Origin of the sequence: Rhodococcus sp. UYP9 (genome assembly GCF_040547235.1) — a bacterium.
Classification (GTDB): Bacteria; Actinomycetota; Actinomycetes; order Mycobacteriales; family Mycobacteriaceae; genus Rhodococcoides.
This window is the reverse complement of record NZ_JBEPPH010000003.1, coordinates 1-115,111: the sequence shown is the minus strand read 5'-3', so window position 1 is coordinate 115,111 and position 115,111 is coordinate 1. Positions and strand designations below refer to the sequence as shown.

The following is a 115,111-nucleotide window of genomic DNA, read 5'->3' as shown; positions in this document are numbered from 1 at the left end:
GCGCGTCGGCTTCGGCACCTTCGAGGTCGGTCAACTGTGCGCGCAAGATCGCTGTCCCGTCACCTTCCTGCCGGACCGACACCTCTCTGCCGGTGCGAGCGGACAGTGCCCGAGCTACCGCGGCCTCGTCGGGGTTGAATGTCATCCACAGTCGCCACAGCTTTTTTCGGAGTGACGGTGCGTTGTAGCGTGCGGCTGCAGCAACGGCGTCGAATTCGATGGCCTTGATCGTCTCATCACTGGCATAACCGAGAACCGAGGTCATCACCGTGACGTGGGACCAGTCGAGCATTCCGCAACTGAATCGAATGGCGGTCAAAGGCAATCGGTCCAACTCGAAGCCGGTGTCGGTGAACGAACGGATCTGGCGCCACGACATGCGTAGTGCTCCCGCTGCCTCGCACACCGCATCGCGTAACGCGTCGGAGGGATCGCCGCCGCGGTCATCGGCATCGGCGAGACGGATCTCTACGACGTTGCAGACCGATTCCACCACACGAACTCGGCACAAATTCTCTTGATGGCGATCTCGGCCGGCAACTGCGAGCAGTCCTGCCACACAGCTGTTGCCGTCGATGATGCCAGCTCCGAAACCCCCTGATTCGAACATGCTTGCGAATGTAATCCTCCCCACCGACACGTTGAGTGAGAGTCGTCGGACCCTCGTGGCACAGTGACGTCATGCGTGAGATGAGTGCATCGATGGCACGCCGCACCGCCCTGGCCGCGCAGGGGTTGGCGTCTGCGCGTGTTGTGAAAGAGGGGCTGGCGTCCACCCGCGCAGTGCACAAGGTGATTGCACAAACGCAGTTGCTCCAGATCGACTCGGTGTCGGTGCTCGTGCGCGCCCACTATGCGCCGGTGTTCAGTCGAATCGGCAAATACGACCGAACTGTGATCGATCAGGCTGCGTGGACCGATACTGCGCGACGCCCTCGGAAGCTTGTCGAGTATTGGGGGCACGAAGCCGCGCTGATACCGGTCGAGGATTGGCCGCTGATGGGTTGGCGCACAAAGTTGTACGAGCAAGGGCGTTGGGGAGGAGCTGCCAAAGTTCTGGAGCGGAACCCGTCGCTCGCCGACGATGTTCTTGCTGTCATCGGAGATTTCGGGCCGTCGAGTGCCGGTGACATCGAGCGTGCGCTCGAGGTTGAACGTCCTGGACGCAAGGGCCCGTGGTGGGACCGCAGTGACGTCAAGGTCATGTGCGAGCAATTGTTCGCGGCGGGCATGGTTTCGGTTGCCACTCGATCCGGTTTCGTTCGGCATTACGACCTGACGGAGCGGGTGATTCCGCCCGGTATCCTCTCTCGCACGGTGAACGAGGCCGATGCAGTGAGGGAATTGGTCAACAAGTCTGCGGTGGCGCTCGGTATCGCAAGCGAACCCGATCTTCGTGACTACTACAGACTTTCGCAGAAACAATCGAAAGCCGCTGTCGCCGAACTGGTGGAGGACGGGGTCCTCGAACCCGTCGAAGTACGCGGTTGGGACGTGCCCGCGTATCTGCATGTCGATGCTCGTGTACCCCGGTCCGTCCGGGGGAGTGCGCTGCTGTGTCCATTCGACCCGATGATCTTCTACCGTCCGCGCGTCGAGCGCATCTTCGGTTTTCGCTATCGCATCGAGATCTACACCCCACAACACAAGCGGGTGCACGGTTACTACGTCTTCCCGTTTCTGATGGGGGAGGAGTTGGTCGCGCGGCTCGATCTCAAGGGTGACCGGGCGCGTTCGGAACTGCAGGTGCTCGGCGCGTTCGTCGAAGGTGAACGCGCCGTCGGTCCCATCGCCGTTGCGCTGGCGCAGGCCCTGCGGGAAATGGCGGACTGGCTGGGGCTCGACACCATCGTGGTCGGTGAACGCGGCGACCTCGCGCCCGCCCTCGCACGCGCCGTGTGACCAATCGTCTGTTCGGGCAGCGGGATGTACTCGATGGTGCGAACATCGCAAGTGTGACTTCACGAGTGTCCGTCTCCGACAGTGAACTGCCCCCACAGGTCGTGGTGCTCTTCGGAGCAACAGGTGACCTGGCACGCCGCAAACTTCTATCGGGGATGATGCACCTGGCATTGTCGGACCTCGCTCCGCGAATACGTGTCGTTGGAACTTCGCTGGAAGAGATGACAAGTGACGAGTTTCGTCAGATGGCCCTGGAATCGGTCGTCGAATTCTCCACCCGCACGGTCTCCGACGAGCATTGGAGCGAGTTCGCACGCAAGCTGACCTATGTATCGCAGAAAGCCGGGCCTGCCGCGCTCGCCGACGCTGTTGCGCACGCCGAGATGGAGTTGGGTCCGGGAACCAGACGCCTGCACTACCTCAGTGTGCCGCCGAAAGCAGCTCTTGCCGTAGTCGAGATGCTCGGTGCCGCCGACCTGGTCGAACGATCGCGCATCATCATGGAGAAGCCGTTCGGTACCGACCTCGACAGTGCGATAGCCCTCAACGCCACACTGCACGAGACGTTCGAGGAAGATCAGATCTTCCGGATAGATCACTTCCTCGGAAAAGAGCCTGCACAGAACATCCTTGCTTTCCGATTCGCCAACGGCCTGTTCGAGCCGATCTGGAACCGAAACTTCATCGACCACATTCAGATCGACATTCCCGAGAAGTTGGGACTGGACGGTCGCGCGAACTTCTACGAATCCACCGGAGCTTTCAAGGACATGGTGGTCACCCACCTGTTTCAAGTTCTCGCGTTCATGGCGATGGAGCCACCGACCGCCCTCGAACCCGGTGCGATCGGCGAGGAGAAGAACAAGGTCTTCCGCTCGATGATCCCTCTGGACCCGAAAAAGGTTGTGCGCGGACAATATTCCGGCTATCGGTCGGAGTCCGGGGTGGCTGACGATTCCGACACCGACACGTTCGTCGCACTCCAATGCGAAATCGACAACTGGCGGTGGGCAGGGGTTCCGTTCTACCTACGGACCGGTAAGCGGTTGGCCGAAGGACAACGGATCATTTCGATTGCTTTCCGTGAGCCACCCAAATCGATGTTCCCGGCAGGATCGGGCGTCGGCGCGCAGGGGCCGGACCACCTGACGTTCGACCTAGCAGACGCGTCGAAGGTGTCGCTGTCGTTCTACGGCAAACGGCCGGGCCCAGGGATGCGGCTCGATAAATTGTCCATGCAGTTTTCCATCCAGGACACCGAACGGGTCGGCGACGTCCTCGAAGCGTACGAGCGCTTGATTCTCGACGCCATGCACGGAGACCACACACTCTTCACGACGGCAGAGGGTATCGAGCGACTGTGGGAGGTGTCGGCGCCTCTCCTTGCCGATCCGCCGCCGGTACGGCTGTATTCACCTGGCTCGTGGGGGCCCAATGCCATTCATCAACTCGTCGCCCCGCACGCGTGGCGGTTGCCGTTCGAACGTGCGTGGCGCGAGAAGAAGTGACGTCAGAAGCCGCTGCGGTCCTTGCGTATCTGATCGCGCAGTGCCCCTTGGACTGCTTGTGAGAGCCATGAATTGAGCGACACCCCATTGGTGGAGGCTGCTTCCTCGGCGCGCTCCTTCATGTGTTCGACCATGCGAAGGGTCACTCGACGCATTTCGCCGGTGACCTCGTCCATCGTCGGATAGTTCTCGGACGAGGTGCCACTATCCGATGGTGCTGACTCAGCGGCCGTAGGAGACATTCGGATCTCGCCGAAGACGTCGCCGCCGTCGAGGCGGACGTGGACCGAGCGGTCGCCGAGTTGCTCGTTCAGTTCGCCGGCGAATTCCGACAGCGCGCTCATCAGCATGAGTTTGGCCGACGCTTCGGCGGCTGAGCCGAGTGCTTCCGCAGTCTGTCTCGTGTGTTCGTCACCCAGCGCAGCGGCAGCGAGTAGATCGGCGCGCAGCGAGGCGGTGTGCTTGTTCAGTTCCATGACGTCAGTGTGACGCCATTAGTGACGTCACGCAAGGTGTCACGGTGTACATGGATAGGCTGCACCGACGGACGGGCCAGCTCGAGTGGAGGAACTGCGGTGCCGAATACGGTGTCACTGAACGTGCAATTGGTTGCCAAGACCGAATTCTCGGGGCCACCCGACATCCCATGGGAGACCGATGCCGATGGCGGACAGGCCCTGGTCGAGTTCGCTGGTCGCGCCTGCTATCAGAGTTGGTCCAAGCCCAATCCGCGGACTGCGACCAATGCGTCGTATCTGCGGCACCTTCTCGATGTCGGGCACCTGTCGGTGCTCGAACATGCGAGCGTCAGCTTCTACATCACCGGCATCTCTCGGTCGTGCACCCACGAGCTGATCCGACACCGGCATTTCTCGTACTCGCAGCTCTCGCAGCGATTCGTCCCCGAGAACGACGCCAAGGTCATCATTCCCCCTGCTATCGAGGGTGACCCGCATCTGGAGGCACTCTTCGAACGAGCTACCGACGCCAGTCGGGCCGCCTACGTCGAACTGCTGGATGCTCTCGACCACAAGCTCGAAGGCGTCACCAACTCGGCGTTGCGGGGTAAGCAAGCTCGTCAGGCTGCCCGGTCGGTGTTGCCGAACGCGACCGAGACACGCCTGCTCGTCACCGGCAACTACCGGGCGTGGCGTCACTTCGTCTCGATGCGAGCTTCCGAGCACGCGGATGTCGAAATCCGGCGACTCGCCGTGGAATGTCTGCGTCAGTTGGCAGAGGTAGCACCGGATGTCTTCGGCGATTTCGAGATATCGGCGTTGGCCGATGGTTCCGAGGTGGCGCACAGTCCATTCGTGACCGAGTTGTGAGGACCGCCGGTAGCACCGGGTAACCTTGCTGACCATGACATACGGTGACGCCGCTCCTCCCATCCAGCCACCGTTCGGCACGGTGCTCACCGCTATGGTGACGCCATTCACTGCCGACGGGAAGTTGGACATAGATTCGGGAGTGCGTCTCGCTCATCACCTGGTGGAACAGGGAAACGACGGCCTGGTTCTGGCTGGAACGACCGGAGAGTCACCGACCACCACCGAGAACGAGAAGCTCGAGTTGATGCGGGCGGTCATCGCAGCTGTCGGACACCGCGCGCGGATCATTGCCGGTGCGGGCAGCAACGACACAGCACACAGTGTCGAACTCGCTCGTGACGCCGCGCGGGCAGGCGCACACGGGCTTCTGGTCGTGACGCCGTACTACTCCCGTCCACCGCAGGCCGGTCTGTATGCGCATTTCACCGCCGTTGCCGACGCAACCGATCTGCCTGTCATGTTGTACGACATTCCGCCGCGCTCGGTCGTCCCGATCGAGACAGAAACACTGCGCCGGTTGGCGGAGCATCCCAGAATTCTTGCCGTCAAGGATGCGAAGGGCGATCTCAATGCCGGTGCCGAACTGATAGCGTCGACTGGTCTGCAGTTCTTTTCGGGAGACGATCCACTCAATCTCCCGTGGCTGTCCGTCGGAGCTACCGGCTTCGTCAGCGTCATCAGCCATCTCGTCCCGGCTCGCGTCCGCGAACTGCACACCGCATTCATGGTTGGTGACATTGCGCGCGCGCAGGCCATCAATGCCAGCCTCATCCCCGTCATTCGCTCGGTCTCCCGCCTCGGCGGAGTCAGTGCAGCGAAGGCGGGTCTACGCCTCATCGGAATCGATGTCGGCGAACCCAGACTTCCCCAGGTGCCACCGAGCATCGACCAAATCGAATTGCTCGCAGCTGACCTGCGAGCAGCAGGAGTGCTTGTATGAGTAGACCACCCAGATCACGCGGCCGCGCAACCCGAAATGCCGGACCTCCGGCTGAGCGACCCGCTCAGTCGTCACGTCCCGTGGCGCAGAACTCCGCGAAGACGCAACGTCCCGATACCCGTAAAGCGATCGACCCGACAGCACGCCTCGGATTGCCTCCGAAGGCGCCGTCCAAGGGTCTACGCATCGTTGCCCTGGGTGGCATCGGTGAAATCGGCCGGAACATGACTGTCTTCGAGCATCAGGGCAAGCTCCTGATCGTCGACTGCGGCGTGCTCTTCCCCGAAGATCAGCAGCCTGGCGTCGACCTGATCCTTCCCGACTTCCGGCACATCGAGAACCGCATGGCCGACGTCGAGGCCGTCGTTCTCACCCACGGCCACGAGGACCACATCGGTGCCGTTCCGTTCCTCCTTCGTCTGCGGCCGGACGTCCCTGTCATCGGTTCGAAGTTCACTCTTGCCCTCGTCGCAGCAAAATGCCGTGAGCATCGTCTGCGGCCGAATCTCGTCGAGGTCGTCGAAGGCCAGAAGACGAGCCACGGACCGTTCGAGTGTGAGTACTTCGCCGTCAACCACTCGATTCCCGACGCGTTGGCCATCGCGATACGCACCGATGCAGGCGTCGTTCTGCACACGGGCGACATCAAGCTCGACCAGTTGCCGCTCGATGGCCGGTTGACCGACCTCGCAGGCTTCTCACGTCTCGGTGACGAGGGCGTCGACCTCTTCCTGGTGGACTCCACCAACGCGGAGGTTCCCGGATTCGTCACACCCGAGCGCGAGATCGGTGGTGTGCTCGACACCGTCATCGGCAAGGCCAAGCAGCGTGTCATCGTGGCATCGTTCGCAAGTCACGTCCATCGAATCCAGCAGGTCATCGACGTCGCAGAGCGGTACAACCGTCGAATCGCCTTCGTCGGCCGTTCGATGGTCCGCAACATGCAGATCGCTCAGGATCTGGGTTACCTCCGTGTGCCCGAAGGCCTGGAGGTCAACGTCGACACCGCCGCGACGCTTCCCGACGACCGACTCGTGTTGATTTCCACGGGCTCTCAGGGTGAGCCGCTCTCGGCATTGTCACGGATGGCTCGCGGCGAACACCGGCAGATCAACGTCAAGGCCAACGACCTCGTCGTGCTGGCATCGTCGTTGATCCCCGGCAACGAGAACTCCGTCTTCGCCGTCGTCAACGGTCTGGCCAAGCGCGGAGCTACGGTCGTGACCCAGCAGAACGCGAAGGTCCATGTGTCGGGTCACGCGTCTGCGGGTGAACTGCTTTACCTGTACAACGCGGTCCGTCCCACGAACGTCATGCCCGTGCACGGCGAGTGGCGTCACCTCCGCGCGAATGCAGCACTCGCCAAGGCCACCGGCGTTGCCGAGGACCGTGTCGTGCTCGCCGAAGACGGCGTCGTCGTCGACATGGTCGACGGTTTGGCTCGCATCGTCGGTCAGGTCCCGGTCGGACACGTGTACGTCGACGGCTTGTCCGTGGGCGACGTGGGTGATTCGACACTCTCGGATCGACTCGTTCTCGGCGAAGGCGGTTTCATCGCCATCACCGTCGCCATCGATTCGACGACAGGGCGGGCGGTTACGACCCCGGAAGTGTCCGGTCGCGGATTCTCCGACGATCCGACTGCTCTCAAAGCCACCGTTCAACTCGTGGAGGCGGAGCTGCAGCGCCTCGCGACCGATGGAGTCACCGACACTCATCGCATCGCGCAGGCCGTGCGACGCGTGGTCGGCCGGTGGGTTGCAGACAAGTACCGCCGTAAGCCGATGATCGTTCCGACAGTCATGGCAGTGAACTGACAGTTTCTTCGTCTCCGACCGACTCCGCCCCGCAGAAGCTCGAGAGCTGCGGGGCGGAGTCGTCTGCTTTCGCTTCCGAGTAAGGACCAGGAATAGGCGAAGAGACTAGGCGAAGATCAGCCGCCACAGTCCGATGAGGCCGAGGACGACGATTGCGCTCCGCAGTGCCCATGGTGAGAGCCTTCGTCCGTATCGCGCACCCACCGACCCGCCTAGGACCGATCCGACGGCTATCAAACCTGCTGCAGCCCAGCTGATTTGGTCGAACGCGAAAATTGTGTAAGCGAGCGCCGCGACGACGTTGACGATGAGCGAGAGCAAGTTCTTGGCCGCGTTCATTCGCTGTATCGACTCGGGAAGCAGCACCCCCATGACGCCGATCAGGAGGATCCCCTGCGCTGCAGTGAAATAGCCGCCGTAGATTCCGACAACGAATGTCCCGATGGTCAGCAGTATCAGCTTTGCCCGGCTGACATGGTCGGCAGCTTCACCGGCCGCCTCCGAGCGGCGCCTCGCCCACGCCTGGATGCGGGGCTGAAGGACCACGAGAACCAAGGCGGCGATGAGAAGTACGGGAACCACCGCAATGAAGACGGACGGCGGCAGGTGCAGCAGCAGCCACGCACCGAGCAGCGCACCGAAGAACGATGCGGGTATCTGCCAGCGCAGCCGGTGCCACTGTCCTGCGAGTTCTCGTCGATATCCCCACGTGCCGGAGGCGCTACCGGCGACCAATCCGATCGCATTCGACATCGTCGCAATCTGCGGGGGATACCCGAAGGCGACGAGGGTCGGAAAGGTGATCAGAGTTCCGGAACCGACGACGGCATTGATGGCTCCAGCACCGAAGCCCGCTACGAGAATGACGAGAATTTCCGATACAGGCACTGAACCGAGGTTACGGACGCGGCGCCGAAGACTGTGCACGGGGGACGTACGCACGTACGGTGGTTCGATGTGAGCCTTGCACAGGATGAACGCGCAGCCCTAGTACGTACATTGGAAATGTTGGGGGAGGACACACCGACGCTGTGCGGTGGGTGGACGGGCCGTGATCTGGCCGCGCACCTCGTCGTTCGGGAGCGTCGCTTGGATGCCGCACCTGGAATTCTGATTCCCTTCCTCGCCGGATACACCGAGAAGGTCCAGAGCCAGGTAGCTGCCAAGCCTTTCGACGAACTGGTCGAGGACATTCGGACAGGACCGCCCATATGGTCACCGTTCAAAATCCTCGATCCGTTGATCAACGTCGGCGAAATGTTCGTTCATCACGAAGACCTGCGTCGTGCGCAGCCCGAGTGGTCACCGCGAACTTTGCCGCAAGCGATGGAAGACAAATTGTTCTCGACCGTGGGGTTGATCGGGCGCAAGTCCTATCGCCGAGCTCCGGTCGGTGTGGAGCTGCGCACGACCGATGGACGGTCCGTGACCGTCAAGAAGAGTTCACGCGGTCAGGTGACCCTGATCGGACCACCTTCGGAACTGTTGCTGCATGCATTCGGTCGGAGCGCTGTGCGGCTCGAGAAAGAGGGTGATCCTCGCGATGTGGAGGCGCTCGACGCGCTCGATCGGAGCTTCTGAGCCCTGTTGCTCGTGTTGCGGATGGTTTCGAAGGTGCCCTTGCGACTAACCTAGGTGTATGGCAGGAAAGACCAGCACTCGAAGTTCGGGTACCGGCGGCACCGGTGCCTCGTCGACGTCGCGGGCTTCGGGGGGATCACGCAAGTCTTCCGGGGGGCGCACCGTCAGCACACCACGTAAACCCACAGCTCCACGCACGTCACCTGCGGCACGTACGTCACCAGCAGCACGCAAGGCGGCGCCGGCGCGTAGCGGCGCCGGTTCTCGTGGGGGTGCTCGTCGACCGGCCAAGAAGAACACCGGTGGTGTGGTCTCTGCCGTCGGACGCGGGATTTCCTCGACGTGGTCGATGGCGGCCAAAGGCGTCGGCGCGACGACTCGAACCGTCAGCAAGGCCAAGGATATCGATCACGGCCACCGACGCGACGGCATCGCGCTGGGTCTGATCGCTCTGTGCGTCGTGGTTGCGGCAGCGGTGTGGTTCAGCGCTGGCGGACCCGTTGGGGAGGGTATCGAGATCGCAGTCCGCGCCGTCATCGGTGGAGCCGGATACATCGTGCCGGCACTCGGAGTCGCGATCGCGGTCATCCTGATGCGCTCGGAATCGAATCCGGACATCCGCCCGCGACTGGTTCTCGGGTCGATCCTGCTCGCGCTTCCGATCCTGGGACTGTGGCATCTGGCTGCGGGTTCACCGTCCGACTCGGCCGGCCGCTCCGAGGGCGGCGGTTTTGTCGGGTACGTCGCGGGAGGCCCGATCACCGACGGTCTGACCGTCTGGCTCGCTGTACCGCTCCTCCTGCTGGCAGGTCTGTTCGGTGTGCTTCTGCTGACCGGCACCACGGTGCGCGACATCCCGGATCGTCTGCGTTCGTTGTTCGGCACGGACAGTCGAGGCGATGAATACGGAGACTACGACCCAGCAGATTTCGGGGCCGACTTCAGCGACGACTACGGCGACCACGAGAGCTCCGGATTCGACGCCGACGGATACCCCGTCGACGGACCGAACGCGGACCCGTACGGCAACTACCCGACCGAAGAATATGTTCCGGTCAAGAAGCCTCGTACACGAAAAGCAGCGCCCGTGGTCGACGAGCCCACCGAGGTCATGGAACCTGCAACGCAGGCGCCGACCGCACCTCCGGTTCGCCCCAAGCCCAAGCCGATCGTCAAGGCCGCGGAGCCCAAGCCCGAAGCCGAGGAAGACAAAATCGTCGTCGACCGCGTCGTCGACGGGGACTACACGCTGCCGCCGCTGTCACTGTTGATCGAAGGCGATCCGCCCAAGACACGCAGCCAGGCCAACGACACGATGATCGAGGCCATCTCCGAGGTCCTCGACCAATTCAAGATCGATGCGGCAGTAACGGGGTTCACCCGTGGACCGACCGTCACTCGGTACGAGGTCGAGCTCGGACCCGGTGTCAAGGTCGAGAAGATCACCGCGCTCGCGCGCAACATCGCGTACGCGGTCGCAACGGACAACGTGCGCCTACTTGCACCGATCCCAGGAAAATCGGCAGTCGGCATCGAGGTGCCGAACTCGGACCGCGAGATGGTTCGACTCGCCGATGTGCTCACCGCGACATCGACCCGTAAGGATCATCATCCGCTGGTGATCGGACTCGGCAAGGACATCGAAGGTAACTTCCAGAGCGCCAACCTGGCGAAGATGCCGCACCTTCTCGTTGCCGGTTCCACCGGATCCGGTAAGTCCAGCTTCGTGAACTCGATGCTCGTCTCGCTACTCGCACGCGCGACGCCGGACGAGGTTCGCATGATCCTGATCGACCCGAAAATGGTCGAGCTGACGCCGTACGAAGGTATTCCGCACCTGATCACCCCGATCATCACGCAGCCGAAGAAGGCAGCGGCAGCATTGGCATGGCTGGTCGAGGAGATGGAACAGCGGTACCAGGACATGCAGATCAACAAGGTCCGGCACATCGACGACTTCAACAAGAAGGTGCGATCCGGTGAGATCACCGCGCCCCTCGGAAGCGAACGTGTCTACCGGCCGTATCCGTACATTCTCGCTATCGTCGACGAGCTCGCGGACCTGATGATGACCGCCCCGCGTGACGTCGAAGATGCCATCGTCCGCATCACCCAGAAGGCCCGCGCGGCAGGAATCCACCTCGTCCTTGCCACGCAGAGACCCTCTGTCGACGTCGTTACCGGTCTGATCAAGACCAATGTGCCGTCCCGTCTTGCGTTCGCGACGTCCTCGCTCACCGACTCTCGCGTCATCCTCGATCAGCCCGGCGCCGAGAAGCTCATCGGTATGGGCGATGCGCTCTTCCTACCGATGGGTGCAGGTAAACCGACTCGCCTGCAGGGCGCCTTCATCACCGACGAAGAGATCTCGGCAGTAGTCGACTTCGCCAAGAACCAGGCAGAGCCGGAGTACAACGAGACAGTCACCGCGGCCAAGGCATCGGAGAAGAAGGACGTCGATCCCGACATCGGCGATGATCTCGATGTCCTGCTCCAAGCCGTCGAACTTGTGGTCACCAGCCAGTTCGGTTCGACGTCGATGTTGCAGCGAAAGTTGCGCGTCGGGTTCGCCAAAGCCGGGCGATTGATCGACCTGATGGAGAACCGAGGAGTCGTCGGGCCCAGTGAGGGCTCGAAGGCTCGCGAGGTTCTGATCAAGCCCGACGAACTCGACGGGTTGCTGTGGTCGATTCGAGGTGGCGACCCGGACGAGGCGCCCTCCGACGATGACTAGGCAAACGCACCCATGACCGGTTTCCACTCGGTGACGACCGACGTCTCGATCAGGTTTTCGGTGGCGAACGGATCTTGCGCGAACAAGGTCTTCACCGAGTCGACGTCGGTTCCGTCGACGATGATCAAAGCGCCGCTTCCATCGGTGTAAGGGCCGCTGGAGATGAGGGTCTTCTTCTCCAGCAGGTCGGCAAGCCAAGCACGATGGTTGGCGCGATGAGTGTCTCGCCCGGCGATCGTACTGCGGGAGTAGGTGTAGACAACGGCGAACAATGCCATGATGTTTCGTCCTTCGGGGTAAGCGAATCGAGTTCGCACCGGATTGATTCAGGGGTTTCGATTACTGCAGGGGTTTGGACTACTGCAGGGAGTTGGATCGACTCAGAGGGGGAGCAGCATTCGGGTGTTGCCCAGGGTGTTCGGCTTCACGTAACTGAGGTCGAGGAATTCTGCGACGCCAGTGTCGTACGACCTGCACATTTCGGCGTAGACCTCGGCCGTGACGGGTGTTCCCTCGATCTCGAGAAAGCCGTGCCGTGTGAAGAAGTCCACCTCGAAGGTGAGCACAAACAGCTTCTGAAGAGCCAGGTCGCGGGCCACTCGAATCAAAGTGTCGACGATGAGACGGCCGGCACCGAGGCCCTTGGCCGCCGGATCCACCGCGACCGTACGTACTTCACCGAGGTCGGCCCACAAGACGTGGAGCGCACCACAGCCGATGACGGTGTCCCCTCGTTCGGCGACCCAGAACTCCTGAACCGCTTCGTACAGCGTGACCAGGTTTTTCTCGAGGAGGATCTTCCCGGCGTAGATGTCGATCAGTCGCTTGATCTCCGGAATGTCGGACGTGCGAGCACGGCGGACGACCACGTCGTCACCGGGACGGGAGGTCTCGCGGCGTTCGAGTGCTGCATCGAATGCTGTGTCGAGTGCGTTGTCGGACGTTCCGTCGACATGGTGTCGACTCACCCGGTTCGGCCCAGAAGTCATGTGGTGAACAGTAGTCAACGTTGCAACGGATATTCTTTCCGTGTGTCCGTAACCGAACTGGTCCGAAATGAATCTGGACACCTTTGTCGGCGTATCGGCATCAGGGACTCGGCGGTATGAGCGAACCCCTGGCTCCCGGCCCGAATCTGCCGCACAGCAACTCGAGCACCGGGAACGTCGAACCTGCACCGATCGTCAATATTGCCAATATTTTGACGATGCTTCGAATTGCTCTTGTTCCGGTATTTCTCGCAGTGCTCTTCGTCGGAGACGGGCACGACAGTGGATGGCGGATAGCCGCGACGGTGGTTTTTGCGGTCGCGGCTATCACCGACCGGATCGACGGGCAGCTCGCCCGCAAATACGGGTTGGTCACCGATTTCGGAAAGATCGCTGATCCGATCGCAGACAAGGCGTTGATCGGTGCGGCACTCGTCGGACTGTCGATCCTCGGCGACCTGCCCTGGTGGGTGACCGTGGTGATCGCGGCACGTGAAGTGGGCATCACACTCGTCAGATTCGCGGTGATCCGGCACGGCGTGATCCCGGCGGGACGCGGTGGCAAGCTGAAGACCTTGGTGCAGAGTTTTGCGATCGGGATGTATCTGCTGCCCTTGCCTGACCAGGTGCGAGGGGTATCCGTCGCTCTGATGGGCCTGGCGGTGTTCTTGACGGTCTACACCGGACTCGACTACGTGGTCCAGGCCATTCGCCTGCGCCGGCGGGTGAAGTCGTGACCGATCCGCTCGTCGAGGGGTCAGGACGGACACGAGGTGAGGACGGTCTTCGTCGCTGTCGCGGGCCCCGACGGGACTCAGGTGCAGAAACTCCGACTGTCGGGCGAACGTTGGACAATCCGACGCGATAGAGTCCGTAGTGCGTTCTCGGAGCTGTTTCGACGGGTGAGCCGGCGCGGCGACGTATAGGGTCGGGAACCAATCGGGACCCACCCAGCGTTGTAGCTGAAGATGGTCGATGTAGCTGAAGACGAACGAGACATTGATTCGAACGACATGGATTCGAACGACATGGATTCGAACGAGGAGGAGCGAGATGGCGCTGCTATTGCGTGAAGCACTCGGCGACAGTCTGCGGCGCACTCGCGTCGCACAGAGTCGCACACTGCGCGAGGTCTCGAATACCGCGCGCGTCAGCCTCGGATATCTGTCGGAAGTCGAACGAGGCAGGAAAGAGGCGTCGAGCGAATTGCTCGCCGCCATCTGCACCGCGTTGGCGGTTCCGTTGTCCGACGTGATGAGCGACGTCAGTGACTCGCTGCTCGTGTCCACCGGCCCTGCCACGACGGCCGACGGCATCGCGCTGCCTACCGCCGACAACGGACCCAAGAAGAGCGGTAACGGGTCGCCACGTATTGCGGGGGAGACTCGCGTGGTCATCCCCGCGCCCGCACGTGCACTCGCAGCAGCCTGACACCGTATAGCCGCAACCAGTATCCTTTTCCACACGTGCATGTTCACCCACTACGCGTGTAACGCGGCGCCAAAGATGGAGGCAGGATCAACCCATGGCTAATCCTTTCGTCAAAGCCTGGAAGTACATGATGGCGCTCTTCAATTCCAAGATCGACGAGAAGGCCGACCCCAAGGTTCAGATTCAGCAGGCAATCGAGGATGCGCAGCGGCAGCACCAGGCGCTGTCCCAGCAGGCGGCCTCGGTTATCGGCAACCAGCGTCAGCTGGAGATGAAGCTGAGCCGTCAGCTCGACGAGGTCGAGAAGCTGAATGCGAACGCTCGCCAGGCAGTCACACTTGCCGACCAGGCGTCCTCTGCAGGCGATGTCGACAAAGCGACGCAGTACACCAATGCTGCTGAGGCATTCGCAGCTCAGCTCGTTACCGCTGAGCAGGGTGTCGAGGACCTGAAGGTCCTACACGACCAGTCTTTGCAGGCCGCATCGCAGGCGAAGAAGGCCGTGGAGCAGAACGCCATGGCTCTACAGGCAAAGGTGGCCGAGCGAACGAAACTGCTCAGCCAGCTCGAGCAGGCGAAGATGCAGGAAAAGGTCAGCGAATCACTCCGCTCGATGGACAGCACGCTGTCCGCGCCAGGCAATACCCCGAGCCTCGATGCGGTTCGCGACAAGATCGAACGTCGCTACGCAGATGCCCTCGGCTCGGCCGAATTGGCGCAGAACACCGTGTCGGGTCGGATGATGGAGGTGCAGCAGGCGTCGGTTCAGATGGCCGGTCACAGCCGTCTCGAGCAGATCCGCGCTTCGATGGCAGGTGACGCACTCCCGTCCGGTAACGCGACGGGAACATCCAAGCCGTCGATTGCCAAGTCACCCAGTGCGACTCCGGAACCACCTGCGCAGCACTGACGCGTAGACGACTTGGATCCTGTCAGTATGACGAAACAACACCATGGCCGACCACCTACGTGGTCGGCCATGTCTGTTTCCAGCACGATCTCGGCCGCCAAGGATGCTGCCGACTCGGCCCGCCGAATCGGCGAATCCGTCATCGAGGCTGCAGGTAGATGGAACGATCCTCGTCAGAAGCAGATTCGGCGAGTTCGGCGAGCACGCCGTCGTGGATCGTGGTTCGGCGGCGCCACCGGCGCTTCCGCGCTGTCGACGGCCGGGCTTGCCGTGGCGTCTGCGCCGGAATGGACGATGATCGCAACCGGCGGCGGCGCCGCACTCCTCGCCGTACCCACTGTTTTCGCGATCACCCGATACAAGCAGTTGAAGTCCGAGCCACTGCCGGCTCGAAAGCCGGGGAAGAGCATGCTTCCTGCACGGCACTCGTCGGCATTTACGTCGATGAACCGCCTGGCAGGTGCGCAACGGAGCCTGTACGAGCTGACCGGAGTTCTGCTGAGGTCCGAATCGATAGCCTCCGAGGACATTCTGGAGACCACCGAGGTGGCCTACGCCGCGGCCGCCGCGCTGACCGACATGTCAACCGACATAGTTGCGATGGAGCGTGCAGCGGAGTCCAACACACGAGCCGGAGCCCATCTGACCAACTCGATCAATGGAGCTGCCGCCGAACTCGAAGCCGGTGTGGATCAATACGAGGAACTCGTAGAAGCGGCCGCGCGGCTTACCTCTCCGACCGGAATGCCGTCGAGTGCGGTCGCTGCCCGGCGCGCAGAGCTTTCGTCCGCTACGGACAGACTCCAGGGCTGGGCGTTCGCGCTCGATGAACTGGCCGAGATCCGTCGCCGTCACCCCTGAATGGGACCACGTCTGAAAAGGACCACGTCTGAACAGGATCACGTCAGGGTTATCACCCATCTTTCCCTGATCTCGTTGCGGACCCGGCGATTTCGTGTAACCGGCATGTCAGGATCGGTGTCGACACGAGAAAAGGGAGATGAAAAATGTTCTGGAAAATCCTCGGCATCATCGCTTTGGTATGGCTCGCGTTCGCCGTCTTCGGAGCCGTAATCAAGGGACTGTTCGTGATAGCCGTCGCGGGCGCCATCGTCTTCGGGTTGTACTGGTTGGTCAAGGCAGTCGCCGGTGAGGAGAATCGAGACTTGACCAAGCTCTAGATCGGCGATCAGCTGGGTAGCTCGACGGTCGGGCAGTCGGTCATGAACTACAATTTTGCACATCGATGGTGTGTGCAACCGGGTGCGGGAATAGTTCGGTGAACGCGTTGGATCAGCAAACGAATCGCGGAGATGAACGAGGTGCAGGAGTGAGCCAGCAGACCGAACTGGGCGAGACCTCCGCCGACGACATCTCCATTTCCTCGGTCGAAAATCAGGTGCTCGACGCCGCACGCTCGTGCATTCTCGAATACGGGGTCCGCCGGACCACTCTCGCCGAGATCGCCCGTCGGGCGAAAGTCAGCCGTCCGACCGTCTACCGGCGTTGGTCCGACACCCGAGCGGTGGTCTCCAGTCTGCTGACCCGTGAGATCGGCGCCGTGATTCCGACGTTCGATCCCGATGCCACGGCCCGTCGGCAGATCACGTCCTCGGTGTCGGCGGTAGCCGACGGTATACGTATCCATCCATTGTTCGTCAAAATCCTCCGTTCCGATCCCGAAATCCTCGCCACCTACATCCTGCACCGCCTCGGTAGGAGCCAATCGCTGATCATCGACGGCTTGGTGCCCATCATCGAAGGTGGCCAACGAGATTCGTCTATCCGAGATGGCGTGCCGAGTCATATGGCGACCGTGTTGCTGTTGATGGTCCAGTCCGCTGTGCAGTCGGCAGAGATGGTGTCGGGTCGGATCCCGGGTGACGATCTGGTCGCCGAGTTCGCCTACGCCGTGGACTCGTACCTGCGTCCGCTCGATCGGTGATGCCCGACTTCGACTCGGCTTCGAGCAGGCAGGTACTCGGCGACCACGTGGGTATGGCACTCTGAGCGGCGTGCGAGTAGCTGTGGTAGCCGGCCCCGACCCAGGGCATGCCTTTCCCGCTATTGCGCTGTGTCACTTGTTCGCCTCCGCAGGTGATGTGCCGATACTGTTCACCGGTTCGAGGTGGATCGATGCGGCCACCGCGGTGGGGGTCGACACCCGGTTGCTCAAAGGGCTGACACCACGGCCCGAGGACGACGACATGGATGCAGGCCAGCGGATTCATTCGCGGGCAGCTTTCATCTCCACCGAACTGTTGCCTGATCTGAAGAATGCCGACGTTGATCTGGTTGTATCCGACATCCTCACCGCCGGAGGCGGTTTGGCCGCCGAACGGCTCGGTATACCGTGGGTCGAATTGTCACCGCACCCGTTGTACGCACCGTCGAAGGGATTGCCTCCGATCGGAAGCGGTCTTGCCCCGGGGCCAGGTGTTCGAGGTCGACTACGGGACACGTTGATGCGTGCCGCAACCGGCAGATCCATAGCTCAGGGAAAGTCCCAGCGCGGAGCCGCGCGTGTCGGTGTCGGCCTGCCCGCCGAAGATCCGGGGCCCGCTGCGCGCCTGATCGCCACCATCCCAGCCCTGGAGGTTCCGAGGCCGGACTGGCCGATCGAGGCGCACGTCGTCGGACCGCTGCTGTGGGAGCCGACAACAGAAGCCCTGCCGATTCCGCCTGGCGATGGTCCTGTGGTCATGGTGGCTCCGTCGACGGCGTTCACCGGTGCCCAAGGAATGCTCGAGGCAACCTTGGAAGGTCTCGAGGGGAGCGGAGTGCGCTTGGTCGCCTCGATGCTCGACGAGCCCCCGGCCGAACTACCGAACTGGGCTACAGCGGGACTCGGCCGACAGGACCATCTTCTCGACCACGCAGACGTCGTCGTATGTGGGTCCGGGCACGGGTTGTTGGCGAAAGCACTGATCCACGGAGTCCCTGTCGTCGCGATCCCCGGTGGCGGAGATCAATGGGAACTGGCCAATCGCACGGCACGGCAGGGGAGCGCGGTCATTGTTCGTCCGCCGACCCCCGGAGCAATCGCGGATGCCGTCCTCCGTGTCCTCGGGGACGAAAGTTTCACCAATGCTGCACGCTCGGCGTCGGCGAGTGCCGCCGAGGTGGAGGATCCCGTAGAGGTGTGCCGCGACGTTCTGCGGTGACGCGCCCTCGGTTACGGTTGTCCAGTGCGATTGACCGAGTTCCAGGAATTGCTCGTCGAGGAGTTCGGCCGGATGCGTGGTGACTCGATGCTGGTCGATCACGTCATCACTGGTCTGAACGGTATGACGGGAGCAGAAGCGATCGAAGCGGGTGTCGATCCCCGCGATGTATGGCGTGCTCTGTGTAGTGAATTCGACGTGCCCAAATCCCGGTGGTGATTCTCTCCGGCGTGTCCGGGAGCCACCTGATGCAATCGAACAGGTGTTCCCCTATGCTGGTGTCATTCGGTTACACAGCGGTCTCGGGCAGTTCTTGTCGGTACCCAGCTCTACCGTTACCGACAACACGCTCAGCGAGACCACGCTGTCACAGACCACACTGAGGAGATCACGATGGCTGCATACGATCGCGACAAAGCACTCGATCTCGCACTTGCGCAGATCGACAAGAATTTCGGTAAGGGATCGGTGATGCGCCTCGGTGACGAGGTCCGCCAACCTATCGCTGTCATCCCCACCGGTTCCATTGCTCTGGACGTCGCCCTCGGTATCGGTGGGCTGCCGCGTGGCCGTGTCGTCGAGGTCTACGGCCCGGAGTCCTCGGGTAAGACGACCGTTGCTCTTCATGCTGTGGCCAGCGCGCAGCGCGCAGGCGGAATCGCTGCGTTCATCGACGCCGAGCACGCACTCGATCCTGACTACGCACAGAAACTCGGCGTCGATACGGACGCACTGCTCGTCTCGCAGCCGGATACCGGTGAGCAGGCGCTCGAAATTGCCGATATGTTGATCCGTTCGGGCGCTCTCGACATCGTGGTAATCGACTCGGTGGCCGCTCTCGTGCCTCGCGCCGAGATCGAGGGCGAAATGGGTGACAGCCACGTCGGTCTTCAGGCCCGCCTGATGAGCCAGGCGCTGCGCAAGATGACCGGTGCCATGAGCAACTCCGGCACCACGGTGATCTTCATCAACCAGTTGCGTGAAAAAATCGGCGTCATGTTCGGCTCACCCGAGACCACTACCGGCGGTAAGGCGCTCAAGTTCTACGCCTCCGTTCGCCTCGACATCCGGCGCATCGAGACGCTCAAGGACGGCACCGAAGCAATCGGTAACCGCACCCGCGTCAAGGTCGTCAAGAACAAGGTTGCGCCGCCGTTCAAGCAGGCGGAGTTCGACATCATTTACGGCAAGGGCATCAGCCGTGAAGGCTCGCTCATCGACATGGGGGTCGAGCACGGATTTATCCGTAAGTCGGGATCTTGGTTCACCTACGACGGGGATCAGCTGGGTCAGGGCAAGGAGAATGCCCGCAAGTTCATGCTCGAGAATCCCGATATCCGTGACGAGATCGAGAAGAAGATCATGGAGAAGCTGCAGATCGGTGCCGACGTCACGGCAGCCGATGACGAGAAGGCTGCTCCGGTCGAGTTCTGACTCGGGTGACCCGCTGTGAAACAGCGATCCGAACAAGAACAAGGAAATGACGGCGGCGGCACCGAAGCGCAGGCGAAAGATGTCTGCCTTCGGCTCCTCACCGATCGTGCACGGAGCCGATACGAACTCGAGACTCGACTGAGCACAAAGGGTTTCAGTCCAGAAGTCGCGGATGCAGTCCTGACGAGGTTGGAAGCCGCGAACCTAGTGGATGACCAGGCCTTTGCGGAGCAATGGGTGCATTCACGCCATACCTACTCGGGCAAAGGCAAGCGGGCCTTGAGCGTCGAACTGCGTACCAAAGGTGTCAGCAAAGAGGATGCCCTCAACGCTCTCGATCAAATAGACGCCGAGGACGAGCGCGCACGGGCAACGGAACTTGTCCGCAAGCGCTGCCGCAACCTGACGGTGCCTGCAGGAACCGGAGCCGATGTCCGTGCCGAACGAGACAAGATTGCGCGAAAACTAGTCGGAATGCTCGCTAGGCGTGGCTACTCGGCTGGAATGGCATACGCAATCGTGAAAGCCGAGCTCGCGCGGATCGGGACCGAGGACTCGGACCATCTCGATACCCAGGATTTCGACGGTGACGAGTTCGGGTGATCGTCCACCCGGATCGGGCGCCATCGATACCGAAGAAGCCCGCAACACCGAAATGTGTTGCGGGCTTCTGCTCTCGGTACTGGACCAGCCTGTCCAGTGACCGGCCTGTCCAGTGAACAGCGCGGTCCAACAATTCAGGCTGCGCCTTCGGGGCCCCCGCCGAAGTCCGACGCTGCGAGAACGGTCCCACCTGTTTTTCGCTTCTTCTGACGTAATCGGCGCTCGACAACCGTCGCCAGCTTGGTGAGCAGCGAGTTGATTACGATCATGATGACCGCAACGATGACGAGCGAGGGCAGGTAGTTGCCATAGAACGCACCGACTTGCTGACCGGCTCGCACCACTTCGACATAGCCGATGATGTAGCCCAACGCCGAATCCTTCAGTGCAACCACCATCTGCGAGATGATCGCCGGCAGCATCGCTGTGATCGCCTGAGGCAGCAAGATGATCCGCATGACCTGGTTCTTGCGCATACCCAAAGCGTCGGCCGCTTCGGCCTGCCCCTTCGGTAGCGAATTGACACCGGCCCGAACGATTTCGGCGATGACAGAGCCGTTGTAGAGAGTAAGACCGGTCACCACTGCAGCCAGAGCGAGGTAACTGACCTTGAAGACTTGATACTCGGCATAGACCGCGTACAAGAAGATCATCAGAATCAGCACCGGAACTGCGCGGAACAGTTCGACAAGCACACCGCTCACGATGCGGATAGCTCGATGGTCGGACAATCTGCCGATACCGAGAACGGCGCCGAGGATCAACGCGAACACGATCGAGAGCGCAGCTGCGATCAGAGTTCCCTTGATACCGGGAAGCAGATACGTGGTCCACGTGCTGGCAGTGACGAACGGATCCCACTTGTCAGCGGTCAGCTGACCTTTGGAATCGAGCGCCAAGTAGATGAGATACGCGATGCCCAGAGAGACGAGCAGAACAACACCGGAGAGGATCCGGTACCTCAGTTTCGCCTTCGGCCCCGGGACGTCGTAGAGAACAGCTACAGCATCACTCATCACTTCACCGCCAATCGCTTGCTGAGGTACCCGAACAGGAGTCCGGTCGGAAGCGTCAGGACGACGAAGCCGAGCGCAAAGATTCCACCGACGACGAAGATCGCGGCTTCGTTCTCGATCATCGTCTTCATGAGCAGAGATGCTTCCGCGACACCGATCACCGATGCGATGGTCGTGTTCTTGGTCAATGCGATCAACACACTGCCCAGCGGTGCGATGACAGCGCGGAATGCCTGGGGGAGAACGACGATCGTGATGTTCTGAGTGAACGTCATGCCTAGAGAACGGCCCGCTTCTGCCTGGCCGACGGGCACGGTGTTGATGCCGGACCTCAACGACTCCGCGACGAACGACGCGGTGTAGACGCTCAGGCCGAGAACCGCGAGCCTGATGTTGTTGTCCACCAGAAATGTCGGCGAATTCTCCGGAGCAAGACTGACACCCATCGTCTGATACAAGCCGAACGAGGTGAACAGGATGATCAGCGTCAGCGGAGTGTTACGAAAGATCGTGACGTAAGCAACTGCGATGCCGCGTGCGACAGGGATAGGCGAAACGCGCATCGCCGCGATGATCGTGCCGAGGATCAGGGCACCCACGGCGGACAGAACCGTCAGCTTGATCGTCATGATGAACGCGTCGACGAGTTGATCGCCGTACTTGCTCAATAAGTTCAATGGAGGAATGTCCTATCGGCGTGGGCGGTTCGACCGGCGTCGGGGCGGCGGGCTACTCGAACTGCAGTTGCCCGGGCCCCGACGTCGGCGAGCGTCAGTAGCGGTCGACGGTCGGCGGTGCCGGAAGCGGGTAACCGGAAGGTCCTACGGTCTCCTCGAACGCAGTCTTCCATGCCCCGCTGGACACCATCTCCTCGATGGCGTCGTTGATCTTGTTACGTCCTTCGGTGTCGTCCTTGGACAAGCCGATTCCGTAGTTCTCCGTGGTGAAAGGCTCGCCGACGACCTTCAATTCGCCCGGGTACTGAGCGGCGTAACCGGCGAGGATGATGTCGTCGGTCGTCACTGCGTCGACTGCGCCGTTGCGTAGTGCTTCGACGCATGCCGAGTAGGTGTCGAACGGCTGGAGCTGAACGCCTGGGTACTCGTCGGCGATGTTCTGTGCAGGTGTGGACCCGGTGACCGAGCACAGCTTCTTGCCGCCGCTGAGTGAATCGGGGCCGGTGATGTCGGTGTTGCCGTTGGCAACCAGCAGAGACTGGCCGGCGACGAAGTACGGTCCGGCGAACCCGACCTTCTCCTTGCGCGTATCGGTGATCGAGTAGGTAGCGACGATGTAGTCGACCTCCCCGTTCTGGATGAGCGTCTCGCGCTGAGCGGACGGAGATTCCTTGAACTCGATGTTGTCTTCCGACACTCCGAGCTGGCCCGCGACGTACTTGGCCACCTCGACATCGAAGCCGCTGAAGGAACCATCCGGGTTGCGGAGGCCGAGCCCGGGCTGATCGAACTTGATGCCGACGATCAGGTTGCCGTTCTCTGCGCTGCTGCTGACGTTGCGCGCTTCTTCGCCCCCGCCACAGGCGGTAGCGACGACGGCGAGTGCGGCGATGCCGACCCCTAGACGGATCGAGCGAGTAATTCTCACTGGTTAATCCTCCATGTTGATTTCACGTGTTGTTACGTGCGACGAGAGTGTGGCGAGAAAGAGCGAGTTTCGGTCAGTGTCCGAGAATCTTGCCCAGGAAGTCCTTGGCGCGTTCGGATTTCGGTGCGGTGAAGAAGCTGTCGGGGTCGGTGTCCTCGACGACGGCGCCATCGGCCATGAAGATGACACGGTCACCGGCCTTGCGAGCGAATCCCATCTCGTGCGTGACGACGAGCATCGTCATGCCCTCCTTGGCCAACGACGTCATCACGTCGAGAACTTCGGTGACCATTTCGGGATCGAGAGCGGACGTCGGCTCGTCGAACAACATCACTTTGGGGTTCATGGCCAGTGAGCGAGCAATCGCCACCCGCTGCTGTTGTCCGCCGGAGAGCTGAGCTGGATACTTGTCGGCCTGATTTGCAATGCCGACACGTTCGAGCAGTGCCTGGGCGGCCTTGCGCGCCTCGTCCTTCTTGAGCTTGCGCACTTTTAGTGGCGCGAGCATGACGTTCTCGAGGATGGTCTTGTGTGCGAATAGGTTGAACGACTGGAAGACCATCCCGACGTCGGCGCGAAGCGCAGCGAGCGCTTTGCCTTCGGCAGGAAGGACCGAGCCGTCGACCTCGATGGATCCGGAGTCGATGGGTTCGAGTCGGTTGATCGTTCGGCACAACGTCGATTTCCCGGACCCGGACGGTCCGACCACGATGACGACCTGGCCGGTAGGGACCTCGAGGTTGATGTCCTTGAGGACGTGCAGATCACCGAAATGCTTGTCTACCGATTTCAGGGAGATCATGGAGGGCCGGTCGGCAACTGCACCGGAAGCCGGCGCGTCGGTGGCATGCGTCATAGGGCAGAACCTTATTCGTAGTTTGGTCGTCGACAACGCCGTTAACGCGACATTCTTCGATTATGTAATGGAAACTTTACTGTCGGTGCACTCAGCCCGAGGAGATGGATCGAGAATCTCGCGTATCCCCGGCGCCGGACGGTCGCGTCGGGCCGTACCCTGGGAGTGTGGAAACGAGTGACCAGATGACCCAGAGGAGCTACGAGGTTCGCACGCACGGGTGCCAGATGAACGTGCATGACTCGGAGAGACTGGCAGGTCTGCTCGAAGAGGCGGGCTATGTGCCGGCCGACACAGGTTCCGATGCCGATCTCGTGGTCTTCAACACCTGCGCTGTTCGAGAGAACGCGGATAACAAACTGTACGGAAATCTTGGCATGCTTCGGCCCGCCAAGACGCGCAATCCGCGTATGCAGATTGCGGTCGGCGGCTGCTTGGCCCAGAAGGACCGCGACACGGTCGTCAAGAAGGCCCCGTGGGTGGACGTGGTGTTCGGTACCCACAACATCGGCTCGCTTCCGGTCCTGCTCGAGCGGGCTCGCCACAACAACGAAGCTCAGGTCGAGATTCTCGAATCTTTGGAGGCTTTTCCGTCGACTCTGCCGGCGAAGCGTGAGTCCCCGTACGCGGGATGGGTATCGATTTCGGTGGGCTGCAACAACACCTGCACTTTCTGCATCGTCCCCGCGCTACGCGGCAAGGAGATCGACCGCTCACCCGCAGACATTCTTGCGGAGGTGCAGGCACTCGTCGACCAAGGCGTTCTCGAGGTGACCCTGCTCGGTCAAAATGTCAATGCCTATGGGGCTTCGTTCGCGGACCCGGCACTTCCACGTGACCGCGGCGCGTTCGCAGCACTGTTGAAGGCGTGTGGTGAGATCGACGGTCTAGAGCGGGTGCGCTTCACCTCGCCGCATCCGGCCGAGTTCACCGACGACGTGATCGAAGCGATGGCCACCACGCCGAACATCTGCCCGACGTTGCACATGCCGTTGCAGTCGGGTTCGGACCGAGTTCTCAAAGCGATGCGACGGTCCTATCGTCAGAGCAAATTTCTCGGGATCATCGACAAGGTGCGCGAAGTGATGCCGCACGCCGCGATCACTACCGACATCATCGTCGGATTCCCCGGTGAGACGGAGGAGGACTTCGAGCAGACTCTCGAGGTCATGCGCCGAGCGAAGTTCGCGAACGCGTACACCTTCCAGTACTCCAAGCGCCCCGGTACACCGGCCGCTGACATGGAGGATCAGATCCCCAAGGCGATTGTGCAGGAGCGCTATCTACGGCTCATCGCCTTGCAGGAGGAGATCGTCCTCGAATCCAACCGCGAGCTCATCGGCACCGAAGTAGAACTGCTCGTCGCGACCGGCGAGGGCCGCAAGAATGCTGCCACTCATCGCAAAAGTGGTCGTGCCAGGGACGGGCGACTCGTTCACTTTCGAGCCGAGGACCACCAGGTTGCCGAGATAAGGCCCGGTGACGTCGTCACCACGACGATCACCGCAGCCGCTCCTTACCATCTCATCGCCGACACCGGCGTTGTCTCGCACCGTCGCACCACTGCCGGTGATGCGTACGAACGCGGAATACTCCCGAAGACGGCCCCCATCGGCGTCGGGTTGGGCTTGCCGGCTGTCGGCGTCCCGGCACCAGCGCCCGTAGTGACAGGATGCAGCGCATGACCAAGTCGAGGCCCAGCAGCGAAGACGGCAGCGCACCCGATTACGACACCGCGGAGCGGAAGATCGATTCGGTGCTCGACCCAGGAGCGCGTGCGGTGGTGGTCGCTGTACTGGTTCTCGTGTTGCTGGTCACTTTCGTGTTGCCGCATGCTGGATCTGCTACCGGATTCGACGTCCTGTCCGGCAGTGACAAGGGGCTCGGTGAATCCATCGCGTTGCCGTCCCGAATCTTCGTCGGGTTCGTTGCAGTGTTCGGCGTGGTGCTCTCGGTCCTCGCCCTCGTCACCAGGGTGTGGGCACTCGCGTGGATAGCGCTCAGCGGCTGCGCAATAGCGTCGGTTTTCGGAATGCTGTCGATCTGGTCGAGGCAGACACTGCCGACCGACTCTACGGGCGGCGGGCCCGGAATCGGTCTCATCATCGCGTGGATCGCGGTGGTCGTCCTGACGTTCCAGTGGCTGAAGGCCGTGTGGAACAAAACCAACGCGCAGTTGGCCGCACAAGAACGTCGACGCGTCGCGGCGGCCGAGAACGAGCAGAACTCACGGTGGGGCGGACCCATTCTCGGGCGTCCGACCGACCGCAAGCTCTGACTTCGTCTTACATCTCGCCGACGGCGCCTTCTGCCGCTTCGGCCCACTCGCGCCATTGCTGCGCTTGCTCGAGCGCACGCTTGGCGTCCTTGTCCTTGCCTGCCGCTCGAGCTTTGGCGGCCTGCTCTTCGAACTGAGCGACGCGCTCGCGGAACTGAGCGGCACGGGCCAACGCCTCCGGATCGGTGCGTCGCCACTGTGCGTCGACCGCGTCCCGAACCGACTTTTCCAGGGCGCGTAAGCGGCCTTCGAGTTCCGTCATCTTGTCCCGCGGAACTTTGCCCAGAGCGTCCCACTTCTCTTGAAGGTCACGCAGAGCCGCGCGCGCCCCATCGAGGTCGCTACTGGGATTCATGCTGCCGTACTTCGCGAGCAGTTCTTCTTTCGCGGTCGCATTCGATTCGAATTCCGCGTCACGCTCGGACGCCGCAGAATTGCGCGCAGCGAAGAACACATCCTGGGCGGCTTTGAAGTCCTTCCACAGTGCATCGTCGGCGTCGCGAGGCGCGCGGCCCGCAGCTTTCCAGTCCACGAGCAGATCGCGGAAGGCGGCGGCCGTGGGACCCCAATCGGTCGACGACGAGAGGGCCCGAGCCTGCTCGACCAGTTCTTCCTTGCGAGTTTTCGCGGCACCCCGCTCGCGATCGAGGTCGGCGAAGTGAGCGCCTCTACGGCGATTGAAGTTTTCACGGGCTTTCGAGTAACGCTTCCACAGAGCATCGTCGACCTTGCGGTCCACTCCGCGGATCGTCTTCCACTCGTCGAGAATTTCTCGGAGACGGTCGCCGGCATTTTTCCATTGCGTGGATTCGCTACCGATCTGCTCGGCCTCGGTTGCCAACTCTTCCTTGCGGGAAGTGTGCGCGGCGCGCTCGATATCCTTCTCCTGCTTCGCGACGGCTGCAGCGGCCTCGGAGTGCTCGACGACGATTTCCAGGCGGTCGTGCAAGCCTGCGATGTCGCCGATCACTGCGGCTGTGGGAAGCGTTTCGAGCAAGGCCAAGGCTGCTGCCTTCGTCTTCTTCGCATCTCCGGAACCCGCGGTGAGCCTGGCTTCGAGCAAAGCGACCTCGGTGGAAAGGTCGTCGTAGCGCCGTCCGAAGTGTGCGAGACCTTCGGCGGCGTCTCCTGCCTGCCACGATCCGATCTGTCGTTCGCCGTCCGCGGTCTTCACCCAGGCAGTGCCGTCGTCGTCCACTCGGCCGAACTTGCTGGGATCGCTCGGCGGTGCGATCGTCGGGACGACCGACGAGACGTGGGAAGACACCGGATGAGGTTTGGCAACCCCGCCGTCGATCCTTGGTTTGGGTGCTCCCGGTTTCGGGCCCCCAGGCTTGGGTGCTCCTGGCTTCGGGGCACTCGGTGTTGCGGCAGTCGGTGCTGGGTTGGTCGGTGTTGGGGCCGTCGGGGTGCTCGCTCCAGGTGTCTGGGCGGGCTGCTCGGTGGTTCCGCTGGTGGTGTCGCCAAGATCGGACATTGTTCCTCATCTCTGCCGCGCGTCACGGCTGCCTCTATCGCGCTGAAAGTCACGGTGGACACACTCCGACTATCCGGTGCCACCGTCGACGCAGTGGACACCATCGACACTCGATGCCTACCGTGCTCACCATTCAAACAGGTCAGACGCTTCTACGCGTCGCCGTCGGGCATTTCGCCGCCGTGTCGGTGGTACCTGGATACGAGCGACTAGCGTTGGCGCCGTGTTGTCTGCAGTAGCCATCGTGCCGTCGCCCCCAATCCTGGTTCCCGAGTTGACCGGACGCTCTGTCTCGGAAGCGCTCGCGGTTCGAACCGCGACGCTCGAGGCCGGTGTCGTACTGGGTGCGCTCGCGGACCGCTGGATTGCGCTGGGTGTGCACGATGAAACCCGTACCGTTCCTTCGGTCTCACGTGGAAGCTTCGCCGCTTACGGGGTCGATGTGAGAGTTGCGTTCTCACCTGCTGGCGCCACGGCGGAGGTCGATTCGACCATTCCCTTGGCTGCGCTGGTAGCGGGGTGGATTCGGGACCACAGTGCCCCGGACGCGGTTGTCGATGTGCAGCTGGTAGGGCGAGACACGCCACGCGAGAGCTGTGTGAGCATCGGCCGCGCACTCCGAAAGTCGATCGATGACAGCACGGAGCCGTGGGGATTACTGGTGGTGGCAGACGGGTCGACGATGCTGACGGCGAAGGCCCCCGGATCCTTCGACCCACGCGCGGAAGAGGTACAGAAACAGATCGATGATGCGCTGGCACACGCCGATATCGATGCGCTTACCGGGCTCGATCGACAGTTGTGTGCAGGCGTCGGCGTGGAAGGCACTGCTGCGTGGCAGACCCTGGCAGGGATCGTGGGTGAGAGCGAGGTGCGGCCGAGAACACTCTACCGAGGCGCTCCTTTCGGCGTCGGTTATTTCGTCGGTACTTGGGAGTCGTTGTCTGGGGAGTCGTTGTGAGGGTGCCGATTGCCGTGATCGGCCCAACCGCGACGGGGAAGTCCGATCTGGGCCTCGAGCTGGCCGAGGTATTGGACGGTGAGATCGTCAACATCGACGCCATGCAGCAGTACCGCGGAATGGACATCGGTACTGCAAAACTGCCGTTGGACGAGCGGCGCGGCATCGCGCACCATCTGCTCGATGTCCTCGATGTGACCGAGACAGCCACAGTCGCGAGATATCAGGATGCCGCTGCCAGGGAGGTGGACGCCATCCTGTCGCGCGGCCGCGTTCCCATCATCGTCGGAGGTTCGATGATGTACGTCCAATCCTTGCTGGACGAGTGGACGTTCCCGGCCACCGATCCGCAGGTCCGGGTGAAATGGGAGCAGATACTGGCGGACGGCGGAACCGATGCGGTGTATCGAGCGCTCCAAGAGCGAGACCCGGAAGCCGCCGCATCGATCCTGGCCACCGACGGCCGCAGGCTCGTCCGTGCGTTGGAAGTAGTCGAGATCACCGGTAAGCCTTTTGCCGCGTCCGCGCCGAAGATCGGGAAGCCGCGCTGGGGGACGAAACTTCTCGGGGTCGACCGGGACACGACCGAATTGGACGAGCGCATCGCTGCCCGGACGGACCTGATGTTTTCAGCCGGCCTGGTCGGGGAGGTCGAACACCTCGTCGGCGTCGGACTGCGTGAGGGGGTCACTGCTCCGCGCGCGATCGGGTACGCCCAGGTGCTCGAATATCTCGCTGGGGAGTGCGATCTGGATTTCGCGCGCGAGCGGACTTTCATCGGAACTCGTCGTTATGTCCGTCGTCAGCGATCGTGGTTCCGTCGGGATCCGCGCATCGACTGGCTCGACGGCGCCGATCCAGCTCTGCGCGACTCCGCACTGGCCATAGTCGGAGGTTAGGTCGGAGGTTGAAAGCAGCACACCCGTAGACTTCGCGCTATGCATTTCGCCAAGGGGCACGGAACGCAGAACGATTTTCTCGTGCTGCACGATCCGGATGTCGAGATCGAGCTACTTCGTATCCGCGTAGCGGCACTGTGTGATCGCAGACAGGGCCTCGGAGCAGACGGAGTACTGCGGGTCTCACGCGCTGGGCGTCTTCGCGATGCAGGGGTCCTCGACCGCTTGCCCTCGGGCGTCGGACCCACGGACTGGTTCATGGACTACCGAAACGGTGACGGCAGCATCGCCGAGATGTGCGGCAACGGCGTTCGGGTATTTGCGCACTACCTGCGTGCGAACGGCCTCGAATCGAGCGACTGTTTCGTGGTCGGTTCCAGGGCCGGCGCGAGACCGGTCACGGTGCACGCTTTCGATGACACCACCGCGGACGTCACCGTCGGCATGGGCGAAGTCCACTTGATGGGTGCCAGCAGTACGACCCTCGGTGGACGCCGATACGACGGAATCGGAATCGACGTCGGAAATCCCCATCTTGCGTGCGTGGACCCGGCCGCCGACATCACTTCACTACGTTTGCTCGATCTGGCAATACCTCCGGAACTGGACGGCGGTTTCTTCACCGCGGGGGCCAACGTCGAAATCCTTACCCGACTGCAATCCGGTCGCGTCGACATGCGCGTTTACGAGCGCGGCGTAGGGGAGACGCGTTCATGCGGGACCGGCACGGTTGCAGCAGCAGCGGCAGCGTTGTCGTACGAGGGTCTCGATTCCGGTCGAGTGGTGGTAGGTGTGCCAGGCGGCGAAGTGACGGTGTCGATCGACGACGAGGGGGCATCGCTTCGCGGGCCGTCGGTGCTGTTGGCGAACGGCACCATCGATGACCAGTGGTGGCGCGAGCGTGCGTGAATCTCACGTGCATGCGCTGGGGATTTAGTGGATCATTGACGGTGTAGGACCAACACACATCGAATCGATAGCGATTCCGACTCGAGGAATGACGAAATAACGGATTCAGAACAGCAGGATTCAGTGAAGCAGAACCTCACTGAGCAATCCCTCACTGAGCAGCACCCTTCTGAGCAGCACCCTTCTGGGCCGGACATGGCTGAGCGCGACTCCGCTGAGCCTGCCGCCGCGCAGGACGGTGGAGCTGAGCAAAGTTCGTCGTGGACTCGGCAGGAGTCCGATGCCTGGTCGCGTCGACTCGCCCGATCACCGCTCCCCGCTGACGACGAGTCTTCGCCATCCGCTGGTGACATGCAGCTCGAAGAACGTACTGCCTTGCGTCGTGTGGCAGGTTTGTCCACCGAGCTCGAGGACGTCACCGAGGTCGAGTACCGGCAGTTGCGGCTCGAACGAGTCGTCTTGGTCGGCGTGTGGACCAGCGGCACCGCAGCCCAAGCGGAGTCCAGTATGGCCGAGCTGGCTGCGTTGGCCGAAACTGCAGGATCGGAAGTACTGGAAGCGCTCGTTCAGCGACGCGACAAGCCTGATGCGGCGACCTACATCGGTTCCGGTAAGGCCAAAGAGGTCCGCGATGTCGTCGTGGCGACAGGCGCCGATACCGTGGTGTGTGACGGTGAACTGACCCCGGCTCAGCTCAATGCACTGGAGAAGGTCGTCAAGGTCAAGGTCATCGACCGGACGGCGTTGATCCTCGATATCTTCGCTCAACACGCGACCTCGCGCGAGGGCAAGGCGCAGGTGGCGTTCGCACAGATGGAGTACATGCTCCCTCGGCTTCGCGGCTGGGGCGAGTCCATGTCTCGTCAGGCAGGTGGCCGGGCGGGAAGCAATGGCGGGGTAGGACTTCGTGGTCCCGGTGAAACGAAGATCGAAACCGACCGGCGACGCATTCGTGAGCGTATGGCCAAACTTCGCCGTGAGATCAAGGGCATGAAGCAGGCCCGCGACACCAAGCGTGAGCGTCGCCTCGAGAGCACCGTGCCGTCCATCGCGATCGTCGGGTACACGAACGCAGGCAAGTCGAGTGTGCTCAATGCGCTCACCGGTTCGGGCGTGCTGGTACAGAACGCACTGTTCGCCACCCTCGACCCGACCTCTCGCAGGTCGACGCTCGAAGACGGCCGCGCGATCGTGCTTACCGACACGGTCGGATTCGTGCGGCATCTGCCTACCCAGCTGGTGGAAGCCTTCCGTTCGACGTTGGAGGAAGTGACGGACGCCGACCTGTTGCTGCACGTCGTCGACGGTTCCGATCCGCTTCCCGTGGATCAGATCACCGCAGTTCGCGAGGTGATCATGGACGTCGTCAAGGAACGCGAGTCCAAGATGCCGCCGGAACTGATCGTGGTCAACAAGATCGATGCCGCAGATCCGGTGCAGTTGACTCAACTCCGTGGTTTGTTCCCGGGAGCGCGCTTCGTTTCTGCACGGACGGGCGAGGGAATCGAAGAGCTGCGCGATCATCTCGGTGAAGTCCTTGCCTGGCCGGAAGCGCAGGTTGACGTTCTGGTGCCGTACACGCGCGGCGATCTCGTCGCTCGGATCCACACCGAAGGCCGAATCACGCATTCCTCGCACGAGGCCGACGGCACACGCGTCGAGGCTCGGGTGCCTACAGCGCTCGCCTCGGTGCTCGCCGAGTTCGCCGTCGACGCTGCAGTGGCTCCTGCCTGAGTCGATGCGGTCGATTGTGATTGCGGGGGCGCTCTCGTGTGTACTCCTCGGGGCCGCACCAGCGGGTGCGGCACCCGAGGTTCGCAGCGCGCAATTCGAAACATATTGCAGCCCCGTGGATCCGGGCCTCGAAGAGCTTTCCGGTCTGACTTCGATCGACGGTGTGCTCTATGCGATCGGCGACAGCGGTACCGATCATCGGTTGGCTGTCCTCGATGAACAATGTGTAGTCGTGCGTTGGCTCGACGTTCCTGTCGATCCCTACGATGTCGAAGATCTTGCCTCTCACGGTGGACGCCTGTGGCTTTCCGATACCGGGGACAACCGTGCGCGCCGCGACACCATCGCGATCACCGGTATGGATCCCTCGACCGGTGCGGGTGAACTGCATCGTTTGACGTATCCGGACGGACCGCACGACGCGGAGACGCTGCTGATAGAGCCGTCGGGACGGCCGGTCGTGGTGACCAAGGAGCTTTCCGGAGTCAGTGGGATCTACGTCCCTGTCGGTGACACGACCGTCGATCAGTTGTCTTCACCAGGTCCGACGCCACTGCGGAAGGTGGGCGAGTTGGCCTTCGAGCGCACCGCAACTCCCGGTGGTCCGCCCTTCGTTGCTGGTTCGATTTTGGCCACCGGTGGGGCGACCAGTGCTGACGGTACCGTTGTCGCGATCCGAACGTACAACGATCTCTACCTGTTCGGCGTCCACGGCGGCAATATTGTGGAGGCCCTCGGGAGCGACCCCGTCGTTGTCGCGGCGCCCCAGCAGCCCCAGGGTGAGGCGCTTGCCTTCGATTCCGATGGAAACCTACTCGTCGCGTCAGAGGCAGTCTCGTCGGATGCAGCGGCCGGGCCGCTACCCCCTATACAGATGCTTCGTGGTGCAACCGATCTGGTGACCGCCGAACGTACCGATACACAACTCGCGACGGCCGGCACCGAGGCCGAATCGAAGAACCGATGGGTACTCGGTGCGATGGCCGTCGCGGGTGTTCTCGTTATGTTGTCTGTCGCCTACGGCGTCAGGGCTGCACGCCGCCGGTGACGCGGAGGGACGTCAGGCGTCCAGATCGGCGGCGACCAGCGCCACGATCTTGTCGAGTGTTGCCTGATCCTCGCTCTCGACGACTACGTCGGTCCCCTTGGTGGCGCCGAGGGTCATGATCATCAGTGCGGATCCGGCGTCGACCGGCTCCTGGTCTTCCACCGCGAGGGTGACGTCGACGCCTGCTTCGGCAACGGCGTCCGCGATGAGGGCTGCGGGGCGCGCGTGCAGGCCGATGGACGATCCGACGGTGACTGTGGTGCTGGGCATGGAGTGCTCCTTGGTTGTGTGTAGCGGGGGTGGTCGATCAGGCGGTGACGAGATCGGGGTCGAGCTCTGCCTCGGTGGGCGAGTTCTTGCCCTTGACGAACTGCTTCGCTGCGATGACCAGCACTGCCGAGACGATCGTGCCTGCCGCCAGGGCGACCAGGAACCACAGGATGCCGCCGACGGCGAAGAATACGAAGATTCCGCCGTGTGGCGCACTGAGTGTCACGTCCATCGCCATGACCAAAGCGCCTGTGACCGCTCCACCTGCCATCATCGACGGGATGACGCGCAGCGGGTCTGCTGCGGCAAACGGAATGGCGCCCTCGGAGATGAATGCAGCACCGAGGAACCATGCAGCCTTGCCGTTTTCGCGTTCTGCCTCGGTGAAGATCTTGGGGCGGACGGCCGACGCCAGGGCAAGAGCAAGAGGGGGAACCATTCCTGCCGCCATCACTGCGGCCATGATGCGAAGCGACGCGGTGTCGGTGACGGAAAGACCTGCGGTGGCGAACGCGTAAGCAGCTTTGTTGACCGGTCCGCCTAGGTCGAAGCACATCATGAGGCCGAGGATGATGCCGAGGATGATGATCGAGCTGCCGGTCAGACCGTTGAGCCAGTTGGTCAGTCCGCTGGTGATGGCGGCAAGCGGCTTGCCGAGCACGAGGAACATGATGGCGCCGACGATCAACGTGGCGAACAGTGGAATGATGACGACAGGCATGAGACCGCGGAGAACCGTCGGGATCTTCCACCTACTGATCGACAGTGCGACGAAGCCTGCGATCAGACCGCCGACGAGACCACCGATGAAGCCCGCACCGACGAGCACGGCGACAGCGCCTGCCGTGAAGCCCGGCGCAAGACCGGGTCTGTCGGCGATGGCATACGAGATGTAGCCGGCGAGTGCAGGCACCAGGAAGCTGAACGACAACGCGCCGATCTGGAACAGTACTGCGCCGAGATACGCGGTCAGCCCGCCGGTGGGAAGCGAGGTGAGGGAGTTGTTGACGACGATGTCCTCGGCGACATCCTTGATCTCGTATCCACCCAGCAGGAAGCCGAGAGCGATCAGCAGACCACCCGCTGCGACGAACGGAATCATGTAGCTGACGCCGGTCAACAGGATCTGCCGGATGCGTGTGCCCCAGCCCAATTCACCTGCGCCGGTGCTGGCCGATCCCGCTGCTGCCGCAGTTCCGGAAACTCGTGCGGCATCGGGATCTTCGGCGGCACGTAATGCCTCGGTCACCATGACGTCGGGTTCGTTGATCGCGCGCTTGACACCCGAGGATACGACGGGCTTGCCCGCGAATCGTTCTTTGCCCTTGACGCCGACATCGGTGGCGAAGATGACGGCCTCGGCGCTCTCGATCAAAGCCGGATCGAGGGGAGTGCTACCGCTCGATCCCTGCGTCTCCACATGCACGGTGACCCCAGCGCGCTCACCGGCGGCGACGAGAGAGTCAGCAGCCATATAAGTGTGGGCAATCCCGGTAGGACATGCCGTCACCGCCACGATGTGCTTGGCGGCACTAGGGGTGGCCGCCGGGGTCGACGCTTCTGGAACGGAAGTTGCCGCAGCCTTCGCAGGGGTCTTTGCCGCCGGGTTGATGACGCCGTCTACCAGTGCGACGATGTCGGCCGGCGAAGGTGCGTCCCGAAGCGCGGTGACGAACTCTGGCTTGACCAGGGCGCGAGCCAGACTGGAGAGCAGCTTCATATGGGCTGAGCCGGCACCCGCGGGGGCGGCGATCAGAAACACCAGGTCTGCAGGACCGTCGGGTGCTCCGAAGTCGACCTTGGGATCGAGCCGTGCGAAACCGAGGGATGCCGAGGTGACTGCCTCTGAACGGCAGTGTGGGATGGCGATCCCGCCTGGTAAGCCGGTAGCGGACTGAGCCTCGCGAGCCAGGGCCGCTTCGCGGAGCGGGGCCGCGTCGGTCGCACGACCGGCTGTGGCGAGTAGCTCCGAGAGTCGTTCGATGACAGCATCTTTGGAGGCGCCGAGATCGGCATCGAGGAGGATGAGCTCCTCCGCGATGATCGCGGGATCACTGGTTGGTGTGGACATGACTTCGCTCCTAGGAGTGTGTCGACGAACGGGTGGGGGATGAGGTCGGGGGGATAGTCGAGCTGGTGGGCGGTGAATCGAGCGCCCGCACTGTCACCGATTCAGGGCGAGCTTGTTCCGGTGTCGGCAACGTCGTGCCGGGCAGAGCGGTAGCTGCTGTGCCGTAGGCAACGGCTCGGCGGAGTTTGTCCGCACCCGAGCATCGTTCGATATCGGCCAAAATGTAGCCGGCAAGCGATGAATCGCCCGCCCCCACGGTGCTGAGGGCCTCGATCCGAGGTGGGGTCGCGAACCATGCGCCCTCGGCGGAGACGAGTACCGCTCCCGCGCTACCGAGCGTCGCGAGTACCGCACCGACTCCACGATCAAGGAGTATCCGGCAGGCGGTGACCGTGGCCGTCGGATCGCCCGCCGCCGCAGCGCGTTCCAATTCTTCGGCATTCGCTCCGGTGAGTTGAGCCAGCTCCTCGGAGTTCGGCTTCACCACGTCCGGAGCCGAACCGGGGAACGAAGCAGCGAGCGCGAGGAGCGGCGCGTCGGAAGTATCGACCGCTACCTTCGACTGTGTATTGCGCAGCGCCCGCACGATGCTTGCGTACCAGTCGGTGGGGATGCCGGGCGGAAGCGATCCGGACAGTACGACCCATGCGGCGTCCCGGCCCAGATCGAGAACGGCATCGAACAATTCCTGCCGAGTGTTTACGGTCAGGGTTGCCCCAGGTTCGTTGATCTTGGTCGTTGTTCCACCAGGTTCGCTGATGGTGATGTTGGTTCGAGCCGGTCCGCTCGTCGGTACAGCGCAGTAACGGACGTCTTTCGCCTCCAACGCAGCGAGGAGCGGATCCGTCGGCGCTGCAGGTAGGACGGCCATCGCCTGCACACCGGACGAGGTCAGGACCCGGGCCACGTTGACCCCCTTTCCGCCCGGATCGCTGACCGATGCCCGCGCTCGATACACCCCGCCGCGGACGAGTTCGGAGTCCAGCACGACTGTCCGGTCGATGCTCGGATTGGCTGTCAGTGTGACGATCATGCGATCACGACCTCGATTCCGTTGTCGGTCAAACTTTTACGATCCGTTTCGTCGATCTCGTCGTCGGTTATCAGAACGTCGATGTTGTCCAGGCGACCGAAGCTGACGAGGTGCTCGCGGCCGATCTTGGATGAATCCGACAGCACGACGACATGGTTGGCGGTGCGCACCATCGCTCGTTTCACGGCGGCCTCGTCACTGTCGGGCGTGGACAACCCGTGCCCCACACTGAGTGCGTTGGTCCCGATGAATGCCACATCGACGCGCAGCCATTCCAACGCCGACAACGCTTCCTCGCCCACGGCGGCCTGTGTCGTACCGCGGACTCGACCGCCGAGAACGCGAAGACTCACCCCCGACAGTGGTGCGACCCGAGCAGCAATGGGAACCGAATTGGTGATGAGTGTCAGCTCGCGGTCGTTGCTGAGAAGGGCGGCGAGTCGACCGGTGGTGGTTCCTGCATCGAACACGGCGCTACCCCCGTTGAGCGGGAGGTAGGCAAGAGCTGCGACCGCTATTGCGTCCTTCTGCTCGGCCCGCGTGTACTCACGCTCGCCGACGCCCGGTTCGGTGGCGGTCAAGGCCGATGCCGGTACTGCTCCACCGTGGACCCTTCGGACAACCCCGAGGCGGTCGAGGACGGCAAGGTCGCGTCGAACGGTCTCGGTCGTCACGCCGTATGTGGTCGACAGATCTGAAACGGAGACTCGACCGCGGTTGCTGATCACCTCGGCGATTGCTTGCTGGCGCTCTTCTGCGTACACCTGCGCCTCCCTCCGAACTATTGTTGGTTTATGTTGTTTTACGCCCGTATGTGTTGACATGTCAAGAGCAAAGAGTAATCTCAGTCACATCAGTAGTAGATCTACGAGCTAGACCACACTTGTTCCAGAAACCGAGGAGGACGCATGGCGGGATCGCTTCGAGCCGATACACGAGAAGGTGCCACGGCTGCAGGAGAAGCCCTGACGCTGTCGGGCTCGTCGGTTCTGCATGGAACACCGGTAGTCCCGGGTGTCGGATACGGCCCGGTCATCCGCCCGGGCAAGCGTCCTGACGTCCCCGTCGACACAACTGTCGTCGACGAGGCGGAGCGAGGAACCGAACTCGAACGTTTCCGTTCGAGCGCGGCGAATGTTTCGGCGAGACTGCGTGCCCGTGCGGAACTGGCCACCGGAGCAGCGTCGGAAGTGCTCTCGGCAAATGCGGCGATGGCCCAGGATCGAGGCTGGATTGGCGCCGCCGAGAAACTCATCGCGAAGGGCGCTCTCGCAACTTCGGCAACAGTCGCCGCAACCGAGCAGTTCATCGCCATGTTCACCAAGCTCGGCGGACTGATGGCCGAGCGGGTGACCGACCTGCGTGACATCCGCGACCGCGTTATCGCCGAGATACTGGGGATTTCCGAGCCTGGGGTTCCGACTCCCGAGACGCCCTCTGTGCTCTTCGCCGACGATTTGGCGCCTGCCGACACGGCGGGACTCGATGCGGGTCTGGTTCTCGCACTGGCAACATCGCTCGGTGGACCGACAAGTCACACCGCGATCATTGCGCGCCAGCTCGGTATCCCGTGCGTCGTGGCGGTCACGGGGCTCGACGACGTTACCGAAGGTGCTCGCGCTCTGGTGAACGGAATAACCGGCGATATCGTGCTCGAGCCCGATGCGACCCTCGCGAGAGCCTCGGTGGACTCGGCTCGAGACGAATTGGATCGGGTGTCCCAATGGACAGGGCCCGGAGTCACAGCCGACGGCCACCGAGTCGACATCCTTGCCAACGTTCAGGACGGCGCGGGAGCTCGCGCAGCGAGGAAGACGGCCGCCGACGGGATCGGACTCTTTCGCACCGAATTGTGCTTCCTGGACCGCGACTCGGAACCTACCGTCGATGAGCAGGCCGAAATCTACGGTCAAGTGCTCGATGCGTTCGCCGGACACAAGGTTGTCGTTCGTACCCTCGACGCCGGATCGGACAAGCCCTTGCGCTTCGCCAATCATCCGGACGAGGCCAACCCTGCACTGGGTATTCGTGGCATCCGAATCGCTGAGCAGGACAGAGGAATTCTCTATCGTCAGCTCGACGGGATCGCTGCGGCCGCTGCGGCCACCAATTCGAGTCCTTGGGTGATGGCCCCCATGATTGCCACCGCGGCCGAAGCGGCTGCATTCGCCGCCGACGTCCGCGAGAGGGGCCTGACTCCGGGCGTCATGATCGAGGTCCCGGCCGCGGCGTTGCTCGCCGAGCACATTCTCGAGCATGTGGAGTTTCTGTCGATCGGAACGAACGATCTGGCGCAGTACACAATGGCCGCCGATCGGATGTCCTCCCAACTCGCATCGCTGACCGATCCGTGGCAGCCGGCGGTCATCGCGCTGGTCGCTCACACCGCGAAGGCCGGTATGGCCGTGGGCAAGCCGGTTGGAGTATGCGGCGAGGCCGCCGCCGACCCACTGTTGGCGTGCGTCCTGGTGGGCCTGGGTGTCACGTCACTGTCCGCTGCGTCTGCCGCAGTCGCACACGTAGGGGCGAAATTGTCCACGGTCACGCTCGAGCAGTGCCAGCGCGCGGCCGCGGTCGCGTCGAAGACCGACAGTGCCACGGCGGCACGCGAGGCGGCAGCGTCGATCCTGAACGAGTGACGAAGCGGCAGGCCCTAGGATTCGAACCCGTGAGAAGACAATTCGGATGGACCCTGCACGGCAACGGCAAGAACGTCGAGGCAGGGGCAGTTGTGGCACCGGACCAGCGCCTGTCGTGGCCGCGAACCGTGGGTATCGGTATGCAGCACGTCATCGCCATGTTCGGCGCCACGTTGCTCGTTCCGACGGTAACCGGATTTCCCGTCACCACGACCCTGTTGTTCTCGGGCATCGGTACCGCGTTGTTCCTCGTGATCACGCGGGGGCGCATCCCCAGCTATCTCGGATCCTCGTTCGCTTTCATCGCACCACTCAGTGCGGCACAGGCGAGCGGCCCCGCCGCGCAACTCGGCGCCGTCATGTCCGTGGGCGTCGTGCTGACACTCGTCGGATTGGTCGTCAAGTTCGCGGGCGGACGACTCATCGAAGCGGTGATGCCTCCCGTCGTCACAGGTGCGGTCGTCGTTCTCATCGGACTCAACCTCGCTCCCGCAGCGACGTCGTCGTTCGAGGCGCAGCCACTCGTGGCCGCGGTGACTCTCGCGGCGATCCTCCTGGTGACCGTCGCAGGCCCGGGACTGCTCGGACGCCTCGGAATCCTTGTCGGAGTCATCGTCGGATGGGTTTTCGCTGCTGTGTCAGGGCAGATCTCGGACGTCAAACTCGACGCGATGCGCGTTGCGGAGTGGATCGGTATTCCCGAATTCCGTGGACCGACGTTCGAATTGTCCGTCGTACTCATCGCACTACCCGTCGTCATCGTTCTCGTGGCCGAGAACGTCGGCCACGTCAAAGCAGTGTCGGCAATGACGGGTAAGAAACTCGACGACCTCGCCGGAGACGCACTCATCGCAGATGGATTGGCGACGACGCTGGCAGGTGCTGCGGGTGGCTCGGGCACGACGACCTACGCCGAGAACATCGGCGTGATGGCGGCGACCCGCGTGTACTCGACCGCGGCCTACTGGGTGGCCGCGGTGACGGCAGTCGTGCTCGCGTTCTCGCCGAAATTCGGCGCGTTGGTATTCACGGTCCCGGACGGAGTCATCGGTGGCGCGACACTGGTTCTGTACGGACTGATCGGGCTGCTGGGTGTGCGGATCTGGTCGGACAGCAAAGTCGACTTCACAGATCCCGTCAACCTCGTTGTCGTTGCTGCTGCCATCGTTGCCGGCATCGGCGATCTGACGCTGACGGTTGGGTCGGTGGAACTCGGCGGTATCGCCTGGGGATCGGTCGGAATCTTGGTCGGCTATCCCGTGCTGCGCGCCCTTTCTCGCACACAGCGCCGATAGCGGCACTACCTTCGGTCACCGATTCCGCGCGGCTCGGTCATCGACCGTGTGACCAATTCGGCCGTAGGCTCGAATCACGTCAGTTCACCGGCGGTGACCCATTGTGCCGCCGGTTGGCAATTCGAAGGAGACCGAAGTGGAACGCACGATATTCGATTCCGAGCACGACATGTTTCGCGAGTCGTACCGCAAGTTCCTCGACCAACACGTTGCGCCGAACCACTCCAAGTGGGAAGAGCAGAATCTCGTCGATCGTTGGGTGTGGGTAGAAGCTGGAAAGCAAGGATTCCTCGGCACCGACGTGCCGGAGGAGTACGGCGGCGGCGGTGTCAAGGACTTCCGCTACAACGCCATCGTCACCGAGGAAACCACCCGCGGCGGTTACAGCGGAATCGGATTCACGCTGCACAACGACGTCGTCGCGCCATACCTCATCAATCTGACGAACGAAGAACAGAAGCAGCGTTGGTTACCCGGATTCAGTTCCGGTGAGTTGATCACCGCGATCGCGATGACCGAACCCGGTACCGGTAGCGATCTGCAGGGAATCAAGACCAAGGCCGTTCGCGATGGTGACGAATGGGTCCTCAACGGGTCCAAGACCTTCATCACCAACGGAATCAATGCCGACCTCGTCATCGTCGTAGCCTGCACCGACCCCGACAAGGGTGCGCAGGGATTCAGCTTGCTCGTCGTCGAGCGCGACATGCCCGGTTTCGAACGCGGACGCAATCTCGACAAGATCGGGATGAAGGCGCAGGACACAGCCGAACTCAGCTTCACCGACGTCCGCGTGCCCGCCGCGAACCTTCTGGGTGAGGAGGGGATGGGCTTCATCTACCTGATGCAGAACCTGCCTCAGGAACGACTGTCCATTGCGGTCGTCGCAGCAGCCGCCATGGAGTCGGCGCTCGACATGACAATTCAGTACTGCCGTGATCGCAAGGCCTTCGGTAAGTCCATCGGCAAATTCCAGAACACACGATTCGTGCTGGCGGAGTTGGCAACCGAGACGACGGCCTCACGGATCATGGTCGACAAATTCATCGAACTGCTCAACGACGGCAAGCTGACAGTTCAGGAAGCCGCTATGGCCAAGTGGTGGACCACCGAGAACCAGGTGCGTCTCATCGACCGCTGCCTGCAACTGCATGGCGGATACGGATACATGAAGGAATACCCGATCGCCAAGGCCTACATGGACTCTCGGGTGCAGACAATCTACGGCGGAACGACCGAGATCATGAAGGAAATCATCGGGCGGGGACTGAATCTCTAGTACTCACCTCTCGATCGATACAGCGAAGGGCCGCAACCTCGAAACCTGAAGTTGCGGCCCTTCGCTCTACGAACTCGCTGATCAGAGCTTGCGCATGACCGTGACAACCTTGCCGAGGATAGCTGCGTCATTGCCCGGGATCGGTTCGAACAACGGGTTGTGCGGCAAGAGCCACACCTCACCCTTGGTGCGCTTGAATGTCTTCACCGTGGCTTCGCCATCGATCATGGCCGCAACGATGTCGCCGTTGTCGGCGACACTCTGCTGCCGAACCACCACCCAGTCGCCATCGCAGATCGCTGCTTCGATCATCGACTCGCCGACCACTCTCAACAGGAACAGGGAACCCTGGCCGACCAGTTCGCGGGGGAGAGGGAAAACGTCTTCGACCGCCTGCTCGGCAAGAATCGGACCGCCGGCAGCGATTCGTCCCAGTACCGGAACGAACGTCGGAGTCGGCAGCTGATCCTCCGCAGGCGCCGAGCCGTCGGCTACGGCTGCTGCGTGGTCTGCCTGAACCTCGTCGAGTCCGCGGACATCCACTGCGCGTGGGCGGTTCGGATCACGTCGGAGGAAGCCTTTGCGCTCCAGCGTGCGAAGTTGATGAGCGACCGACGAGGTCGACGTCAACCCGACCGCATCCCCGATCTCCCGGATGCTCGGCGGATAACCACGCTCGGTCACCGAAGCTCTGATGACCTCGAGAACCTTGCGTTGACGTTCGGTCAGGCCTGCATTGATGTCGGTGCCCTCACCTTCGAATGCCTTCGCCGTCGGCACCGAAGGCGCCTTGGCGGTTGTGGCGGTAGTCTTGGCAGCCTGCGCTGTGACCTTTCCACCGGTGGCACTTCCGCGCGTCTTTGCGCTCACTGACGTAGTCTTCGTCTTCCCGCTCGCCTTGCCCGTGGCTTTCGGTGACCCTGACGAGGTCTCTTCTTTCATTCGTGCATCCTCCTGCATCGCCTTCCCCTGCCGGGCATCTCGTGTGATCGAGTGGCCCGAACGCGTGGTGTGGATGTGACGTGTGGTTTCTGACACGAATCTAGCCCGAAAACCCTGTTCGATCAAACATCTGTTCGATCCGTGTCGCAACTTCTGCTGACATTGTCCGACTCGCGTGATAGAACTTCGAACAAGCGTTCATCGAACGCCTGATCGAATAGAGGTGAAAATCGCGTCGGTCGCGAGCATCACCACGGTCGATCTGTACACCGCAGTGGAGGTTCCGATGAGCATCACTACAGAGCGCCGCAGTGCTCTCACCAGTCGCGCAGTAGCAGGTCGGGGTACAGACGGTCGCGATACCCTCGATCGCACAATGCGCTCGGCCTCGTCCGTCCGCACTTCTCGCCCGCGCACGTCTTGCGCGTCACTCGACCGTCGACGCTACCTTCACGCTCTCGCGCAACAGGACCGCGGCAACCGGGTCATCGATCACAGCTCCGCCGATCACAGCTTCGACGACGAGGCGCCGCGTCAGACACTGTCGTGGACCGCCACGGTCGCGGGTGTGCTGATCACAGCCATTGTTCTTCTGGGCTTGGTAGGGCTTGCGAATCTACGCGCCGGATATCTCGACGGCGGTTCAGCGGGTGCTGTCACGGTCGTGGAGCACGGTGGATTCGTCGGTACTGCGGGTCAGGATGTCTTCACGGCCACCGACTCGGGCCAGTGATGCAGCGATGCCTCAAGTGCTCCTCGGTGATCGAGCCAGGTACGCGGCACTGGGCTCGATAGGACTCCGAGTATCCTCGGTACCTGCACCTCTTGCGCTACCAACGAGATGGTGTGACGGCTACGACGGAGGCTCCAACATGCATTGCCCGTTCTGCAAGCACCCCGACTCCCGAGTGGTCGACTCCCGCGAGGCGGACGAAGGTCAGGCGATCCGTCGTCGTCGCTCATGCCCGGAGTGTGGACGCCGCTTCACCACAGTGGAGACCGCTGTTCTGGCTGTCGTGAAGCGCAGCGGAGTCACCGAGCCCTTCAGTCGGGAGAAAGTAGTACGAGGCGTCCGTCGTGCCTGCCAGGGCCGCGATGTCGACAACGACGCACTGAATCTGTTGGCTCAGCAGGTCGAGGATGCAGTTCGTGCATCCGGATCGGCCGAGATCCCAAGCAACGAGGTCGGATTGGCTATTCTCGGTCCGCTTCGCGATCTCGACGAGGTTGCGTATCTACGGTTCGCGTCAGTGTACAAGTCCTTCAGTTCGGCCGAGGACTTCGAGAAAGAAATTCAGGACCTTCGCCAGCAGCGACAGTCAGCTGTCACTGTCGACTGAAGAACGCGTGCGCTCGACGGGCGTGAATCGGTCGACGCGAGGCCTCACTGTTGGCTTACGGCCTGGATTGCTTTCGTAATCCTCTTTTCCGATATCGGGTACGCCGTACGAATTCCTTGCGCGAAAAGTTGAATTCGTAACTCCTCGATCATCCAGAAGATCTCCTGCACTGGTTTGCTCTGCTGTCGGGCTTCAGGAAGCGACTTCAGCAGTCGGTCGTATGCCTCGTAGACTCGATCGAGTGCGTTCATTCCGGTTTCGTCCCGGTTCGCGCTGCTGGGTAGTGAGCCGAGTCGCCGAGTAGCGGCCGTGAGGTACCGGGGAATTTCAGCGAGCCTGGCAGAGCCGAATTCGAATACGAAGCCATTGAAGACCAGACCGGCTAGTTGCTCGCGAACGTCATCGGCGGTTTCGCCGCCTGCTCGTTCGAGTGCGGCTCGAAGCTCCACGGCCGCAGTCAGAATCGGTCGAATCAGTGCAAGGACCCGAGACGTGCGTTCGGTTACCTCGGCATTCACCGACTTGACCAGAGCTTCGAATTCTTGCGGCGAGCGGACGGGACCGCCGTGCGCACTCATCGACTCGTCGATCGCCGTCGTGCGGCAGTCCTCGAGTAGTGCTTCGATGCTGCCGTACGGATTCTGCCCGAGTGCGATTCTTTCCTTTGTCGGAATTCCAGCGATGAGTGCCTTTGTGCCGCGCGGTGCACGCTCGCTCAACAGAGCCCTGGTTCCGTTGCGCATTGCGGCACGCTGCTGGGCGAGTGTGCTCAGTACCCGGACCGCGACGCCACCGGTTTCCGGAACGAGTGCGGGATATCCGGTGACTCGTTGGCCACCGACAGAACGTGAGACGGTCTCCTCGAGAGTTCCCAGAGTCGAGGACGTCCATGCCAGCGTTGCCGCTCGCTCGGCTTGACCGACGGCACTGGCGACTTCGCGGTTCACTCGCGGTGACAGGGTCTGTCGGAGGGCAGTCAGGTTCTTGTTCGACCCGAGTACGTCTCCGTTGATATCCACTGCGACAAACGTCATCCGGAGATGGTCGGGGAGCTCGGAAACCTGAAAGTCTGCCGGATCGATCCGGCATGAACCCAACCGTGAGAGCTCACGGGCCAGCGCGGTGAGAACGGGTTCCGATCTCGGCTTCATCGCCGTCAGTGCGGCGGCGGCAAAGTCGGGAGCGGGCACCACGTTGCGTCGTAAAGTCTTGGGCAGCAGTTTGATCAGTGTGCTGATGAGTTCCGCTCGCATGCCCGGGACCAGCCAGTCGAATCCGACCGGTTGAACCTGCGCGAGCAGGGCGATCGGGATGCGGGCGCTGACTCCGTCGGCGGCGGAACCTGGCTCGAACTGATAGGTCAGCGGAAACTGGACCTCGCCTTGGCGCCACGCATCGGGATACTCCCCACCCAGTACGGATGCAGCGTCGGGATTGACGACGGTCGATGCTGTGAAGTCGAGGAGATCCGGCGTCGTGCGCCTCGTCTTCTTCCACCACGTGTCGAAGTGGCGAGCGGAAACGGCTTCCGCACCGATTCTGGAGTCGTAGAACTCGAAGAGTGCATCGTCGTCGACCACGATGTCGCGACGGCGGGCCCGATTCTCGAGCTCGCCGACGTCGTCGAGCAGTGCGCGGTTCTTGTGAAAGAACGGATGCTGCGTCGTCCACTCGCCCTGCACCAGTGCATGTCTGATGAACAGCTCGCGCGAGACTTCGGCGTCGATGCTGTGGTATCCGACAGGTCGGCCGGTTACGAGGGGAAGCCCGTACAGGGTGACGCGCTCGTATGCCATGGCCGATTGGCGTTTGGTGGACCAATGTGGCTCGGAATAGGTGCGTTTGACTAGATGTGGGGCGAGTCGTTCGGCCCACTCGGGTTCGATTCGGGCCGCCATGCGGCCCCACAGACGTCCGGTCTCGACCAGTTCGGCCGCCATCACCCAGCGTGGAGGCTTCTTGAACAGCCCGGAGCCGGGGAATATCGCAAAGTGGGTTCCGCGGGCACCCAGGAACTCGCGTTTGTCACCTTCTTTGACTCCGATATGCGAAAGGAGGCCGGCCAGGAGCGCCTGATGCAACGAATCGTGCGAGCTCGGCGCGTCGGGCACAGTCCAGCCGAGACCCCTGGTGATCTGACGTAGTTGACCGTGCAGGTCCTGCCATTCGCGCACACGGAGGTAGTGCAGGAATTCGTTTCGGCACATTCTTCGAAACTGGTTCGACGACAGGTCGTTTCGTTGGTCGCGGAGGTATTCCCACAGTGCTGTGTACGACAGGAAGTCCGAGTTCGGAGCCGTGAATCTTGCATGCTGCTCATCGGCTGCTTGCTGGTGTTCTGCTGGACGTTCGCGAACGTCCTGGATGGACATGGCCGAGACGACGACGAGAGCGTCGGCGAGCGCGCCCGTCTTGTTCGCTTCTACGAGCATGCGGGCCATGCGCGGATCGACTGGAAGTTGAGCCAGCTCGCGCCCGATCGGCGTGAGTTCGGACTCGCCGGTATTCGAGGACGGCTTCAAAGCCCCCAACTCTTCGAGCAAACCGATTCCGTCGCGAATGCTGCGCGGATCGGGCGGCTCGACAAAGGGGAATGCGTCGATCTTGCCCAGGCCGAGGGAAGTCATTTGCAGGATTACCGAAGCGAGGTTGGTGCGGAGGATCTCCGGTTCGGTGAACGGTGGCCGTGCCTCGAAGTCGTCTTCGGAGTACAGACGGATGCAGATTCCGTCGGCCACACGGCCACATCTACCTGCCCGCTGTCGGGCCGATGCTTGCGAAATCGGCTCGATAGGGAGTCGCTGGACTTTGGTGCGCAACGAGTACCGCGAGATGCGCGCGGTACCGGGGTCGACGACGTATCTGATCCCGGGGACCGTCAGTGACGTCTCGGCGACGTTGGTCGAGAGAACGACGCGACGGCCGGTGTGTGAGGAGAACACGCGGTGCTGCTCATCGGCGGACAGGCGCGCATACAGGGGTACGACCTCGGTGTTGCGTAGCTGCCGATCGCGCAATGCATCGGCCGTATCGCGGATTTCGCGTTCACCGGAGAGGAAGACGAGAATGTCGCCTTCACCTTCGGCCATGAGTTCGTCGACGGCATCGCATGTTGCGTCGACGGGATCTCGGTCGACTGTCGTCTCGCCTGCGTCGACCGTCAGCGGGCGGTACCGCATCTCCACGGGGAACGTGCGTCCGGACACTTCGATGATGGGGGCCGGTACACCGTCCCGGGCGAAGTGCTGGGCGAATCGTTCCGGATCGATCGTTGCGGAGGTGATGATCACCTTCAGATCGGGCCGGCGGGGGAGTAGCTGAGCGAGGTAGCCGAGGATGAAGTCGATATTGAGACTTCGTTCGTGAGCCTCGTCGATGATGAGTGTGTCGTACTGCCGGAGCATCCGGTCTCGTTGAATCTCGGCCAAGAGAATTCCATCGGTCATCAGCTTGACCAGGGTCGAGTCCGAGGATTGATCGGTGAATCTGACCTTGTAGCCGACAGATTGTCCGAGGGTCTCGCCCACCTCCTCGGCGATGCGCTCGGCAACCGTTCTGGCAGCGAGTCGACGGGGTTGGGTGTGGCCGATGGATCCTCGGATCCCACGGCCTAGTTCGAGACAGATCTTGGGAATCTGTGTCGTTTTGCCCGATCCGGTTTCCCCGGCGACGATCACGACCTGATGTTGCTCGATCGCGGCGGCGATGTCGTCCTTGCGGCGGCTGACCGGAAGCGCCTCGGGATACTCGATCGTCGGAACCGCGGCACGCCGATTCGCGATCAGAGTCTCGGCGCGAACGATCTCGGGTTCGGTCGCTGCCAGGGCATCGTCGGTGCGGGCACGTTCGAGCTTGCGTCGTAGGCGGTGGGCGTCGCGCACGGAGACCGACGAAAGTCGGGCGGTCAGGGTGCGTCTGAGACTCGGAGACGGGGATGTTGATGTGGACATGCTGCCCACCAGGGTATCTGCCCGGTTGCTCGAGAGCTGGACTGCCCGACCCAAACGCAGGCAAATCACTGCCGGTTCGTGCCAAGATCGACTATGACGACCTCGCAGCGTGCGCCCGCAGCTCTCGGTACACACGTGCTCGTGAGGGCCTTCCGGCTTCTGTTTGCTGCGCTCACGTTCGCCGCGCTCTCGTGGATCGTCGCAAAAGGCCTGGACAGTAGCTCTTTCTCACTCGCCAACTACTTCAGCTACTTCACCGTGCTCAGCAATGTTCTGACCGTCCTCGTGCTTGCGGTGGGCGGAGCCGCTGACCCGCAGGGAGAGCGGTGGCAGTTGTTCCGCGGGGGTGTGACGTTGTACATGGTCATCACCGGGATCATCTACGCCGTTCTTCTCGCCGGGATCGACGTCGGCGTCGCTGATCCGTGGACCAACAATGTGGTTCATCGAATCATGCCGGTGGTGCTTCTGATCGACTGGATCGTGATGCCGCCGCGCAAGAAGATTTCCGACGCACAGTCGCTGATCTGGCTGGTCTTTCCCTTCGTCTACGGGATCTACAGTCTGATTCGCGGTCCGATCGTCGACTGGTATCCGTATCCGTTCCTCGATCCGCGCGGCCAGGGATACGTTGCGTTGGTGATCGGTCTGCTCGTACTCACCGTCGCCTTCGTGTTGATGGCACTTGCGGTGAACGCTGTCGGCCGGCTCGGATGCCGATGGCGGTACGGGGAACAATCGGAGGCAGCTCGTTGACTAAGCTCGGAGCCATGTCTTCTGTGGCCGATACTTCCCCTGAGTCCACCTCGTCCGCCCTATGGCACGGTTTCGCCGATATGGGTGCAGTGACCAGAACAGGCCCCTTCGTCGTCTCACGTGGCGAGGGAGCTCACATCTGGGACCGGGACGGCAACAAATATCTCGATGCAACTGCCGGGCTGTGGTTCACGAACGTCGGTCACGGACGGACCGAGATTGCCGACGCCGTCGCCGCCCAGCTCGGATCGCTGGCGCACTACTCCAACTTCGGTGATTTCGTCCCGGAGACGACGCTGGCTCTCGCGGAGCGGCTCGGGAAGATCGCGCCCGTCGCGGGTAGCAAGGTGTTCTTCACCTCGGGTGGCTCCGACTCGATCGACACAGCGGCGAAATTGGCCAGGCGTTACTGGCACGAGATGGGCAAGCCTGGGAAAAAGCTCATTGTCGGTCGTGAAAAGGCTTACCACGGAATGCATGTCGCAGGTACTGCACTGGCAGGCATTGCGGTGAACCGGGAGAACTACGGCGAGTTGATGCCGGACGCGCGCACTGTCGCTTGGGACGATGCGAAGAGCTTGCTGGCGCTCATCGAGGAAGTCGGGGCCGACAAGATCGCCGCCTTCTTCTGCGAGCCCATCATCGGTGCCGGTGGGGTCTACCTGCCGCCGAAGGGGTATCTGCAGGAGGTACGCCAAATCTGTCGTGACAACGACGTCCTGTTCGTCACGGACGAGGTAGTGACCGGCTTCGGCCGAATCGGCGGCTCCTGGTTCGCGTCGACTCGTTTCGACCTTCAGCCCGACCTGATGACCACTGCGAAGGGGCTTACCTCGGGGTACGTCCCGATGGGTGCGGTGTTCGTCGCCCCGCACATCGCCGAGCCGTTCTACTCCGGTGGCGTCTGGTGGCGCCACGGCTACACCTACGGTGGACACGCAGGGGCAGCGGCCGCGGCGATGGCAACACTGGACATCATGGAACGCGAGAACCTGCTGCAAGAGTCCGCTCGACTCGAGACGTCGCTGCACACCCATCTGGCCCCACTCGCCGAACATCCTCGCGTGCAGGAGGTTCGCAGCGGACTCGGTGCAGTAGCAGCAGTGCAGCTGGTCGATCCGGCCGAGGCGCTCCCCTTCGTCGCGACGCTCCGCAAACACGGTGTCTCCGGGCGCGCTGCAGGGCAGGGCGCGATGCAGATCTCGCCGTCGTTCGTGATGACGGACAACGAGGTGGAAGAACTCGCTGCTCGGATCCTCAGCGCGCTCGGCTGAACCGGTCCTTCAGGCGCTGCACTCGGGTTCGATCGGGTGCAGCGTCGAGCATTGGGGCTTCGGCTGCCTCGGCGAAACGCTTGTGCAATTGATCGCGGACCTCGTCGGGGGCATACGCCTGCCGCTTGCGTTCCGACTTCACGACGAGGGCGCCTGTCGCGGCAACACCGACGACGCCTGCCATCCCGAGGATCTTCCACAGCTTCATCGCTTCACCGTACTGTGATCGCGGGCGGGTGAGCGATCGCGGAGTTCGGCGACGAGGTCTTCTACGAGGATCTTGATCTTGTCGCGGATCGGACGGACGGCGTCGATGCCCTTGCCTGCGGGGTCGGGCAACGCCCAGTCGCGGTACTGGACCCCGGAGAAAACCGGGCATGCGTCGCCACAGCCCATGGTGATGACGACGTCGGAGGTTTCGACGGCGTCGGGGGTGAGGATCTTTGGTGATTGCGCCGAGATGTCGATACCGAGCTCGGCCATCGCCTGGACGGCGGCTGAATTGATGCTTTCTGCCGGTGTGCTGCCGGCAGAGCGAACCTCGACGGCCCCATCGGCAAGATCGCTCAGAAAACCGGCGGCCATCTGCGACCGTCCTGCGTTGTGGACGCAGACGAACAACACACTGGGGATGCTGGACATCAAGACTCCTTTGTCGCTGCCGGCGAGGCCGAAATGAAGCGTTTACGTAGTGCGAGTGAGACGTAGACGAGCCCGACGAGGACTGGGACTTCGATGAGCGGGCCGACGACCCCGGCCAGTGCCTGCCCCGATGTTGCGCCGTAGGTGGCGATGGCGACGGCGATGGCGAGTTCGAAGTTGTTGCCTGCCGCGGTGAAGGCGAGCGTAGTGGTGCGTGCGTAGCCCAGGCCCATTGCGGCCCCGAGGGCATAACCGCCGCCCCACATCACCGCGAAGTAGACCAACAGTGGCAGTGCGATACGAATTACGTCCAACGGTTGGGAAGTGATCCGATCACCCTGCAGCGCAAAGAGAATGACGATGGTGAACAGCAGGCCGTAGAGAGCCCACGGCCCGATCTTACGGATGAACTTCGACTCGTACCACCCCCTGCCCTTGGTGCGTTCGCCCAAGTAGCGCGAGGCGAACCCCGCGATCAGCGGTATGCCGAGGAAGATCAGCACCGACTTCGCTATCTGCCAGGGGGAAGCCTCGATGGTGGTCTGCTCTAGGCCGAGCCAGCCCGGTAGGACGGAAAGATAGAACCATCCGAGGACTGCGAACATGAATACCTGGAAGACCGAGTTGATGGCGACCAGGACGGCGGCGGCTTCCCGGTCGCCGCACGCGAGGTCGTTCCAGATGATGACCATCGCGATGCAGCGGGCGAGACCGACGATGATCAGGCCGGTGCGGTACTCGGGCAGGTCGGGGAGGAAGAGCCAGGCGAGAGCAAACATCAGCGCCGGGCCGAGGACCCAGTTGAGTACCAACGATCCGCCCAGCAGGCGCTTGTCTCCGGTGACGGTATCCAGTCGGTCGTATCGGACCTTCGCCAGGACCGGATACATCATGACCAGCAGACCGATTGCGATAGGTAGTGAGACGCCGTCGATCGAAATGGTCGAGAGGGCGTCGTTCATGCCCGGAATCAACCGACCCAACGCCAAGCCGATGACCATCGCGACGCCGATCCATACCGGCAGGAACCGGTCGAGAGTGGAGAGCTTACCGACGACGGCCGGGTGATCGGAGGTGTTCGCCTGGCTACTCATGCCATCACCAGCGCAGCATCGTCGGTGGTCGGGTCGGCGGCAGCCAAGACCGATGACAATCGTTGCAGCGCAGCAGGTATAACCCAGTAGTAGACCCAGGTGCCCCGGCGTTCGCAGTCGAGCAAACCAGCTTCACGCAACACTTTGAGATGATGGGAGATCGTCGGCTGAGACAGGTCGAACGAATCGGAGATGTCACACACGCACGCTTCACCACCGGCGTGACTTGCGATCAGGCTCAGAAGTCGAAGCCGGGCCGGATCGCCGAGTGCTTTGAACATTCGGGCGAGACCGCCTGCCCAGTCGGCGGACAATGGCTCGGCAATCAGCGGTGAGCAGCACACGCCGCTGCTGAGGTCGTCGACGGAGAGAGGCTGATTCGACATATGTCTATATTGATCAATTTCGAATCAAACGTCAAACGCCTCCAGCGCATACCTGGTGGGGGAGTTCGAGGTTTCGGGACGATCTAGGCTGAGCGACATGACTGCGTCGCGGATCGATTTGAACACAGCAGTTGATGCGACTCGTACCGGAGACATCTGGATCTTCCGCGGCCATTCTGCCACGGATCGTGCGATACAGACGTTGACCAACAGTCCGGTCAACCACGTCGGCATGGCAGTCGTGGTCGACGACCTTCCTCCGCTCATGTGGCACGCCGAGTTGGGAAAATCGCTGCAGGACATGTGGACCGGCAATTTTCAGCGCGGCGTACAGCTGCATGATCTCCATGCGGCAGTGATGCAGTGGTCGCACAAGTACGAGCAGCGTTGCTGGCTCAGGCAACTCGACAGTGCAGTCACACGAGAGCAGGAAGATGCATTGCTGCGGACCATAGCTCGAATGGACGGAACGGCGTTCCCGACTACCGCGAAGCTGGCGGGGCGGTGGTTCAAGGGGCGCGTGCCGAGCTTCCGTAAGAGTGAGCAGCATGGCGCCGCTCTGGAAACAGCGTACTGCGCAGAAGTAGTCGCCATGACCTACGAATCGATGGGTCTGCTGAACGGTAACAAGAAGGCGAATTGGTTCGATCCCGGAAAATTCTGGAGCGGTGACCGGTTACCCCTCGCTGAAGGCGTCCACCTCGGCGACGAGATCGCCGTCGATGTACCCGAGAGCCGGCCGGCCATCACCGAGTGAACTGACAGAAAAAGGGGCCCGCACACCTTGTGTGCGGGCCCCTTTCGCTGTGTATGTCGCTATCGGACAGTCGCTCCGTCGAGCGTGCGGCTGGCCTCGATGGCCTGGCCGACGCCCGCGACGATCGAAGCTGCGCGGATCGACTCGAAGATGACCTCACGGTCGACGCCTTCGTCGCGAAGGGTCTTCTCGTGTGCCTCGACGCAGTGGTTGCACCCGTTGACGGCCGAGACCGCCAGCGAGAACAGTTCGAAATCTGCCTTGTCGACGCCGGGATTGCCGATGATATTCATCCGCAGACCTGCGCGAAGGTCGTCGTACTTGCCGTCGAGGTAGCCCTTGGTGCGGTAGAAGACGTTGTTCATCCCCATGATGGACGCTGCACCCAGAGCGGCGTTGTAGGCATCGGCGGACAACGTGTCCGCAGCCTCCTCGGCGATCTCCTTCAGCGTCGTCGCGGACTTGGTGGCGGCAGCAGTGGCGAGAAGCGTGCCCCAGAGCTGCTGCTCACTCAGAACCGTCGATCGCGCAATGGAACTCAGGTTGAGCTTGAGATCCTTGGCGTACTCCGGGAGAGCATTCTTCAGATTCTCTACGCTCATGTCAGACGCTCGCCGTCAGCAGTTCGCCCGCGTCGATGGTGGGGTCGCCCTTCTTCCAGTTGCATGCGCACAGCTCGTCGGACTGCAGTGCGTCGAGAACACGCAGAACCTCGTCGACGTTGCGGCCGACGGAACCTGCGGTGACCGAGACGAACTGGATCTCGTTGTTCGGATCGACGATGAATGTCGCGCGGTCGGCGACACCATCGGAGTTGAGAACACCTGCAGCGGTTGCGAGCTCACGCTTGAGGTCGGAGAGGATGGGGAACGGAAGGGTCTTCAGGTCCTCGTGCTGTGCACGCCACTGGAAGTGCACGAACTCGTTGTCGACGGACGCTCCGAGTACCTGTGCGTCACGGTCGGCGAACTCTTCGTTCAGCTTTCCGAATGCGGCAATCTCGGTCGGGCATACGAAGGTGAAGTCTTTCGGCCAGAAGAAGACGATGCGCCACTTGCCTGCATAGTCATCGCTGGTGACGGTGGTGAAGTAGTCGTCGGGCTGCTGGGCGTTCACCTTCGACAGGTCTCCGCCGATAACGCCGGTGAGATTGTATGCGGGGAACTGATCGCCGATTGTCAACAGGGCCATATGGTCCTCCTCTGTAGTGGTGCGCATGCGTCGCGCTCGTGGTGCGCGTCGGATTCGTACATGCACGGTGTCGCGTATGGGTGGAGTCGTGTGTGGAGCGCCGCCGGGTGTATTCGGTGCTTCCTACGGTCGAACTCCGACATGTACGAGTGTGCCAAAAAATATGCGAAAGGTAAAGGTGATTAGTAGCACTAGACTGATAGGCATGACTGATAGAAGTTATCAACCGACGCTCTCACAGCTGCGTGCTTTCGTCGCGGTTGCCGAGCAACGTCATTTCGGAAGTGCCGCGGCGCGACTGCACATCAGTCAGCCGACGCTCTCGCAGGCCCTCGCCTCACTGGAACAGGGACTGGGCGTTCAGCTTGTCGAGCGAAGTACACGGCGAGTTCTGATGACCACTGCGGGTACGCATTTGCTCGAGCATGCACGGGCAACCCTCGATGCGGCCGACGGATTCGTTTCCGAAGCATCCGGCATGGGAGGTCGACTGTCGGGTCCACTTCGTCTCGGACTCATACCCACAGTAGCGCCGTACGTGCTACCCGCCTTGCTCCCGGCGATGCGAGCCGAATTTCCGGACGTGAACGCGCACATCGTCGAGGATCAGACGGACCGACTGCTGGCCTCGTTACGGTCGGGAGCGATCGACGCAGCAGTGGTCGCGCTTCCCACCGAAGAATCCGGCATCGTCGAAATACCGCTGTATGCAGAAGATTTCGTGCTCGTCGTCCCCGTCGGTCACGAACTCGACGGACGCCGTGATCTGACCCTGTCCGTACTCGTCGACCTGCCGATTCTGTTGCTGGACGACGGTCACTGTCTGCGAGATCAGACACTGGACCTCTGTCGGTCGGTCGACGCGGTCCCTGCGGCCGGGGACACGAGAGCAACCTCGCTTGCCACGGTAGTTCAATGTGTCGCAGGCGGTCTCGGCGTCACACTCGTCCCGAGATCGGCTGTTGCCGTGGAGATGGGCAAGGGCGCGCTGGGTCGGGCAGAGTTCGCGGACCCGAAGCCCGGTCGGCGCATGGGCCTGGTACACCGTGCGTCGAGCGGGCGCGCCGAAGAGTATCGGGCACTGAGTGCACTGGTCTCGCGGATCGGATCGGCCGTAAGCCCAGTAGTTGCCCAGTAGCCGGCTGTAGAGGTAGCGAACTCAGCCGGCGGTGATAGTGATCTCGTCGAACACGATCTCACCGAGAGCATCGGACTCCTCGACATCGACGACCGCGTCGAACGACCACCCGTGATCGCCGTCGGGATCTTCCAGTACCTGCCTGACCGTCGTCCGGTCGCTGCCAACCGTGAGTTCGAACAGTGCCGGACCACGCGCGGACGGGCCGGTACCGATCTCGCCGTACTCCTCGAAGAAGGGCTCGAGTTCTGCTTCCCAATCAGGGCCGTCGTCCAACGCGTCGAGCGCGTTCCACCAACCCGCCGCCGCGAAGTCCACTCGTTTGAAGATGGCGTTGCGGACCATCACGCGGAACGCGCGTGCATTCGCAGAAATCGGCTTCGGCGTGTCACCGCCATAGGGTTCGGGCTTGGTCTCGGCTTCCTCGCCCGGGTCGGTGAGGTTTTCCCATTCGTCCAGCAGACTCGAGTCGACCTGGCGAACGAGTTCCCCGAGCCACTCGGTGATGTCCTGCACTTCCTCGGTCCGGGCTTCCGGCGGCACCGTCTGGCGTAGGGCGCGATACGCGTCGGCGAGGTATCGAAGAACAAGTCCTTCCGAACGGCTGAGACCGTAGTGACTGATCAGCTCCGTGAAGGTCATCGACCGCTCGACCATGTCGCGGACAACGGACTTGGGGGAGAGCGCGACTTCCGTCAGCCACGGATGCCCACCGCGGTAGATCTCGAAGGCTGGCACGAGAAGCTCGGCGAGGGGCTTCGGCCACGTCACCTCCTCGAGCAGTTCCATTCGCTCCTCGTACTCGATACCGTCCGACTTCATCTGCGCGACTGCTTCTCCGCGAGCCGCGTGCTGCTGGGCCATGAGGATCTGGCGGGGATCGTCGAGTGTCGACTCGATGATCGACACCACATCGAGTGCATGCGTATCGGATTCGATATCGAGCAGATCGAACGAGGCGAGTGCGAACGGTGACAGTGGTTGGTTCAGTGCGAAGTTGGGCTGTAGGTCGACCGTGAGACGGGAGTGTCGTCCTTCGGCATCCGGCTCCGCGAGCTGTTCGACGATGCCCGCCGAGACGAGACCGCGATAGAGCGAGAGTGCTCGGAGAATATGCTTGCGCTGGGCAGGTCGGGTCTCGTGGTTGTCCTCGAGTAGATGTCGCATTGCAGTGAAGCAATTGCCCGGTCGCGCAATGACATTGAGCAACATTGCATTACTGACCGAGAACCTCGAGACCAGCGCCTCGGGACTCGCTGTGATGATCCGGTCGAACGTCGGCTCACCCCACGAGACGAAGCCATCGGGCGCCTTTTTGCGTTGAACCCTCTTGAGCTTCTTCGGATCGTCACCAGCCTTCGCGACGAGCCGTGCATTCTCGATGTCGTGTTCCGGCGCCTCGACGACGACGGTTCCGAGCGTGTCGTATCCGGCGCGTCCTGCGCGTCCGGCGATCTGGTGAAACTCTCGAGCGCGTAGTTTGCGGGTGCGAATACCGTCGTATTTGGTCAGTCCGGTGAACAACACGGTTCGGATCGGAACATTGATGCCCACACCGAGGGTGTCGGTGCCGCAGATGACCTTGAGCAGACCGTCCTGGGCAAGTTTCTCCACGAGGCGTCGATACTTCGGGAGCATGCCCGCGTGGTGCACGCCGATTCCGTGCCGCACCAGTCGCGAGAGTGTCTTGCCGAAACCCGTCGTGAAGCGGAATTGGCCGATCGCATCGGCGATCTGCTGCTTTTCGGACTTGGATGCCACGTTCACGCTCGTGAGCGCCTGCGCTCGTTCGAGGGCGGACGCCTGGGTGAAGTGCACGACGTACACGGGTGCAAGATGCGTCGAGACCAACTCCTCGATGGTCTCGCCGATCGGTGTGCTCACGTAGGAGAACATCAAGGGCACAGGCCGTTCGGAGCCCGACACCACGGTGGTGGGTCGTCCGGTGCGGCGGGTGAGATCGTCGCGAAAGAAAGACACGTCGCCCAGAGTCGCCGACATCAGCAAAAATTGAGCGTTCGGCAACTCGATGATGGGAACCTGCCAGGCCCATCCTCGGTCGGGTTCGGAGTAGTAATGGAACTCGTCCATCACCACCTGTCCGATATCGGAATTCGCTCCCTCGCGGAGAGCTAGATTCGCGACGATTTCCGCGGTCGCGCAGATGATCGGGGCGCCCGCGTTGACCGCGGCATCGCCCGTCATCATGCCGACATTTTTTGCGCCGAAGATCTCGCACAGTGCGAAGAACTTCTCGCTGACCAGAGCTTTGATGGGTGCGGTGTAGAAGGTCCGCTTGCCGGCTGCCATCGCAGCGAAGTGCGCGCCGACAGCAACCATCGACTTTCCCGAGCCGGTCGGTGTCGCGAGGATGACATTGGACCCCGACACCAGCTCGATCAAGGCGTCTTCCTGGGCCGGGTACAGATTCAGCCCTCGATCGCTGGTCCACGTGGTGAAAATGTCGAACAATGTGTCCGGATCCTGTGCCTCGCTGGTCGTGGGGGCAGGTACGAGTTCGGAGAGGAGCACCGTAACAGGCTATGGTGCGCTGGCCGCGTCGCCATCAGCGGCCCGTGCGCAGGGCGTGTCAGGTCGCGCTGCGTTCGTCCGCTCCCATGGCACCCAGTACCGCGCGTCTGGTGCTGGCGTTCCCGGTGATCATGTCTTCACCGACTCCGGTGACGAGGAAGTTCCGCCATCGAGTCTCGTCGAATTCCAGGCACGGCGTCGAGGCCAAGAATTCCTCGAGCACGTGCAGGAAATGCATCGGATCGTCGCGGAACGGGAAGTGCCCGGCCCCTCGAAACACCGAGAGTCGGGATCCGGGCATCGCGGAATGCGCGAGGTGCGCATGACTGACCGGTATCACCACGTCCCGATCTCCCCATACGAGCAACACCGGGAGATTCTCGGTGAGATAACACCTGTCGAGCATCGTCACAACCTGGCCACGCCAATCGACGACAGCGCGCAGGGTGCGGAGGTATGCCTCGTGTGCAGTGGGATCCGGCAGGCCCGCCAGGACGCGCACGAGATCTGGTGTGTCGTGGAGCAAGGCACCCGGCCGCAGCCGCGTCGTATTCAGTTTTCCGATGAGGTTGCCGGCCAACCTGACGACCGACATGGCTCCGGGGAGACGCAAAAGCTTGACTGCTTCGCTTGCCAACGGCACCGAAGCCAATCGAAGAAGTGGATGGACATCTTTGGTGACTCCACCGGAGGACACGAGAACGAGTCGGTCCACCACGTGCGGAAATTGGTAGGAGAACTGCATCGCGACACCGCCGCCGAGCGAGTGGCCGATAACCGTCACATGGTCGATTCCCAGGACGGACAACAGGTCGCGCATGCCGTTGGCGTACGCAGCCACCGAGTAGTCGGCGCGGGGTTTGTCGGATTGCCCGTGTCCCAACAGATCGGGTGCAATGACCGTGTGGTTCTGGGCAAGATGCGGAATTATTGCGTTCCACGTTTCGGAGTTGTCACCGATTCCGTGAATCAACAACAGAGCTGGGCCTTCGCCCGCCATCCGGAACGCTCGCCGATAACCATGAATGGTGCGGAAGATCAATTTCGGCTCTGCATCGGGAACCGGGCGGAGCTTGCGCGTGCGAGGACTGCTCATGGCGCACCTCCTGATTCCTCAACTTCTGTACTTCCTTGACACTGCTGTACATCCTCGACAGCTCTCTCCTCGAAGACTCTCGCACGAGTAAAGACGCTCGATACGACATCGAGAGGAATTCTGGTTACATGTATGTTTCGTTATCCCACAGGGACGCAATCTGGACAAACTCGGATGGGTGATCGTGTGAACGTTCACACAATCACCCATCCAATGGTCGAACTATGTACCGGTCAGTGCCCGGTATCGGTGCCGTCCGTGTCGGTACCTGTCGTATCCAGATCTTCCGGCTCGGCCTCGAACCCGCCCTGCTCGGCGAGGAACTTCTCGAACTCCGCACCCAGCTCATCACCGCTCGGAAGGCTCTCGTCGCTGGCGAGAAGCGTCGACTGCTGTTCCTGTGCTGCGACGTAGGTGTCGTACTGGCGTTCGAGGGCGTGTACGACCGACTGCACTTCCTCGTTGCCGGTGATGTGCTCGTCGACCTGCTCTTGCACTCGAGCTGCGGCAGTGCCCAGTGCGACCAACGACAGCTCCAGACCCCCCGCCTCACCGACGTGTTCGAGCAAGGTCTGCGCGGCACTCGGATAGTCCGTTTGAGCGAGGTAGTGCGGAACGTGGACCGAGAATCCCATCGACACGTGGCCGTGCTGGGCCATCCGTAGTTCGAGAAGTGAGGACGCACTACCAGGGACCTGGATGTCACCCGACCAGCTGTGCTCCTCGGAGATCAACGACTTGTCCGAGGAATGCGCGGTGACGCCCAGTGGACGAGTGTGAGGGATCGCCATCGGGATCGACCCGAGTCCGATGGTCCGACGCACTCCCAGTTGCTCGGCCAGCAGACGAACTGCAGTGGAGAACTTCTCCCACCGAAGGTCCGGTTCCATTCCGGCAAGAAGCAGGAACGGCGTGCCGGCGTTGTCCTTGACTGCATACAGATTGAGCTCTGGCGCGTCGTAATCCGAGAAGTGATCGGTTTTGAACGTCATCGTCGGCCGACGTGAGCGGTAGTCGATCAGCTCGTCGACATCGAACGAAGCGACAAGTTCCGTCTCGAGCGTGTCACGAAGGTGCTTGGTGGCGAGTTTTACTGCGTGACCTGCATCGGAGAAGCCTTCGAGTCCATGTACCAACACCGGACCGACACCGTCACCGGACATCGTTTGCGGCGCCGGAAATTCCAGCTCGTACATATTCGATTGTTCGTCCATGGCCGAACCCCTTTCCGTTTCTTCGTGCCCACTCGGGGCCAGCACCACGGCCGTAACCGACCTCGCGTGGAGAATACCCGTCGGTTCGGCGTGGCGATCGCGCTGCCGTGAGTACGGCTACTACCTAGGGAGAACGCCGAGAAACACCGAGTTCATTCCCGCAGGCGTCGCTGGTCCTGCACACGTTGTGGGAGTCTGGTCTACAGAGATCACAAGTTGAACGTCGAAGGAGTACTTATGCCGCAGCAGGTGCGTGCCGTCGTCGCCAAGGCCAAGGGCGAAGCGGTGTCGATCGAGACGATCACGATTCCGGATCCGGGCCCCAACGACGTCGTAGTCAAGATCGACGCGTGCGGCGTCTGCCACACGGATCTGGCTTACCGCGACGGCGGAATCAATGACGAGTACCCCTTCATGCTCGGGCACGAGGCGGCAGGAACTGTGGAAACTGTCGGCGACGCGGTGACGCACGTCGAGGTCGGCGACTTCGTGGTGCTGAACTGGCGCGCAGTATGTGGCGAGTGTCGGGCATGCAAGAAGGGCACACCCTGGTACTGCTTCGATACGCACAATGCCTCGCAAAAGATGACGCTCGCAGATGGCACGGAACTCACGCCTGCGCTCGGTATCGGCGCGTTCGCAGACAAGACTCTCGTTCACGAGCGGCAGTGCACCAAGGTTGCGCCGGGCTCGGACCCGGCGGTCGTCGGGCTGATCGGCTGCGGTGTCATGGCAGGTATCGGCGCCGCGATGAACACCGGCAACGTCTCGCGCGGTGACTCGGTTGCAGTCATCGGCTGCGGTGGTGTCGGCGACGCGGCCATCGCCGGAGCAAAGCTGGCAGGCGCGACGAAGATCATCGCTGTCGATCGGGACAAGGGAAAGCTCGAGTGGGCGAAGGACTTGGGCGCTACCCATACGGTGGACGCGTCAGCGGTCGACCCAGTCGAAGCCATCCAGGAATTGACCGGTGGGTTCGGCGCTGACGTGGTGATCGATGCTGTCGGTCGACCGGAGACGTGGAAGCAGGCGTTCTACGCTCGCGATCTGGCCGGCACAGTTGTTCTGGTGGGTGTGCCGACGCCGGAGATGACACTCGAGATGCCTTTGGTCGATTTCTTCTCCCGAGGTGGCTCGCTCAAGTCTTCTTGGTACGGCGATTGTCTCCCGGAGCGGGACTTCCCGATGCTCGTCGACCTCTACGAGCAGGGTCGATTGCCACTGGAGAAGTTCGTTACCGAACGAATCGGAATCGACGACGTGGAAGCGGCGTTCACTGCGATGCACGACGGCAAGGTGCTGCGTTCGGTGGTCATCCTATGAGCGGAAAGCTGCGCATACAGAGGGTGGTGACGTCTGGGACGTTCAGTCTCGACGGGGGTACCTGGGACGTCGAGAACAACATCTGGTTGATCGGTGACGACACCGAGGTGGTGATCGTCGATGCAGCGCACCAGCAGCAACCGATCCTGGACGCGGTCGGTAACCGAACCGTCAAGGCCATCATCTGCACGCACGGCCACAACGACCACGTGACGGTCGCCCCGCAGCTTTCGCAGGCTCTCGATGCCCCGGTACTGCTTCACCCAGCGGACGACATGCTGTGGGAGCAGACTCATCCGGGTGTCACGCATCGGGCCGTCGAGGACGGTGACCGGATCTCGATAGCGGGAACCGACATCGTCGCTATCCACACGCCCGGCCATTCACCAGGCTCCACCTGCCTGTACGTACCCGAAGCTGGAGAGTTGTTCAGCGGAGACACCTTGTTCTCCGGTGGACCCGGAGCGACAGGGCGTTCGTATTCGGACTTCCCGACGATCATCGGTTCCATCCGGGACAAGCTGTTCGCCCTTCCAGCCGAGACGCGCGTCAAGACCGGTCATGGTGACGGCACCAGCATCGGCGACGAGTCTCCGCATCTGGAGGAATGGATCAAGCGCGGGTCGTGAGTCGCCCGGATCACCGGCAATCACGGTAGAGCTCGGCCTGTCTCCCGCCTTGTTCACCACTCGAATGAGAAGGTAGAACCGGGCGGGAGCCGGTTATCCGCAGGCGCCGACGCGATGCCCAAGACAGATTCGTCTGCGAATACTGGAGGACCTTCCGTGCTGTGCCGTTCCGTATCGAGATCTCGCCCGCTTCTGATCGCGGTCGGGGCGACAGCTTTCCTATCGCTCGCCGGATGTGGATCCGCGGTGACCGGCACCGCTGAAGCCGGCGGCCAGGGGTCGACGTCGATTTCATCTCGAGACGGGTCGAATACACCTGGAGACGGACAGGATCTCGGCGCGCTTCTGATCGATCCATCCCAGTTCCCAGCCCCGTACGAGGCCATAGTCCTCCCTCCACAAGCGATTGCACAGGCGTCCCCGGATCTCACCGGAATTCCTGCTGGCGCCGAGGTATCCCCAGCAGGCTGCAAGCCCACGGAACCAAGTTCGGCGCCGGGTAGCGCTGCGTTGATCGTCGGAACCGACAACGCCAACCGGTCCACGATTTCGATCGAACTGACCGTGGTCGACGAGCCTCTGTCGGTACGTGAGGAGCAACTTCAGCAGTGCGGTGAGGTCGAGGCAACCAAATCCGGTGCCACCTCCGTCATCCGGTCGACTATCTCCCCGGCGCCTCCGATCAATGCCGACGAGACACTTGCGGTGAAACAGACCGTGAATTCTGGTACCGGCGCGGACTCGGTGACGCAGTCGATGCTCACGTTGATGGCTCAGGTCGACGACGTCCGGATAGCAGCAACGTTCATGTCATTCGACAACTCCGCGCCGGATGCGGCCGTGTTGGACGAGTTGTTCACCGCTGCAGTCCAGAAAGTGAACGCCGGATAGCACGACCGTCCGACGGTAAGCGTCGGATCTCGAACGTGTGGGCCGTGTTCTCCACAGGATCGAGCGCTGTCCACAGCCATGTTCCGGCCCAGGTCGCAGATCTGTCGATCGAATGTCGACAAGCCATTGTTCTCGCCATGACGACGTTCCCTGACAATCGACCCACTCCACCGATGCTGGCCACGGTGTCGGCTACCGGTGATCTGATCGCTGCCATCCCGGCAATGCTCGGCTTCGCCCCTTCGCGATCTCTCCTGCTCATCTGCCTGGACGGCCGGATCGGCGAAAGCCTCACTATCGGCACAGTGATGCGTCACGATCTGAGTTTTCCCGACCCCGACCTGACACAGCGCTCGGTAAGCACGGAGATGGCCGATGTGATCGACCGCTTCGCCGCCGTCTGCTTGCGGGATGAGGTTCGCACGGCCATCGCTGTCATCGTCGATGACGGAAGGAAGACCTCTGTGGGATCCGGCCGCGGTGATGCCCGTTACCAGGCTCTCGGGAGCCGGCTCGAGGACCGACTCCAGGCGCGGGGCACCCACTTGCTCGATACGTTCCTGACCGCGAACATCGCGCATGGATGCGCATGGATCTCGCTGACCGAGCCGCGAGAGAAGGGGACCGTATCGGATCCGCGGTCTTCGGCCGTGACGCTCGCGTACGTGCTCGGGGGGAGGGCAATGCTGGACTCCAGAGAAGAACTCGAAGATCTGTTGCAGCCCTTGGACACCGAGGTAAGCAGGCAGGTGCGCGCGTGTATAGGCGCGGCACGAGAAGCGGACATGCCCTCGGAACGAACCTCCATCGAACGAATCCTTCAAGAGATCGGTCGGTGGGCACAATCGCCACTCGATCAGCCGAGGTCGCTCGAACTCTCGGCGACACAGATTGCCGAGTTCGGGGTTTCCTTGACGCGCTTGATGGTTCGCGACAGCATGCTCGCGCTGGTCCTCCACGACTGTGCTGCCACTGCCGAGCAACTGTGGTCGTATTTGTCGCGTACATTGCCGGCACCCGAGCGGGCCTGTCCGGCAACGTTGCTCGGGTTCAGCGCCTACTCACGCGGTGACGGAGTAATGGCAGGGGTTGCGATCGAACTAGCGTTGGCCGCCGACCCCGACTATTCACTCGCACGCCTCCTCGACTCCGCCTTGAACGCCGGCGCTCGTCCGGAGATGATCAGAGAAGTTGCCCTCAGTGGCTACGCAGTCGCCGAATTGTGTGGCGTCCGTTTGTCGCCACCTACGAGCGCGCGGTGACTCGTACCGCGTGGGATCGGTCTCCGAGATTCTGCAGGAACGTCCATGCGTCCGCGACGATGACGTCGAGATCGGTGAAACGCGGAGTCCACCCCAATTCCGAGATGGCACGATCGCTCGAAGCGATCAGGACAGCAGGGTCACCTGCGCGACGGGGTGCATCCTCGACGGTGATGGGGAGGCCTGTCACACGTGTGCACGCGTCGATGACCTCACGGACGGAGAATCCGGTCCCGCTGCCGAGGTTGTAAATCCGATGACTGCTCGGTGTCGATGCCTCCAGCGCCAGGATATGAGCCTCGGCCAGATCCGCGACATGAATGTAGTCGCGTACCGCAGTTCCGTCCGGTGTCGGATAGTCGGAACCGAAGACCGAAATCTTCTCGCGTTGGCCCAGAGCCGTTTGCAGCACGAGCGGAATCAGATGCGTCTCGACAACCCGATTCTCGCCGAACTTCTCGTAAGCACCAGCGACGTTGAAATATCGCAGGCTGGTGGCGGCCAAACCATATGCCGCTGAATACGACGTGATCGCGTGATCGATCGCCAATTTGGTTGCACCGTAAGGATTGGTCGGCGCTGTCGGTGCATCCTCGGTGATCGGTGTCTTCTGCGGCTCACCGTATGTGGCAGCGGTCGAAGAGAACACCAACCGAGGGGTGTTCGACTCGCGAATCGCATCGAGCAACGCGAGCGTGGTCACTACGTTGCCGGACCAGTACTTTGCCGGCGCGACAACTGATTCACCGACAAGCGACTGGGCGGCGAAATGCAATACCCCATCGAATTTCGTTTCGGATAACAGCGAGGCCGCGACATCCTTGATGTCGGCTTCGACGAACGTCGCGTTCGCCGGGACGGCCTCGCTGTTTCCGGTGGACAAATTGTCGACGACGACGACGTCATGTCCTCGATCGACAAGTACCGCCGCGCAGACACTGCCCACGTAGCCGGCACCGCCGGTCACCAAAAGTCTCACTACTTCATCTCCTCGTAGGGCCGAAGGCCGCTCGATGTATGCCGGCCTCCGCGCCTCGACGCGATGAACTAGACCAACTTCACCTGAACGGCGTGAGCCATTTCTTCCGAAATATCGATTCCCTCATGACCTGGAACGGTAATGGTGACCGTGCCGGGCTTGGCCTCGACTGTAACCCGGGCGTCTGGGACGACACCCGCATCACGCAACTGTGCGATGACCTCCGGATCGGATTGGACGTGCTCTGCGAGTCGACGCACGACCACCGCCGTCGGGTGGCCGTGGGAGACGTCCGTCAAGCGAATCAAATCTTCGTGGACCGCCGCCGGCTGGCCAAGACCCAACTCATCCAAACCTGGAATCGGGTTGCCGTAGGGCGAGGTCGTCGGATTGTTCAGTACAGCGACGAGACGACGTTCCACCTCTTCGCTCATCACGTGTTCCCAACGGCATGCCTCGGCGTGCACGTCTTCCCAGCGAAGACCGATGATGTCGACCAGCAGTCGCTCGGCCAGTCGATGCTTGCGCATCACCGACACGGCGAGTCCGCGTCCCTTCTCGGTCAGCTCCAGGTGGCGGTCGCCCGCGACGGAAAGCAGCCCGTCACGTTCCATCCTGGCCACAGTCTGACTGACGGTAGGACCACTTTGTTCGAGGCGTTCGGCGATACGTGCCCGCAAAGGCACCACACCCTCTTCCTCCAAATCGTAAATCGTGCGGAGGTACATCTCCGTGGTGTCGACCAGATCCTTCACACTCAACCCCTTCGTCCTGGCCGATTCTACCGTTGATCGGCGCGTATAGGTGTTCCAGCCCGTTCCGCTGGCGAGCCGGACGGTACCGAGACTCGTAACGGAGGCAACGTTCGGCGATGCTCGCACAGTGCCGTTGCCCGCAGAGTGCCCTCGCGGCACGTAGCGTGTCCGTCATGGCAGACCAGGTGGCTCGATCACCGTTCCAGAATCCGGCAGCCGCCGAAGACATCGTCGTGTGGAGCGCGGAGTACCTCTCGTATCGGTGGAGCGATGACCACCCCATGAACCCGACCCGACTGGATCTGACCATGTCGCTGGCGCGGCAGATCGGCGTGCTCGACGGCATCGAACTCGTGGAGCCGATCGCCGCACCGGATTCGGAGCTGCTGAGGATTCACACTCCGGCCTACATCGAAGCGGTCAAGCGTGCACCGGAGAAACTTGCCGCTTCGGAGAAACTCGCATCGGCCGGCCACCCGGAGGAACCGGAACACGGGCTCGGCGGGGACGACAATCCGATCTTTCAGCGCATGCACGAAGCCAGCGCGATGCTGACCGGCGGTTCTCTGGCAGCAGCCCGGGAGATTGCGTCCGGACGGGCTCGGCGAGCTGTCAGCATCGGCGGCGGGATGCACCACGCCATGGCGGACTGGGCATCTGGTTTCTGCGTGTACAACGACGCCGCGATCGCAATTTCGTGGTTGCTGGACAACGGGTTCGATCGAATTGCGTATATCGATGTCGATGCACACCACGGTGACGGGGTGCAGCATGCCTTCATCGATGATCCGAGGGTGCTGACCGTGTCTTTGCACCAACATCCGGCGACGTTGTGGCCCAACACCGGGTGGTCGAGCGAAGTCGGTTCCGGCGCTGCGGAGGGCACGGCAATCAACGTTCCACTCCTACCTGGCACCGGTGACCGACTGTGGTTACGCGCTTTCCATGCGATCGTGCCGGGTGCCATCTCGGCGTTCCGCCCTCAGATCATCGTGAGCCAATGTGGAGTCGACAGTCACCGAGAGGATCCGCTCGCGGACCTCGCCCTCACCGTCGACGGCCAGAACGCCGCTTTTCTCGCTATGCGTGACCTCGCGGACGAGCATTCGGAGGGGCGATGGCTGGCAGTCGGCGGAGGTGGTTACGGACTGGTTCGCGTGGTCCCCAGAGCGTGGACCCATCTGATCGCCGCAGCCCTCGGTCGCCCGATAGACCCTGCGATGCCTCTGCCCGACCTTTGGCGCGATCGGGTTCGACACTTGGCGCCCAGCGTCGACCTGCCACAGGCGATGGGTGACGGTGGCGATGTGGACTATCCCGCGTGGGATGGCCCAGGGGGTGCTGTCCAGGGATCGATCGAAGCAGCCGATCGTGCACTCGAAAGGGTGGATTCGGCGATCATCGCCACTCGCAGAGCGAGCTTCCCGCTTCTCGGACTCGACCCGGAGGATCCTCGTGACTGAGCCGACCACCCAAGACGCCGACAAGGCGAAAGAGCGCGACCGTGTGCGCTCGGAAACGACATTTCCCAAGCACTGGGTCGTCGACGTACTCGCCTCGGACGGGGGAGTGGTGCATCTGCGCCCGATCGTGCCGTCCGATGGGAAGGCGTTGATCGAGTTCCACAGCGGACTGTCCGAGCGCACTCGATATCTGCGATATTTCGGCCCGTACCCGACCATGCCGCAGCGTGACGTCCTCAACTTCACGACTGTCGACCATCACTCCAGGGTCGCGTTCGTGGCAATACTCGGCGACGACATCATCGCGGTCGGTCGCTACGAACGTCTCCCGGAGGGGGATGGCAACTCTGCGGAGGTCGCATTCGTCGTCGCCGACGCCCATCAAGGCCGCGGGCTCGGGCCTATCCTGCTCGAACATCTCGCCGGAGCTGCAGCGGAGAACGGCGTACGGATGTTCGTTGCCGAGGTGCTCGCCGAGAACCGAAACATGGTCAGCGTCTTCCGCGAAGCCGGGTATCAGGTCAGCCGAAGCTACGAAGGTGGCGTGCTGCGTCTGGAATTCGCCATCGACCCGAGTGAAGCTCTGCTGTCGGTGCGCAATTCGCGCGAGCGAGCGGCCGAGGCCCGCAGTGTCCGAAACGTGTTGAGTCCGACCTCCGTCGCAGTGATCGGCGCCTCGACCGACAGTTCCAAGGTGGGCAATGCGGTGTTGGCCAACCTCCTTGCCGGCGGCTTCACCGGACCGGTGTATCCGGTCAATGCCGATCACAAGTCAGTGCGTGGCGTTCGGGCCTACCCGTCGGTGCACGACATTCCGGATTCAGTGGATCTGGCCATCGCAGCCGTTCCTGCCGATGCCATCGACGACGTCCTCGACGACTGTCTCGATAAAGGTGTCAAAGCCCTCGTCGTCGTGTCAGGTGGGTTCGGTGAGACCGGTGAAGCGGGTCAGGAGAGCGAGCGCCGGTTGGTACACGCGGCGCGGGCGCACGGGATGAGGCTCGTCGGACCCAATGCGCTGGGCGTCGCCAACACCGACCCGGCCTTCGCCCTCAACGCAACCCTCGCTCCGCGACTTCCGATGCCTGGGCGCGTCGGCTTCTTCTGCCAATCCGGGGCCCTCGGCATCGCAATTCTCGATCAAGCAGCAAAACGCAGACTGGGTCTGTCGACCTTCGTCTCGGCGGGCAACCGCGCAGACGTGTCGGGCAACGACCTTCTGCAGTACTGGGATTCGGACCCCGAAACAGAGGTCGTTCTGCTGTACCTCGAGAGTTTCGGTAACCCACGCAAATTCACCCGGATCGCGCGTCGCGTAGCGCGTACCAAGCCCATCATCGCGGTCAAGAGTGGCAGAGGTGCGGTGCCGCCGGCACTCGCAACGGGACCTGCTATCGATGACTCCATCGTCAAGGCGTTGTTCGAGCAGGCAGGTGTGATCCAAGTCGACACCATCGCGCAGTTGTTCGACTGCGCAATTCTGTTCGGCTACCAACCATTGCCTTCCGGGCCACGCGTCGCCGTCGTCGGCAACTCGACGGCCCTCGGAGTTCTCGCCGTGGACGCTGCGCGCGCCGACGGATTGCACGCGGGAGTGCCGATCGACGTAGGGCCACAGGCCGGCCCGGAAGAATTCGCGGCCGCAGTGGCGGGTGCCCTCGCCGCCGGCGACGTCGATTCGGTCATCGTCGTCTTCGTGCCACCGGTGGCGGTCACGGTCGAGCCGTTCGCCAAAGCTCTCGGCGATGCGGTTCTCGGTGCTGACAAACCTGTCCTGACGACGTTCCTCGCGACCGAGGGGATACCGGACGTATTGGCCGTGCGCGGGGAATTCGGACAGCCGATCCGCGGATCGGTGCCTTCGTATTCGAGCCCGGAGCGTGCGGTGACGGCACTGGCGAAGGCCTGGCGTTACGCGGCCTGGCGGAGCAGGCCTGTGTCGACACCCCTGCGGCCCAGCGGTATCGATTCCGAACGTGCACAGTCGTTGGTTCGTGACTGGTCGGCTCAGGAACACACTCGATGGCTTTCGGATTTCGAGACCGCCGAGCTTCTCGGGTGCTACGGGATAGAGATAACCGAGTTTCGTTCGGTGATAGATGAGGACGAAGCCGTTGCTGCCGGTGAGGAATTGGGCTATCCCGTCGCGGTCAAAGCAACAGGAGCGCAGTGGAGACACCGACCGGATCTCGGTGGGGTTCGGCTGGATCTCACCGGCCCCGAGGCCACACGTCTTGCCTATCGCGCGCTCGCATCCGATTCTGGTGAGCCTCTGCTCCACGTCCAGAAGATGGCAGCAAAAGGTATCGGGTGTGTGGTGCGGGTTCAGGACGATCCGTCGTTCGGTTCGCTGATCTCGTTCGGACTGGCCGGGGTGATCTCGGATCTTCTGGGAGACAGGGCGTATCGCGTGCTGCCGTTGACGGAGGACGAAGCGGTACAATTGATCGACGCACCGAAGGCTGCTCCATTGCTGTCCGGGTACCGCAATGCAGTCCCGGTCGACAAGAGCGCGCTAGTGGACCTTGTCCAACGAGTGTCGGCGATGGCGGACGATATCCCCGAGATCAGAGAACTGGCGTGCGAACCGGTTCTGGCGTCGGCGCATGGTGCACAGATCACCGATGCACGCGTACGTCTCGGACCCGAGCCGAGCAAGAACGACCTCGGCCCGCGACGCTTGCGCTGAGCGTCACGGGCGCGACTGGTTTCTCTTTCTACGCAAAGCGGGGGCCGAGTCGGCATTCCTAGAGGGGGGAAGGAAGCCGACTCGGCCACCCACATCTGAGGGTGTGGCCGCAGGAATCTTCACCGCTGCGCCACTCGTCAGTGCGGTCGTACAGTCTTCAGCTTGCGTAGGACCGCAGCTTCTCCGCTCGGTCGCCCTGCCGAAGCTTGACCATGACCTCGCGCTCGATCTGACGAACGCGCTCGCGCGAGAGACCGAACAATTTGCCGATCTGATCGAGCGTGCGGGGCTGCCCGTCGTCCAAGCCGTACCGCAGACGGATGACCTGTTGCTCGCGCTCGTCCAGTGTGGAGAGCACTGTGCGGACGTCACTGTGAAGAAGTCCCGCAATAACCGCGTTCTCGGCGGAAGTAGCCTCGGAGTCCTCGATGAAGTCGCCGAGTGGGGCTTCCTCATCGCTGCCGACCGGCATATCGAGGCTGACCGGGTCGCGACTGTGATCGAGTAGGTCGGCAATCTTCGCGGCGGGGATTCCCGATTCGCTGGATAGTTCGTCGTCGGTGGCCTCGCGACCGAGTTGCTGATGAAGTTCGCGCTTGATCCTGGCCAGCTTGTTCACCTGCTCGACAAGATGTACTGGTAGCCGAATGGTCCGGCTCTGGTCTGCCATTCCGCGAGTGATGGCCTGCCGGATCCACCAGGTTGCGTAGGTGGAGAACTTGAAGCCCTTTGCGTAGTCGAACTTCTCCATAGCGCGAATCAGACCGAGGTTCCCCTCCTGAATCAGATCGAGCAGCGGCATGCCACGTCCGGTGTATCGCTTCGCAAGGGACACTACGAGACGTAGGTTCGCCTCGAGAAGATGGCTCCGAGCAGCACTCCCGTCACGGACGATGATCGCCAGCTTGCGCTTTTTGACCGCCGTCAAGCGCTTGGTGTTCTCCAGCACATTCTTCGCATACAAGCCAGCTTCGATGCGCTTGGCGAGATCCACTTCCTCTTCCGCAGTCAACAGCGCGGTGCGACCTATGCCGTTGAGATAGACGCGGACGAGATCCGCAGCCGGGCTCTGTGCGTCGAGATCGGCGTCGGTCGGACGTGGGCGGGTCGTAGTGCTGGGGCTGGTCATGACTTGCCTCCTGATCGGTGGTGTCTCATAGGGATCAACGTCCGGGTGTCCCCGAAAAGTTCCCACGCTCCACCCTCTGATACCCGCTTGACCAGCGTCTATCCCGTGCCCGTCCTGAGAAGTTGCTGAGAAGGTTCAGGCTTGGAACTCAGTCCTCTGCACCCTCCGGCGCGAGGAGTCCGTGACGGAACAGGCCGGTGATCAGCTCGACGGCACCCTCGAGTAGGTCGGTCTCGTCGAGATCGTTCGCCGGGGCCAACAGTGCGACCAATTCGCGTAGCGCCAGACCGTTCGGTCGCATTCCTGCGAGCAAGCGTGCGCCCAACTCGTCGATCTCGTGCTTCCAGTTCGGCCCGTTTCCGCGGTACACACGGACGACCTCCTCGCTCCACCCGTCTTCGCCCGGCAGATAGACACGTTCGAGGGCCGTCGCGGGATCGAGCCGGAACACGGCGTCAGCGGGATCGTTTTCACGAAGCCAGGCGACCCTGTCGAAATAGGCGATCGCTTCGTTGCCGAGCGGATCTTCGAATGCATGGTGAAGGTCCTCGGCCAGAACATCGCTCGGCAGGTCGGTCTTGCGCAGATAGACGAATCCGAACCCGATGCCTTCGACCTCGGCCTCGGCGAAGTGCGCCAGCCAGGACTCTGCCAAGCCCCCTCCTGCGACGTCCCGTTGATCGACCCCACCGTCTCGCAACCACGTACCTACATACAGTGCTGGGTCGGCAACGTCGCGCTGCACGATCCACGCATCCACGCCGTGATCGGGAATCCATGATGCGACACGCGCGCGCCAATCCTCGCCGCTGACGTGGATCCAGGACGCCAGAACGACGGCAGTACCACCGGGCTTCAAGTGGTTCGGGGCCTGTTCGATCATCAGTTTGCTCGCCCCGTCGAGATCGATCCCCGAGTCGCGGTAGCTGTGTTCGATCGTTCCGCGCCCGACGACGAACGGCGGGTTGGCAACGATCCGATCGAAGGTCCTATCCGCGACGGGCTCGAACCAGGATCCGCGCAGCAGCTCGATGTCATTGCCGTTGAGAGCACACGTTGCCTCGGCCAGAAGCATCGAACGCTCACTGATGTCGGTACCGGTCACGGTGTCGGCGTACTCGGCCGCGTGGATCGCCTGCACCCCACACCCGGTACCGACGTCGAGGACATCTCCTACCTGGGTGGTCGGAGTTCCGCGAAGTAGCGAGAGCGATGCCTGACCGACACCCAGTACGTGATCGGTGGCGGTTGGTAGTGGACGCATGCTGCCGTCGAGATCGGAGAAGATCCAGCGGGTGCCGTATCCGGCGTCGAGTGGTCGAATGTCGAGCAAGGCACGCACACGATCAGGCTCGACCCGCTCGACGATTCCAGCTGCGAGAGCGTCGTCGATCGAGAGCGGGGACAGGGCTTCGGCAGCCTCGAGCTCTTCGATGTCGTCGACGAGTAGGAACAGTCGAATCAGAACACCCAGGCGCCCACGATCTTTGCTCTCGCGCCGCACCGGGACAGGTTCGCTACGCATCAGGGCGGCGTGGGCGTGATCTCCGAGTGCTTCGAGAAGACTGTCGGCGTTGTAGGAACTCGTTTCGAACGCTTGTCGAAGAGATGGGCATGCAGAAAGCAGTGTTGCAGTCACCGACACAGTCTTTCAGGCAGCGAGCACCGCTGTGTCCACCCGGCGTGCCTGTCAGTCTTCGCTTGCGTCGATGACCCGATGGGAGCGGGCCTCGATCTGTGTCGACTCGACGTGTCGGCCGTCGTAGCGGCTCACTTCGTTCTTGGTCCGCGGCGGGCGATCGTTGGCGATGAGTACCGCAATCCAGGGGAGAGGGATGGAGACCCCGACGATCGCCATCGCTATCCACGGATTGGCCCACATGCTGTACGACACGGCGGCGAGAACCAGCGCGGGGATACGGAAAGACATGATGAACATGTATTTCCGCACGCGAGCTTTGTGCTGATCTTCGACCGACTGCTGCGCCTCGGTGATCAATGTGGGGTTACGGGCCGATCCACTCTCGGCCGAGCCGGAAAACCCCTGGGTTCTCGTCATCCCTCCACTGTGGCACTACCTCACCCGGAATGCACTTGTCGGCGTCGTTCGTCTCAGAACGACGGATGCGGAATAATCGAATCATGAGCACTCAGACGAAAGACCGCCCCGAGATCGCGCCGGACGAAACCACGGAAGACGACCGACCGAAGTTCTTTCATTACGTGAAGAAGAACAAGATCACCGAAAGTGCTGTCATGGGCACACACGTCGTCGCGCTGTGCGGTGAAGTTTTCCCGGTGACCAAATCGGCGAAGCCAGGCTCGCCGGTGTGCCCAGACTGCAAGAAGGTCTACGAGGGATTGAAGAAGGGCGACTGACCGCGGTCCGGATCCTGCAGATGGTCGCCGGAGGGCGGGACTTTGGGGGTAGGGCCCGGGTGAGGTGGGCCGTCGGGTTCCGCCGAGGTGTCGGGTGAGGGTGAACTCCCCGATGCTTCCTTGAACCTGTTCGATCGCCCCCTGTCCTGTCCGACCCGGATCGGGCCTGTGGCCAACCTCCACGCGACCGCTGTCACCGGCCCCGACTCCTCGGAATCTGCCTGCGCAGCGAGCCATCCCTTCATCTGATCGATCCTGGTCGCCCGCGCGGGGAAGAACTCCTGGATGGTCGCGTTGAACTCTGCGCCGAGAACGACTGCGAACCCCAGGAAGAAAGTGAACAACAGAAACGCGATGGGAGTCGCGAGCGCGCCGTAGGTGTAACCGGTTCCGGTGATCCAGGTCAGATAGCGGCGAAGCACCGCGCTGGCGATCATGAAGAACACGCCCGCCAGCAACGCTCCTCCGAGAAGTCGGTGCCACGGGAGCGAAGTGTGCAGCGCCACCTTGTAGAGCGTGGTCAATCCGGCGATGAGAAGCAGTCCGACGGCGGGGTAGTAGAAGAAGTCGATCAGTTCGGTACCGATTTCGAACCATGAACCCGGGAGGATCTGCTTCACGTACGTAGGGCCCAGCGCAACCAGCGGTAGGACGAACACTGCTGCGATCAGAAACGCCACGTAGAGCAGCAGGGCGAAGACTCGCTGCCAAATCGGGTGACGTGCATCCTGCTGGCCGTGCGCTTCGACTATCGAATCGACGAACGTGGAGATCGCCGACGATCCCGCCCACAGAGACAAGACGAAACCGGCGGACACGACCTCGCCTCGTCCTTGCTGGAGTATGTCCTGCACGGTCGGGGTGATGATGCCGTCGACGACGCTGTCGCTGAAGACCGTGCTGCTGAAGGTGATGATCTTCGACTCGATGATGTCGATGGTGTTGGGACCGAACCAGCCGGCGACGAACCCGAGACTGCCGAGTACTCCAAGCAACAACGGCGGGAGTGAGAGCGTCTGCCAGAACGCCGCAGTCGCAGCTTTGCTGAAGATCGAGTCGTCCCAGGACTTGGTCAGTGTGCGAAGCGTCACAACCCAGATGGATCGAAGCGGCCGTCTCCTGGACAACTGCCCGCTCGGTGGTGTTTCGCCTGCAGAATCACTCATGATTCCTCCAGCATTCCTGAACGAGGCTCGGAGTGCCCGTTTGCACCCGTCGTGTCGCTGGAGGAGTCGAACGATCGAGCCCCTCGGGTGCTCCTTCCGATGCGAGATCGGTCGGTGCGGAGCGATAGGCTCCACGGCGGGAACTGCAGGGCAACCGAGAGCGCGAGGAATTCGATCGAATGCCAGGAACCGGCGGGCCAGTGAGCGCTGACATGACCGAAGCCGAATCAACAGACCGAAGAGCACCCACCGAAAGTTCGGCAGGTGGCGCGCCGCTGCGCGCATGGCAGAGACGCGCCCTGACCCGATATCTGGTGGCCTCACCCAAGGATTTTCTCGCTGTCGCGACGCCGGGAGCAGGTAAGACCACCTTCGCCTTGCGCGTCGCATCGGAGCTGTTGGCGCACCGAACCGTCGATCAGATCACCGTCGTCGCCCCGACCGAACACTTGAAGCACCAGTGGGCGGAATCCGCTGCTCGCGTGGGAATTGCGCTCGACTCTCGCTTCTCCAACTCGACCGGTCAGACCTCGAGTGACTACCACGGCGTGGTCGTCACGTATGCCCAGATCGCTTCACACCCGTTCCGCCATCGGGTGCGCACCGAGGCTCGACGCACGCTTGTCATCCTCGACGAGATCCATCACGGTGGTGACGCCAAGAGCTGGGGCGAGGGCATCCGCGAGGCCTTCGGTGACGCAACCCGCAGACTGGCGTTGACCGGTACGCCTTTCCGCAGCGACGACAGCCCGATTCCGTTCATCAACTACGAACCGGACGACGAGGGGTTGATGCGTTCACGCGCCGACCACTCGTACGGCTATTCCGAGGCTTTGGCCGACGGTGTCGTACGGCCGGTTGTGTTCCTCGCGTATTCGGGTGAGGCGCGGTGGCGAGACAACGCCGGGGAAGAGTTCACCGCACGACTGGGTGAGCCACTGAGTGCCGAGCAGACCGCACGGGCGTGGCGGACAGCTCTCGATCCGCAGGGCGACTGGATGCCCGCTGTGCTGTTGGCCGCACACACCAGACTCGGGCAACTGAGGGCCGGAGGCATGCCGGACGCAGGTGGACTCGTGATCGCCACCGACCAAACCGTTGCGCGTGCCTACGCCAAGCTGCTCGAGGTGATCACCGGGGAATCACCGTCGATCGTTCTGTCCGACGACCCGACGTCGTCGGCGCGGATCGCCGAGTTCGGGAAAAGCACCCAACAGTGGATGGTTGCGGTCCGGATGGTGTCGGAAGGCGTCGACGTTCCGCGATTGGCAGTGGGTGTGTACGCGACGAGCGCGTCGACACCGCTCTATTTCGCTCAGGCCATCGGTCGTTTCGTTCGATCACGCCGCAAGGGCGAGACCGCAAGCGTTTTTCTGCCGTCGGTGCCGGTTCTGTTGGACTTGGCAAGTCAGCTCGAGGCGCAGCGTGACCACGTCTTGGGTAAGCCTCATCGCGAAAAGGACGGGTTCGACGACGAGTTGCTCGCCGATGCCAACAAGCAGAAGGACGAGCTAGGCGAGGAGGAGAAGGCGTATACCTCGCTCGGTGCGGACGCGGAGCTCGATCAGGTGATCTACGACGGATCCTCTTTCGGGACCGCGACATTCTCGGGAAGCGACGAGGAAGCCGACTACCTCGGCCTTCCTGGGCTGTTGGATGCCAAACAGATGCGGGACCTGCTTCGTCAACGCCAGCAGGAACAGATCGACAAGCCGACAGCACCCGGATTGTCCGTCCCCGCTCCGATAGCGGTGTCCGAACGTGCGTCCTCGGCCGGCCAGCTGGCCGGGCTTCGTCGTGAACTCAACAGTCTGGTTGCCGTGTACCACCATCGCACCGGGAAGCCTCACGGGATCATTCACGGGGACTTACGGCGCATCTGTGGTGGGCCACCGACCGCCATGGCCACCGCAGATCAGCTGAGCGAGCGGATCGTTCAACTGCGGAAGATGTAACGAGCAGAAGTTGGATCCCGGACACAGTGCAGAACGGGTGGCCACGATTTCTCGTGGCCACCCGTTCTGGTGTCGAATGACTGTCGATTAGTCGGCGCATGCGCCTTCCGATACGAGCGAGCCGGTTACACTGCAGAGTCCGATTCGGTCATCACTGTTGCGTTCACTTCACGCAGTCGGTCCTCGTGTTCCTTGGCATGATGGCCGCAGAACAGGAGTTCTCCACCGGTCGAGAGCACAACACGTGCACGAGCCCCTGCGCCGCACCGGTCGCACCGGTCGGTCGCTGTCAATTGTGGGCTGGTCAATGTTCCGGGCATGACTCCTCCGTACTGGCTTTCGGTATCAAGCGATCGCCTGGGGCCGGTCCGCCGCGTCGGTATGGCGCGGTCCGTACACTCTCTCAGACGTTTGGCAGTCGCGCGTTGTTCCCGTGGGTGTTTCTTTGTGTTGTCACTAACAAGAAATGAGCAGAAAGCCCCTGGCAGTTGGGCTTTGCCGAAATCCGCGTTCGCTTACAGCTGATTCCATTTCGTGGACGATCGGCGTTTCGGACGCGACATCGCCGGACAGGCGATGCGAACGATTCTCCACGAGTCGATTCGGCGTACCTGTCTCGTACGATGACGACGTGACCGACACCTCGCCCGTTCTGCTTCACTTGTGCAGTATCGAAGAATGGCTGTCCGTGCGCGCTTCGAGCGAAATCCGGCCGCCTGGTTTCGACGACATCGGGTTCGTGCACCTGTCCACCGCGGAGCAGGTCCATCTACCCGCCAACAGACTATTTGCGGGACGAACCGATGTGGTCCTGCTTCTCGTGGACCCCGATCGTCTCGGATCACCAGTGTGCTGGGAGCCCGGCGTGCCGGGGGATCCGGAAGCGATGCACTTTCCGCATCTCTACGGGCCACTGCCCACGTCCGCGGTCATCGGCGTCGTCGACTATGCCCCGAACGAGGATGGGCAGTTCGGGCCTCCGAAGCTTTGATCGTCCCCATCGCGTGCCTGCGAACTGTCAGTGCCTACCGAACCGATGCCGCCCGAATGTTCGCGACCGGATACACGAAAGCCGCCGCCCACTAGGTGGACGACGGCATTCTGCGCTGACGGTAGAGAATCAGTCCAGGTAGTCCCGAAGTACCTGCGAACGGGATGGGTGCCGCAGCTTGGACATCGTCTTCGACTCGATCTGTCGAATACGCTCACGGGTCACGCCGTAGACCTGACCGATCTCGTCCAGCGTGCGAGGCTGTCCGTCGGTCAGACCGAAGCGGAGACGAACGACACCTGCTTCTCGTTCGGACAGCGTCTCGAGTACCGACTGGAGTTGGTCCTGAAGCAGCGTGAACGACACGGCGTCCACCGCCACGACAGCCTCGGAGTCCTCGATGAAATCGCCGAGCTGGCTGTCGCCCTCGTCGCCGATCGTCTGGTCGAGCGAAATCGGCTCACGAGCGTACTGCTGGATCTCGAGGACCTTTTCAGGCGTGATGTCCATTTCCTTGGCGAGCTCTTCGGGGGTGGGCTCACGGCCCAAGTCCTGAAGAAGCTCGCGCTGGATACGGCCGAGCTTGTTTATGACCTCGACCATGTGTACCGGGATGCGGATCGTACGTGCCTGATCGGCCATGGCCCTGGTGATGGCCTGACGGATCCACCACGTGGCGTACGTGGAGAACTTGTAACCCTTGGTGTAGTCGAACTTCTCGACGGCACGAATCAGGCCCAGGTTTCCTTCCTGGATCAGGTCCAGGAAGGCCATCCCGCGGCCGGTGTATCGCTTGGCCAGTGATACGACAAGTCGAAGGTTGGCCTCGAGAAGGTGATTCTTTGCGCGGTTACCGTCGCGGCAGATCCAGGTGTAGTCGCGTCGTGCGGCCACGGGGAGCTTCTCGCCCTTTTCGGCGAACTCGCGCATCTTTTCGGTCGCGAAGAGGCCTGCTTCGATTCGCTTCGCGAGCTCGACCTCTTCTTCGGCGTTGAGAAGTGCAACTTTGCCGATTTGCTTCAGGTACGCGCGGACCGAGTCGGCCGAAGCGGTGAGCTCGGCATCCTTACGGGCTTGACGAAGCGCCTCCGACTCCTCTTCGTCCCAGACGAAGTCTCCGGACGCCTTGTCCTCTGCAGTGGGCTCTGTGGTCGACTCTTCTTCGGTGTCTGCGCCCACGGCAACAACCTCGACGACGTCGTTGGCTGCCGCGGCGATATCTCCTTCGGAGATGTCGATCTCATCGATGCCGGGGGCATCAGCGTCGGAGTTCGTATCTTCGGTGGACTTCTTCGCGGGTGCTTTCTTCGCAGGAGCTTTCTTGGCTGCTGCGCGTTTGGCGGGAGCTTTTTTGGCGGCGGCTTTCTTGGCCGGTGCTGACGCGACCTTTGCCGCTGGTGCAGCTCCGACCTCCAGGGTCGTGCCGGTCGGTGCTTCCGCAGCAGGTGCAGTGGACGCAGACTCCGATGCTGAATCTACGGTCTGACGAATATCGGTGGCTGCCACGTACGCCCTTTCGTGACGGTGTCGTGCGGCGTCACGCCAGAGTGGTTTCCGGCGGAGAGGTCTTGTCGAATGTGCCGGCGTGCAGACCGGCTTCCCCCATTGTAACGACCCACAGGAACTTTGTTACCGGTCGATGGCTGTATCGCGCGCTGTGTCGGCTGCTAGAGCCGCACCGACGATGCCTGCGGTGTTCAACAAAGTGGCTGCCACCACGGGCGTTCTATTGGTCAAGTGCGGAATCCACTTCGCGCTCTTGCGACTTATTCCCCCGCCGGCAATGAAAAGATCGGGCCATAGCAAAGCCTCGAACGTCTCGAGGACCTTCGATACTTCCTTGGCCCACTCCTTGTAGGACAAATCCTTGGACTCCTTCACCGACGAGGCGGCGCGATGTTCCGCTTCTTTGCCGTCGACCTCCAGATGTCCGAACTCGGTGTTCGGAAGCAATACACCGTTGTGAAGAACAGCGGACCCGATTCCAGTGCCGAAGGTGAGTAGCACGACGACACCGGTCTGGTCTTTGCCTCCACCGAAGCGGTCTTCTGCAACACCTGCAGCGTCGGCATCGTTGAGGACAGTGATGTTGTCGTTGCCGATCGCCTTGGCGAACAAGGCCCTTGCGTCGGTGTCGATCCAGGACTTGTCGATATTTGCTGCCGAGCGCGCAACCCCGCCGGTGACGACGGCGGGAAGAGTCACGCCGATCGATCCGGTCCAGCCGAAGTGCTGCACGATCTGCGCTACGACTCCTGCAACGGCGTCCGGGGTTGCGGGTTGAGGAGTCTCGATCTTGTGCCGGTCACCGACCAACTCCCCGGTGACCAGGTCCACGATCCCACCCTTGATTCCACTGCCGCCGACGTCGACACCGAAGCCGTGCCGATGTGCACTGTCGGTTGTGATCGATACCGAACCTGCCTCTGTCATGTGCCGCGTTCTCCTGTTGTCGAGGATCGTGCAATGAATTCGTGCATTGGAATCTGCATACTCGAAGACTGTTGTACTACCGAGAATAGATCCTCGATGTCCAATCCGGTGGGCGATGTGTCGACGACTCGACAATTGGACCGCAACCGCGAATCTCGTCGAGTGGTGTTGCCCTGTGTGGTGTGATGCGATGGTCGTGTGTCGAACCCACGTGTATCGCAGGACTTGTCGTCATCGAACCCGGGCTCAACTCTCGCAAAGGAGTTGATGGAGGTTGCACGCGAGGTTGCCGTTGCTGCAGCTGCCCATGTGCGTACGAGGCGGCCCGAGGTGTTCGGTCCCGGTGCTCCGGCGGTTGCCGTGGGGACGGACGGCGATTCGGTGCAGACCAAGAGCACTCCGACCGATCCCGTCACGATCGTCGACACCGAAACCGAGGACTTGCTTCGGGTCTTGCTGGCAGAGCGTCGACCCGGTGACCCGATCCTGGGCGAGGAGGGCGGGGGAGCTACCGACACGGTGGACGGCGTCCGCTGGGTGCTCGACCCGATCGACGGAACAGTGAACTTTCTGTACGGAATACCCGCCTACGCGATTTCGGTAGCTGCGCAGGTCGACGGTGTCAGTCTGGTCGGAGTCGTGGTCGATGTTGCGCGGGAACAGGTGTATGCCGCGGTGCGCGGGCATGGCGCGACGGTGACCGAATCCAACGGAACCACAACAGAATTGGTGTGCAATCCGGTTGTCGAGGTGCCTCTTGCTCTGGTGGCCACCGGCTTCGGATACGGATCGGCGCGGCGCACCGTTCAAGGCCGCATCATCGGCGAATTGCTTCCACTGGTTCGCGATGTCAGACGGATCGGATCTGCAGCGCTGGACTTGTGCATGGTGGCGTCCGGCTCGGTGGATGCCCATTTCGAACACGGGCTGAGCCCGTGGGATTGGGCAGCGGGTTCACTCATCGCCGAGGAGGCCGGTGCGACGGTTCTCCTGCCCGATCCCAACTCCACGAGTTCGGGTGGGGCGGTCACCGTCGCGGTCGCACCCGGTATCGCAGCTGATTTCATCGAAACGTTGCGGAAACTGGGTGCGCTGGATCCGATTCCGGCCGATTGAACGAGTCCGACGGCCGGCACTCGGTCAGCAGGGAGCTTTGCGCGCGGCCGAGAGCAGGTCGATGTCGAGCGGGGCAGGTGCGGCGCCGGGCGTCACTCCAGCCAGCGACTGCAGGACCGACTCCGCGTCCGGGTTCGGCTGCAAATCCTTGAAATAGGTTCCCAGAGCCAAGTCGACGGTGTCATCGGGGCGTCCGTCCTGGATGAGTTCGGCGCAAGGGGCAGCCAGCCACATCGTGCTCGCGGCAGCCGTCCCAGCCGCACCGAACCGGATCTGACCTTGGCACTGCATGTTCTGATCCAGGTAGACGGGATCGTTACCGACCTGGACGTCCGGTGCGCTCGCGAATCCGTAGTCGCTGAGCTCGGCGGCCACCGTTGCTGCCTGTCCGCGTTCGCCGTTCGCGTTGAACACCCGAACCTTCGTGTTCGCGACCGGCGCCGGTTCCACTTCCAACAGGGTCGTCGGGTCGACGCGTTCGCCGAGCGGTGCAGGCACGGTGCCATCGCTCGCAGGTGCTGTCGAGGGTGCATTGCATGCCACGGTCGTGGTTGCAGCCTCGCCGGCCGTGAACACTCGGATCCAGGTGACTACACCGAGGAGCGCCAGCACGAGTAGCACGATCAGAATGGGAAACGCTCGCCGGCGCCGAAACGGACGGCCTTGGTCGTCGGCCGATCGGCCCTCGGTGATCAGAGAAACCACGGTGTGGAAAGCCTTTCCGTCGGCAGAATCGAAGCTGCGCCGAGTCGAACGAGTGTCGGCGCACGCCCACTGTAGTTGGCGGTGGAGACGAAGGGCACTGCCGCTGTCCGAAGGTGCACACTCCGGCTATCTTCGGGCTGTTCGGTTGGCCGTCGGCGCCGCTTCGTACCGCTCGCGGAATGTACTGGCGCTCGAGGTTGTTCTTGCGGATTGGTCAGGTGAAAATAGGCTGCACGGCGATTCGGCCTAGCTATTCTCTCGCCGCTCGGCTATTGTCTGGCGGCCCCGGTGGTTTCAGAACGGAGCCGATTCGGTGGACCGCAAGAGCGATTGGTGAGGTCTCGATCAGGTTTCGATTACAGCTATTCGGGCAACACCCGATGTAGTTTCGGACGCCTCGACTCGGGCAGTCGCGCAGTGCAAGTGAAGGTGTAGGAACAAGGCTCGAACGGCAGCACGGTTCAGTAGTGCGAACCGAAAAGAAACAGGACGGTGGGAGCAACGTAAGCGCCCTCATCACGCTGGCGATCACGCTAGGACGTCGCCCGCAGCTACCACCGGAAACATGCAAGAGAACGAGGGGTTAGAGGAACAATGGCAACCGACTACGACGCACCGAGAAGAACAGAATCCGACGATGTCTCCGAGGATTCGCTCGAGGAGCTGAAGGCACGCCGCAACGAGGCGCAGTCCGCTGTGGTCGATGTGGACGAATCAGACACAGCAGAATCATTCGAACTTCCGGGCGCGGACTTGTCCGGGGAGGAACTATCGGTTCGTGTGGTGCCGAAGCAGGCCGACGAGTTCACCTGTTCGAGCTGCTTCCTCGTCCATCACCGGAGCCGATTGGCAAGTGATGCGGGCGGAGTTCTGGTCTGCAGAGACTGCGCTGCCTGACCGAGCACGAGAACGCGGTCGAAGTGCAGAACAACTGACGCACGGGCAGCTCGGGTCGATGTAATTCGCCGGTCCACATGAGATCGAGCGAGATGAATCGAGTGGCTCAGCCAAGACCGTTACGAGTGGTCTTCGGGGGTGGGCTGAGCCAAGGCGGCCAACAGGTCGTCCGGACGCCGAGTGCTGACCAGCCAATAGGGGGTGGGGTCATCGGGATCGTCGAGAACAATCAACACCATTTGTTTGACCCAGGTGCGGTGCTGAACGAAGGCAAGGGGATCCAGCTGCCTTCCCAGCGCCGCACTTTTTGCTGTCGCCGGTATCGCAGCGCACTTGGCGATCACATCCAGGGGTAAGTGTGCGCGCCCTACGCGGAGCTCTCCAGCTCCGTCGTTGTCGCGAACTACCTCGACCGTCATTCTGCTCGACCAGTACAAAGCCCAGATCGGGAACGGAAGCAGAATTACATACGGAAGCCACGCCCTAACTCCCGGCGCGCCCATGTGGACCTCGGCTGCGAGCAATGCACCGACAGCCAACGCTGCCGGCCACCACCACAGTGGAACCCACAGTTTTTCGGTATAGACGACAGTGCCCGTCGCGGAATCCGGGACGGCTGCGGGTTCGAGATCGTGATGTTGTTCCTGTGGCACTCGTCCAGGATACGTGCATCCCTGTCGAACACGTAGAGCCGTACGTCAAGGGAAGAGATGGACCGAGCGTCGTGGCAGCGTAGTCTCGGTGCACGTGAGCGACGATCCCAACAGTGCCTCAGCCGACATCGGCGAAGTCGATCCACCGACTGTCGCGTTGAAACGACTCGACCCAGGCCTTCCGGTCCCGAAGCGAGCCCACGACGGTGACGCCGGGGTAGATCTGCACATCACGGCCGATGCATCACTCGCTCCCGGTCAACGTTTGGTGGTGGGAACCGGAATTGCAGTGGCGCTTCCAATCGGAATGGTGGGCTTGGTTCATCCGCGCTCGGGTCTGGCCGCGAAATCCGGACTCTCGATCGTGAATGCACCGGGAACTATCGACGCCGGATACCGAGGCGAGATCAAAGTGTGCCTGATCAACCTCGACCCGAGCGAGAGCATCGAACTGGTCCGTGGGGACCGGATAGCTCAGCTCCTCGTGCAGAAGGTCGAATTGGTGTCCTTCGTCGAGGTCGAGATTCTGGACGACACGGTACGAGGGACTGGCGGCTACGGGTCGAGTGGTGGACACGCGGGCCTTCGCGTCGCCCCCAATCGACAGACATAAAACCCTGACTCGCAGAGAATGCACTGATTTCGCAGAGAAAGAGAACTGATCATGTTCGGACGGCGGAAGAAGACCGCAGCACAGGATGAAGCGTCGACCGGTGGGTTCTTCGGAGACGAAGACACCTTCGACGACTCGAGTTCGGCAGGCGGAGCCGACGCGCTCGGCACCGCGACCGCCGCGCGCGACGAAACCGTCGGTGAGCAGGCGGACCCCGATCTCGGTCCGTTCGACCTCACCGAATTGGACGAAGATCGCGACACTCTTGCCCAGACGCGACTCGATTTGGGATCGGTATTGGTGCCCTTGCCTGCGGGAGGCCAGCTGCAGGTGGAGATGAATCAGGCCGGCGCACCGCAGGCAGTGCATGTCGTCACTGCGCACGGCCGGATCACCATTGCTGCCTACGCCGCGCCGAAGTCGCCCGGCCAATGGCGCGAGGTTGCAGCCGATTTGGCTACCTCGCTTCGCTCGGATCAGTCCGCAGTCAGTATGGAGACCGGTCCTTGGGGACGGGAGCTGCACGGAGTGACATCGAACGCGGATCTGCGCTTCATCGGAGTCGACGGCTATCGGTGGATGGTCCGTTGTGTTCTGGCCGGCCCATCGGGCGCGGTCGCCAACGACTCTCCACTCGTGCAGATCGCGCGTGACGTCCTTGCACAGACGGTGGTCGATCGCGGTACCGAGCCTCATCCCGTACGCACCCCGCTCCCGGTGGTCCTTCCGGCCGCTCTGACCGCGCAACTCGCCGCGGCCCAGCAGCAGCAGGCGGAGCAGGCGCGAACAGAGCCACAGGAAGCGCCGCCTCAGCCACCGACCTCCGCCGCGCCTGCGAACCAGACAACACCCACCGAAGGCCCGCGTCGAGGCTCCTCGGGGTCTGCAATGCAGCAGCTGGGCGGCTGACACCTCGTTGGCAATGTCCGTGCGACAGGTGATCAGTCATGCCGACGGGCATCTGTATCAGTCGACGAGGCTCTTCAGATCCTGCATCGAGCGGTGACCGAGCACCCCTGGATCGGCACCGATGTCGGCAAGGGCGACAGTGGACAGGCGTGAGTTCGGAATTTCTTCGTGCCACGTCCGCGCAACGTCCATCGGATGGACCGGATCGTCGACGGCGCCGATCACTGCGGTGGGCACGAGGGTGCTGCGTAGTTCGTCGAGAGTGGGCGCCACGTAGCAGGCCGCTTCGGCGAGAGCGCGGGGAAGATCGGGCCATTGCGACGCCCATGAACGCCGGAGAGTCGACGCCAGCCAGTGCGGAGTCGTCGCTTCCATCGCTGCAGTCACCGCGTCGAGCCCGGAAGCGTCGAGTTGTTCCTTGGTGTACCTCGCGCTGAGTGCCGCCGGTGCGTCGGTTGGATCGGCGATCCAGGGCGGCAAGGCTGCCAGGACACCGATCACCGACTGTGGGTGACGGCGCGCCCAGGAGAGCGCCACCGCGGCGCCGATCGAGATGCCGCCGACGATGATTCGGCCGTGTCGGTGCGCCGCTGCAGACATCGCCTCCTCGTAAGAGGCGACGATGCCGATGGGGTTGGGGCTCACTGCTTCGATCGTGGCTCCTGCTGCCGCTACCGCCGCTGCAAATGCGTCGAATGCGAACTCCGCATCCGATCCGGTACCCGGTAGGACCACCACGTGAGTTGCCGGTCTCGTCACGTTCATTCCGGTGATTGTGCCCGGTGGCTTACACGGACCGTCGACCGGACGATTCGGCCCCGCGGACGCGGTTGAACTGGCGGTTGGCCGTCGGCCTCACGCGGGGCTACAGTGGCGTTGGTACAGGTCTTCACAGCGATGTAACTCGTCGCAGATGCTTCCAGGAGCGCACCATGGCACCCGTTGCCGCAGGATATTTTCGCAGGCTCACGCGTAAGTTGACGGAGGACATCCATCAGCTCGATGCCGAAGAGATGGCGGAAACTTCGGAAGCGTCGGGCGCCCGCCGTGCCTGTGACTGCTCCAGGGGCGAAGAAGTCACGATGTTGGGGCGCTTGCGAAGCGTCGAAGCGTGCTCGAAGGCGGCCAACGCAAACATCGAAGCCGAGTTCTTCGACGGCACCGATCCCGTGACGCTGGTGTGGATCGGCCGACGAAAGATCGCCGGAATCGAGCCAGGCAAGACCGTCCTCATCCGAGGCCGGGTGGGGGAGCGAAACGGCCGAAAAATCGTCTACAACCCGTACTACGAACTCCGCGACGACTCCTGACCGCGTTCATGTGGCACGCTCGATGATGTGACCGAGAGAGACAGTCGCCCGATGGGTGGCCAGAACACACGCCCCGAGCTCGACGTTCCAGCCGACGGAACCGGGCCCGAGCACAGCTTCTTGGGTCAACCGGGCGCACCGGCAGATCAACCGTCCCAGCAGGTCGAGCACACGGAGTCCGACGTCGTCGATGTTACGGCGAGTCTGGACGAAGAGAGCAAGCAAACTGTCCTCGAGCAACTCGGCGGCTTGACCGGGTTGGTGTCCTCGACCCTTCCCGTAGTGGCGTTCGTACCTGTCAACAGTAGGTTCGGGCTTGCGGTCGGGATTTGGTCGGCCCTCGCAATCGCACTGGGTGTGTTGGTGTGGAGATTGTTGCGGCACAATCCGATTCAGCCGGCGATATCGGGATTCTTCGGTGTCGGGATATGTGCGTTCATCGCGTACCGAACAGGCGACGCGAAGGGCTATTTCCTTTTCGGGATCTACACGAGCCTGCTGTACGGCGCAGTCTTCCTGGTGTCGATGCTCGCTCGATGGCCCCTCGTCGGGGTGGCTTGGGGATACCTGAACGGCAACGGCACCACGTGGCGGTCGCACCGTCGATCGGTTCACTCCTATGACATCGCCACGTTCGCGTGGGCACTTGTCTTCGGTGCCCGCTATCTCGTGCAGTCCGAGTTGTACGACGCCGACCAGACCGGTTGGCTGGCCGTCGCACGCATCGGCATGGGTTGGCCGTTGACCGGCGTCGCACTTCTGGTCACGGTCTGGGCGGTTCGACGGGCCGATCGAGCGATCGAGGAAGTGAACGAACCAACAGACGACCGATCAACCCGTCGCGATGTTGGTCAGGCCGACCGCGGCGCGTAGGTCGTTCTCGACTTCCACGGAGGCTACGAACAGCAGTTCGTCTCCACCCTCGAGCGGATCGTCCTGCTGCGGGACGATGACACGGCCGCCACGAAGAATGGTCACCAGTGCTGCGTCACGTGGGAGCAGGAGCTTCCGAACGGGCTTGCCCGCCAGCGGGGTGTTCTCCGGAAGCGTGATCTCCACCAGGTTGGCCTGTCCTTTGCGGAAGGTCATGAGGTGAACGAGGTCGCCGACCGAGACGGCCTCCTCGACCAGCGAGGCAAGCATGCGCGGGGTGGACACCGCTACATCGACGCCCCACGATCCGTCGAAGAGCCACTCGTTTCGAGGATCGTTGACGCGCGCGACGACTCGGTTGACACCGAATTCTGTCTTGGCCAACAGGCTCAACACCAAATTCGCTTTGTCGTCTCCTGTTGCTGCGATCACGACGTCGTATGTCTCGAGGTTAGACGCTTCGAGGAGTGAGAGCTCGCACGCGTCGGCCAGCACCCATTCCGCTTCCGGAATCGCCTCGGGTTCGACGTGGTCGAGTTTGCGCTCGAGCAGCATGACCTTGTGTTCGCTGCGAATCAGTTCTCGGGCAATGGATCTGCCGACGGCGCCGGCGCCGGCGATTGCGACTCTCATGGGTTCCCGTTCGTCTCGGTGCGGATGTGACTAGTCGTCGGAGGGCGGGGGATTGGCTGCCAGCGCGATTGCCTCGGCAACCGTCCCGGACACCGCTGCGATATAGATCTCGTCGTCTGCCTGAATGATCGTGCGCTTGTCGGGTAGAAGTCCGGTGCCGAATCTGATGAGGAATGCCGCACGTGAACGAGTCGATTCTTCGAGCAGTGCCAGCTTCTTGCCGATCCACCCCTCGTGAATGTCGAGTAGAACAACTGCGACATTGCCCGAAGGATCACGCCATTTGGTGGTCGGATCGTCGCGCAGAAGATTATGAAGGAACCGATCGGTAGCCCAGGGGACTGTTGCCACAGTGGGAATCCCCAACCGCTCGTATACCGCCGCACGCTTCGCGTCGTAAATACGAGCGACGACCTTGTCGACGCCGAATGTCTCGCGGGCGACGCGCGCGGCGATGATGTTGGAGTTGTCACCGGAGGAGACGGCTGCGAACGCCTCGGCCTTCTCGATCCCGGAGCGCACGAGGACGTCCCTGTCGAAGCCCATGCCGATGATGCGGTGGCCGTCGAAGCTCGGATCCAGACGGAGGAAAGCGGTCTCGTCTCGATCGATGACCGCCACCTCGTGGCCGATTCGGTGAAGCGCACCGGCCAACGATGCGCCGACGCGGCCACACCCCATCACTACTACGTACACAGGCTCCAGCTCCGTTCGGATAGCGTCGATTCGTCTTCCGGCAAGGGACCGGCGACTCTCGGTGCTCGTACAACAAGGTAACCGTCGGCACGTCGCCGTTCGAGCCCAGCCGGTGCTGCGATGCGAAATCCGGGCATTTCAGGAATGCGGTGGATGCCCGTCGAACTTGTTCGGCGAGTTTCGGACGCACCGGTGGTGCGGCCGTATTCGGACGGCCTACGCTTTGCACCGTGTCCAAGGTTTCGACCGCCGCCAAGCGGCTAGTGCTCGGTAGGCCGTTCCGCAGCGACAAGCTCGGTCATACCCTACTTCCCAAACGAATAGCGCTTCCCGTTTTCGCCTCGGACGCCATGTCCTCGGTGGCCTACGCGCCGGAGGAGATATTTCTCGTCCTCTCGGTCGCCGGAATCTCCGCTTATGCGTTGACGCCGTGGATCGGCCTTGCCGTCTGCGTCGTGATGGCTGTCGTTGTCGCAAGCTATCGGCAGAACGTGCACGCCTATCCGTCCGGCGGCGGCGACTATGAGGTAGCGACGGTCAATCTCGGGCCCACGGCCGGGCTCACGGTGGGCAGTGCGCTGATGGTCGACTACGTGTTGACCGTTGCGGTCTCGATATCGGCCGCGGCATCCAACATCGGCTCGGCTGTGCCGTTGGTGGCCGAACACAAGGTGTTGTTCGCCGTCGTTGCGATCGTGCTCATCACCTCGATCAACCTGCGAGGAATCCGAGAATCCGGCGCGGCCTTTGCCGTTCCCACCTACGCATTCATGGTCGGCATGGTGTTGATGCTGGCCTGGGGGCTGATCCGGGTGTACGTCTTCGGTGAGGATCTGAAGGCGGATTCGGCAGTCTTCGAGTTGAAAGCCGAGGACTCGAATCTGTACGGAATCGCCTTCGCATTCCTCATCGCACGAGCGTTCTCTTCCGGCTGTGCTGCGCTGACCGGTGTGGAGGCCATCAGTAACGGCGTGCCTGCATTCCGCAAACCGAAGTCGAAGAATGCCGCGACGACCTTGCTCATGCTCGGCGTCATCGGCATCACTCTGATGATGGGAATCATCATTCTGGCCGAGAAGATCGGCATCAAGTATGCGATGGATCCCGGTGAGCAGTTGATCGGCGCCCCCGAGGGCTATCAGCAGAAAACTTTGATCGCCCAGTTGGCGGAAACCGTCTTCTCCGGATTTCCGATCGGCTTCTTCTTCATCACCGTCGTCACTGCTCTGATCCTCGTACTTGCCGCGAACACGGCATTCAACGGGTTCCCGGTGCTCGGATCGGTTCTTGCGCAGGACCGCTACCTTCCGCGTCAGCTTCACACACGCGGTGATCGCCTTGCCTTCAGTAACGGCATCCTGTTTCTGTCCGGCGCCGCGATCGCGTTCGTCGTCGTGTTCGGTGCCGAAGTGACGAAGCTGATTCAGCTCTACATCGTCGGAGTATTCGTCTCGTTCACGCTGAGCCAGACGGGAATGATTCGCCACTGGACCCGCTTGCTGCGCAGCGAGAAGGACCCGGACCAACGTCGACACATGTTCCGCTCGCGGATTGTGAACAGCATCGGCCTGGCCATGACTGCCACCGTGTTGGTAATTGTGCTGATCACGAAGTTCGCAGCCGGCGCGTGGATTGCCATCGTGGCCATGATCGCGATATTCGTTCTGATGCGGATGATCCGCAAGCACTACGACACGGTGGCACGCGAGCTCGAGAACGAAGAGTGGGACGGCGTCCTGCCGAGTCGGACACACTCGATCGTGCTGGTGTCGAAACTGCATATGCCCACGATGCGCGCGTTGGCATATGCGCGCGCAACCAGGCCGGACACACTCGAAGCCATCACGGTGAACGTCGATGAACAGGACACACGTGCACTCGTTCGGGGGTGGGAAGCGAGCGACGTCACGGTACCGCTCAAGGTCGTCGAGTCGCCGTATCGTGAAATCACCAGGCCGGTCCTCGACTACGTCAAGAGGGTGCGCCGGGATTCGCCGCGCGACGTCGTGACCGTGTTCATTCCCGAGTACGTCGTCGGACACTGGTGGGAGCAGATTCTGCACAACCAGAGTGCCCTCAGATTGAAGAGCCGCCTGCTGTTTCAGCCAGGAGTGATGGTGACCAGCGTCCCGTGGCAGTTGCACTCGTCGGAGAAAGCGAGACGCGAGTCCATCCAGAACGCTCCGGGTGCGTCCCGCCGCGGGTACGAACCGCCGACGCCGAAATGAGCACGATGAGCGAGAACTGGGTAGGCCAGAACATCGAAGTGACACTCGGGGCGCCGGGGCACGGAGGGTTTTGCGTTGCGCGCCACGAGGGCCGCGTGATGTTCGTGCGTCACGGACTACCGGGCGAGATCGTCCGCGCCGCAGTGACAGAGGATCGCGGCGGGTCGTTCTGTCGAGCGGATGCGGTGGAGATCATCGACGCGTCACCGGATCGGATTGCGCCGCTCTGCCCGATATCCGGTCCAGGTGGATCCGGATGCTGTGACTACTCGCACGCGACCTTGGCTGCGGGCCGGGCGATGAAAGCATCCGTGGTGAGCGAGCAATTGCGTCGTATCGCGGGCCTCGAGCGTGACGTCGAGGTGGAGGAATTGCCGTTCACGGGAGATGGAACCGGGTGGAGAAGCCGAGTTCGACTGACCGTGGACCTTGCCGGACGCGCGGGTTTTCACCGCTACCGAAGTTCGACCATCGTGACCGAACTCGAGTGCCCCCAGGTGGTGTCGGGTGCTCTCGACGGATTGAACGAGGAGAAATGGCGTCCGGGCGCGGAGCTTGCAGTGGCGGTCGACGGTGCAGGCGAACGACACGTGGTCGAGATTGCGCCCGCAGCGGTGTCGAAAACGGGGCGACGTTCGCCGGGCAGGCGTGGTGCGTCCGCCCGACGTGCTGCGTCGGCGCAGGAGCGGACGCAGCGCACCGTCGTAGGTAGCGGGCGGGCACACGAATTCGTTGCCGGACGAGAATGGGAGCTGGATGCGAACGGCTTCTGGCAGGCACATCGCGGGGCCGCGCAGATGTACAGCGACGTCGTGGCCGAATGGGCGCTACCGAATCCCGGATCGGTTGCGTGGGACTTGTACGGCGGTGTCGGAGTGTTCGCTGCCAGCCTCGCACCCAGTGTCGGCACCGACGGGCGGGTGGTCAGTGTCGAATTCTCTCGACGCGCGTCAGCGGACGGCGCCGCAGCACTGCAGGACGTGAAACAAGTGGCGTTCAAGCCCGGCCGGGTGGAACGGGTAGTGGAGCTGTTGGACGCTCCCGACGTCGTCGTGCTCGATCCTCCCCGCGCAGGCGCTGGCAAAGAGGTCGTCTCGAGCGTCGCATCACGTTCACCGCGTCGCATCGTTCACATCGGTTGCGACCCAGCGTCGTTCGCCCGAGATGTCGGCCTGTACCGAGATGCTGGGTATACGTTCGAAGCGATGCGTGCATTCGACGCCTTTCCGCTCACGCACCACGTGGAGTGCATCGGCTTGTTCACGAAGTAAGTCGAAGGGGACCGAATGCTGCACTCTGGCTGCGGATATTCCCTTCCGCCGCCACAGAGTGCAGGATCGGTAGCAACCGCTCCGAATCGGAAAACAATGCGCACCAGATGCGCTCTCATCGGGCGCTGACGAGGGCGAGGATTCCTGGCTCGTAGATGCATGAGGAGAGAATCCGCTGGGCTCCGCATGCGCAGTTCTGGTAGCTGATCGCTCCTTCGCTCGTGTTGTGACGAGAGACTGTTGCCCAGCTATGGGAGTGGTTTTCGTGGCTATGCATAACCCCACTGTGCTGTAATGGTCTTATGCATATCAACCCTTACGGAACGTATGCCGTGCACTTGGGAGTCGGCTTGCTCAATTCTCCACCCGAGTCGGCCGCGGAACTCGGACGGCGCTGCGTCGAGGCGGGGTTGGTTGTCGACACCGTCCCCGGTGACGTCGACCTGGTGGACACGATGGCTTTTCTGGCCGAATGGTCATCGGTGGTGGACGCCCCCACCGATGAATCTCGAGCGGAAATCCTCAACGGCTTACTTACCCGTGCGTCCGCCTACCCGCGTCTGACCAACCACGCAGGAGATGGTTGGCACATCCACTATCGAGACCCCAATATCGCCCTGGGGTCAGTAATTCGGGCCCTGGTCAGCGTGGGAACTGCGCTTCATCTGACTGGCCGCGGAATGTCGCGGTTGGGTCGGTGTGCGGCCGAAGATTGCCACACCGCGTTCGCGGACGTGTCCAGAACGGGTCGTCAACGATACTGCGGGACTGTCTGTTCCAACCGTGATGCGGTGCGGCGACATCGAACACGAAAGGCGGCACACGGCCACTAGGAACCGAACACAGCTAGGTCTTTCGGTTGTAGAGACGCATCGTGATCGGTCCGAAGACGCCTAGAAACCCAGCACACATCACCGTGGTCACCGTCAATGCAGTGATGTCGGTGTCTCCGGACATCAGTGATCTGATCGAGGTGACGAGAAAGCTCACCGGATTGACCTCGACGAAGGCTCGCAACCACCCAGGCATGGTCTGCGGATCGACGAAGATGTTGCTGGCGAAGGTCAATGGGAAAAGAATGAACATCGATACGGCCATGACCGCTGATTCAGTTCGGACGATCATCGCGATCATCGTCCACACCCAGGACAAACAGAACGAAAACACCAGCAGCAGCACAATCGACGCTGCGACGCCGAGCATCCCACCGGCTGGGCGGAATCCGATGATCACACCCAGAATCAACACGATGACCGATGCAAGCGTGTAACGCACGACATCGCCGAGCAACGCACCGACCAGCGGCGACGGACGCCAGATGGGCAACGAGCGGAATCGGTCGAACACGCCTTTCTCGATATCCTTGTTCAACGTCACGCCGGTGTACATGGTGATCATGACCACGGTCTGCACGAGGATTCCGGGAAGCAGAAATTGGATGTAGGCGGTGGTTGAACCCGCCAATGCGCCACCGAAAAGGTAGGTGAACAGCAGCGTGAACATGATGGGAAACATCGTGACGTCGAATAGTTGCTCCGGCACGTGTTTGATTTTCAGCAACGCCCGCCAGCCGAAACTCGACGATGTGGACAGTGCGCTGGGTCTCGATGGTCGTGGCCCTGCGCTGCGCAGCACCTCGGCCACCGAGGCGGAAGCGTCGGTGAGCGTCGTGGTCATGATGCGGCCTCCGTCTCCGAGGCATGCCCCGTCAGAGCCAGGAAGACCTCGTCCAGGCTCGGTTGTCCGATCGCAAAGGAAGCGATTGCGATACCCGCTGCTTCGAAAGCGGGAAGTGCGGCCGCTACCGACGACGCGGAGTCGACTCGCGCAGAGATGGCCACCGGATCTGCGTCCTCCACGACTTCGTCGGTGAGGATGGTTCGCAATATCGCGGCGGCTGCACTGCGCCGCGCCGGATCGAGAACGCGCACATGAAGTGCACCTGCCCCGACCGACGCCTTCAAGTCTCCGGTAGTCCCTTCGGCGATGACCTTCCCTCGGTCGATGACAGCGACTCGACCCGCCAAGTGATCGGCCTCGTCCAGGTACTGCGTCGTCAACAGCACTGTTGTTCCGCCGGCCACGAGTGCCCTGATGATCTCCCACACTTGGTTTCGGCTCCGCGGATCGAGCCCCGTGGTCGGCTCGTCGAGAAAAATGAGCTCAGGAGTGACGATGATGCTTGCGGCGATATCGATCCGACGCCGCATTCCGCCCGAATACGTCTTCACCTGACGCCCACCGGCATCCGCGATCCCGAACGCCGTAAGAAGTTGTTCCGACCGCGAACGTGCTGCAGGACGGGAGTATCCATAGAGCCGCGCAAGAAGAACGAGATTCTCGGTACCGGTCAGGTCCTCGTCGAGAGACGCGAACTGGCCGGTGAGCGAGACCTTGCTTCGGATGGCACTCGCCTCGGTGGCGAGGTCGTGGCCGAGGATGCGGGCGCTGCCGCCGTCCAGGGGGAGGAGCGTTGCCAGCATCCGGATGGTTGTCGTCTTGCCTGCTCCGTTCGGGCCCAGCACGCCGTACACCCCACCACACGGAACGGTCAGATCGATACCGTCGACGGCAACGGTATCGCCGAATCGTTTGACGATGCCGTGAGTCGATATTGCCGCCGATGTGTCCATTCCTTCATGATTGCCCGATTTTCGCCTCGTCCGCAATCCATTTTTCGCGCTCGCCCATCCCTTTCGTTCCGTGTACCGAATACCTTGTGCGGCGGGAAAACGCGGAGGTTTCGGTGTGAGAGCCATATGAGCACTACTCTCTTGATCAATGAACGCGATCAGATTCGAATCAGTTGGGACCTTGGTCCGGTGAGCGCCACCCCGAGTTCGGACTCGCCGTTTCAGGGGACATCCGATTCATACGACGACCCGCCGGCATCGGTGGACTCCGAAGGAGCCGCGTGTGCGGTCCCCAGCGCACAGTTGCGTAATTTGCGCGCCGACGAGACCGAGCGTCTTCGTCGTCTCATGGCAGCAGTTGCCCAGGGTGACCAGCGTGCGTTCGCCGAGTTGTACGACGCGACGTCTGCTCGCGTCTACGGCATGGTGCTACGCGTACTTCGTGACCCCGGGTACAGCGAGGAAACCACCCAGGAAGTCTTTCTCCAGATTTGGCGATCGGCTCCGAACTACGATCCGAAACAGGGCAGTCCGCTCGCTTGGATCATGACTCTGGCTCATCGGCGGGCCGTCGATCGGGTCAGGTCGGAGCAATCCGGTACCGACCGTGAGGCAGCGTACGGCGCCATCAGCCACTCACCCGAGCACGACGAGGTGCTCGAGGCTGTCACGCAACGGCTCGAGTCCGATGCAGTGATCGCATGCCTCGATACGTTGACCGATACCCAGCGTGAATCTGTGCGAATGGCTTATTACAGCGGTTGGACCTACCGCGAGGTTGCCGAGCGCCTCGAGGTAGCGGTACCGACCATCAAATCGCGAATACGAGATGGGCTGATCAAGTTGAAGACATGTTTGGGGGTGACACCCTCATGAGCGAAGCGATTCGACAGCGACTGCTCGATTCCGCGGAGGTATTTGCCCTCCATGCGGTCAGCGCAGCAGAAGAATCAGAGATCGAACGCGATCTCGAGTCGGTCGACGACACCGCCCGCGTCCAGTTCGGCATTCTCGTCGGGGAGATTCAGGAGACGTTGGCGCTGGCGTCGGTGCTCGATGCCGTCGAGCCCCCGCCAGAGGTTCGCGCACGGCTTCTCGACGAAGTTCCGCGTACATCGCAGGTGACCCCACCGCCGGTGACCGCGTCGAACGTGACGAGCATGAAGGGTCACCGTGAACGGCGAAGCACCAGGTTGCGTACCTCGTTGATGGCTGCCGCGGCGGCGGTGGTCGTTGTAGTCGGTGGAGGTGTCGTCGCGACGCAAGTGATCGGGAACGATCCAAGCCCGACGCAGGCCGAGCAGGTGATTGCGTACGGTGACACGCAGGAATCCACAGCGAGCTTCCCCGGTGGAGGTACTGCGAAGATCTCGTATTCACGTGAAGCAGACTCGGCCGTGGTGGAACTCGACGGTGTGGCGGCACCGGAGGCGGGCAAGGACTACCAGATGTGGTTCGTCGAAGGAACTCCACGATCGGTCGGGCTCGTCACGCCTGCGCAACTCGAGGAAGGCGGCCAGACGGTCATCGAGGGTATGGGGGGAGCGACCAACTTCGCGTTCTCGCTCGAACCCGCAGGCGGCTCACCGCAGCCGACCGAGGTGCTGACAATGGCGACATTGGGCGCCTAGCAACAATGTGATTGCTGAAGCTGGGTGGACGAGGACGCCGGTGGAGATTTTTCCGCCGGCGTCCTGGCTTCAACGGGAGTCCGCGGTCGATTTTCAGCGCCGCGTTTCGAACTGGCCAAGCGACTTTATCGCTGTGTTCATCTGCAGGTATGCCCCCGTAGCGAGGTTGGTCAGTAGCTCCAGTTTCACGGCGGGTGCGTTTTTCGTCAGTGCATCGAAGTCCTCGACCGAAAGCACCCCTACGGTCAACGGCGTGTCCGCGCAGAAGTCGAGGAGGAAGGTCGTGCCGGCCAAAAGTGGCATCTCACCGAAGCTCATGCCAGGCGACAGCGTGGTTATTCGATGGCGTGAACCGTCGTCGGCCACGAAGATCGAGCTGACTTCACCTGCGAGCACCAGGAACAGTCCCGACGCCGGGTCTCCGCCGCGCACGATCACTTGGCCGCGGGGATAGTCCCGGATGTCGATCAGCGCTTCCACTTCCTCGAGCTGAGCGGGGGTCAGTCCGCTCAGGACCGGATGTTCCGATACCGAGATCGTCTCCGGTTGCCGCGGCCCTGCGCAGTAGCGGTCGAGTAGCAGCTCTTCTGCCCATCGAATGGCCGAGCCTGCGTCGGAGAAAACCCGGCCAGCTCCAGCGTTCGGGTCGATACTGGAAACCTTGTGTCCCATGACTCCCTGTGGGTCGACCAGCGAGGCCTGGCATCCACGTTCAGCCAGGTGACTGTGCAGGGCGTCGAACATGCTGCGCGCGACGTCACTGACCTCGCCGACCCCGCGGACATCGATGACCAACCCGTCGAGCTTGTCGTCGAGATTGCCGATCTCGCGTACGGCCGTCTCGGCGCCCGAGAACAGCAGGTCGCCGTGTAGTTCGTATACTCTTGCGCGAGTACCGAACTCGGCGAGGGCATCTTGTTCGACGTCACTTCTGCGCTTTCGAGATGGTACTTCGGTGAGCGTGTAACGAGCGCGAATGGCCGAACGGGCTGCACGGGTCACATGCAGGAAGTGAAGTTCGAGCCTGGTGGACAATTCGCGGCAGGTCGCCACTCCCCGCACGCTGCTCCCGTGTTGATCGAGACGGGGGGAATACACCGCAATTCCCATCTGCCCCGGCAACACTGCGAGCAGTCCACCTCCTACTCCGCTCTTGGCCGGCATGCCCACTCGCGCAACCCAATCACCTGCACCGTCGTACATACCGCATGTCGTCATCACGCTGAGTACTCGTTCGACGAGGGCGGGTGCCAAAGCTCGTTCCCTGGTTCGTGGGTTCACGCCGTTGTTGGCCATGGTGGCTGCCATCATGGCCAGATCGGCGGCGGTCACATCGATCGAGCATTGACGAAAGTAGAGGTCGACGGCCGCGTCTGGATCCTCCTCGATGATGTCGAAGGACCGCAGCATGTATCCGATCGCGCGGTTTCGATTTCCGGTTCTGGCCTCGGAGGCGTACACGCTCTCGTTGAAGGTGAGTTCTCGGCCCGCATAACGTGAGTACGCCGCCCTGATCCGTTCGAACCGATGTTTCCTCGTGCGTCCTTTGATCAACGACGCCGAGGTGATTGCGCCGGCATTGATCATCGGGTTTCTGGGACGTTCGGTGATCGGGTCCAAACTGATCTCGTTGAACGGCTCACCCGACGGTTCGATGTCGATCTTGCGGGCAACTGCAGCCTCACCGCGATCTGTCAGCGCCAATGCATAGGTGAACGGCTTCGAGATCGACTGAATGGTGAAGGGGGTCGCGGTGTCGCCGATTTCGTAGACATAGCCATCGCTGGTCGCAAGGGCTATCCCGTAGCCGTCGGGTGCGACTGCCGCGAGCTCCGGGATGTAGTCGGCAACCGCACCCGACGTATTGTCTCGGCATGCGTCGAACACGTCCTTCAGGATTTGGTCCACGACAGTTGTCATGAGGTGACCCTATGCTCCGGCCACCTCTTTCGATGTGACGATGGACGCGCCGCGATTGTTGGGTGCATGTGCCGGACCGCAGTATTGTCGAACAGTAGGAGCTATCTCGGCGTCGCTCCACGGGACGCTACGTAGACTGGGGAGACAAGACAGTTCGCATCGAACAAGGCAAGACTGCAAGGACCGAAGATTTCCGGCCGGAGGGAGCGATCTCGTTGGGTGTCCTAGCTCGAATCCAGACGCCCGAGGACTTGCGCCTACTGGCCCCGTCCGAAGTGGCAGACCTGGCAGTCGAGGTCCGTGAGTTCCTCGTCGACAAGGTGTCGGCGACGGGAGGTCACCTCGGACCGAATCTCGGCGTCGTCGAACTGACGCTGGCGATACACCGTATCTTCTCCTCGCCACACGACCCGATCATCTGGGACACCGGCCACCAGGCATACGTACACAAGATGATCACCGGTCGGACCGGAGCTTTCGATTCGCTGCGCAAGCAGGGCGGTCTTTCCGGATACCCCTCACGTGCAGAGAGTGAGCACGACTGGGTGGAGTCTTCACACGCATCGGCTTCGCTGTCGTACGCAGACGGACTGGCAAAAGCTTTCGAACTGAAGGGGCAAACCGACAGGCATGTCGTAGCCGTCGTCGGCGACGGTGCCCTGACAGGTGGCATGTGTTGGGAGGCCCTCAACAACATCGCGGCAGGCAAGGACCGCTCGGTTGTCATCGTCGTCAACGACAACGGACGTTCCTACGCACCGACGATAGGCGGCCTCGCCGAGCATCTCGCAGCGCTTCGGCTACAACCCGGTTACGAGCGGGTCCTCGACAACGGTCGACGCATCGTGCGCAAGATTCCATTCGTCGGCAAGACCGCATACGCGATGTTGCACGGAATGAAGGCCGGGGTGAAGGACGCGCTGAGTCCTCAGGTCCTGTTCACCGATCTCGGTATCAAGTACCTCGGACCCGTCGACGGCCACGATGAGCCGGCGCTCGAGTCGGCACTTCGACGTGCCAAGGACTACGGCGGCCCGGTGATCGTTCACGCGGTGACGCGCAAGGGGATGGGTTACGCGCACGCCGAGAACAATGTCGCCGATCAGATGCATGCCACCGGTGTCATCGATCCGCTTACCGGACAATCACGTTCGGTGGCTGCACCGGACTGGACGTCGGTCTTCTCTCGTGAACTCATCGATATCGCGGCTGACCGTGAGGACATCGTCGCGATCAGCGCGGCGATGGCCGGCCCGACAGGTTTGGCTGCATTCGGCGAGAAGTACCCCGGTCGGCTTTTCGATGTCGGGATCGCTGAGCAGCATGCCATGACCTCGGCGGCAGGCCTCGCGCTCGGCGGGATGCACCCAGTCGTAGCTGTGTACTCGACGTTCCTCAATCGTGCATTCGATCAACTGCTCATGGATGTGGCGTTGCTGAACTTACCGGTTACGTTGGTTCTCGACCGTGCAGGTGTCACCGGCAACGACGGCGCCAGTCACAACGGCATGTGGGACATGTCGCTGCTGGGGATAGTGCCAGGAATTCGTGTCGCCGCTCCTCGTGACTGCGCGACCCTTCGGGAGGAGCTCGCCGAAGCTTTGGCGATCAACGACGGTCCCACGGCACTGCGGTTCCCCAAAGGTGCCGTGACGGATGATGTTCCAGCGCTGCGACGACTCGACGGTCTCGTCGACGTTCTTGTCGAGCCGGAGTCCGGAGAGCGCGATATTCTCATCGTCGCTGTGGGGGCCTTCGCTTCATTGGCGCTCGATTCAGCTGAAAAGCTTGCAGCTCAGGGGCTTTCGGTTACAGTGATCGATCCACGCTGGGTGCTTCCGGTACCGGAGTCGCTCCTCGAGATGGCCAAGGATTTCCGTCTCGTCGTCACGATCGAAGATTCGGGTCTACATGGCGGAATCGGATCGAGCGTATCTGCCGCTGTCCGCGCCGCGGGTGTCGACACGATCTGCCACGACATCGGTGTGCCACAGAGGTTCCTGGATCACGCTTCTCGTGAGCAGATTTTCAATGAGCTCGGTTTGACCTCGGAAGACGTCGCACAGCGAATCGTGGGATGGTCCAAGTCGCCCTGAACTTTCGCTTGGTGCATCCGGCAGCGCCATGATGGGTCGTGTCGATCGGATTGTTCAAGTCAGTCGCTGGAATCGTCAGTAGGAGGCGACCATTCGACGACGCGTACGTCCTTGACGAGATGAGCGCGAACGAACGGATCGTAGGTGAACAGTCGACTGGCCGTGTCCAAGTCCGTCGACTCGACGATGAACTTTGCGCCGGTGTGGTCCGCCAACGGTCCGGAAGATCGCACGATCCCGCGTCGGATCATCTCGGTGAGCCATGCATGGTGATCCGTCCGGTGATCGTCCCTACCGGACGATGATTCCGGTGTGTAGGAATATTCGACGATAAACGTGGACATGACATCTCACTCTCTGCGAGGAGCGGCTCAGATAACCATGTCTTCGAGTTCCATGCCCTTGGTCTCGCGAATCTTGAACTTGACGAAGAAGAAGGAGAGCAGAGCGAAGAACGCGAAGAACGCATAGATGAATCCGAGGCCGATCGTCTCGGTCAGCGGAGGGAAAGCCAGCGTGATTGCGAAGTTGGCTACCCAATTGGCGGCAGTGCTGATGCCCAGGGCGACCGCGCGCATTCGGTTGGGGAACATTTCACCGAGCATGACCCACATGATCGGACCCCATGTGGCGGCGAAGAAGATGACGAACAGATTGGCACCCACGAGGGCGACCGGACCCCATGGGTCGGGGAGGGTGATGTTGTCCCCGGACCCGATCGACTGGGTGAACGATGCTGCGGCAAGAACCAGACCGACGAACATTCCGATGGAACCGATCTGCAATAGATTCTTTCGGCCGAATCGATCGACGAACAGAATCGCCACGAAGGTCATGCTCACGTTGATGACCGAGGTGATCACCGAGGTGACGAAAGACTGATTTTCGCTGAACCCGACCGATTTCCACAGAGTCGTCGAGTAGTAGAAAATCGCATTGATGCCGACGAATTGTTGCAGAATCGCCATGGTGATACCGACCCAGACGATGGGTTGCAGGCCGAATTTGGGCCCTCGTATGTCCGCAAACGAAGATTTGGCTTCAGCTCTGAGTGTGAGCCGAATTTCCTTGACTCGTTCGTTCGGATGCATTTCGCCGGAGATTTCACCGAGAATGCGCGCGGCTTCCTCGTCGAGGTGCTTGCCTACCAGGTATCTGGGCGATTCCGGAATGAGCGTAGCGAGGAAGCCGTACACGAGCGCGGGAACGACGCCGACGAGGAACATCCATCGCCAAGCTTCCATTCCGAACCACAGGTCGTTCGATGGCCCACCTGCGGCGTTCTGCAGTACCGCGTCGGAGAGCAATGCGGCGAAAATACCGATGGTGATCGCCAACTGCTGAAGTGACGCAAGACCGCCCCGATACTTCGCCGGGGCGATCTCCGAGATGTATGCAGGCGCGATCACCGAAGCGATCCCGATGCCCAGTCCGCCGATGACTCGCCACAGCATCAGGTCCGGAACGCTGAATGCGAAACCTGAACCGACGGAAGAGATGGTGAACAATGCTGAGCCGAGCAGCATGACGCGTTTGCGTCCCCAGCTATCAGCGAGTCGTCCGGCGAACCATGCGCCTACTGCGCAACCGAGTAGCGCAATGGCGACGGCGAAACCGGTGATGAACGAGTTCAGGCCGAAATTTTCTTGAATCGAATCGACCGCGCCGTTGACGACCGAACTGTCGAAACCGAAAAGAAATCCCCCGACCGCGGCAGCGACGGTGACTCCGATGACTTTCGCGGTGTAGCGATCTGTAGGTTGCGTCATTGCGAACCCAGCTTTCGAGGTCGTGTGCCAGCAGCGATGGTGGTTAGGCCATCATGGCCCCGACCCGCTCGAAAGTGGTGGAAATCGGCGGATCTTGCCCCGAAGAGTTACCGCACGTAAAGGGCAGCCGCCGGGTGTGAGGGAAATGGCGACGGTATCGAAACGAAAGACGGCCCGCACAACGAAAGTGCGGGCCGTCCTCCCAGTGTTCAGCTCAGATGCTGGCAACACCGGGAGCGAGGAACCGCTGCCCGGTGGCCGCCTCCGAGGCGCCACTACGATCGAGGTACGGCGTGATTCCGCCGTTCCAGAATCCGAACCCACCGCCGAGTAGCAGGCAGAGGTCGATGTCCTCGGGTGCCGCGACGACGCCTTCGTCGAGCATGATTCGGATCTCGTCGGCGATTGCGTTGCGGGTGCGATCGAGCACCTGCTCTGCAGTCGATGGTGAGTCACCCTGCGGCCATAGGGCAGCAACCTCGGGGTCGACGACCTGGCCTTCGGGTCCGTACGTCCAGACGCCGGGCTTCTTCGCCTCGACCAGGGCGCGGAATCCGGGCGAGTCCTTGAACCGATCCGGGTAAGCCTCTGCAAGCGTTTCGGCCGTATGCAATGCGACGGCAGGCCCGACCAGAGCGAGGAGAGTCAACGGGCTCATCGGCATACCGAGTTCGCCTACTGCGCCGTCGGCGACGTCGAAGGGGGTGCCCTCGTCGATCGCCCCGATGATCTCGTTGGATGCGCGGGTCACCAAGCGGTTGAACACGAAGCCCGGAAGATCTGCGGACAGAACCGCGGACTTCTTGAGTGTCTTCGCAGTCGCGAATGCTGTTGCCAGCGTTGCGTCGTCGGTCTTCTCGCCCTTGACTACCTCGAGAAGTGGAAGCACGGCTACGGGGTTGAAGAAGTGGAACCCCACAACGCGTTCCGGGTGCTTCAGATCTGCTGCCATCTTGGTGATCGACAGCGAAGACGTGTTCGTCGCGAGAATCGTTTCAGCGGAGACGAATTCCTCGACCTCGGCGAACACCTTCTTCTTTACATCGAGGTTTTCGAACACGGCCTCGATGACGAAATCTGTCTTGGCGAAAGCGGCCTTGTCGATCGATCCGGACACCAACGCCTTCAGTCGATTCGCGGCGTCGGGGGAGAGGCGCTTCTTGCCGAGCAGCTTGTCGATTTCGCCATGGACGTAACCGACGCCCTTGTCGATGCGTTCCTGATCGATGTCGGTCAGAATGACGGGCACCTTCAGCTGACGCACGAACAGCAAAGCAAGCTGACTGGCCATCAACCCGGCACCGACGATGCCGACGCCCGTGATCTTGCGAGCCAGCGACTTGTCGGGTGCGCCTGCGGGACGCTTCGCGCGCTTCTGAGTGAGATCGAACGCGTACAACCCGGCGCGAAGTTCGTCCTTGACCAGCAACGTCGACAGTGCGTCGTCTTCTGCGGCGAAGGCCTTGTCCAGCGAAGCTGGATCGGTGATGTCGGTGTTCCTGGCAAGCTCGAGCAGTTCTACCGCAGCTACGGGGCCCGGCGCGAAGTTGCCTGTTTTGCCGGCCACGATGCCCTTCGCACGCGCGATGGCGTCGTCCCACGCCTGGCCGCGGTCGATCTCGGACCGATTCGGAACGACGTCGCCGTTCAACACCCGAACAGCCCATGCAAGAGACTGCTCGATGAAGTCGGCGCCGCCGAACATGGCGTCGACGATGCCCAGGTCCACAGCTTGCTGTGGCTTCAGCGTGCGGTTCTGGTTCAGCGAGTTCTCGATGATGACGGTCACTGCGGTGGAAGCGCCGACGATGTTGGGCAGCAACTGGGTGCCGCCCCAGCCGGGAACGAGTCCGAGAAATGCCTCGGGGAGCCCCAGCGCTGCGGCGTTGTCAGCGACAGTTCGGTAGTGGGAGTGCAGTCCGACTTCGAGTCCACCGCCGAGTGCAGCGCCGTTGATGAAAGCGAACGTCGGGATGCGTGACTCGCGCAGGCGGCGGAACACCTTGTGGCCGAGCTGCCCGATCTGGAGCGCCTCGTCCTTGGTCTTGATGTTGGGTACGCCGTTGAGGTCGGCGCCGACGGCGAAGATGAACGGCTTGCCGGTCACCGCGATAGCAACGGGATCAGCTGCGAAGGCCTCATCGAGGGCGGCATCGAACCGCGCGAGTCCGGCCGGACCGAATGTCGACGGCTTGGTGTGGTCGCAGCCGTTGTCCAGGGTTACGAGGGCAATGCTGCCTTCGAGGCCAGGTACGGAGATGATCTTGGTGAACGCGTTCGTGACTACCTCGTCCGTGAACGCTGTGGTGATGTCGCTCATGCCTTCGCTCCTGAGTAATCGGAGTGGATCGGGTTTTCCCAAATGACGGTTCCGCCCATGCCGAGACCGATGCACATGGTCGTCAGGCCGTAACGAACGTCGGGGCGCTGAGCGAACTGGCGGCTCAACTGAGTCATCAGTCGCACACCAGAGGAGGCGAGGGGGTGCCCACAGGCGATGGCGCCGCCCCACTGGTTGACGCGGGGATCGTCGTCGGCGATGCCGTAGTGCTCGAGGAATGCGAGAACCTGCACTGCGAACGCCTCGTTGATTTCGAACAACCCGATATCGGAGATGCTCAAACCGGTACGGCCGAGCAACTTCTCGGTAGCGGGGACCGGTCCGATGCCCATCACAGCAGGGTCGACGCCTGCGAACGAGAAGCCGACCATACGCATACCGATGTTCAGGCCGAGCTCGTGCGCAGTGTCCTCGCCGGCGAGGATCGCAGCGGTGGCACCATCGTTGAGACCGGCAGCATTTCCTGCTGTGACCCGGCCCGCTGGGCGGAACGGAGTCTTGAGCTTCGCGAGATCGTCGATGGTTGTTCCGGGACGCGGTGGCTCGTCCTCGGTGGCCAGGCCCCAACCAGCAGCGGACTTGGTGGCTACCGGTACGAGTGTGTCGGCGATGAAGCCGGCCTTCTTGGCGGCCTCGTACTTGTTCTGGCTCGCGACGGCATAGGCGTCGGTGCGGTCCTTGGTGATACTCGGAAACCGATCGTGCAAATTCTCGGCCGTGTTGCCCATGACGAGTGCACTCGGATCGACGAGCCTATCGGTGAGGAAGCGCGGGTTGGGGTCTACGCCTTCGCCCATCGGGTGGCGGCCCATGTGCTCGACGCCACCGGCGATGACGACGTCGTATTGACCGAATCCGATGCCGGAACCTGTCGTCGTGACGGAGGTCATTGCGCCCGCACACATGCGGTCGATGGCGAATCCGGGGACGCTGTGGGGGAGTCCTGCGAGGAGAGCGGACGTGCGCCCGATGGTCAGCCCCTGATCACCGGTCTGCGTCGTAGCCGCGATGGCGACTTCGTCGATGCGCTCCGGGGGCAGAGCCGGGTTTTTGCGCAGTAGTTCGCGGATCGCTTTGACGACGAGGTCGTCGGCGCGAGTGTCGGCGTAGATGCCTTTGGGGCCTGCTTTGCCGAACGGTGTGCGGATGCCGTCTACGAACACGACATTGCGCTGTGAGCTTGTGGACGCGGGTACAGACACGCTTCGATCCTCCCGGGAAGATGCGGAATTGCGGCCCGGCTGACGCCGGACCGCCATCCACTCTAGCCGGTATTACCCGCCGGTAACTTGCTCAGGGGTACCGCTCTCGTGTTCAGGGGTACCGGTCTCTTGCTCAGAGGTCAGTGCGGCGGCGAGAACTGGTACGACCAGCTCGCGCTGCCACGGCCGGGCCTGCCCCTCGGTGAGCTTCTTGTCGATGATGTCCTCCGCGACATCACGATCGACAGGTGTCCAATCCCACACCAGGCGGCGAAGCAGATCGGGCATGAGCAGGTTCTCCACCGGCACCTCGACGTCCTCGCTCAATGCTGTCATCGCCGCACGCACGGTGGCCAGTCTCTCCGCAGCCTCGGGTTCACGACGTGCCCACCGATTCACCGGAGGAGGGCCGTCGAAGGGAGCCGACTTGGGTGGAAGCTCCTCGGTCGGCAAGCGTCGTGCGCGCTCGAGGGCAGACAGCCACACCTTGGTCGAGCGTCGCTGACGCGGACCACCGAAGACCGGAAGTGCACGTAGTTCGCCCTCCGTTTTCGGATCTGCCGTCGCTGCGGCGACAATCGCCGAATCGGGCAGAATGCGGCTCGGCGCAATGTCGCGGTGTGCCGCGATCTCGTCGCGTGAGCGCCACAATTCACGAACGGAGGCCAATACCCTCGCCGACTTGACCGCGTGGATTCCCGACGTCTTTCGCCAGCGGTCAGGCTTGGGCTTTGCTGGACCGAGCGCAAGGATGTGCGCGAACTCTTGTCGTGCCCACTCGGTTTTGTCCTTCGCGGCGAGTTCCTCTGCCATCGCATCACGCAGCTCGAGCAGAACTTCGACGTCGAGCGCGGCGTAGTTCAACCAGCTGTCGGGGAGTGGACGTGTCGACCAATCTGCCGCTCCGTGTCCCTTCTGAAGCGACAAGCCGAGCGTGCGTTCGACGATCGGGCCCAGCCCGACTCGTTCGAAACCGGCGAGTCGTCCGGCCAGTTCGGTGTCGTACAACGCCGCAGGCACGAGCCCCAGCTCGGCGAGACCTGGCAAATCCTGGTCCGCCGAATGCAGGACCCATTCGAGAGGATTGATCACCGAAGCCAGCGGTTCGAGTGCACCGGTGACCGGAATCGGATCGAGCAGGACGGTGCCTGCGCCGCGTCGTCGAAACTGCAATAGGTAGGCGCGTTGCGAATATCGGAAACCCGACGCACGCTCGGCATCGACAGCGAGCGGGCCGTGACCACCCGCGAGCAGTTCGGCTGCCGCCACCACGCCCTCGACGGTGTCGACAACTGCGGGAACGCCGTCGGCAGGCGCCAACAGGGGTGTCGGAGCGGGCGCATCGACATTGTCACCGTCGTTCGTTACGTCCGAGGCATCGTTGGAACTCATCGCTGACATGAGAGCAGACTCTAAGCCCTCGTGCCGCGACGCCGTGCGAACTCAGGTCCGGTTACCACCGTGTGTGCGGAGTTCGGTGATGCCGGCGGGTGGCAGCCCAGCTGCATAAGCAAGCACCTCGCAGAAGGCCTCGACATGCGGAGCCAACTCGCCGGTGGTGGGGGTCCACGACGCGCGCAGCTCGAGCTGATGGGCTCGCGGCGGACCGGCGATATCGCCGTAGCGGACCGAACTCGTCGACGTCACCGTCCCGCCGAGGGCGTTCATCGACTCCGACCGACTCTCCAACGCATCGACCAACCAACTCCATGCCACCTCGGGCAACATGGGGTCGGAGGCAAGAGATTCATCGACGTCGGCCTGGATATAAGCGACGAGACGCATTGTTCCGTTCCAGGCTTCGTCACCGTCTGGGTCGTAGAGCAGAATCAGCCGGCCGAACGCATCGCCGTCGGATTGTTCCGCGATATCTTCGGAAGTCGAATGCTGAACTTCAGCACCCATCGCGTAGCTGAACGGGGCTAGGCGTTGCGGTGGGCGGATCGGTCCGAGTTCGATGGCTGGGTGCACGACGGCCCGGTGCATCGCCTCGATCGCCGATCGAAACGGCGCAGGTTCGGCAGTGGATCCGGGATTGGTCACGACTCCGGACGTTAGACTCGTCACCTTCGGGTTCGTCGGAGGCGCGCCGCAAGTGCGACCGACTGCAGGGCAACCGACCTGGAGTCGACGGAGCCATGAGTCGCGCTCAGGCCTGCATGGCGGCAATATTCTTATCTCGTGGCAGCATGGATGGCAATGAACACAATCGCGCCGTACCCTCGCCGTCAGCTGCCCGACGCGCCTTTGTTGGCCACCATCGCGGGACGGGCGACATCGCGTCGTCCGGTGTGGTTCATGCGGCAGGCCGGGCGATCGCTACCGGAGTACCGCAAGCTCAGAGTCGGTACCGGCATGCTCGAGTCATGCTTCACTTCCGACCTGGTTGTCGAGATCACGCTGCAGCCGGTTCGACGCCATGACGTCGACGCAGCCATCCTTTTCTCGGACATCGTGGTTCCGCTGAAGGCCGCGGGTATCGATCTCGACATCGTTGCCGGAACCGGGCCGGTGGTGGCGTCGCCGGTACGTTCGGCAGCCGACGTCGCAGCGTTGCCGCAGTTGAGCGCCGAGCAGGTCGAGCCGGTCACCAATGCGGTGACCACGCTGACCCGTGAATTGGGCGATACCCCGCTCATCGGATTCGCAGGGGCTCCGTTCACGCTCGCCTCCTACCTGGTCGAAGGTGGACCGAGTAAGAACCACGAGAAGACCAAAGCGCTCATGCGCTCGGATCCGGCCACGTGGCACACCCTTCTCGACACTCTCGCCGACACGACGATCACGTTCTTGCAGGCACAGCTAGCGGCGGGTGTCGACGCGGTTCAGCTCTTCGACTCCTGGGCAGGCGCGCTCTCACTGGCGGACTACCGCGAGTTCGTGCTGCCTCACTCGACGAAGGTGCTCGATGCGATGTCCCCGGCCGGCGTACCGAAGATTCATTTCGGTGTCGGGACCGGCGAACTCCTCGGTGCCATGGGAGAGGCCGGTGCCGACATGGTCGGTGTCGACTGGCGAATTCCCCTCGATGTCGCAGCCCGACGCGTCGGCCCGGGGAAGGCGTTGCAGGGAAACCTGGACCCTGCGGTGCTCTTCGCCGGTTGGGATGCCGTCGAGAGTGAGGTTCGGCGCATCGTCGCCGAGGGCGATCGCGCCGTCGAAGCAGGCGCTGTGGGGCATGTCTTCAACCTCGGTCACGGAGTTCTGCCCGATACCGATCCGGATGTGCTGACCCGGGTTGTGGAGTTGGTGCACTCGCTGTGACCGTAGGGCCGCCTCGTGTTGTGGTGATCGGTGGCGGGATTACCGGCCTTGTTGCCGCCTTCAGGCTGCGGCAGAAGTTGGGTCCCGAAGCCGATATCACCATCGTCGAAGAATCGATGCGCCTCGGCGGCACGTTGCGCACGGTCACGTTGGCGGGCGGGCCGTTCGATGTCGGCGCCGAGGCATTCATCGGCCGCAGACCCGAAGTGCCTGCCCTGATGGATGAGCTCGGATTGAGCGCGCAGCTCGTCCATCCGGCCGGATTGCGTCCACTCGTCTTCTCGGGCGAGACGCTCCGCCCACTCCCGACCGGGACGCTGATGGGTATCCCCGCGGACGCTGCCTCCGTGGAGGGCCTGGTCGATGCACGGTCGCTGGCAACCATCGCCGGTGAGCGTGACACCGAGTTGTCCTGGGACCGAACCAGCGACCTCAGTGTCGCCGAGTTGGTCGGTTCGCGATTCGGTGACCAGGTTCTTGCGAGATCGGTCGACCCGCTGCTGGGCGGCGTCTACTCGGGGCTTTCCGATTCGATCGGGGTTCGCGCAGCACTACCCACCCTGGCAGCGGCCCTGGACGCCGGAGCCACAAGTCTGTCGGCGGCCGTGGCGTCCGCGCTTCCGGCTCCGAGTTCCGCGCCGGTTTTCGGTGCACTGCGTGATGGATATCGCACCTTGATAGATGCGCTGGTTGCGGCCGCTGCACCGCGCACCCTGTTGGGCACTACGGTGACGTCCGTACGCCGAGAAAACGGCGGTTGGGTGGTGGATCCGATCGGGCAGTTCGACGCGGTGGTGCTGGCCGTTCCCGCGCCGGCATTGGCGTCGATACTGCGCTCTGTCGTTCCGGATGCCGCTGCAGCTGCTGCCGAAATCGAGCTCGCGTCGTCCGTCGTGGTGGCCATGGCGTTCGACACCGCCGTCGACCTACCCGACAACTCCGGCGTACTCGTCGCCACCGACGCCGGATTGGCCGTCAAGGCGTTCACGTTGTCCAGCAGGAAGTGGTCACATATTGCCGAGCGTGGGATCTCACTCGTCCGTGCATCGCTGGCAAGATTCGGTGACGCCGGTCCGCTCACCTGGTCCGATGAGCAGCTGGTCGAGGCAGCCGTACGAGACCTACACCGGGTGACCGGCGTGGACTCTGCGCCGTCGTCCTCGTTCGTCCAGCGATGGCGTGGGGGCCTACCGCAGTACGCGCCTGGTCACCTGGATCGAGTTGCCGCCATCGAGGCAGCTGTGCGGGATGTCGACGGTGTGGCCGTTGCCGGTGCGTGGAGTCACGGCGTCGGAGTGCCGGCTTGTGTCGCTTCGGCCACCAGAGCAGCCACACGCATAGCGGAAGTGGCACGATAGAGCCATGCCACGTTTGGACTACACAACCCTCAATTCGACCCTCCGCTACCTGATGTTCTCGGTCTTCAAGGTCACACCCGGCGTCCTGGGCGAGGACCGAGCCGAAGCCGCCAAGCAGGCGCGAGTGTTCTTCGAGAGTCAGGAAGAAAAAGGCGTCGCAGTACGTGGTGTGTACGACATCGCGGGCATGCGAGCCGACGCCGACTTCATGGTGTGGACACACGCGGAACGCATCGAAGACCTGCAGGCTACGTACTCCGATTTTCGTCGCACCACCGCGCTCGGCAAGGCCAGTACGCCGGTGTGGAGCAACACCGCGCTGCATCGTCCGGCCGAGTTCAACAAGTCTCACGTCCCGGCGTTCATCGCTGGTGAAGAACCCGGCGCCTACATCTGTGTCTACCCATTCGTGCGTTCCATCGATTGGTACCTGCTCCCCGACGAAGAGCGGCGCACGATGCTCTCCGACCACGGCAAGGCCGCGCGCGGATACAAGGATGTGCGCGCCAACACCGTCCCGGCGTTCGCGTTGGGGGACTACGAGTGGATCCTCGCCTTCGAAGCTCCCGAACTCGATCGCATCGTCGACCTGATGCGGGACCTACGCGCAACCGAGGCACGAAGGCACGTTCGCGAGGAGACTCCGTTCTTCACCGGGCCACGCGTCGACGTCGAAGCGCTCGTCACGTCACTGCCGTGACCTCGGGGTCGGAGACGCACGCGGCGGGGACAAGCGGTGTGCGTAACCAGTCCGACGCGTCTCCGATCGAAGCTGTGGTGTTCGACTTCTCCGGAACGCTGTTCCGTTTGGAGGAGGACGCGAGTTGGTTCGAGACCGTCACGCACTCGGATGGAACACCGGTCGACGGTCATCGTGCGGCGGAATTGATGCGACGGATGACTGCGCCGGTGGGGGAGGTCGTCGAGTTCGACGAAGTGAGCAGACACGCCTGGCGTAACCGCGATCTCGATCCGGCGCTGCACCGTCAGGCGTATTTGCATGTTCTTCGTGAATCCGGCGTCAGCGACCGCGCTCAGGCCGAGTCCGTGTACGGCCGAGTGATCGACCCATCGTGCTGGGCTCCATACCCGGATACGGCGGACGCGCTGGCGATGCTTGCCAGCAGAGCGATACCAGTCGCGGTGCTGAGCAATATTGCCTTCGACATCCGCCCGGCATTCGACATGCTCGGAGTGGGCGACTACGTCAGCGAGTTCGTCTTGTCGTACGAGGTCGGGTACATCAAACCTCAGCCGGAAATATTCCTTTCTGCGGTGCGTTCGCTCGGGGTGGATCCGGCGCGGACATTGATGGTCGGTGACAGTGAAGAGGCCGACGGGGCGGCACGGGCAATAGGGTGCTCGTTTGCCCTCGTCGATCCGATCGCGACGGGGGAGCGTCCCACAGCCTTGCTGGATGCACTGGCGAGCAGCGGAATTCGATGAAGCAGCCGCGCCAGGAAACGTCACAGCACATGGGTCACTGGGGAATGTTTCGAGCCGAAAGTGCCGACGGCGAGGTGACCGCCGTGCATCCCCGGGAGACCGACCGTAATCCCTCGCCCGTGCTGGGCAATCTCGCCGGCTCGGTGACGCACCGGTCTCGGGTGAAAGGCCCTGCCGTTCGACGCGGTTGGCTCGAGCGTGGTCCAGGTCCGACGGATCGGCGCGGCAGCGACGAGTTCGTTTCGGTGTCCTGGGACGAACTCACCGAATTGCTAGCCGTCGAGCTTGCTCGCGTGATCGACATCCATGGCAACCAGGCGATCTACGGCGGCTCCTACGGGTGGGCCAGTGCGGGACGATTCCATCACGCGCAGAGCCAGGTTCACCGATTTCTCAATTGCATCGGCGGCTATACGCGCTCGGTGCACAGCTATTCGCTCGGTGCCACCGGCGTCGTCATGCCGCACGTTCTGGGCGCGCACTGGAAGATGTTCTCTCGCTCCACCTCCTGGGAGGTGATCGCCCGGAAGACGGAACTGATCGTCGCGTTCGGCGGAATTCCGCTGAAGAATACCGGCATCAACCACGGTGGTACTTCCGACCATCCCACCGCGTCGGCTCTGGATGCGCTACGCGCCCGTGGCGGAAAGATCGTCACCATCAGTCCGCTTCGAAACGATCTCGACGGTGCTGCTCGTTGGATGACGCCGATTCCCGGCACCGATGTCGCGATGATGCTCGGACTCGCCTACGTTCTCGTCTCCGAAAATCTGCACGACACTGCATTTCTCGACCGATATTGCACTGGATACGCACGCTTCGAGGAGTATCTGCTCGGAGTCTCGGACGGCACGCCCAAGACCGCAGAGTGGGCGTCGAACATCTGCGGAGTCTCCACCTCGGAGATCGCCGACCTGGCACGCGAGATGGCGAGGCGTCGCACTTTGATCACCGTCACGTGGTCTCTGCAGCGGACGAAATCGGGCGAGCAAGCACCGTGGATGGGCGTGACACTGGCGTCGATGCTCGGACAGATCGGCATCCCCGGTGGGGGATTCGGGCACGGCTACGGGTCGATGAACGAGCCTGGTCTCGCGCCGGTACCGTATCCACTTCCCACCTTGCCCCAAGGCTCGAATCCGGTGAAGACTTTCATCCCGGTGGCTGCCGTGTCGGACATGCTGCTCCACCCCGGCGAACAATTCGATTTCGACGGACAGCGACTGACGTATCCCGATATTCGGCTGGTGCACTGGGCGGGCGGCAATCCCTTCCATCATCATCAGGATCTCGGACGACTTCGCCGGGCGCTGGCACGGCCCGACACGGTCGTGGTGCACGACCCGTACTGGACGCCCATGGCCAAGCACGCCGACATCGTCGTCCCGTCGACGACGTCGCTCGAGCGCAGTGACATCAGCTGCACACGCAACGATCCACTGCTGGTCGCCATGCACCCTGCCGTGCCACGATTTGCCGACGCGCGAGATGACTACGACACGTTCTCCGCGGTGGCCGAAAGACTCGGAGTCGGTGCGCACTTCACCGAGGGACGCACCTCGGGGGAGTGGGTGGAGCATCTCTACGATCAGTGGCGCGGTTACCTGCGCGGGATGAATGTGGACACTCCGGGTTTCGAAGAATTTTGGCAGCTCGGTTCATGGCGGATGGCGACCGAGGATGGGCTGACCCTGCTCGAGGACTACCGCGGCGATCCCGAGAAGTACCCGCTTCGAACCCCGAGTGGACGTATAGAAATATTCTCCGAAGTGATCGACGGGTTCGGTTACGAGGACTGCATTGGGCACCCAGCCTGGTACGAACCGGTGGAATGGCTCAAAGGTGAACGCGTGCAACAGTTTCCGCTACATCTTATCGCGAATCAACCACGAACGCGGCTGCACAGCCAACTCGATCACGGAGCGATAAGTCAGGCTTCGAAGGTGCATGACCGTGAGCCGATCCGGATGCACTCCAAGGCCGCGAACGAGCGCGGGCTACGCGACGGTGACGTAGTCCGGGTCTTCAACGATCGTGGTGCGTGTCTCGCCGGTGTCGTGGTGGACGAGGACATGATGCCCGCCGTGGTGCAGTTGGCGACGGGTGCCTGGTACGACCCCGAGGACCCCGCGGACGTCGGTTCGATGTGCGTGCATGGCAATCCGAATGTACTGACAGCCGACGTCGGCACATCCTCGCTGTCACACGGGTGCACGGGCCAGCATGTGCTGGTGCAGATCGAACGCTTCGAGGGCGTAGTGCCACCGATCACCGCGTTCGATCCGCCACAGTTCGTAGAACGAGAGACGGTCAGAAGAGAACTCGGCTGATCGTTTCCGCAATCAACGCGGGCTTCTCTTCGCCCTCGATGTGAAGTGTGTTGGTGGCCACGATCTGGAGTGCGCCACCGGACACTTCCTCGGCCGAAGTCAGTGTGGTCTGCAACCGGACGTGAGATCCGACCTTGACTGGGTTGATGAAGCGAACCTTGTTGGACCCGTAGTTGATTCCGAGCTTGGCATTCTCGATGGTGTAGATCTGCCAAGTGAGCACCGGGATCAAGGACAAGCTCAAGTAGCCGTGCGCAATCGGGCCGCCGAACGGGCTTTCCTTCTTGGCTCGTTCGACGTCGATATGAATCCACTGGTGATCACCCGTGGCGTCGGCGAAGGTGTCGACCCGGTCTTGAGTGATCTGCATCCAGTCACTCATACCGAGGTCCTCGCCGACGGCCGCAGTGATCTGCTGTGCTGAAGTGAAAGTGCGCATCGTCACATTATGCGCTGCGCGCCAAAGTGCGGGGGGTTGCATCGTATTCCGATCGAGTCACTGATCAGCTATGACGCTGGCTTTGCTTACTGATGAGCCACATATCGAGATGAATCACCCGGCAAGTCCGGAGTGATGTGCCCCGAGTCTCCGGACACGCCGGGGTGCCTCAGATGCGTACTCGTAAGGCGTTCGCAGTGGGCCACAAAGAACCCTCTGGCGTATTGGAAGTTACAACGGGAGAATCAGCAATTCAGTCGGTGGCAGCGTAGAGGCGTTGTCACCGACTGTTTTCTTCTATGACAAAAAATAGAAATAGAATTGGTCATGCCGAGCAAGCGCGTAGATGTGCCCTACGAACGCAAGCATGTTGGGCTGGCTAAGCCGAGAAGGAATGTTCACGTTGTGTTGAAGGCTGATGGCGTATGAAACTCATTACATAAAACAGCTACCTGCAATAGAATTGTTGATCTAGATCGTAGGCGAACATCGTCAGCCGCGTGATCTACGGCAATCGTGATCTACGGCAATGTCGAGGAGGTCGTAATGCACTAGCTCACCAGCTTCTGCGCGGCTCAACTTCAACTGAATCTTGTAGTCACCAGCCACAGTGAACGTGGCAGGTCCCCGATAGTCGGACCACCGCGTTCTAGAGCCACGGTGTGATTGTTGTCAGTCGATCTCGCAGCCCTCGGGTTGGTGCGTGTG

The 115,111-nt window shown here is 62.2% G+C and carries 109 protein-coding genes (1 of these 109 cut by a window edge); 60 read left to right on the top strand and 49 right to left on the bottom strand.

What is annotated here, in order from left to right; translation table 11 throughout:
* A protein-coding gene (locus ABIB36_RS10235; protein ID WP_354559596.1) for an HNH endonuclease signature motif containing protein crosses the window boundary here: on the bottom strand, window positions 1–610 show its 5' end (the start). Its footprint begins 1,205 nt before the window's first position; 610 of the gene's 1,815 nt are visible here — the first part of the coding sequence; the start codon lies at window positions 608–610; its stop codon lies beyond the left edge, outside the window.
* 71 nt (window positions 611–681) lie between these two features.
* Between ABIB36_RS10235 and ABIB36_RS10230 the strand changes: the two genes are divergently transcribed.
* Complete coding sequence (locus tag ABIB36_RS10230) at window positions 682–1,902, top strand: winged helix-turn-helix domain-containing protein (protein ID WP_084348680.1); 1,221 nt, start codon at window positions 682–684, stop codon at window positions 1,900–1,902.
* A gap of 53 nt (window positions 1,903–1,955) precedes the next feature.
* Window positions 1,956–3,410: a glucose-6-phosphate dehydrogenase gene (zwf, locus tag ABIB36_RS10225; RefSeq protein ID WP_084348959.1), complete on the top strand. Its 1,455-nt coding sequence runs from the start codon at window positions 1,956–1,958 to the stop codon at window positions 3,408–3,410.
* 2 nt (window positions 3,411–3,412) lie between these two features.
* Here the strand turns inward: zwf and ABIB36_RS10220 are convergent, their stop codons facing one another.
* The gene (locus ABIB36_RS10220; protein ID WP_354559599.1) at window positions 3,413–3,886 is read right to left on the bottom strand and encodes a hypothetical protein; all 474 of its coding nucleotides are present in this window, start codon (window positions 3,884–3,886) and stop codon (window positions 3,413–3,415) included.
* A gap of 99 nt (window positions 3,887–3,985) precedes the next feature.
* Between ABIB36_RS10220 and thyX the strand changes: the two genes are divergently transcribed.
* The 3 genes from thyX to ABIB36_RS10205 are packed head-to-tail and all read left to right on the top strand — an operon-like array spanning window position 3,986 to window position 7,498.
* A complete protein-coding gene (gene thyX / locus ABIB36_RS10215) occupies window positions 3,986–4,738 on the top strand; it encodes an FAD-dependent thymidylate synthase (RefSeq protein WP_084348682.1) in 753 nt (250 codons plus the stop codon).
* A gap of 34 nt (window positions 4,739–4,772) precedes the next feature.
* Entirely contained in the window at window positions 4,773–5,681 is a 909-nt protein-coding gene (gene dapA / locus ABIB36_RS10210; RefSeq protein ID WP_084348960.1) for a 4-hydroxy-tetrahydrodipicolinate synthase, read from the top strand.
* On the top strand, window positions 5,678–7,498 hold the full coding sequence (locus ABIB36_RS10205; protein WP_256895916.1) for a ribonuclease J: 1,821 nt from the start codon (window positions 5,678–5,680) through the stop codon (window positions 7,496–7,498). The genes dapA and ABIB36_RS10205 overlap by 4 nt, the downstream gene beginning before the upstream one ends.
* A gap of 105 nt (window positions 7,499–7,603) precedes the next feature.
* On the opposite strand, the gene ABIB36_RS10200 is transcribed toward ABIB36_RS10205, so the two are convergent.
* Window positions 7,604–8,386, bottom strand: a complete 783-nt coding sequence (locus ABIB36_RS10200; RefSeq protein ID WP_084348961.1) for a sulfite exporter TauE/SafE family protein — start codon at window positions 8,384–8,386, stop codon at window positions 7,604–7,606.
* Between the two features lie 69 nt (window positions 8,387–8,455).
* On the opposite strand from ABIB36_RS10200, the gene ABIB36_RS10195 reads away from it, so the two are divergent.
* Window positions 8,456–9,079 (top strand): TIGR03085 family metal-binding protein, encoded by a 624-nt coding sequence (locus tag ABIB36_RS10195; RefSeq protein WP_084348962.1) that lies wholly within the window; start codon window positions 8,456–8,458, stop codon window positions 9,077–9,079.
* A gap of 58 nt (window positions 9,080–9,137) precedes the next feature.
* Window positions 9,138–11,813 (top strand): FtsK/SpoIIIE family DNA translocase, encoded by a 2,676-nt coding sequence (locus tag ABIB36_RS10190; RefSeq protein WP_179142411.1) that lies wholly within the window; start codon window positions 9,138–9,140, stop codon window positions 11,811–11,813.
* Here the strand turns inward: ABIB36_RS10190 and ABIB36_RS10185 are convergent.
* Window positions 11,810–12,091, bottom strand: a complete 282-nt coding sequence (locus ABIB36_RS10185; RefSeq protein ID WP_084348964.1) for a YciI family protein — start codon at window positions 12,089–12,091, stop codon at window positions 11,810–11,812. The two genes, ABIB36_RS10190 and ABIB36_RS10185, sit on opposite strands and share 4 nt — an antisense overlap.
* 102 nt (window positions 12,092–12,193) lie before the next feature.
* Window positions 12,194–12,802: an amino-acid N-acetyltransferase gene (locus ABIB36_RS10180; RefSeq protein WP_502944881.1), complete on the bottom strand. Its 609-nt coding sequence runs from the start codon at window positions 12,800–12,802 to the stop codon at window positions 12,194–12,196.
* Window positions 12,803–12,918: 116 nt separating this feature from the next.
* On the opposite strand from ABIB36_RS10180, the gene pgsA reads away from it, so the two are divergent.
* From pgsA to ABIB36_RS10125, 11 genes are all read left to right on the top strand, one after another.
* Entirely contained in the window at window positions 12,919–13,539 is a 621-nt protein-coding gene (pgsA, locus tag ABIB36_RS10175; protein WP_084348966.1) for a CDP-diacylglycerol--glycerol-3-phosphate 3-phosphatidyltransferase, read from the top strand.
* Window positions 13,540–13,575: 36 nt separating this feature from the next.
* Complete coding sequence (locus tag ABIB36_RS10170; protein WP_502944882.1) at window positions 13,576–13,728, top strand: hypothetical protein; 153 nt, start codon at window positions 13,576–13,578, stop codon at window positions 13,726–13,728.
* Window positions 13,729–13,855: 127 nt separating this feature from the next.
* A complete protein-coding gene (locus ABIB36_RS10165; protein ID WP_084348684.1) occupies window positions 13,856–14,233 on the top strand; it encodes a helix-turn-helix domain-containing protein in 378 nt (125 codons plus the stop codon).
* A 94-nt stretch (window positions 14,234–14,327) separates the two neighbouring features.
* Window positions 14,328–15,143 carry a PspA/IM30 family protein gene (locus ABIB36_RS10160; protein ID WP_084348685.1) on the top strand — a complete coding sequence of 272 codons (816 nt, stop codon included), beginning with the start codon at window positions 14,328–14,330 and terminating at the stop codon, window positions 15,141–15,143.
* A 69-nt stretch (window positions 15,144–15,212) separates the two neighbouring features.
* Window positions 15,213–16,004 (top strand): phage shock envelope stress response protein PspM, encoded by a 792-nt coding sequence (pspM, locus tag ABIB36_RS10155; protein ID WP_354559605.1) that lies wholly within the window; start codon window positions 15,213–15,215, stop codon window positions 16,002–16,004.
* Window positions 16,005–16,150: 146 nt separating this feature from the next.
* Window positions 16,151–16,324, top strand: coding sequence for a hypothetical protein (locus tag ABIB36_RS10150; protein ID WP_354559607.1), 174 nt, complete (start codon window positions 16,151–16,153; stop codon window positions 16,322–16,324).
* Between the two features lie 149 nt (window positions 16,325–16,473).
* Window positions 16,474–17,088 (top strand): TetR/AcrR family transcriptional regulator, encoded by a 615-nt coding sequence (locus tag ABIB36_RS10145; RefSeq protein WP_354559609.1) that lies wholly within the window; start codon window positions 16,474–16,476, stop codon window positions 17,086–17,088.
* 70 nt (window positions 17,089–17,158) lie between these two features.
* Window positions 17,159–18,307, top strand: a complete 1,149-nt coding sequence (locus ABIB36_RS10140; RefSeq protein WP_354559611.1) for a glycosyltransferase — start codon at window positions 17,159–17,161, stop codon at window positions 18,305–18,307.
* A gap of 24 nt (window positions 18,308–18,331) precedes the next feature.
* Entirely contained in the window at window positions 18,332–18,526 is a 195-nt protein-coding gene (locus tag ABIB36_RS10135) for a DUF3046 domain-containing protein (RefSeq protein WP_084348687.1), read from the top strand.
* A gap of 174 nt (window positions 18,527–18,700) precedes the next feature.
* The gene (gene recA, locus ABIB36_RS10130; RefSeq protein WP_084348688.1) at window positions 18,701–19,741 is read left to right on the top strand and encodes a recombinase RecA; all 1,041 of its coding nucleotides are present in this window, start codon (window positions 18,701–18,703) and stop codon (window positions 19,739–19,741) included.
* 15 nt (window positions 19,742–19,756) lie between these two features.
* A complete protein-coding gene (locus ABIB36_RS10125; RefSeq protein ID WP_084348689.1) occupies window positions 19,757–20,344 on the top strand; it encodes a regulatory protein RecX in 588 nt (195 codons plus the stop codon).
* A 134-nt stretch (window positions 20,345–20,478) separates the two neighbouring features.
* Here the strand turns inward: ABIB36_RS10125 and ABIB36_RS10120 are convergent, their stop codons facing one another.
* The 4 genes from ABIB36_RS10120 to ABIB36_RS10105 form a co-directional block, all read right to left on the bottom strand.
* Window positions 20,479–21,360, bottom strand: a complete 882-nt coding sequence (locus tag ABIB36_RS10120; RefSeq protein WP_354559613.1) for an amino acid ABC transporter permease — start codon at window positions 21,358–21,360, stop codon at window positions 20,479–20,481.
* Window positions 21,360–22,037, bottom strand: coding sequence for an amino acid ABC transporter permease (locus ABIB36_RS10115; RefSeq protein WP_084348691.1), 678 nt, complete (start codon window positions 22,035–22,037; stop codon window positions 21,360–21,362). The genes ABIB36_RS10120 and ABIB36_RS10115 overlap by 1 nt, the downstream gene beginning before the upstream one ends.
* A gap of 94 nt (window positions 22,038–22,131) precedes the next feature.
* Entirely contained in the window at window positions 22,132–22,965 is an 834-nt protein-coding gene (locus ABIB36_RS10110) for a glutamate ABC transporter substrate-binding protein (RefSeq protein WP_354559615.1), read from the bottom strand.
* A gap of 73 nt (window positions 22,966–23,038) precedes the next feature.
* Window positions 23,039–23,767, bottom strand: a complete 729-nt coding sequence (locus ABIB36_RS10105) for an amino acid ABC transporter ATP-binding protein (RefSeq protein WP_179142442.1) — start codon at window positions 23,765–23,767, stop codon at window positions 23,039–23,041.
* Between the two features lie 221 nt (window positions 23,768–23,988).
* Between ABIB36_RS10105 and miaB the strand changes: the two genes are divergently transcribed.
* The gene (gene miaB, locus ABIB36_RS10100) at window positions 23,989–25,506 is read left to right on the top strand and encodes a tRNA (N6-isopentenyl adenosine(37)-C2)-methylthiotransferase MiaB (RefSeq protein ID WP_179142414.1); all 1,518 of its coding nucleotides are present in this window, start codon (window positions 23,989–23,991) and stop codon (window positions 25,504–25,506) included.
* Window positions 25,494–26,099 carry an Rv2732c family membrane protein gene (locus ABIB36_RS10095; RefSeq protein WP_143542232.1) on the top strand — a complete coding sequence of 202 codons (606 nt, stop codon included), beginning with the start codon at window positions 25,494–25,496 and terminating at the stop codon, window positions 26,097–26,099. Before miaB ends, ABIB36_RS10095 begins: the two co-directional genes overlap by 13 nt.
* Window positions 26,100–26,106: 7 nt before the next feature.
* Here ABIB36_RS10095 and ABIB36_RS10090 read toward each other — a convergent pair whose 3' ends face one another.
* On the bottom strand, window positions 26,107–27,576 hold the full coding sequence (locus ABIB36_RS10090) for a DUF349 domain-containing protein (protein ID WP_084348695.1): 1,470 nt from the start codon (window positions 27,574–27,576) through the stop codon (window positions 26,107–26,109).
* Window positions 27,577–27,799: 223 nt separating this feature from the next.
* Here ABIB36_RS10090 and ABIB36_RS10085 point away from each other — a divergent pair, with 223 nt between their 5' ends.
* From ABIB36_RS10085 to ABIB36_RS10065, 5 genes are all read left to right on the top strand, one after another.
* Window positions 27,800–28,537: a class III extradiol dioxygenase subunit B-like domain-containing protein gene (locus ABIB36_RS10085; protein WP_179142415.1), complete on the top strand. Its 738-nt coding sequence runs from the start codon at window positions 27,800–27,802 to the stop codon at window positions 28,535–28,537.
* Entirely contained in the window at window positions 28,534–29,436 is a 903-nt protein-coding gene (miaA, locus tag ABIB36_RS10080) for a tRNA (adenosine(37)-N6)-dimethylallyltransferase MiaA (protein WP_084348696.1), read from the top strand. Before ABIB36_RS10085 ends, miaA begins: the two co-directional genes overlap by 4 nt.
* Before the next feature lie 39 nt (window positions 29,437–29,475).
* Entirely contained in the window at window positions 29,476–30,345 is an 870-nt protein-coding gene (gene dapF, locus ABIB36_RS10075; protein ID WP_084348697.1) for a diaminopimelate epimerase, read from the top strand.
* A 351-nt stretch (window positions 30,346–30,696) separates the two neighbouring features.
* Window positions 30,697–32,079 carry a GTPase HflX gene (gene hflX / locus ABIB36_RS10070; RefSeq protein ID WP_502944889.1) on the top strand — a complete coding sequence of 461 codons (1,383 nt, stop codon included), beginning with the start codon at window positions 30,697–30,699 and terminating at the stop codon, window positions 32,077–32,079.
* Window positions 32,080–32,194: 115 nt separating this feature from the next.
* Window positions 32,195–33,127 (top strand): hypothetical protein, encoded by a 933-nt coding sequence (locus tag ABIB36_RS10065; protein WP_354559619.1) that lies wholly within the window; start codon window positions 32,195–32,197, stop codon window positions 33,125–33,127.
* A 12-nt stretch (window positions 33,128–33,139) separates the two neighbouring features.
* Here the strand turns inward: ABIB36_RS10065 and ABIB36_RS10060 are convergent, their stop codons facing one another.
* Genes ABIB36_RS10060 through ABIB36_RS10045 form a run of 4 tightly spaced genes read right to left on the bottom strand, consistent with a single transcriptional unit; the run spans window position 33,140 to window position 37,265 of the window.
* Entirely contained in the window at window positions 33,140–33,397 is a 258-nt protein-coding gene (locus ABIB36_RS10060) for an HPr family phosphocarrier protein (protein WP_084348700.1), read from the bottom strand.
* Between the two features lie 37 nt (window positions 33,398–33,434).
* Window positions 33,435–35,468 (bottom strand): PTS fructose transporter subunit IIABC, encoded by a 2,034-nt coding sequence (locus ABIB36_RS10055; RefSeq protein ID WP_084348701.1) that lies wholly within the window; start codon window positions 35,466–35,468, stop codon window positions 33,435–33,437.
* A gap of 10 nt (window positions 35,469–35,478) precedes the next feature.
* Entirely contained in the window at window positions 35,479–36,501 is a 1,023-nt protein-coding gene (locus tag ABIB36_RS10050; RefSeq protein WP_084348702.1) for a 1-phosphofructokinase family hexose kinase, read from the bottom strand.
* Window positions 36,498–37,265, bottom strand: a complete 768-nt coding sequence (locus ABIB36_RS10045) for a DeoR/GlpR family DNA-binding transcription regulator (protein WP_084348703.1) — start codon at window positions 37,263–37,265, stop codon at window positions 36,498–36,500. The genes ABIB36_RS10050 and ABIB36_RS10045 overlap by 4 nt, the downstream gene beginning before the upstream one ends.
* 144 nt (window positions 37,266–37,409) lie before the next feature.
* Between ABIB36_RS10045 and ptsP the strand changes: the two genes are divergently transcribed.
* The 3 genes from ptsP (at window position 37,410) to ABIB36_RS10030 (ending at window position 41,714) form a co-directional block, all read left to right on the top strand.
* Window positions 37,410–39,140, top strand: a complete 1,731-nt coding sequence (ptsP, locus tag ABIB36_RS10040; protein WP_084348704.1) for a phosphoenolpyruvate--protein phosphotransferase — start codon at window positions 37,410–37,412, stop codon at window positions 39,138–39,140.
* A gap of 29 nt (window positions 39,141–39,169) precedes the next feature.
* Window positions 39,170–40,435, top strand: coding sequence for a uracil-xanthine permease family protein (locus ABIB36_RS10035; protein WP_354559623.1), 1,266 nt, complete (start codon window positions 39,170–39,172; stop codon window positions 40,433–40,435).
* A gap of 136 nt (window positions 40,436–40,571) precedes the next feature.
* Entirely contained in the window at window positions 40,572–41,714 is a 1,143-nt protein-coding gene (locus ABIB36_RS10030; protein ID WP_084348972.1) for an acyl-CoA dehydrogenase family protein, read from the top strand.
* An 81-nt stretch (window positions 41,715–41,795) separates the two neighbouring features.
* Here ABIB36_RS10030 and lexA read toward each other — a convergent pair whose 3' ends face one another.
* Window positions 41,796–42,494: a transcriptional repressor LexA gene (gene lexA, locus ABIB36_RS10025; protein WP_084348973.1), complete on the bottom strand. Its 699-nt coding sequence runs from the start codon at window positions 42,492–42,494 to the stop codon at window positions 41,796–41,798.
* Window positions 42,495–42,879: 385 nt separating this feature from the next.
* On the opposite strand from lexA, the gene ABIB36_RS10020 reads away from it, so the two are divergent.
* On the top strand, window positions 42,880–43,389 hold the full coding sequence (locus tag ABIB36_RS10020) for a hypothetical protein (protein WP_354571565.1): 510 nt from the start codon (window positions 42,880–42,882) through the stop codon (window positions 43,387–43,389).
* Window positions 43,390–43,528: 139 nt separating this feature from the next.
* Window positions 43,529–43,996 (top strand): transcriptional regulator NrdR, encoded by a 468-nt coding sequence (nrdR, locus tag ABIB36_RS10015; protein ID WP_084348706.1) that lies wholly within the window; start codon window positions 43,529–43,531, stop codon window positions 43,994–43,996.
* 44 nt (window positions 43,997–44,040) lie between these two features.
* On the opposite strand, the gene hrpA is transcribed toward nrdR, so the two are convergent.
* Window positions 44,041–47,946 (bottom strand): ATP-dependent RNA helicase HrpA, encoded by a 3,906-nt coding sequence (hrpA, locus tag ABIB36_RS10010; RefSeq protein ID WP_354559629.1) that lies wholly within the window; start codon window positions 47,944–47,946, stop codon window positions 44,041–44,043.
* Window positions 47,947–48,039: 93 nt separating this feature from the next.
* Between hrpA and ABIB36_RS10005 the strand changes: the two genes are divergently transcribed.
* On the top strand, window positions 48,040–48,702 hold the full coding sequence (locus ABIB36_RS10005; protein ID WP_354559631.1) for a Pr6Pr family membrane protein: 663 nt from the start codon (window positions 48,040–48,042) through the stop codon (window positions 48,700–48,702).
* Window positions 48,703–48,716: 14 nt separating this feature from the next.
* Window positions 48,717–49,976, top strand: a complete 1,260-nt coding sequence (locus ABIB36_RS10000; protein WP_084348709.1) for an aminotransferase family protein — start codon at window positions 48,717–48,719, stop codon at window positions 49,974–49,976.
* On the opposite strand, the gene ABIB36_RS09995 is transcribed toward ABIB36_RS10000, so the two are convergent.
* Genes ABIB36_RS09995 through ABIB36_RS09980 form a run of 4 tightly spaced genes read right to left on the bottom strand, consistent with a single transcriptional unit; the run spans window position 49,960 to window position 52,098 of the window.
* Window positions 49,960–50,184, bottom strand: coding sequence for a hypothetical protein (locus ABIB36_RS09995; RefSeq protein WP_354559633.1), 225 nt, complete (start codon window positions 50,182–50,184; stop codon window positions 49,960–49,962). The genes ABIB36_RS10000 and ABIB36_RS09995 overlap by 17 nt on opposite strands.
* Complete coding sequence (locus ABIB36_RS09990; RefSeq protein WP_502944883.1) at window positions 50,181–50,618, bottom strand: arsenate reductase ArsC; 438 nt, start codon at window positions 50,616–50,618, stop codon at window positions 50,181–50,183. The genes ABIB36_RS09995 and ABIB36_RS09990 overlap by 4 nt, the downstream gene beginning before the upstream one ends.
* Entirely contained in the window at window positions 50,618–51,712 is a 1,095-nt protein-coding gene (gene arsB / locus ABIB36_RS09985) for an ACR3 family arsenite efflux transporter (protein ID WP_354559637.1), read from the bottom strand. The genes ABIB36_RS09990 and arsB overlap by 1 nt, the downstream gene beginning before the upstream one ends.
* Window positions 51,709–52,098: an ArsR/SmtB family transcription factor gene (locus ABIB36_RS09980; RefSeq protein WP_354559639.1), complete on the bottom strand. Its 390-nt coding sequence runs from the start codon at window positions 52,096–52,098 to the stop codon at window positions 51,709–51,711. The genes arsB and ABIB36_RS09980 overlap by 4 nt, the downstream gene beginning before the upstream one ends.
* Window positions 52,099–52,195: 97 nt before the next feature.
* On the opposite strand from ABIB36_RS09980, the gene ABIB36_RS09975 reads away from it, so the two are divergent.
* Entirely contained in the window at window positions 52,196–52,855 is a 660-nt protein-coding gene (locus tag ABIB36_RS09975; protein ID WP_084348714.1) for a hypothetical protein, read from the top strand.
* A gap of 59 nt (window positions 52,856–52,914) precedes the next feature.
* Here the strand turns inward: ABIB36_RS09975 and ahpD are convergent, their stop codons facing one another.
* Together ahpD and ABIB36_RS09965 are read right to left on the bottom strand one after the other, a co-directional pair.
* Window positions 52,915–53,457: an alkylhydroperoxidase, AhpD family gene (ahpD, locus tag ABIB36_RS09970; protein ID WP_084348715.1), complete on the bottom strand. Its 543-nt coding sequence runs from the start codon at window positions 53,455–53,457 to the stop codon at window positions 52,915–52,917.
* Between the two features lies 1 nt (window position 53,458).
* Entirely contained in the window at window positions 53,459–54,046 is a 588-nt protein-coding gene (locus ABIB36_RS09965; protein WP_084348974.1) for a peroxiredoxin, read from the bottom strand.
* Between the two features lie 205 nt (window positions 54,047–54,251).
* Here ABIB36_RS09965 and ABIB36_RS09960 point away from each other — a divergent pair, with 205 nt between their 5' ends.
* The gene (locus ABIB36_RS09960; RefSeq protein WP_354559643.1) at window positions 54,252–55,184 is read left to right on the top strand and encodes a hydrogen peroxide-inducible genes activator; all 933 of its coding nucleotides are present in this window, start codon (window positions 54,252–54,254) and stop codon (window positions 55,182–55,184) included.
* Between the two features lie 21 nt (window positions 55,185–55,205).
* On the opposite strand, the gene ABIB36_RS09955 is transcribed toward ABIB36_RS09960, so the two are convergent.
* The 3 genes from ABIB36_RS09955 to ABIB36_RS09945 all read right to left on the bottom strand — a co-directional run bounded on the left by ABIB36_RS09955 (window position 55,206) and on the right by ABIB36_RS09945 (window position 60,026).
* On the bottom strand, window positions 55,206–57,716 hold the full coding sequence (locus ABIB36_RS09955; protein ID WP_084348717.1) for a DEAD/DEAH box helicase: 2,511 nt from the start codon (window positions 57,714–57,716) through the stop codon (window positions 55,206–55,208).
* 58 nt (window positions 57,717–57,774) lie between these two features.
* Window positions 57,775–58,812, bottom strand: coding sequence for an alpha/beta fold hydrolase (locus ABIB36_RS09950; protein ID WP_084348718.1), 1,038 nt, complete (start codon window positions 58,810–58,812; stop codon window positions 57,775–57,777).
* Between the two features lie 233 nt (window positions 58,813–59,045).
* Window positions 59,046–60,026, bottom strand: a complete 981-nt coding sequence (locus ABIB36_RS09945; protein ID WP_084348719.1) for a proteasome assembly chaperone family protein — start codon at window positions 60,024–60,026, stop codon at window positions 59,046–59,048.
* A gap of 237 nt (window positions 60,027–60,263) precedes the next feature.
* On the opposite strand from ABIB36_RS09945, the gene ABIB36_RS09940 reads away from it, so the two are divergent.
* The 4 genes from ABIB36_RS09940 (at window position 60,264) to ABIB36_RS09925 (ending at window position 64,131) form a co-directional block, all read left to right on the top strand.
* The gene (locus ABIB36_RS09940) at window positions 60,264–61,349 is read left to right on the top strand and encodes an S-(hydroxymethyl)mycothiol dehydrogenase (protein WP_084348720.1); all 1,086 of its coding nucleotides are present in this window, start codon (window positions 60,264–60,266) and stop codon (window positions 61,347–61,349) included.
* A complete protein-coding gene (locus ABIB36_RS09935; protein ID WP_084348721.1) occupies window positions 61,346–61,978 on the top strand; it encodes an MBL fold metallo-hydrolase in 633 nt (210 codons plus the stop codon). The genes ABIB36_RS09940 and ABIB36_RS09935 overlap by 4 nt, the downstream gene beginning before the upstream one ends.
* A gap of 246 nt (window positions 61,979–62,224) precedes the next feature.
* Window positions 62,225–62,869 (top strand): sensor domain-containing protein, encoded by a 645-nt coding sequence (locus ABIB36_RS09930; RefSeq protein ID WP_256895917.1) that lies wholly within the window; start codon window positions 62,225–62,227, stop codon window positions 62,867–62,869.
* A 137-nt stretch (window positions 62,870–63,006) separates the two neighbouring features.
* Window positions 63,007–64,131, top strand: coding sequence for a DUF4192 domain-containing protein (locus ABIB36_RS09925; protein ID WP_354559647.1), 1,125 nt, complete (start codon window positions 63,007–63,009; stop codon window positions 64,129–64,131).
* Here the strand turns inward: ABIB36_RS09925 and galE are convergent.
* Both galE and ABIB36_RS09915 read right to left on the bottom strand, forming a co-directional pair.
* The gene (gene galE, locus ABIB36_RS09920) at window positions 64,115–65,110 is read right to left on the bottom strand and encodes a UDP-glucose 4-epimerase GalE (protein WP_084348722.1); all 996 of its coding nucleotides are present in this window, start codon (window positions 65,108–65,110) and stop codon (window positions 64,115–64,117) included. The genes ABIB36_RS09925 and galE overlap by 17 nt on opposite strands.
* Window positions 65,111–65,178: 68 nt before the next feature.
* A complete protein-coding gene (locus ABIB36_RS09915) occupies window positions 65,179–65,865 on the bottom strand; it encodes an iron-dependent transcriptional repressor DtxR (RefSeq protein ID WP_088943317.1) in 687 nt (228 codons plus the stop codon).
* Between the two features lie 173 nt (window positions 65,866–66,038).
* On the opposite strand from ABIB36_RS09915, the gene ABIB36_RS09910 reads away from it, so the two are divergent.
* Both ABIB36_RS09910 and ABIB36_RS09905 read left to right on the top strand, forming a co-directional pair.
* Window positions 66,039–67,328: an acetoin utilization protein AcuC gene (locus tag ABIB36_RS09910; RefSeq protein WP_084348977.1), complete on the top strand. Its 1,290-nt coding sequence runs from the start codon at window positions 66,039–66,041 to the stop codon at window positions 67,326–67,328.
* Window positions 67,329–67,371: 43 nt separating this feature from the next.
* Window positions 67,372–70,017: a bifunctional acetate--CoA ligase family protein/GNAT family N-acetyltransferase gene (locus ABIB36_RS09905; RefSeq protein WP_354559721.1), complete on the top strand. Its 2,646-nt coding sequence runs from the start codon at window positions 67,372–67,374 to the stop codon at window positions 70,015–70,017.
* 157 nt (window positions 70,018–70,174) lie between these two features.
* On the opposite strand, the gene ABIB36_RS09900 is transcribed toward ABIB36_RS09905, so the two are convergent.
* The 3 genes from ABIB36_RS09900 to ABIB36_RS09890 form a co-directional block, all read right to left on the bottom strand.
* Window positions 70,175–71,146 carry a sigma-70 family RNA polymerase sigma factor gene (locus ABIB36_RS09900; protein ID WP_084348725.1) on the bottom strand — a complete coding sequence of 324 codons (972 nt, stop codon included), beginning with the start codon at window positions 71,144–71,146 and terminating at the stop codon, window positions 70,175–70,177.
* A gap of 148 nt (window positions 71,147–71,294) precedes the next feature.
* Entirely contained in the window at window positions 71,295–72,785 is a 1,491-nt protein-coding gene (locus ABIB36_RS09895) for a DUF7782 domain-containing protein (RefSeq protein WP_354559651.1), read from the bottom strand.
* 51 nt (window positions 72,786–72,836) lie between these two features.
* Window positions 72,837–73,205: a DUF3099 domain-containing protein gene (locus tag ABIB36_RS09890; RefSeq protein ID WP_084348726.1), complete on the bottom strand. Its 369-nt coding sequence runs from the start codon at window positions 73,203–73,205 to the stop codon at window positions 72,837–72,839.
* Between the two features lie 83 nt (window positions 73,206–73,288).
* On the opposite strand from ABIB36_RS09890, the gene ABIB36_RS09885 reads away from it, so the two are divergent.
* A complete protein-coding gene (locus tag ABIB36_RS09885) occupies window positions 73,289–73,525 on the top strand; it encodes a DUF3039 domain-containing protein (RefSeq protein ID WP_084348727.1) in 237 nt (78 codons plus the stop codon).
* Here the strand turns inward: ABIB36_RS09885 and ABIB36_RS09880 are convergent.
* The gene (locus ABIB36_RS09880) at window positions 73,498–74,691 is read right to left on the bottom strand and encodes a YihY/virulence factor BrkB family protein (protein ID WP_354559653.1); all 1,194 of its coding nucleotides are present in this window, start codon (window positions 74,689–74,691) and stop codon (window positions 73,498–73,500) included. The genes ABIB36_RS09885 and ABIB36_RS09880 overlap by 28 nt on opposite strands.
* Before the next feature lie 212 nt (window positions 74,692–74,903).
* Here ABIB36_RS09880 and ABIB36_RS09875 point away from each other — a divergent pair, with 212 nt between their 5' ends.
* Window positions 74,904–76,646 (top strand): DEAD/DEAH box helicase, encoded by a 1,743-nt coding sequence (locus tag ABIB36_RS09875; protein WP_084348729.1) that lies wholly within the window; start codon window positions 74,904–74,906, stop codon window positions 76,644–76,646.
* Between the two features lie 125 nt (window positions 76,647–76,771).
* Here the strand turns inward: ABIB36_RS09875 and ABIB36_RS09870 are convergent, their stop codons facing one another.
* A complete protein-coding gene (locus ABIB36_RS09870) occupies window positions 76,772–76,966 on the bottom strand; it encodes a DUF7455 domain-containing protein (RefSeq protein WP_084348730.1) in 195 nt (64 codons plus the stop codon).
* 311 nt (window positions 76,967–77,277) lie between these two features.
* Here ABIB36_RS09870 and ABIB36_RS09865 point away from each other — a divergent pair, with 311 nt between their 5' ends.
* Window positions 77,278–77,637 (top strand): DUF952 domain-containing protein, encoded by a 360-nt coding sequence (locus tag ABIB36_RS09865; RefSeq protein WP_256895918.1) that lies wholly within the window; start codon window positions 77,278–77,280, stop codon window positions 77,635–77,637.
* 129 nt (window positions 77,638–77,766) lie between these two features.
* Here the strand turns inward: ABIB36_RS09865 and ABIB36_RS09860 are convergent, their stop codons facing one another.
* Complete coding sequence (locus ABIB36_RS09860; RefSeq protein WP_084348732.1) at window positions 77,767–79,143, bottom strand: RNA polymerase sigma factor; 1,377 nt, start codon at window positions 79,141–79,143, stop codon at window positions 77,767–77,769.
* A gap of 123 nt (window positions 79,144–79,266) precedes the next feature.
* A complete protein-coding gene (gene ppgK / locus ABIB36_RS09855) occupies window positions 79,267–80,070 on the bottom strand; it encodes a polyphosphate--glucose phosphotransferase (RefSeq protein ID WP_354559656.1) in 804 nt (267 codons plus the stop codon).
* A 267-nt stretch (window positions 80,071–80,337) separates the two neighbouring features.
* Between ppgK and ABIB36_RS09850 the strand changes: the two genes are divergently transcribed.
* Window positions 80,338–81,186 carry an inositol monophosphatase family protein gene (locus tag ABIB36_RS09850; RefSeq protein ID WP_084348734.1) on the top strand — a complete coding sequence of 283 codons (849 nt, stop codon included), beginning with the start codon at window positions 80,338–80,340 and terminating at the stop codon, window positions 81,184–81,186.
* Window positions 81,187–81,210: 24 nt separating this feature from the next.
* On the opposite strand, the gene cei is transcribed toward ABIB36_RS09850, so the two are convergent.
* Window positions 81,211–81,891, bottom strand: a complete 681-nt coding sequence (gene cei / locus ABIB36_RS09845) for an envelope integrity protein Cei (RefSeq protein WP_084348735.1) — start codon at window positions 81,889–81,891, stop codon at window positions 81,211–81,213.
* Between the two features lie 594 nt (window positions 81,892–82,485).
* On the opposite strand from cei, the gene ABIB36_RS09840 reads away from it, so the two are divergent.
* Window positions 82,486–82,788: a DUF4193 domain-containing protein gene (locus ABIB36_RS09840; protein WP_084348736.1), complete on the top strand. Its 303-nt coding sequence runs from the start codon at window positions 82,486–82,488 to the stop codon at window positions 82,786–82,788.
* 119 nt (window positions 82,789–82,907) lie between these two features.
* On the opposite strand, the gene ABIB36_RS09835 is transcribed toward ABIB36_RS09840, so the two are convergent.
* The gene (locus tag ABIB36_RS09835; protein WP_354559723.1) at window positions 82,908–83,360 is read right to left on the bottom strand and encodes a DUF3093 domain-containing protein; all 453 of its coding nucleotides are present in this window, start codon (window positions 83,358–83,360) and stop codon (window positions 82,908–82,910) included.
* A gap of 208 nt (window positions 83,361–83,568) precedes the next feature.
* Between ABIB36_RS09835 and dut the strand changes: the two genes are divergently transcribed.
* Window positions 83,569–84,054 carry a dUTP diphosphatase gene (dut, locus tag ABIB36_RS09830; RefSeq protein WP_354559725.1) on the top strand — a complete coding sequence of 162 codons (486 nt, stop codon included), beginning with the start codon at window positions 83,569–83,571 and terminating at the stop codon, window positions 84,052–84,054.
* A 51-nt stretch (window positions 84,055–84,105) separates the two neighbouring features.
* Window positions 84,106–84,963 (top strand): DUF3710 domain-containing protein, encoded by an 858-nt coding sequence (locus ABIB36_RS09825; RefSeq protein ID WP_084348739.1) that lies wholly within the window; start codon window positions 84,106–84,108, stop codon window positions 84,961–84,963.
* A 57-nt stretch (window positions 84,964–85,020) separates the two neighbouring features.
* Here ABIB36_RS09825 and ABIB36_RS09820 read toward each other — a convergent pair whose 3' ends face one another.
* Complete coding sequence (locus tag ABIB36_RS09820; RefSeq protein ID WP_354559659.1) at window positions 85,021–85,728, bottom strand: alpha/beta fold hydrolase; 708 nt, start codon at window positions 85,726–85,728, stop codon at window positions 85,021–85,023.
* A 167-nt stretch (window positions 85,729–85,895) separates the two neighbouring features.
* Here ABIB36_RS09820 and ABIB36_RS09815 point away from each other — a divergent pair, with 167 nt between their 5' ends.
* Window positions 85,896–86,273 (top strand): OB-fold nucleic acid binding domain-containing protein, encoded by a 378-nt coding sequence (locus ABIB36_RS09815; protein ID WP_084348979.1) that lies wholly within the window; start codon window positions 85,896–85,898, stop codon window positions 86,271–86,273.
* 204 nt (window positions 86,274–86,477) lie between these two features.
* The gene (locus ABIB36_RS09810) at window positions 86,478–87,146 is read left to right on the top strand and encodes a DUF3159 domain-containing protein (RefSeq protein WP_354559727.1); all 669 of its coding nucleotides are present in this window, start codon (window positions 86,478–86,480) and stop codon (window positions 87,144–87,146) included.
* Here ABIB36_RS09810 and ABIB36_RS09805 read toward each other — a convergent pair.
* Window positions 87,105–87,779, bottom strand: a complete 675-nt coding sequence (locus ABIB36_RS09805; protein WP_084348742.1) for a potassium channel family protein — start codon at window positions 87,777–87,779, stop codon at window positions 87,105–87,107. The genes ABIB36_RS09810 and ABIB36_RS09805 overlap by 42 nt on opposite strands.
* Window positions 87,780–87,809: 30 nt before the next feature.
* Window positions 87,810–88,475, bottom strand: coding sequence for a potassium channel family protein (locus ABIB36_RS09800; RefSeq protein ID WP_179142417.1), 666 nt, complete (start codon window positions 88,473–88,475; stop codon window positions 87,810–87,812).
* Between the two features lie 230 nt (window positions 88,476–88,705).
* On the opposite strand from ABIB36_RS09800, the gene ABIB36_RS09795 reads away from it, so the two are divergent.
* The 3 genes from ABIB36_RS09795 to ABIB36_RS09785 all read left to right on the top strand — a co-directional run bounded on the left by ABIB36_RS09795 (window position 88,706) and on the right by ABIB36_RS09785 (window position 92,807).
* On the top strand, window positions 88,706–90,703 hold the full coding sequence (locus ABIB36_RS09795) for an APC family permease (protein WP_084348744.1): 1,998 nt from the start codon (window positions 88,706–88,708) through the stop codon (window positions 90,701–90,703).
* Window positions 90,704–90,708: 5 nt separating this feature from the next.
* Window positions 90,709–91,974, top strand: a complete 1,266-nt coding sequence (locus ABIB36_RS09790; RefSeq protein WP_084348980.1) for a class I SAM-dependent RNA methyltransferase — start codon at window positions 90,709–90,711, stop codon at window positions 91,972–91,974.
* A 302-nt stretch (window positions 91,975–92,276) separates the two neighbouring features.
* Window positions 92,277–92,807, top strand: coding sequence for a CGNR zinc finger domain-containing protein (locus ABIB36_RS09785; protein ID WP_179142418.1), 531 nt, complete (start codon window positions 92,277–92,279; stop codon window positions 92,805–92,807).
* A 13-nt stretch (window positions 92,808–92,820) separates the two neighbouring features.
* On the opposite strand, the gene ABIB36_RS09780 is transcribed toward ABIB36_RS09785, so the two are convergent.
* Window positions 92,821–93,651, bottom strand: a complete 831-nt coding sequence (locus tag ABIB36_RS09780) for an ABC transporter permease (RefSeq protein ID WP_084348745.1) — start codon at window positions 93,649–93,651, stop codon at window positions 92,821–92,823.
* Window positions 93,648–94,607 carry an ATP-binding cassette domain-containing protein gene (locus ABIB36_RS09775; protein WP_084348746.1) on the bottom strand — a complete coding sequence of 320 codons (960 nt, stop codon included), beginning with the start codon at window positions 94,605–94,607 and terminating at the stop codon, window positions 93,648–93,650. The genes ABIB36_RS09780 and ABIB36_RS09775 overlap by 4 nt, the downstream gene beginning before the upstream one ends.
* A gap of 126 nt (window positions 94,608–94,733) precedes the next feature.
* Here ABIB36_RS09775 and ABIB36_RS09770 point away from each other — a divergent pair, with 126 nt between their 5' ends.
* Both ABIB36_RS09770 and ABIB36_RS09765 read left to right on the top strand, forming a co-directional pair.
* Window positions 94,734–95,483: a sigma-70 family RNA polymerase sigma factor gene (locus ABIB36_RS09770; protein WP_502944884.1), complete on the top strand. Its 750-nt coding sequence runs from the start codon at window positions 94,734–94,736 to the stop codon at window positions 95,481–95,483.
* The gene (locus tag ABIB36_RS09765; protein ID WP_084348748.1) at window positions 95,480–96,238 is read left to right on the top strand and encodes an anti-sigma factor; all 759 of its coding nucleotides are present in this window, start codon (window positions 95,480–95,482) and stop codon (window positions 96,236–96,238) included. The genes ABIB36_RS09770 and ABIB36_RS09765 overlap by 4 nt, the downstream gene beginning before the upstream one ends.
* Before the next feature lie 93 nt (window positions 96,239–96,331).
* Here ABIB36_RS09765 and glsA read toward each other — a convergent pair whose 3' ends face one another.
* A complete protein-coding gene (gene glsA, locus ABIB36_RS09760; RefSeq protein WP_354559664.1) occupies window positions 96,332–98,158 on the bottom strand; it encodes a glutaminase A in 1,827 nt (608 codons plus the stop codon).
* A 215-nt stretch (window positions 98,159–98,373) separates the two neighbouring features.
* On the opposite strand from glsA, the gene dxs reads away from it, so the two are divergent.
* A complete protein-coding gene (dxs, locus tag ABIB36_RS09755) occupies window positions 98,374–100,254 on the top strand; it encodes a 1-deoxy-D-xylulose-5-phosphate synthase (protein WP_084348750.1) in 1,881 nt (626 codons plus the stop codon).
* 59 nt (window positions 100,255–100,313) lie between these two features.
* On the opposite strand, the gene ABIB36_RS09750 is transcribed toward dxs, so the two are convergent.
* The 6 genes from ABIB36_RS09750 to ABIB36_RS09725 form a co-directional block, all read right to left on the bottom strand.
* Window positions 100,314–100,598, bottom strand: a complete 285-nt coding sequence (locus ABIB36_RS09750) for a YciI family protein (RefSeq protein WP_084348751.1) — start codon at window positions 100,596–100,598, stop codon at window positions 100,314–100,316.
* A 27-nt stretch (window positions 100,599–100,625) separates the two neighbouring features.
* Window positions 100,626–102,023 (bottom strand): sugar porter family MFS transporter, encoded by a 1,398-nt coding sequence (locus ABIB36_RS09745; protein WP_084348752.1) that lies wholly within the window; start codon window positions 102,021–102,023, stop codon window positions 100,626–100,628.
* A 214-nt stretch (window positions 102,024–102,237) separates the two neighbouring features.
* Complete coding sequence (locus ABIB36_RS09740; RefSeq protein ID WP_354559667.1) at window positions 102,238–104,343, bottom strand: 3-hydroxyacyl-CoA dehydrogenase NAD-binding domain-containing protein; 2,106 nt, start codon at window positions 104,341–104,343, stop codon at window positions 102,238–102,240.
* Complete coding sequence (locus ABIB36_RS09735; RefSeq protein WP_084348754.1) at window positions 104,340–105,566, bottom strand: thiolase family protein; 1,227 nt, start codon at window positions 105,564–105,566, stop codon at window positions 104,340–104,342. The genes ABIB36_RS09740 and ABIB36_RS09735 overlap by 4 nt, the downstream gene beginning before the upstream one ends.
* Before the next feature lie 72 nt (window positions 105,567–105,638).
* Window positions 105,639–106,967 (bottom strand): HRDC domain-containing protein, encoded by a 1,329-nt coding sequence (locus tag ABIB36_RS09730; RefSeq protein ID WP_354559669.1) that lies wholly within the window; start codon window positions 106,965–106,967, stop codon window positions 105,639–105,641.
* A 42-nt stretch (window positions 106,968–107,009) separates the two neighbouring features.
* Window positions 107,010–107,609 (bottom strand): DUF3000 domain-containing protein, encoded by a 600-nt coding sequence (locus tag ABIB36_RS09725; protein WP_084348756.1) that lies wholly within the window; start codon window positions 107,607–107,609, stop codon window positions 107,010–107,012.
* A 156-nt stretch (window positions 107,610–107,765) separates the two neighbouring features.
* On the opposite strand from ABIB36_RS09725, the gene hemE reads away from it, so the two are divergent.
* Genes hemE through ABIB36_RS09700 form a run of 5 tightly spaced genes read left to right on the top strand, consistent with a single transcriptional unit; the run spans window position 107,766 to window position 113,964 of the window.
* Complete coding sequence (hemE, locus tag ABIB36_RS09720) at window positions 107,766–108,830, top strand: uroporphyrinogen decarboxylase (protein ID WP_084348757.1); 1,065 nt, start codon at window positions 107,766–107,768, stop codon at window positions 108,828–108,830.
* The gene (locus ABIB36_RS09715) at window positions 108,827–110,188 is read left to right on the top strand and encodes a protoporphyrinogen oxidase (protein WP_354559672.1); all 1,362 of its coding nucleotides are present in this window, start codon (window positions 108,827–108,829) and stop codon (window positions 110,186–110,188) included. The genes hemE and ABIB36_RS09715 overlap by 4 nt, the downstream gene beginning before the upstream one ends.
* Before the next feature lie 4 nt (window positions 110,189–110,192).
* The gene (hemQ, locus tag ABIB36_RS09710) at window positions 110,193–110,888 is read left to right on the top strand and encodes a hydrogen peroxide-dependent heme synthase (RefSeq protein WP_136169134.1); all 696 of its coding nucleotides are present in this window, start codon (window positions 110,193–110,195) and stop codon (window positions 110,886–110,888) included.
* 38 nt (window positions 110,889–110,926) lie between these two features.
* Window positions 110,927–111,634, top strand: a complete 708-nt coding sequence (locus tag ABIB36_RS09705; protein WP_354559731.1) for an HAD family hydrolase — start codon at window positions 110,927–110,929, stop codon at window positions 111,632–111,634.
* Window positions 111,631–113,964, top strand: a complete 2,334-nt coding sequence (locus tag ABIB36_RS09700; RefSeq protein ID WP_179142419.1) for a molybdopterin-dependent oxidoreductase — start codon at window positions 111,631–111,633, stop codon at window positions 113,962–113,964. The genes ABIB36_RS09705 and ABIB36_RS09700 overlap by 4 nt, the downstream gene beginning before the upstream one ends.
* Here ABIB36_RS09700 and ABIB36_RS09695 read toward each other — a convergent pair.
* A complete protein-coding gene (locus tag ABIB36_RS09695; RefSeq protein WP_354559675.1) occupies window positions 113,945–114,403 on the bottom strand; it encodes a MaoC family dehydratase in 459 nt (152 codons plus the stop codon). The genes ABIB36_RS09700 and ABIB36_RS09695 overlap by 20 nt on opposite strands.
* Window positions 114,404–115,111: the final 708 nt, after the last annotated feature.

What these genes read in the sequence shown, in the direction of transcription:
- ABIB36_RS10005 (WP_354559631.1), top strand. Translation starts at nt 48,040, where the DNA reads ATGACGACCTCGCAGCGTGCGCCCGCAGCTCTCGGTACACACGTGCTC.
- ABIB36_RS09925 (WP_354559647.1), top strand. Translation starts at nt 63,007, where the DNA reads ATGACGACGTTCCCTGACAATCGACCCACTCCACCGATGCTGGCCACG.
- ABIB36_RS10060 (WP_084348700.1), bottom strand. Translation starts at nt 33,397, where the DNA reads ATGCCCAGCACCACAGTCACCGTCGGATCGTCCATCGGCCTGCACGCG.
- ABIB36_RS10000 (WP_084348709.1), top strand. Translation starts at nt 48,717, where the DNA reads ATGTCTTCTGTGGCCGATACTTCCCCTGAGTCCACCTCGTCCGCCCTA.
- ABIB36_RS10150 (WP_354559607.1), top strand. Translation starts at nt 16,151, where the DNA reads ATGTTCTGGAAAATCCTCGGCATCATCGCTTTGGTATGGCTCGCGTTC.
- ABIB36_RS10205 (WP_256895916.1), top strand. Translation starts at nt 5,678, where the DNA reads ATGAGTAGACCACCCAGATCACGCGGCCGCGCAACCCGAAATGCCGGA.
- ABIB36_RS09990 (WP_502944883.1), bottom strand. Translation starts at nt 50,618, where the DNA reads ATGTCCAGCATCCCCAGTGTGTTGTTCGTCTGCGTCCACAACGCAGGA.
- ABIB36_RS09740 (WP_354559667.1), bottom strand. Translation starts at nt 104,343, where the DNA reads ATGAGCGACATCACCACAGCGTTCACGGACGAGGTAGTCACGAACGCG.
- ABIB36_RS10050 (WP_084348702.1), bottom strand. Translation starts at nt 36,501, where the DNA reads ATGATCGTCACACTGACAGCCAATCCGAGCATCGACCGGACAGTCGTG.
- ABIB36_RS09785 (WP_179142418.1), top strand. Translation starts at nt 92,277, where the DNA reads ATGCATATCAACCCTTACGGAACGTATGCCGTGCACTTGGGAGTCGGC.
- pspM (WP_354559605.1), top strand. Translation starts at nt 15,213, where the DNA reads ATGTCTGTTTCCAGCACGATCTCGGCCGCCAAGGATGCTGCCGACTCG.
- ABIB36_RS09975 (WP_084348714.1), top strand. Translation starts at nt 52,196, where the DNA reads ATGACTGCGTCGCGGATCGATTTGAACACAGCAGTTGATGCGACTCGT.
- ABIB36_RS09700 (WP_179142419.1), top strand. Translation starts at nt 111,631, where the DNA reads ATGAAGCAGCCGCGCCAGGAAACGTCACAGCACATGGGTCACTGGGGA.
- ABIB36_RS10220 (WP_354559599.1), bottom strand. Translation starts at nt 3,886, where the DNA reads ATGGAACTGAACAAGCACACCGCCTCGCTGCGCGCCGATCTACTCGCT.
- ABIB36_RS09995 (WP_354559633.1), bottom strand. Translation starts at nt 50,184, where the DNA reads ATGAAGCTGTGGAAGATCCTCGGGATGGCAGGCGTCGTCGGTGTTGCC.
- ABIB36_RS09770 (WP_502944884.1), top strand. Translation starts at nt 94,734, where the DNA reads ATGAGCACTACTCTCTTGATCAATGAACGCGATCAGATTCGAATCAGT.
- ABIB36_RS09775 (WP_084348746.1), bottom strand. Translation starts at nt 94,607, where the DNA reads ATGGACACATCGGCGGCAATATCGACTCACGGCATCGTCAAACGATTC.
- ABIB36_RS09750 (WP_084348751.1), bottom strand. Translation starts at nt 100,598, where the DNA reads ATGTCCACGTTTATCGTCGAATATTCCTACACACCGGAATCATCGTCC.
- hrpA (WP_354559629.1), bottom strand. Translation starts at nt 47,946, where the DNA reads ATGTCCACATCAACATCCCCGTCTCCGAGTCTCAGACGCACCCTGACC.
- ABIB36_RS09885 (WP_084348727.1), top strand. Translation starts at nt 73,289, where the DNA reads ATGAGCACTCAGACGAAAGACCGCCCCGAGATCGCGCCGGACGAAACC.
- ABIB36_RS10165 (WP_084348684.1), top strand. Translation starts at nt 13,856, where the DNA reads ATGGCGCTGCTATTGCGTGAAGCACTCGGCGACAGTCTGCGGCGCACT.
- ABIB36_RS09695 (WP_354559675.1), bottom strand. Translation starts at nt 114,403, where the DNA reads ATGCGCACTTTCACTTCAGCACAGCAGATCACTGCGGCCGTCGGCGAG.
- ABIB36_RS09965 (WP_084348974.1), bottom strand. Translation starts at nt 54,046, where the DNA reads ATGGCCCTGTTGACAATCGGCGATCAGTTCCCCGCATACAATCTCACC.
- ABIB36_RS10190 (WP_179142411.1), top strand. Translation starts at nt 9,138, where the DNA reads ATGGCAGGAAAGACCAGCACTCGAAGTTCGGGTACCGGCGGCACCGGT.
- hemQ (WP_136169134.1), top strand. Translation starts at nt 110,193, where the DNA reads ATGCCACGTTTGGACTACACAACCCTCAATTCGACCCTCCGCTACCTG.
- dapF (WP_084348697.1), top strand. Translation starts at nt 29,476, where the DNA reads ATGCATTTCGCCAAGGGGCACGGAACGCAGAACGATTTTCTCGTGCTG.
- ABIB36_RS10180 (WP_502944881.1), bottom strand. Translation starts at nt 12,802, where the DNA reads ATGACTTCTGGGCCGAACCGGGTGAGTCGACACCATGTCGACGGAACG.
- recA (WP_084348688.1), top strand. Translation starts at nt 18,701, where the DNA reads ATGGCTGCATACGATCGCGACAAAGCACTCGATCTCGCACTTGCGCAG.
- ABIB36_RS09935 (WP_084348721.1), top strand. Translation starts at nt 61,346, where the DNA reads ATGAGCGGAAAGCTGCGCATACAGAGGGTGGTGACGTCTGGGACGTTC.
- ABIB36_RS09875 (WP_084348729.1), top strand. Translation starts at nt 74,904, where the DNA reads ATGACCGAAGCCGAATCAACAGACCGAAGAGCACCCACCGAAAGTTCG.
- ABIB36_RS09765 (WP_084348748.1), top strand. Translation starts at nt 95,480, where the DNA reads ATGAGCGAAGCGATTCGACAGCGACTGCTCGATTCCGCGGAGGTATTT.
- ABIB36_RS10120 (WP_354559613.1), bottom strand. Translation starts at nt 21,360, where the DNA reads ATGAGTGATGCTGTAGCTGTTCTCTACGACGTCCCGGGGCCGAAGGCG.
- ABIB36_RS10230 (WP_084348680.1), top strand. Translation starts at nt 682, where the DNA reads ATGCGTGAGATGAGTGCATCGATGGCACGCCGCACCGCCCTGGCCGCG.
- ABIB36_RS09840 (WP_084348736.1), top strand. Translation starts at nt 82,486, where the DNA reads ATGGCAACCGACTACGACGCACCGAGAAGAACAGAATCCGACGATGTC.
- ABIB36_RS10185 (WP_084348964.1), bottom strand. Translation starts at nt 12,091, where the DNA reads ATGGCATTGTTCGCCGTTGTCTACACCTACTCCCGCAGTACGATCGCC.
- glsA (WP_354559664.1), bottom strand. Translation starts at nt 98,158, where the DNA reads ATGACAACTGTCGTGGACCAAATCCTGAAGGACGTGTTCGACGCATGC.
- ABIB36_RS09780 (WP_084348745.1), bottom strand. Translation starts at nt 93,651, where the DNA reads ATGACCACGACGCTCACCGACGCTTCCGCCTCGGTGGCCGAGGTGCTG.
- ABIB36_RS09960 (WP_354559643.1), top strand. Translation starts at nt 54,252, where the DNA reads ATGACTGATAGAAGTTATCAACCGACGCTCTCACAGCTGCGTGCTTTC.
- ABIB36_RS10090 (WP_084348695.1), bottom strand. Translation starts at nt 27,576, where the DNA reads ATGTCCGATCTTGGCGACACCACCAGCGGAACCACCGAGCAGCCCGCC.
- ABIB36_RS09730 (WP_354559669.1), bottom strand. Translation starts at nt 106,967, where the DNA reads ATGTCAGCGATGAGTTCCAACGATGCCTCGGACGTAACGAACGACGGT.
- ABIB36_RS09745 (WP_084348752.1), bottom strand. Translation starts at nt 102,023, where the DNA reads ATGACGCAACCTACAGATCGCTACACCGCGAAAGTCATCGGAGTCACC.
- ABIB36_RS09890 (WP_084348726.1), bottom strand. Translation starts at nt 73,205, where the DNA reads ATGACGAGAACCCAGGGGTTTTCCGGCTCGGCCGAGAGTGGATCGGCC.
- ABIB36_RS09825 (WP_084348739.1), top strand. Translation starts at nt 84,106, where the DNA reads ATGTTCGGACGGCGGAAGAAGACCGCAGCACAGGATGAAGCGTCGACC.
- ABIB36_RS09880 (WP_354559653.1), bottom strand. Translation starts at nt 74,691, where the DNA reads ATGAGTGATTCTGCAGGCGAAACACCACCGAGCGGGCAGTTGTCCAGG.
- pgsA (WP_084348966.1), top strand. Translation starts at nt 12,919, where the DNA reads ATGAGCGAACCCCTGGCTCCCGGCCCGAATCTGCCGCACAGCAACTCG.
- ABIB36_RS09870 (WP_084348730.1), bottom strand. Translation starts at nt 76,966, where the DNA reads ATGCCCGGAACATTGACCAGCCCACAATTGACAGCGACCGACCGGTGC.
- ABIB36_RS10160 (WP_084348685.1), top strand. Translation starts at nt 14,328, where the DNA reads ATGGCTAATCCTTTCGTCAAAGCCTGGAAGTACATGATGGCGCTCTTC.
- nrdR (WP_084348706.1), top strand. Translation starts at nt 43,529, where the DNA reads ATGCATTGCCCGTTCTGCAAGCACCCCGACTCCCGAGTGGTCGACTCC.
- ABIB36_RS10095 (WP_143542232.1), top strand. Translation starts at nt 25,494, where the DNA reads ATGCAGCGCATGACCAAGTCGAGGCCCAGCAGCGAAGACGGCAGCGCA.
- ABIB36_RS09790 (WP_084348980.1), top strand. Translation starts at nt 90,709, where the DNA reads ATGAGCGAGAACTGGGTAGGCCAGAACATCGAAGTGACACTCGGGGCG.
- ABIB36_RS09820 (WP_354559659.1), bottom strand. Translation starts at nt 85,728, where the DNA reads ATGAACGTGACGAGACCGGCAACTCACGTGGTGGTCCTACCGGGTACC.
- ABIB36_RS09805 (WP_084348742.1), bottom strand. Translation starts at nt 87,779, where the DNA reads ATGAGAGTCGCAATCGCCGGCGCCGGCGCCGTCGGCAGATCCATTGCC.
- hflX (WP_502944889.1), top strand. Translation starts at nt 30,697, where the DNA reads ATGCAGCTCGAAGAACGTACTGCCTTGCGTCGTGTGGCAGGTTTGTCC.
- arsB (WP_354559637.1), bottom strand. Translation starts at nt 51,712, where the DNA reads ATGAGTAGCCAGGCGAACACCTCCGATCACCCGGCCGTCGTCGGTAAG.
- ABIB36_RS09945 (WP_084348719.1), bottom strand. Translation starts at nt 60,026, where the DNA reads ATGGACGAACAATCGAATATGTACGAGCTGGAATTTCCGGCGCCGCAA.
- ahpD (WP_084348715.1), bottom strand. Translation starts at nt 53,457, where the DNA reads ATGAGCGTAGAGAATCTGAAGAATGCTCTCCCGGAGTACGCCAAGGAT.
- ABIB36_RS09815 (WP_084348979.1), top strand. Translation starts at nt 85,896, where the DNA reads ATGGCACCCGTTGCCGCAGGATATTTTCGCAGGCTCACGCGTAAGTTG.
- ptsP (WP_084348704.1), top strand. Translation starts at nt 37,410, where the DNA reads ATGGCGGGATCGCTTCGAGCCGATACACGAGAAGGTGCCACGGCTGCA.
- ABIB36_RS09980 (WP_354559639.1), bottom strand. Translation starts at nt 52,098, where the DNA reads ATGTCGAATCAGCCTCTCTCCGTCGACGACCTCAGCAGCGGCGTGTGC.
- dapA (WP_084348960.1), top strand. Translation starts at nt 4,773, where the DNA reads ATGACATACGGTGACGCCGCTCCTCCCATCCAGCCACCGTTCGGCACG.
- ABIB36_RS10055 (WP_084348701.1), bottom strand. Translation starts at nt 35,468, where the DNA reads ATGTCCACACCAACCAGTGATCCCGCGATCATCGCGGAGGAGCTCATC.
- ABIB36_RS09910 (WP_084348977.1), top strand. Translation starts at nt 66,039, where the DNA reads ATGGCAGACCAGGTGGCTCGATCACCGTTCCAGAATCCGGCAGCCGCC.
- hemE (WP_084348757.1), top strand. Translation starts at nt 107,766, where the DNA reads ATGAACACAATCGCGCCGTACCCTCGCCGTCAGCTGCCCGACGCGCCT.
- ABIB36_RS09940 (WP_084348720.1), top strand. Translation starts at nt 60,264, where the DNA reads ATGCCGCAGCAGGTGCGTGCCGTCGTCGCCAAGGCCAAGGGCGAAGCG.
- ppgK (WP_354559656.1), bottom strand. Translation starts at nt 80,070, where the DNA reads ATGACAGAGGCAGGTTCGGTATCGATCACAACCGACAGTGCACATCGG.
- ABIB36_RS09900 (WP_084348725.1), bottom strand. Translation starts at nt 71,146, where the DNA reads ATGACCAGCCCCAGCACTACGACCCGCCCACGTCCGACCGACGCCGAT.
- ABIB36_RS10105 (WP_179142442.1), bottom strand. Translation starts at nt 23,767, where the DNA reads ATGATCTCCCTGAAATCGGTAGACAAGCATTTCGGTGATCTGCACGTC.
- ABIB36_RS09850 (WP_084348734.1), top strand. Translation starts at nt 80,338, where the DNA reads ATGGAGGTTGCACGCGAGGTTGCCGTTGCTGCAGCTGCCCATGTGCGT.
- ABIB36_RS09950 (WP_084348718.1), bottom strand. Translation starts at nt 58,812, where the DNA reads ATGAGCAGTCCTCGCACGCGCAAGCTCCGCCCGGTTCCCGATGCAGAG.